This window comes from Streptomyces sp. NPDC021020 (assembly GCF_044333285.1).
Lineage (GTDB): Bacteria > Actinomycetota > Actinomycetes > Streptomycetales > Streptomycetaceae > Actinacidiphila.
The window spans coordinates 228,501-341,214 of the sequence record NZ_JBIRQQ010000001.1 but is presented as its reverse complement, the minus strand read 5'-3'; the positions used below and the strand labels follow the sequence as shown (position 1 = coordinate 341,214).

Annotated in this window: 100 protein-coding genes, 4 tRNA genes, 5 pseudogenes and 2 CRISPR repeat arrays (1 of these 111 running past the window's edge); of the genes and pseudogenes, 54 read left to right on the top strand and 55 right to left on the bottom strand. The window is 71.9% G+C overall.

The genetic code is table 11. The annotated features are described in order from the left end of the window. The 5 genes from ACH4SL_RS01540 to ACH4SL_RS01520 form a co-directional block, all read right to left on the bottom strand. Positions 1-508, bottom strand: the beginning of a protein-coding gene (locus ACH4SL_RS01540) for an MFS transporter (protein ID WP_398441875.1). Its footprint begins 758 nt before the window's first position; only the first 508 of its 1,266 coding nucleotides appear in the window; it begins with the start codon at positions 506-508; its stop codon lies off the left edge, out of view. Between the two features lie 329 nt (positions 509-837). Then, the gene (locus tag ACH4SL_RS01535) at positions 838-1,866 is read right to left on the bottom strand and encodes a L,D-transpeptidase (protein ID WP_398441269.1); all 1,029 of its coding nucleotides are present in this window, start codon (positions 1,864-1,866) and stop codon (positions 838-840) included. 243 nt (positions 1,867-2,109) lie between these two features. Next, positions 2,110-3,225, bottom strand: a complete 1,116-nt coding sequence (locus ACH4SL_RS01530; RefSeq protein ID WP_398441267.1) for a glycoside hydrolase family 19 protein — start codon at positions 3,223-3,225, stop codon at positions 2,110-2,112. A 153-nt stretch (positions 3,226-3,378) separates the two neighbouring features. Beyond that, a complete protein-coding gene (locus ACH4SL_RS01525; protein WP_398441265.1) occupies positions 3,379-3,786 on the bottom strand; it encodes a nuclear transport factor 2 family protein in 408 nt (135 codons plus the stop codon). A gap of 55 nt (positions 3,787-3,841) precedes the next feature. Next, positions 3,842-5,062, bottom strand: coding sequence for an MFS transporter (locus ACH4SL_RS01520; protein ID WP_398441264.1), 1,221 nt, complete (start codon positions 5,060-5,062; stop codon positions 3,842-3,844). 118 nt (positions 5,063-5,180) lie between these two features. Between ACH4SL_RS01520 and ACH4SL_RS01515 the strand changes: the two genes are divergently transcribed. Continuing rightward, positions 5,181-5,750 (top strand): TetR/AcrR family transcriptional regulator, encoded by a 570-nt coding sequence (locus ACH4SL_RS01515; protein WP_398441263.1) that lies wholly within the window; start codon positions 5,181-5,183, stop codon positions 5,748-5,750. On the opposite strand, the gene ACH4SL_RS01510 is transcribed toward ACH4SL_RS01515, so the two are convergent. From ACH4SL_RS01510 to ACH4SL_RS01490, 5 genes are all read right to left on the bottom strand, one after another. Further along, a complete protein-coding gene (locus tag ACH4SL_RS01510; RefSeq protein ID WP_398441262.1) occupies positions 5,722-7,008 on the bottom strand; it encodes a hypothetical protein in 1,287 nt (428 codons plus the stop codon). The genes ACH4SL_RS01515 and ACH4SL_RS01510 overlap by 29 nt on opposite strands. Continuing rightward, a complete protein-coding gene (locus ACH4SL_RS01505) occupies positions 7,005-7,832 on the bottom strand; it encodes a serine protease (RefSeq protein ID WP_398441261.1) in 828 nt (275 codons plus the stop codon). Before ACH4SL_RS01505 ends, ACH4SL_RS01510 begins: the two co-directional genes overlap by 4 nt. Further along, entirely contained in the window at positions 7,829-8,212 is a 384-nt protein-coding gene (locus tag ACH4SL_RS01500; protein ID WP_398441260.1) for a CU044_2847 family protein, read from the bottom strand. Before ACH4SL_RS01500 ends, ACH4SL_RS01505 begins: the two co-directional genes overlap by 4 nt. 109 nt (positions 8,213-8,321) lie before the next feature. Further along, entirely contained in the window at positions 8,322-9,665 is a 1,344-nt protein-coding gene (locus ACH4SL_RS01495; protein WP_398441258.1) for a HEAT repeat domain-containing protein, read from the bottom strand. 41 nt (positions 9,666-9,706) lie between these two features. Continuing rightward, entirely contained in the window at positions 9,707-10,240 is a 534-nt protein-coding gene (locus ACH4SL_RS01490) for a GNAT family N-acetyltransferase (RefSeq protein WP_398441257.1), read from the bottom strand. 217 nt (positions 10,241-10,457) lie between these two features. Here ACH4SL_RS01490 and ACH4SL_RS01485 point away from each other — a divergent pair, with 217 nt between their 5' ends. Next, positions 10,458-12,200 (top strand): carbohydrate-binding module family 20 domain-containing protein, encoded by a 1,743-nt coding sequence (locus tag ACH4SL_RS01485; protein WP_398441256.1) that lies wholly within the window; start codon positions 10,458-10,460, stop codon positions 12,198-12,200. Between the two features lie 86 nt (positions 12,201-12,286). Here the strand turns inward: ACH4SL_RS01485 and ACH4SL_RS01480 are convergent, their stop codons facing one another. Continuing rightward, on the bottom strand, positions 12,287-13,192 hold the full coding sequence (locus ACH4SL_RS01480; protein ID WP_398441255.1) for an LAETG motif-containing sortase-dependent surface protein: 906 nt from the start codon (positions 13,190-13,192) through the stop codon (positions 12,287-12,289). Positions 13,193-13,560: 368 nt separating this feature from the next. Beyond that, a complete protein-coding gene (locus ACH4SL_RS01475; protein ID WP_398441252.1) occupies positions 13,561-15,114 on the bottom strand; it encodes an MFS transporter in 1,554 nt (517 codons plus the stop codon). A 215-nt stretch (positions 15,115-15,329) separates the two neighbouring features. Between ACH4SL_RS01475 and ACH4SL_RS01470 the strand changes: the two genes are divergently transcribed. Both ACH4SL_RS01470 and ACH4SL_RS01465 read left to right on the top strand, forming a co-directional pair. After that, positions 15,330-15,977 (top strand): TetR/AcrR family transcriptional regulator, encoded by a 648-nt coding sequence (locus ACH4SL_RS01470; protein ID WP_398441874.1) that lies wholly within the window; start codon positions 15,330-15,332, stop codon positions 15,975-15,977. A gap of 254 nt (positions 15,978-16,231) precedes the next feature. Further along, positions 16,232-16,855 carry a hypothetical protein gene (locus ACH4SL_RS01465; RefSeq protein ID WP_398441250.1) on the top strand — a complete coding sequence of 208 codons (624 nt, stop codon included), beginning with the start codon at positions 16,232-16,234 and terminating at the stop codon, positions 16,853-16,855. Positions 16,856-16,916: 61 nt separating this feature from the next. Here the strand turns inward: ACH4SL_RS01465 and ACH4SL_RS01460 are convergent, their stop codons facing one another. The 4 genes from ACH4SL_RS01460 to ACH4SL_RS01445 form a co-directional block, all read right to left on the bottom strand. Then, positions 16,917-17,576: a hypothetical protein gene (locus tag ACH4SL_RS01460; RefSeq protein WP_398441248.1), complete on the bottom strand. Its 660-nt coding sequence runs from the start codon at positions 17,574-17,576 to the stop codon at positions 16,917-16,919. 232 nt (positions 17,577-17,808) lie between these two features. Continuing rightward, positions 17,809-17,887 (bottom strand) — tRNA-Lys (locus tag ACH4SL_RS01455). 73 nt (positions 17,888-17,960) lie between these two features. Continuing rightward, the gene (locus ACH4SL_RS01450; protein ID WP_398441873.1) at positions 17,961-18,731 is read right to left on the bottom strand and encodes a transposase; all 771 of its coding nucleotides are present in this window, start codon (positions 18,729-18,731) and stop codon (positions 17,961-17,963) included. A gap of 20 nt (positions 18,732-18,751) precedes the next feature. Next, positions 18,752-19,432: a hypothetical protein gene (locus tag ACH4SL_RS01445; protein WP_398441247.1), complete on the bottom strand. Its 681-nt coding sequence runs from the start codon at positions 19,430-19,432 to the stop codon at positions 18,752-18,754. 223 nt (positions 19,433-19,655) lie between these two features. Between ACH4SL_RS01445 and ACH4SL_RS01440 the strand changes: the two genes are divergently transcribed. Beyond that, positions 19,656-20,924: a hypothetical protein gene (locus ACH4SL_RS01440; protein WP_398441246.1), complete on the top strand. Its 1,269-nt coding sequence runs from the start codon at positions 19,656-19,658 to the stop codon at positions 20,922-20,924. Between the two features lie 133 nt (positions 20,925-21,057). Further along, a complete protein-coding gene (gene cutA / locus ACH4SL_RS01435) occupies positions 21,058-21,384 on the top strand; it encodes a divalent-cation tolerance protein CutA (RefSeq protein WP_398441245.1) in 327 nt (108 codons plus the stop codon). 3 nt (positions 21,385-21,387) lie between these two features. Here cutA and ACH4SL_RS01430 read toward each other — a convergent pair whose 3' ends face one another. The 3 genes and pseudogenes from ACH4SL_RS01430 to ACH4SL_RS01420 form a co-directional block, all read right to left on the bottom strand. Beyond that, positions 21,388-21,675 carry a hypothetical protein gene (locus tag ACH4SL_RS01430; protein ID WP_398441244.1) on the bottom strand — a complete coding sequence of 96 codons (288 nt, stop codon included), beginning with the start codon at positions 21,673-21,675 and terminating at the stop codon, positions 21,388-21,390. Between the two features lie 280 nt (positions 21,676-21,955). Beyond that, positions 21,956-22,492 carry an NUDIX hydrolase gene (locus ACH4SL_RS01425; protein ID WP_398441243.1) on the bottom strand — a complete coding sequence of 179 codons (537 nt, stop codon included), beginning with the start codon at positions 22,490-22,492 and terminating at the stop codon, positions 21,956-21,958. 71 nt (positions 22,493-22,563) lie between these two features. Continuing rightward, positions 22,564-23,897 (bottom strand): annotated as a pseudogene (locus tag ACH4SL_RS01420) (transcriptional regulator). A gap of 179 nt (positions 23,898-24,076) precedes the next feature. Between ACH4SL_RS01420 and ACH4SL_RS01415 the strand changes: the two are divergent. From ACH4SL_RS01415 to ACH4SL_RS01395, 5 genes are all read left to right on the top strand, one after another. Next, complete coding sequence (locus ACH4SL_RS01415; protein ID WP_398441241.1) at positions 24,077-24,991, top strand: ATP-binding protein; 915 nt, start codon at positions 24,077-24,079, stop codon at positions 24,989-24,991. A gap of 110 nt (positions 24,992-25,101) precedes the next feature. Continuing rightward, on the top strand, positions 25,102-25,923 hold the full coding sequence (locus ACH4SL_RS01410; RefSeq protein WP_398441240.1) for a hypothetical protein: 822 nt from the start codon (positions 25,102-25,104) through the stop codon (positions 25,921-25,923). Next, entirely contained in the window at positions 25,892-28,024 is a 2,133-nt protein-coding gene (tmk, locus tag ACH4SL_RS01405; RefSeq protein WP_398441239.1) for a dTMP kinase, read from the top strand. The genes ACH4SL_RS01410 and tmk overlap by 32 nt, the downstream gene beginning before the upstream one ends. Continuing rightward, on the top strand, positions 28,021-28,335 hold the full coding sequence (locus ACH4SL_RS01400) for a MazG-like family protein (RefSeq protein ID WP_398441238.1): 315 nt from the start codon (positions 28,021-28,023) through the stop codon (positions 28,333-28,335). Before tmk ends, ACH4SL_RS01400 begins: the two co-directional genes overlap by 4 nt. 117 nt (positions 28,336-28,452) lie before the next feature. Next, on the top strand, positions 28,453-29,256 hold the full coding sequence (locus tag ACH4SL_RS01395) for an aminoglycoside phosphotransferase (RefSeq protein WP_398441872.1): 804 nt from the start codon (positions 28,453-28,455) through the stop codon (positions 29,254-29,256). 85 nt (positions 29,257-29,341) lie between these two features. Here the strand turns inward: ACH4SL_RS01395 and ACH4SL_RS01390 are convergent. The 4 genes from ACH4SL_RS01390 to ACH4SL_RS01375 all read right to left on the bottom strand — a co-directional run bounded on the left by ACH4SL_RS01390 (position 29,342) and on the right by ACH4SL_RS01375 (position 32,976). Then, positions 29,342-29,414, bottom strand: a tRNA-Lys gene (locus ACH4SL_RS01390). 91 nt (positions 29,415-29,505) lie between these two features. Further along, on the bottom strand, positions 29,506-31,569 hold the full coding sequence (locus ACH4SL_RS01385; protein WP_398441237.1) for a DEAD/DEAH box helicase: 2,064 nt from the start codon (positions 31,567-31,569) through the stop codon (positions 29,506-29,508). 323 nt (positions 31,570-31,892) lie between these two features. Continuing rightward, a complete protein-coding gene (locus ACH4SL_RS01380) occupies positions 31,893-32,420 on the bottom strand; it encodes a hypothetical protein (protein WP_398441236.1) in 528 nt (175 codons plus the stop codon). Positions 32,421-32,625: 205 nt separating this feature from the next. Continuing rightward, positions 32,626-32,976, bottom strand: a complete 351-nt coding sequence (locus ACH4SL_RS01375) for a metallopeptidase family protein (protein WP_398441235.1) — start codon at positions 32,974-32,976, stop codon at positions 32,626-32,628. A 135-nt stretch (positions 32,977-33,111) separates the two neighbouring features. Here ACH4SL_RS01375 and ACH4SL_RS01370 point away from each other — a divergent pair. Further along, positions 33,112-33,187, top strand: a tRNA-Glu gene (locus ACH4SL_RS01370). A gap of 845 nt (positions 33,188-34,032) precedes the next feature. Here the strand turns inward: ACH4SL_RS01370 and ACH4SL_RS01365 are convergent. From ACH4SL_RS01365 to ACH4SL_RS01355, 3 genes and pseudogenes are all read right to left on the bottom strand, one after another. Beyond that, positions 34,033-34,143 (bottom strand): annotated as a pseudogene (locus ACH4SL_RS01365) (hypothetical protein); the annotation flags it as partial. 329 nt (positions 34,144-34,472) lie between these two features. Continuing rightward, a pseudogene (locus ACH4SL_RS01360) lies at positions 34,473-34,781 on the bottom strand (recombinase family protein); the annotation flags it as partial. Positions 34,782-35,945: 1,164 nt separating this feature from the next. Continuing rightward, positions 35,946-37,438: a CRISPR direct-repeat array (repeat unit 29 nt; unit sequence GTCCTCTCCGCGCGAGCGGAGGTGTCCCG). A 282-nt stretch (positions 37,439-37,720) separates the two neighbouring features. Further along, the gene (locus ACH4SL_RS01355; protein ID WP_398441234.1) at positions 37,721-37,972 is read right to left on the bottom strand and encodes a hypothetical protein; all 252 of its coding nucleotides are present in this window, start codon (positions 37,970-37,972) and stop codon (positions 37,721-37,723) included. 64 nt (positions 37,973-38,036) lie between these two features. Here ACH4SL_RS01355 and ACH4SL_RS01350 point away from each other — a divergent pair, with 64 nt between their 5' ends. From ACH4SL_RS01350 to ACH4SL_RS01335, 4 genes and pseudogenes are all read left to right on the top strand, one after another. Beyond that, positions 38,037-38,612 carry a hypothetical protein gene (locus tag ACH4SL_RS01350; RefSeq protein WP_398441233.1) on the top strand — a complete coding sequence of 192 codons (576 nt, stop codon included), beginning with the start codon at positions 38,037-38,039 and terminating at the stop codon, positions 38,610-38,612. Beyond that, positions 38,606-38,980, top strand: coding sequence for a pilin (locus ACH4SL_RS01345; RefSeq protein ID WP_398441232.1), 375 nt, complete (start codon positions 38,606-38,608; stop codon positions 38,978-38,980). Before ACH4SL_RS01350 ends, ACH4SL_RS01345 begins: the two co-directional genes overlap by 7 nt. An 80-nt stretch (positions 38,981-39,060) precedes the next feature. Further along, positions 39,061-40,773: a hypothetical protein gene (locus ACH4SL_RS01340; protein ID WP_398441231.1), complete on the top strand. Its 1,713-nt coding sequence runs from the start codon at positions 39,061-39,063 to the stop codon at positions 40,771-40,773. Continuing rightward, a pseudogene (locus tag ACH4SL_RS01335) lies at positions 40,770-40,979 on the top strand (PrgI family protein); the annotation flags it as partial. The gene ACH4SL_RS01340 and the pseudogene ACH4SL_RS01335, both read left to right, overlap by 4 nt. Here ACH4SL_RS01335 and ACH4SL_RS01330 read toward each other — a convergent pair. After that, positions 40,926-41,828, bottom strand: coding sequence for a hypothetical protein (locus ACH4SL_RS01330; protein WP_398441230.1), 903 nt, complete (start codon positions 41,826-41,828; stop codon positions 40,926-40,928). The pseudogene ACH4SL_RS01335 and the gene ACH4SL_RS01330 sit on opposite strands and share 54 nt — an antisense overlap. Between ACH4SL_RS01330 and ACH4SL_RS01325 the strand changes: the two genes are divergently transcribed. From ACH4SL_RS01325 to ACH4SL_RS01300, 6 genes are all read left to right on the top strand, one after another. Further along, entirely contained in the window at positions 41,827-42,720 is an 894-nt protein-coding gene (locus ACH4SL_RS01325; RefSeq protein WP_398441229.1) for a VirB4 family type IV secretion system protein, read from the top strand. The two genes, ACH4SL_RS01330 and ACH4SL_RS01325, sit on opposite strands and share 2 nt — an antisense overlap. A gap of 39 nt (positions 42,721-42,759) precedes the next feature. Then, positions 42,760-43,524, top strand: coding sequence for a hypothetical protein (locus ACH4SL_RS01320; RefSeq protein WP_398441228.1), 765 nt, complete (start codon positions 42,760-42,762; stop codon positions 43,522-43,524). Positions 43,525-43,538: 14 nt separating this feature from the next. Then, positions 43,539-45,968, top strand: a complete 2,430-nt coding sequence (locus ACH4SL_RS01315) for a type IV secretory system conjugative DNA transfer family protein (protein WP_398441871.1) — start codon at positions 43,539-43,541, stop codon at positions 45,966-45,968. Positions 45,969-45,991: 23 nt separating this feature from the next. Then, positions 45,992-46,999 (top strand): replication-relaxation family protein, encoded by a 1,008-nt coding sequence (locus ACH4SL_RS01310; protein WP_398441227.1) that lies wholly within the window; start codon positions 45,992-45,994, stop codon positions 46,997-46,999. A 4-nt stretch (positions 47,000-47,003) separates the two neighbouring features. Continuing rightward, on the top strand, positions 47,004-47,939 hold the full coding sequence (locus ACH4SL_RS01305; protein ID WP_398441226.1) for an NlpC/P60 family protein: 936 nt from the start codon (positions 47,004-47,006) through the stop codon (positions 47,937-47,939). Positions 47,940-48,423: 484 nt separating this feature from the next. Continuing rightward, positions 48,424-49,107 carry a hypothetical protein gene (locus ACH4SL_RS01300; RefSeq protein WP_398441225.1) on the top strand — a complete coding sequence of 228 codons (684 nt, stop codon included), beginning with the start codon at positions 48,424-48,426 and terminating at the stop codon, positions 49,105-49,107. 401 nt (positions 49,108-49,508) lie between these two features. On the opposite strand, the gene cas2e is transcribed toward ACH4SL_RS01300, so the two are convergent. From cas2e to ACH4SL_RS01250, 10 genes and pseudogenes are all read right to left on the bottom strand, one after another. Further along, positions 49,509-49,820: a type I-E CRISPR-associated endoribonuclease Cas2e gene (gene cas2e, locus ACH4SL_RS01295; protein ID WP_398441223.1), complete on the bottom strand. Its 312-nt coding sequence runs from the start codon at positions 49,818-49,820 to the stop codon at positions 49,509-49,511. Beyond that, positions 49,808-50,723 (bottom strand): annotated as a pseudogene (gene cas1e / locus ACH4SL_RS01290) (type I-E CRISPR-associated endonuclease Cas1e). Before cas1e ends, cas2e begins: the two are co-directional and overlap by 13 nt. A 75-nt stretch (positions 50,724-50,798) precedes the next feature. Further along, a complete protein-coding gene (gene cas6e, locus ACH4SL_RS01285; protein WP_398441222.1) occupies positions 50,799-51,452 on the bottom strand; it encodes a type I-E CRISPR-associated protein Cas6/Cse3/CasE in 654 nt (217 codons plus the stop codon). Positions 51,453-51,516: 64 nt separating this feature from the next. Further along, positions 51,517-52,233, bottom strand: a complete 717-nt coding sequence (cas5e, locus tag ACH4SL_RS01280; protein ID WP_398441220.1) for a type I-E CRISPR-associated protein Cas5/CasD — start codon at positions 52,231-52,233, stop codon at positions 51,517-51,519. A gap of 13 nt (positions 52,234-52,246) precedes the next feature. After that, positions 52,247-53,434, bottom strand: coding sequence for a type I-E CRISPR-associated protein Cas7/Cse4/CasC (gene cas7e, locus ACH4SL_RS01275; protein ID WP_398441219.1), 1,188 nt, complete (start codon positions 53,432-53,434; stop codon positions 52,247-52,249). Between the two features lie 22 nt (positions 53,435-53,456). Beyond that, positions 53,457-54,110, bottom strand: coding sequence for a type I-E CRISPR-associated protein Cse2/CasB (gene casB, locus ACH4SL_RS01270; protein WP_398441218.1), 654 nt, complete (start codon positions 54,108-54,110; stop codon positions 53,457-53,459). Then, a complete protein-coding gene (gene casA / locus ACH4SL_RS01265; protein ID WP_398441217.1) occupies positions 54,107-55,774 on the bottom strand; it encodes a type I-E CRISPR-associated protein Cse1/CasA in 1,668 nt (555 codons plus the stop codon). Before casA ends, casB begins: the two co-directional genes overlap by 4 nt. 86 nt (positions 55,775-55,860) lie before the next feature. After that, positions 55,861-56,253 (bottom strand): hypothetical protein, encoded by a 393-nt coding sequence (locus tag ACH4SL_RS01260; protein ID WP_398441216.1) that lies wholly within the window; start codon positions 56,251-56,253, stop codon positions 55,861-55,863. 12 nt (positions 56,254-56,265) lie between these two features. After that, complete coding sequence (cas3, locus tag ACH4SL_RS01255) at positions 56,266-58,653, bottom strand: CRISPR-associated helicase Cas3' (RefSeq protein ID WP_398441870.1); 2,388 nt, start codon at positions 58,651-58,653, stop codon at positions 56,266-56,268. Positions 58,654-59,689: 1,036 nt separating this feature from the next. Further along, positions 59,690-59,836, bottom strand: coding sequence for a hypothetical protein (locus tag ACH4SL_RS01250; RefSeq protein WP_398441215.1), 147 nt, complete (start codon positions 59,834-59,836; stop codon positions 59,690-59,692). 3 nt (positions 59,837-59,839) lie between these two features. Between ACH4SL_RS01250 and ACH4SL_RS01245 the strand changes: the two genes are divergently transcribed. After that, complete coding sequence (locus tag ACH4SL_RS01245; protein WP_398441214.1) at positions 59,840-60,175, top strand: hypothetical protein; 336 nt, start codon at positions 59,840-59,842, stop codon at positions 60,173-60,175. A gap of 104 nt (positions 60,176-60,279) precedes the next feature. Next, positions 60,280-60,857: a CRISPR direct-repeat array (repeat unit 29 nt; unit sequence GTCCTCTCCGCGCGAGCGGAGGTGCTCCG). Between the two features lie 151 nt (positions 60,858-61,008). Here ACH4SL_RS01245 and ACH4SL_RS01240 read toward each other — a convergent pair. Beyond that, the gene (locus ACH4SL_RS01240) at positions 61,009-61,221 is read right to left on the bottom strand and encodes a DUF397 domain-containing protein (RefSeq protein ID WP_398441869.1); all 213 of its coding nucleotides are present in this window, start codon (positions 61,219-61,221) and stop codon (positions 61,009-61,011) included. A gap of 34 nt (positions 61,222-61,255) precedes the next feature. Continuing rightward, positions 61,256-62,146 (bottom strand): helix-turn-helix domain-containing protein, encoded by an 891-nt coding sequence (locus ACH4SL_RS01235; RefSeq protein WP_398441213.1) that lies wholly within the window; start codon positions 62,144-62,146, stop codon positions 61,256-61,258. Between the two features lie 265 nt (positions 62,147-62,411). Here ACH4SL_RS01235 and ACH4SL_RS01230 point away from each other — a divergent pair, with 265 nt between their 5' ends. From ACH4SL_RS01230 to ACH4SL_RS01200, 7 genes are all read left to right on the top strand, one after another. Further along, positions 62,412-62,915, top strand: a complete 504-nt coding sequence (locus ACH4SL_RS01230; RefSeq protein WP_398441212.1) for an ATP-binding protein — start codon at positions 62,412-62,414, stop codon at positions 62,913-62,915. A gap of 276 nt (positions 62,916-63,191) precedes the next feature. Continuing rightward, entirely contained in the window at positions 63,192-63,455 is a 264-nt protein-coding gene (locus tag ACH4SL_RS01225; protein WP_398441211.1) for a hypothetical protein, read from the top strand. 114 nt (positions 63,456-63,569) lie between these two features. Then, positions 63,570-63,752 (top strand): FxLD family lanthipeptide, encoded by a 183-nt coding sequence (locus ACH4SL_RS01220; protein WP_398441210.1) that lies wholly within the window; start codon positions 63,570-63,572, stop codon positions 63,750-63,752. Positions 63,753-63,822: 70 nt separating this feature from the next. Further along, complete coding sequence (locus tag ACH4SL_RS01215; protein WP_398441209.1) at positions 63,823-65,856, top strand: lantibiotic dehydratase family protein; 2,034 nt, start codon at positions 63,823-63,825, stop codon at positions 65,854-65,856. Further along, on the top strand, positions 65,853-66,917 hold the full coding sequence (locus tag ACH4SL_RS01210) for a lanthionine synthetase C family protein (RefSeq protein WP_398441208.1): 1,065 nt from the start codon (positions 65,853-65,855) through the stop codon (positions 66,915-66,917). Before ACH4SL_RS01215 ends, ACH4SL_RS01210 begins: the two co-directional genes overlap by 4 nt. Before the next feature lie 33 nt (positions 66,918-66,950). Continuing rightward, positions 66,951-69,005, top strand: a complete 2,055-nt coding sequence (gene fxlM / locus ACH4SL_RS01205) for a methyltransferase, FxLD system (protein WP_398441207.1) — start codon at positions 66,951-66,953, stop codon at positions 69,003-69,005. A 6-nt stretch (positions 69,006-69,011) separates the two neighbouring features. Further along, on the top strand, positions 69,012-70,115 hold the full coding sequence (locus tag ACH4SL_RS01200; protein WP_398441206.1) for a hypothetical protein: 1,104 nt from the start codon (positions 69,012-69,014) through the stop codon (positions 70,113-70,115). A gap of 577 nt (positions 70,116-70,692) precedes the next feature. On the opposite strand, the gene ACH4SL_RS01195 is transcribed toward ACH4SL_RS01200, so the two are convergent. The 3 genes from ACH4SL_RS01195 to ACH4SL_RS01185 are packed head-to-tail and all read right to left on the bottom strand — an operon-like array spanning position 70,693 to position 74,416. After that, positions 70,693-72,033, bottom strand: coding sequence for a tetratricopeptide repeat protein (locus ACH4SL_RS01195; protein WP_398441205.1), 1,341 nt, complete (start codon positions 72,031-72,033; stop codon positions 70,693-70,695). After that, a complete protein-coding gene (locus ACH4SL_RS01190) occupies positions 72,030-72,731 on the bottom strand; it encodes a class F sortase (protein WP_398441204.1) in 702 nt (233 codons plus the stop codon). Before ACH4SL_RS01190 ends, ACH4SL_RS01195 begins: the two co-directional genes overlap by 4 nt. Next, positions 72,728-74,416: a DUF4331 domain-containing protein gene (locus ACH4SL_RS01185; protein ID WP_398441203.1), complete on the bottom strand. Its 1,689-nt coding sequence runs from the start codon at positions 74,414-74,416 to the stop codon at positions 72,728-72,730. Before ACH4SL_RS01185 ends, ACH4SL_RS01190 begins: the two co-directional genes overlap by 4 nt. Before the next feature lie 401 nt (positions 74,417-74,817). Here ACH4SL_RS01185 and ACH4SL_RS01180 point away from each other — a divergent pair, with 401 nt between their 5' ends. Beyond that, positions 74,818-76,563 carry a multicopper oxidase family protein gene (locus ACH4SL_RS01180; RefSeq protein ID WP_398441202.1) on the top strand — a complete coding sequence of 582 codons (1,746 nt, stop codon included), beginning with the start codon at positions 74,818-74,820 and terminating at the stop codon, positions 76,561-76,563. A gap of 72 nt (positions 76,564-76,635) precedes the next feature. On the opposite strand, the gene ACH4SL_RS01175 is transcribed toward ACH4SL_RS01180, so the two are convergent. Continuing rightward, entirely contained in the window at positions 76,636-77,790 is a 1,155-nt protein-coding gene (locus ACH4SL_RS01175; RefSeq protein WP_398441200.1) for a HoxN/HupN/NixA family nickel/cobalt transporter, read from the bottom strand. Positions 77,791-78,103: 313 nt separating this feature from the next. Here ACH4SL_RS01175 and ACH4SL_RS01170 point away from each other — a divergent pair, with 313 nt between their 5' ends. From ACH4SL_RS01170 to ACH4SL_RS01120, 11 genes are all read left to right on the top strand, one after another. Next, complete coding sequence (locus ACH4SL_RS01170; protein ID WP_398441199.1) at positions 78,104-79,549, top strand: DUF4331 domain-containing protein; 1,446 nt, start codon at positions 78,104-78,106, stop codon at positions 79,547-79,549. A gap of 101 nt (positions 79,550-79,650) precedes the next feature. After that, positions 79,651-80,970 (top strand): tetratricopeptide repeat protein, encoded by a 1,320-nt coding sequence (locus ACH4SL_RS01165; protein ID WP_398441198.1) that lies wholly within the window; start codon positions 79,651-79,653, stop codon positions 80,968-80,970. Continuing rightward, the gene (locus tag ACH4SL_RS01160; RefSeq protein ID WP_398441197.1) at positions 80,967-82,664 is read left to right on the top strand and encodes a nickel transporter; all 1,698 of its coding nucleotides are present in this window, start codon (positions 80,967-80,969) and stop codon (positions 82,662-82,664) included. The genes ACH4SL_RS01165 and ACH4SL_RS01160 overlap by 4 nt, the downstream gene beginning before the upstream one ends. A gap of 175 nt (positions 82,665-82,839) precedes the next feature. Further along, positions 82,840-83,022 carry a hypothetical protein gene (locus ACH4SL_RS01155; RefSeq protein ID WP_398441196.1) on the top strand — a complete coding sequence of 61 codons (183 nt, stop codon included), beginning with the start codon at positions 82,840-82,842 and terminating at the stop codon, positions 83,020-83,022. Between the two features lie 240 nt (positions 83,023-83,262). Then, the gene (locus ACH4SL_RS01150; RefSeq protein ID WP_398441195.1) at positions 83,263-84,318 is read left to right on the top strand and encodes an NAD-dependent epimerase/dehydratase family protein; all 1,056 of its coding nucleotides are present in this window, start codon (positions 83,263-83,265) and stop codon (positions 84,316-84,318) included. A 167-nt stretch (positions 84,319-84,485) separates the two neighbouring features. After that, on the top strand, positions 84,486-85,160 hold the full coding sequence (locus ACH4SL_RS01145; RefSeq protein WP_398441194.1) for a glycosyltransferase family 2 protein: 675 nt from the start codon (positions 84,486-84,488) through the stop codon (positions 85,158-85,160). After that, the gene (locus ACH4SL_RS01140) at positions 85,157-85,828 is read left to right on the top strand and encodes a DUF2064 domain-containing protein (protein ID WP_398441193.1); all 672 of its coding nucleotides are present in this window, start codon (positions 85,157-85,159) and stop codon (positions 85,826-85,828) included. The genes ACH4SL_RS01145 and ACH4SL_RS01140 overlap by 4 nt, the downstream gene beginning before the upstream one ends. Further along, positions 85,825-86,499: a class I SAM-dependent methyltransferase gene (locus ACH4SL_RS01135; protein ID WP_398441192.1), complete on the top strand. Its 675-nt coding sequence runs from the start codon at positions 85,825-85,827 to the stop codon at positions 86,497-86,499. Before ACH4SL_RS01140 ends, ACH4SL_RS01135 begins: the two co-directional genes overlap by 4 nt. Then, positions 86,496-87,959, top strand: coding sequence for a hypothetical protein (locus tag ACH4SL_RS01130; RefSeq protein ID WP_398441191.1), 1,464 nt, complete (start codon positions 86,496-86,498; stop codon positions 87,957-87,959). Before ACH4SL_RS01135 ends, ACH4SL_RS01130 begins: the two co-directional genes overlap by 4 nt. Positions 87,960-88,029: 70 nt before the next feature. Continuing rightward, a complete protein-coding gene (locus tag ACH4SL_RS01125; RefSeq protein WP_398441188.1) occupies positions 88,030-89,406 on the top strand; it encodes a molybdopterin-dependent oxidoreductase in 1,377 nt (458 codons plus the stop codon). 4 nt (positions 89,407-89,410) lie between these two features. Beyond that, on the top strand, positions 89,411-89,938 hold the full coding sequence (locus ACH4SL_RS01120) for a hypothetical protein (RefSeq protein WP_398441187.1): 528 nt from the start codon (positions 89,411-89,413) through the stop codon (positions 89,936-89,938). A 300-nt stretch (positions 89,939-90,238) separates the two neighbouring features. Here the strand turns inward: ACH4SL_RS01120 and ACH4SL_RS01115 are convergent, their stop codons facing one another. Continuing rightward, entirely contained in the window at positions 90,239-90,739 is a 501-nt protein-coding gene (locus ACH4SL_RS01115; protein WP_398441186.1) for a hypothetical protein, read from the bottom strand. A gap of 45 nt (positions 90,740-90,784) precedes the next feature. Beyond that, complete coding sequence (locus ACH4SL_RS01110; RefSeq protein WP_398441184.1) at positions 90,785-91,045, bottom strand: hypothetical protein; 261 nt, start codon at positions 91,043-91,045, stop codon at positions 90,785-90,787. A gap of 90 nt (positions 91,046-91,135) precedes the next feature. Here ACH4SL_RS01110 and ACH4SL_RS01105 point away from each other — a divergent pair, with 90 nt between their 5' ends. The 3 genes from ACH4SL_RS01105 to ACH4SL_RS01095 all read left to right on the top strand — a co-directional run bounded on the left by ACH4SL_RS01105 (position 91,136) and on the right by ACH4SL_RS01095 (position 93,151). Continuing rightward, on the top strand, positions 91,136-91,564 hold the full coding sequence (locus tag ACH4SL_RS01105; protein ID WP_398441182.1) for a transposase family protein: 429 nt from the start codon (positions 91,136-91,138) through the stop codon (positions 91,562-91,564). After that, positions 91,561-92,082: a GNAT family N-acetyltransferase gene (locus ACH4SL_RS01100; RefSeq protein ID WP_398441181.1), complete on the top strand. Its 522-nt coding sequence runs from the start codon at positions 91,561-91,563 to the stop codon at positions 92,080-92,082. Before ACH4SL_RS01105 ends, ACH4SL_RS01100 begins: the two co-directional genes overlap by 4 nt. Positions 92,083-92,218: 136 nt before the next feature. Beyond that, on the top strand, positions 92,219-93,151 hold the full coding sequence (locus ACH4SL_RS01095; RefSeq protein WP_398441180.1) for an aminoglycoside phosphotransferase family protein: 933 nt from the start codon (positions 92,219-92,221) through the stop codon (positions 93,149-93,151). A gap of 52 nt (positions 93,152-93,203) precedes the next feature. On the opposite strand, the gene ACH4SL_RS01090 is transcribed toward ACH4SL_RS01095, so the two are convergent. The 3 genes from ACH4SL_RS01090 to ACH4SL_RS01080 all read right to left on the bottom strand — a co-directional run bounded on the left by ACH4SL_RS01090 (position 93,204) and on the right by ACH4SL_RS01080 (position 95,441). Continuing rightward, positions 93,204-93,371, bottom strand: coding sequence for a hypothetical protein (locus ACH4SL_RS01090; protein WP_398441179.1), 168 nt, complete (start codon positions 93,369-93,371; stop codon positions 93,204-93,206). Next, a complete protein-coding gene (locus ACH4SL_RS01085) occupies positions 93,368-94,345 on the bottom strand; it encodes an aldo/keto reductase (protein WP_398441178.1) in 978 nt (325 codons plus the stop codon). The genes ACH4SL_RS01090 and ACH4SL_RS01085 overlap by 4 nt, the downstream gene beginning before the upstream one ends. A 61-nt stretch (positions 94,346-94,406) precedes the next feature. After that, on the bottom strand, positions 94,407-95,441 hold the full coding sequence (locus tag ACH4SL_RS01080) for an alcohol dehydrogenase catalytic domain-containing protein (protein ID WP_398441177.1): 1,035 nt from the start codon (positions 95,439-95,441) through the stop codon (positions 94,407-94,409). Positions 95,442-95,616: 175 nt separating this feature from the next. On the opposite strand from ACH4SL_RS01080, the gene ACH4SL_RS01075 reads away from it, so the two are divergent. Then, a complete protein-coding gene (locus tag ACH4SL_RS01075) occupies positions 95,617-96,501 on the top strand; it encodes a helix-turn-helix domain-containing protein (RefSeq protein WP_398441176.1) in 885 nt (294 codons plus the stop codon). A gap of 171 nt (positions 96,502-96,672) precedes the next feature. Here ACH4SL_RS01075 and ACH4SL_RS01070 read toward each other — a convergent pair whose 3' ends face one another. Then, positions 96,673-96,831: a hypothetical protein gene (locus tag ACH4SL_RS01070; RefSeq protein WP_398441175.1), complete on the bottom strand. Its 159-nt coding sequence runs from the start codon at positions 96,829-96,831 to the stop codon at positions 96,673-96,675. A 529-nt stretch (positions 96,832-97,360) separates the two neighbouring features. Here ACH4SL_RS01070 and ACH4SL_RS01065 point away from each other — a divergent pair. Further along, on the top strand, positions 97,361-99,508 hold the full coding sequence (locus tag ACH4SL_RS01065; RefSeq protein ID WP_398441173.1) for a HEAT repeat domain-containing protein: 2,148 nt from the start codon (positions 97,361-97,363) through the stop codon (positions 99,506-99,508). 162 nt (positions 99,509-99,670) lie between these two features. Here the strand turns inward: ACH4SL_RS01065 and ACH4SL_RS01060 are convergent, their stop codons facing one another. Continuing rightward, a complete protein-coding gene (locus ACH4SL_RS01060) occupies positions 99,671-100,126 on the bottom strand; it encodes a lamin tail domain-containing protein (protein WP_398441172.1) in 456 nt (151 codons plus the stop codon). A gap of 225 nt (positions 100,127-100,351) precedes the next feature. On the opposite strand from ACH4SL_RS01060, the gene ACH4SL_RS01055 reads away from it, so the two are divergent. Further along, the gene (locus ACH4SL_RS01055) at positions 100,352-101,434 is read left to right on the top strand and encodes a DUF5954 family protein (protein ID WP_398441171.1); all 1,083 of its coding nucleotides are present in this window, start codon (positions 100,352-100,354) and stop codon (positions 101,432-101,434) included. Between the two features lie 36 nt (positions 101,435-101,470). Here ACH4SL_RS01055 and arsM read toward each other — a convergent pair whose 3' ends face one another. Next, entirely contained in the window at positions 101,471-102,253 is a 783-nt protein-coding gene (gene arsM / locus ACH4SL_RS01050; protein WP_398441170.1) for an arsenite methyltransferase, read from the bottom strand. An 88-nt stretch (positions 102,254-102,341) separates the two neighbouring features. Here arsM and ACH4SL_RS01045 point away from each other — a divergent pair, with 88 nt between their 5' ends. The 3 genes from ACH4SL_RS01045 to ACH4SL_RS01035 are packed head-to-tail and all read left to right on the top strand — an operon-like array spanning position 102,342 to position 103,955. Then, entirely contained in the window at positions 102,342-102,734 is a 393-nt protein-coding gene (locus ACH4SL_RS01045) for an ArsR/SmtB family transcription factor (protein WP_398441169.1), read from the top strand. Further along, positions 102,731-103,492 carry an aquaporin gene (locus ACH4SL_RS01040; protein WP_398441168.1) on the top strand — a complete coding sequence of 254 codons (762 nt, stop codon included), beginning with the start codon at positions 102,731-102,733 and terminating at the stop codon, positions 103,490-103,492. Before ACH4SL_RS01045 ends, ACH4SL_RS01040 begins: the two co-directional genes overlap by 4 nt. A gap of 40 nt (positions 103,493-103,532) precedes the next feature. Then, positions 103,533-103,955: an arsenate reductase ArsC gene (locus tag ACH4SL_RS01035; RefSeq protein ID WP_398441167.1), complete on the top strand. Its 423-nt coding sequence runs from the start codon at positions 103,533-103,535 to the stop codon at positions 103,953-103,955. Between the two features lie 33 nt (positions 103,956-103,988). On the opposite strand, the gene ACH4SL_RS01030 is transcribed toward ACH4SL_RS01035, so the two are convergent. Beyond that, the gene (locus ACH4SL_RS01030) at positions 103,989-106,316 is read right to left on the bottom strand and encodes a hypothetical protein (protein WP_398441166.1); all 2,328 of its coding nucleotides are present in this window, start codon (positions 106,314-106,316) and stop codon (positions 103,989-103,991) included. Beyond that, positions 106,310-106,382 (bottom strand) — tRNA-Lys (locus ACH4SL_RS01025). Before ACH4SL_RS01025 ends, ACH4SL_RS01030 begins: the two co-directional genes overlap by 7 nt. 217 nt (positions 106,383-106,599) lie before the next feature. On the opposite strand from ACH4SL_RS01025, the gene ACH4SL_RS01020 reads away from it, so the two are divergent. Both ACH4SL_RS01020 and ACH4SL_RS01015 read left to right on the top strand, forming a co-directional pair. Continuing rightward, complete coding sequence (locus ACH4SL_RS01020) at positions 106,600-108,567, top strand: hypothetical protein (RefSeq protein WP_398441165.1); 1,968 nt, start codon at positions 106,600-106,602, stop codon at positions 108,565-108,567. A 212-nt stretch (positions 108,568-108,779) separates the two neighbouring features. Continuing rightward, positions 108,780-109,232, top strand: a complete 453-nt coding sequence (locus ACH4SL_RS01015) for a hypothetical protein (RefSeq protein ID WP_398441164.1) — start codon at positions 108,780-108,782, stop codon at positions 109,230-109,232. 23 nt (positions 109,233-109,255) lie between these two features. On the opposite strand, the gene ACH4SL_RS01010 is transcribed toward ACH4SL_RS01015, so the two are convergent. Then, on the bottom strand, positions 109,256-110,143 hold the full coding sequence (locus ACH4SL_RS01010) for a LysR family transcriptional regulator (protein WP_398441163.1): 888 nt from the start codon (positions 110,141-110,143) through the stop codon (positions 109,256-109,258). Positions 110,144-110,298: 155 nt separating this feature from the next. Between ACH4SL_RS01010 and ACH4SL_RS01005 the strand changes: the two genes are divergently transcribed. Continuing rightward, positions 110,299-111,810, top strand: a complete 1,512-nt coding sequence (locus tag ACH4SL_RS01005) for an MFS transporter (protein WP_398441162.1) — start codon at positions 110,299-110,301, stop codon at positions 111,808-111,810. Between the two features lie 164 nt (positions 111,811-111,974). Here ACH4SL_RS01005 and ACH4SL_RS01000 read toward each other — a convergent pair whose 3' ends face one another. Next, complete coding sequence (locus tag ACH4SL_RS01000) at positions 111,975-112,430, bottom strand: hypothetical protein (RefSeq protein ID WP_398441161.1); 456 nt, start codon at positions 112,428-112,430, stop codon at positions 111,975-111,977. Positions 112,431-112,714: the final 284 nt, after the last annotated feature.

Below are 112,714 nucleotides of genomic sequence, written 5' to 3'. Positions count from 1 at the left end.
AAGCCGCCGCGACCGGCGCGGACAGCGCAGACACCAGCGCGCCGCCGAGCGCGGGTCCCCCGGTCTGGGCCGCCGAACGACTGCCCTCCAGCGCGCTGTTGCCGCGTACCAGCAGGTCGCGTTCCACCAGCCGGACGAGCGAGGTCTGGTAGGCCACGTCGAAGAGGACGGACAGCGCCCCGACGGCGAAGGCGAGCCCGAGGAGCGCGGGCAGGCCGAGTCCGCCGAGGAGGCAGGCGAGTGCCGCGGCGCCCAGCAGCAGCGCGCGTCCCGCGTCCGCGAGCACCATCGTCGTACGGGTCCGCCACCGGTCCACCCACGCGCCGGCGAGGAGCGAGAGCAGCAGCACCGGGGCCTGCCCCACCGCGCGCAGGACGCCCAGCTCGCCGGGCCCGGCGCCGAGCGTCAGGACGGCAAGGAGCGGCAGGACGACGAGAGTTGCGTGCTCGCCGAGCTGGGAGGCGCTCTGGCCCGCCCACAGCCGGCGGAAGTCGGCGTCCCGCAACAGGGCCGGCGGGGGCGGGAGTTCGGAATCGGGATGGGGTACGGCGGGGGTGGCGGCGTACGGCACGGAGGTCCCTCGGGGTGCGGCGAACGAGACCCGCCGCCGGGCGCGCGGACGGGCGCACCGGCGGTTCGGGCAGGGAGAAGAAGGCTCGCTGTGCCGCGCCGACTACCGGGGGCAGCACGCGATGACGGGCCGGTCAGGGCCTACGACGTCAGCGCGCGCTCGTTCTGCCGGGCATGTCCTCGCTCCTCGCAGGGTTCGTCGTTCCGCCGCGACCCTAGCGGCGGGTGCGGCGCCGGGGGAACCGAATTCTCCGAGCCGGGGGCCGCTCAGGCGGTGGCGATGGCGATACGGGGGTGGGCCGAGGGCTTGGCCCAGCTCATGATGCGGTCCATGGTCGCGCGCGGGACGGACACGCAACCGGCCGTCGCACCGGCGCCGTTGACGTGCAGGAAGATGCCCGCGCCGCGGCCGGGGACCGCGGGCCACCGGTTGTAGTTGACGACGAGCGCCTCGGCGTACTGCGTCGGGTGGTCGATCAGGTGCTCGCTGCCGCGCTCGCCCGCCTCCGTGAGCGGGAAATCCGCGCCCTTGGCGCTGTGCAGGGAGTTGTAGGACGCGGACTGCGGGTCCTCGACCCACCAGTCGTCGGCGCCGACCCGGTGGTACGGCATCGCGGTGCTGCTCGCGGCGACGCCGAAGCCCTCGGTGAGGGTGTACGTCCCCGAGGGGGTGGTGGACGAATTCTGCTTGCGGGTGGCCCCGTTGACGACTCCGGCCGAGCCGACCCGGCCCGCCGTGGTGCTGAACTCCGCCTTCCAGCCCGCCGGTCCCTTCGACCAGGCGGTCACGGTGGCGTACGAGCCGCTCGCCTCGACGGTGATGACCTGGGTGGCGTTGCCGACCGTGACGGGGACGGGGAAGTGCGGCGCCGTATCGCCGCCCGATCCGCCGCTCTTGGTCCCGGAGGAGCTTCCGGACTGCTTGCCGGCCGAGGGGGCGGACGCGGGGGCGGAGGGCGCCTTCGTGTGCGCGCCGGGCGAGGCGGAGGCCGTACGGGACGGGGTCGCGGTCGCGGAGGCGGACGCGGTGGCCGAGGCGGAGGGCGTGGCCGACGCGGAGGCGGAGGTGGAGGCCGAGGGGGACGCGGCCACGGACGTCGACGCCACCGCCTCCGGCGCGTCCCGGTCCGCGGCGGCCTGCGCGCTGGGCTCGCCCGTACCCGCCGCGTCGCTGCCCGCGGCCCCGCAGCCGACGGCCAGCAGCAGCGCGCCCGCGGCGCCTGCGGCGGCGAGCACTGCGCGGGAGCGCGGCAGCGGGCGGGGGGCGGAACGGGCGGCGGAGGCGGGAGCGGCCACGGTGATCCTTACGGCGGCGGGCGGCAGACGACCGTACGGGCGTACGGACGGAGCGGATCGACGGCCGGGGGGAGGACGTGCCGAAAAACACGTTGCCGCGTACACATATTAAGGCCGGACCGCCGGTTTCTGGACATGCCCGGCAGGTCGCGTCTTCGGCGGAGAAGGGCCGGGAAAGAGGGGCGCCCCGCCGCTGCCGCGGCGGCGGCAGGGACGGGGCGCCCGAAAAGCGGGAGGAGCGGTTCAGCAGGAGAGGTTGTTGCCCGCGGGCACGCCCAGCAGGGCGGTGAAGGACTGGTAGGCGTTGACCCGGCTCTGCACCTGCGCCGGGTTGCCGCCGTTGCACTCGATGCTGCCGTTGATGCTGCGGATGGTCTCACCGAAGCCGGCACCGTTGACCATGGCGTTGTGCGGGGTCATCGTGCCGGGCCCGGACTGCGTGTTCCAGTACCAGAGCCCGGTCTTCCAGGCGACGGCCGAGTCGTTCTGCACGAGGTTCGGGTTGTCGAGCAGGTCGATGCCCAACGCGTCGCCCGCGGCCTTGTAGTTGAAGTTCCAGCTGAGCTGGATCGGGCCGCGGCCGTAGTACGCCGACTGCCCGGCGGGGCAGCCGTACGGCTGGCTGGTGTCGCAGTAGTGCGGGTAGTTGGCGGTGTTCTGCTCCACGATGTAGACGAGGCCGCCCGTCTCGTGGCTGACGTTGGCGAGGAAGGCCGCGGCCTCCTGCTTCTTCACCGTGTCGCTGCCGGTGGTGGCGAAGCCGGGGTAGGCGCTGAGCGCCGCGGTCAGACCGCTGTAGGTGTAGAACGAATTCCGGTTCGGGAACATCTGGTTGAACTGCGCCTCACTGACGACGAATCCGCCGGCGGGCGGGTTCGTACCGCCGGTGCTGCCGCCCGTGGTGCCCCCGTTGGAACCGGTGCAGGTGTACGGGCTCCAGTACCAGGTGCTGATCGTCGGGTCGTAGCCCGGGTTGTCGTGGGTCGCGATGTAGTAGAGGCCGTTGGTGTACTGCACGATGTTGCCCGTGACGTACGCGTGGCCCGCGGCCCACGCCGGGTAGCTGCACCCGGTGCCGCTCCCGCCGGTCGTGCCGCCGGTGCCGCCGCTGCCGCCCGTACACGAGCCCTGGTCGGCCCAGACGTCGGCGGCGCCGGGCGTCTCGCCCTGCGTCCACCACTTGGCCTGCCAGTTGTGGCTGCTGTACGAGGCGGTCATGCCGCCGGTGTAGACCGAGGACGAACTCCAGGCGGTCGCGCAGGAGGCGGCCGAGGCGGTGGACGCCATGGGCACCAGGACGACGAGCCCGACGACGGCCGCGAGTGCGGCAAGGAACGCGATGAGACGTTGTCTCGACACGTGACCACTCCTTAGGGGGGTTCGGTGGGGTCGAGACGGACCTTCCCGCATTGGTCTGGACCTGTCAAGGTCTGGACCAATCATGGGACAACACCGCTGCTGCCAGCGGCGATTGGGCCGGTGGCAGCCGCGGTGTCCGCGATCTCGTGCCGGTCAGACGGCGGGGCGCCCGCTCGCGGTCGTGGCCGGCAGCTCCTGGTGGACGTCCCAGTGCTCGGCGATCAGCCCGTCCTCGACCCGGAAGATGTCGACGACGGCCTGCGCGTCCGCTCCCGGGGCGGGCGTGAACAGGCTGTGCACGACGACCAGTTCGCCTTCCGCGACGGTGCGCCGTACGTCGAAGCGCAGCTCCGGCAGCTGGCCGTGCAGGGTGTCGACCAGTCCGGTGAGGGCGGCGAGGCCGTCGGGGAGCGCGGGGTTGTGCTGCGCGAGACCGGCGGCGACGTAGCGGGCGGCGGCGTCCGTACGGCCCTCGTTCCAGACGGTCTCCATGAAGTCCCGGACCAGGGCGGTGTTCTGCTCGGCGGCGGTCTGCGCTGCGGTCGTGGCCGTGGTGGTCATGGTGTAACTCCTCGGATCATGCGGGTTCATGTGCGGTGGTCGGGCGGTCGGTTGGTCAGTGGCTGTGCGCGGGGGCGGCGGGCGCCGTGGCCGCGGGGGCCGTTGCCGGCCCGGCGTTCCGTACGGCGTGGTGCCGTCCCGAGGCGCGGTGCGCGGCGGCCGCGAGGGCCAGCGGGACGAGCCCGGCGGCCGGCAGCCACGAGGCGCCGAGGGCGGGGAGCAGGGCGCTGCCGAGCAGGCTGCCCACGCTCATCCCGAGGTAGAGGGACGAGGCGTTGAGTGCGAGCCCCAGTGCGCGCTGCTCGGGCACGAGGGCCACCAGGCGGGCCTGCTGCGGGGCCTGGAAGAGCTGGCTGAAGACGGCCCAGACGACGATGGCGGCGACGGCCGCCGCGAGGTCGGCGGGGGCGAGCTGGAGGGCGGCGAAGGCGACGCCGAAGCCGGTCAGCGACACGGTGATGGTGGCGGGGCCGCCGAGCCGTTCGAAGACCCGGCCGGCGAGCGCGTTGCCCACGACACCGGCGATGCCGAAGACCAGCAGCAGCGCGGCGACCTGCCCGGTGCCGGAGCCGAAGCGGTCGGCGAGGTAGGCGCCCATGACGCCGTAGACGGTGAACTGCGCGGCCATGAAGGCGAAGGTGGTGGTGACCGCGGGCACGACCCCGGCGGTGCGCAGCACCGGCGGGAAGGCGGCGAGGGTCGCCGGGGTGCCGCGCTCCAGGGCGGGCACGAAGGCGGCGACGAGACCGAGCGCGAGCAGCGTCAGCCCCGCGATGCCCGCGGTGGTCCAGCGCCACCCGACGCTCTGCCCCAGGCTGGTGCTGAGCGGTACGCCGAGTACGGCCGCGGCCGTCATCCCGGCGAAGACTGTGGCCAGCGCGCGGGCCCGGCGCTCGGCGGGCACCAGCAGCGAACCGGCGACCGAGGCGGCCGGCCCGAAGGCGGCCCCGCCGAGCGCGGTGAGCACCCGGGCGGCGGACAGCGCCCCGTAGTTCGGGGCCAGCGCGGCGGCGACCCCGCCGGCCGCCATCACCGCGAGCCCGGACAGCAGCACGCTCCTGCGCCCGAGGCGCCCCAGCAGCACGGGGGCGAGCGGCGCGGTGAGGGCGAAGGTCAGCGCGAAGACCGTCACGAGCAGGCCCACCTGGGACTGGCTGACGTGCAGGTCGGCGCCGATCGGGGCGCCGAGGCCGACGACGGCCAGCGACGACGTGCCGAAGGAGAAGTAACCGAGGGCCAGGGCCCACAGGGCCGGTCCGGGGCGACGAGAGATCATCGGACCCTCACTTTCAATACGGTGCGGTGCGGTTCGTAATGAGATTCAAATACGGTCCGGTCCGTATGTCAAGTGGGGTACGGTGGACCCACGAGGAGGACAGCGTGAGGAGGACCCCATGAGCGGACGGCCCAGAGACCCCGGCGTCGACGACGCGATCCTGCGCGCGACCATGGCGCTGGTCGAGGAGAAGGGCTACCGGGCGGCCAGCATCGAGGGCATCGCCGCCCGCGCGGGCGTCTCGAAGCAGACCGTCTACCGCCGCTACCGCAGCAAGGGCGAGGTGATCCTCGACGCCCTCGCCGCCTACGCGGCGGGCAACCTACCCGCCCCCGACACGGGCTCCCCGCGCGGCGACCTCGCCGCTCTGCTCACCGCGACGTTCGCCGCCCAGCAGGGCATCAGCGGCGTCCTCAACCGCGCGCTGGTCGCCGAGTCGATCGGCGACGAGGCCTTCGCCCGTACGGTGTGGGAGCGCCTCATCCTCCCCCGCCGCGAGCTGGTCCGCACGCTGCTCGCCCGCGCCCACGAGCCCCGCGAACTCGGCGCCGCCGAGGCGGACTTCCTCGTCGACCTGGTCTACGGCCCCATGTGGTACCGACTGCTCTTCGACCCCGCGTCCCTGACCGCCGGTTACGCGGAACGCCTCGCGGAGACGGTCACGGGGCTGGCCGCCGGGGGGAGTTGAGGGAGGCGTCCTCGGGGGCGACGTCCTCGCCGGTGGCGGCCCGGCCTTCGTCACCCCGGCGCGTCGAGGCCAGCTCGCCGAGTTCGTGCCCGGCGTCGAGGGCGAGCGCGTAAGCCGTAGCGGGCAGGTCGTCCAGGAGGGAGCGGGCGAGGAGCAGTTGGCGGCGGATGTTGGTGAACCGCCGTCGCATGGGGCGGCTGTCCTCGCCACGCCGGACGCAGGCGGCCTGCTCTTCGGCCAGCAGGAGATCGGTTCCATCGATCAACGACTCGGCCGCGTCTCTGAGCTGTGCCCCGCTCCGGCCCCGCCCGGCGGCGTGCCGTCCCGCCTGCCCCGGTCGCTCCTGCCGCTCTTCCGGCCATTGCCCCTCCGCCCGTCGCAGCGCCGCCACCACCAGCGATTCGGCTCCCGCGAGTCGTCGGACGTCACCGGACGTACGCGCCAGCTCGTACTCCGCCGACGCGAGGCTCCGCAGGACCGCCAGTGAGCGGGGGTGGCGGCCGCCCAGCGTCGCCGCCATCCGCTGGGCCGCGACGGCGAGGACGTCCACCGCGCGTTCCATGCGCACCCACTCGCCCGCCGCCTCAGCCGAGGCGAACTCGGCGGAGGCCAGGGCGGCCAGGGCCGACAGGGACGCGGGGTGGTCGTCACCGACCCGGGCCACCAGACGCTGTACGTACCAGGCCAATTCGTCGACCAGCCGGTCCGCCTCCGCGTGCTCGCCTTCCCGGCGGGCGGCCTCGGCGGAGACCGCGATGCCCAGGATCGAGACGGCCAGCGCCTCTGCGCCTTTGGCGTTGCCCGCGAACCGGCGTGCCGAGAAGGCGAATTCGGCTGCTCTCGCGGTGTCGCCCGCGCGCAGCGTCAAGGCGGCGAGGTTGGCCAGCACGGCGCCCCGGTCCGTGGCGCCCTCCAGCGAGGCGGCGCTCGCCCAGGTCGCGGCCTCGTACCGGCCGTGCGCGGCAAGTGCGGCGGCGAGCCGGCCGAGCGCGGGGGCGAGTGTGTCGAACAGGCCGGGCCGCGCGCGCAGGCTTGCGGCCACATGGTCCAGCAGGGCGCCGGACAGGTCGGCCATCCCGAGCCCGTCGAGCAGTGCGACCAGCTCCGTGAGTTGCGGGCCGAGCGACCGCGCAAGAGGCAACTCCTGCTCAGCGCAGAGCACTTCGGCCGCCCGCCGGGCCCGGTCGGAGCGGATCCGGTCCGGGTCCCGCACCGCGTCCCGGGCAGCGGTGAGCGCCCTCTCCCAGTCGTCGGTCATACCGGGCCGCCCGCGTCCCGGCCCTGCGTCTCGAAGACGCGCTTCAGCGCGAGATAGCGCAGCTCGGAGACATCGGCCGGGTCCAGGACGTCCTGCTCGGCCATCTGCTGGAAGAGGTCAAGCAGGGTGTCGACGCGACGGGCCGGACTCGGCGGCGGCAGGACGTCCGCCGGCCCGACGGCCGGGCGCAGGGCGGCCACCAGGTGCCCGACGTCGAAGTGGTCGAAGCGCCGCATCACTTCGCGGATGGTCGCGGCGAACAGCACGTTGGCGCTGCGGCCCGGGTCGGCACGGTCCGGCGCCTGCTCCAGCAGGATGCCGACGACCGCCGGGGCCTGCCCCTCCTCCGCGCTCTCGACGGGCCCGCCCGAGTAGCCGGAGTAGTCGCCGAGGTGCTGGTCGGCGGTCAGTTGCAGGGCCTCGATCCGGCCGCCGCCCTCGCAGTCGTACGGGACGGCCCCGCCGGCGACCCAGCCGGTCAGCTCCACGTCGTTCGGGGCGGGCCGGTAGGGCCCGCGCCAGCGTTCGCCGCCCCGCGCGACCCCGGCGACGGGTACGGGCTGCGCGACGCCGTACCCCGCGGAGATCTCGACCAGCGCGAGGTCCGCCTCCTTGTCCTGGCGGCACACCCGCCCCGGCACGCGCGTGCCGTCCGCCAGGGTCAGGGTCAACTCGGCCTCGCCGTCCGCCGTCCCGCGCAGGCAGTGCAGCGCGGTGACGGCGAACCGCCGGGTCAGCAGGAAGCCCGCGCCGAGCCGCCGCTGCCCCTGGGACAGCTCGACCCAGTAGTCCGCACCTGCGCCCGCGGCCGGATCGGCGGTCACGACCGGTCCGGCTCCGGCGTCGGCGCGGGCCTGGGTTCCGGCGTCGGCGCAGGCTCCGGCGTCGGCTCGGGCGATCGGCCCGAGGAGCGTTCGACGGTGAGGGTCACCTCGAAAGACGCCTCCGCGGAGGCCTTGGAGAGGATGACCCCGGCCTCGGCTGCGAGCGTCAGGCCGAAGGTGACCTCCATGGACGTCACCTGCCAGCCGTCCCGCTCCGGCACCTGCGCCAGCGACTGCTGCGCGATCGCCGAGGCCTGCACGATGGCCTCCTCCACCTCCGCGGCCCGGTCCCCGAGCACCGCGGACGTCCGCGTCCGCGCCGCGATCTGCCGCCCCCCGGCGGCGTCCAGCGCCACCGTCTCGACCCTGACCTCGCCCATGCGCCTGCCCCGTCCCCTCTCCGCACCCGGTCAACTCGCCCGACCGGCAGCCGAGTCGGCGTCCTATGGTCCCAGCCCGCGGCCTCCCCCGGGAGCCGTACCGCGGACTTCAGCCCTGCTGCCCGGCGTCGGGGTCACGCCCCTCGACGACGGCGCGGGCGGCCCGGAAGCGCTCGACGGGCATGCGCCGGATCGCGTCGTACGCGCGGTGGCATTCCGGACTGCTGTCCTCGTCACGGCCGAGGAAGGACCGCACCAGCGGGATGTCGGCGCGCGGGTCGTCACGGAGGCCGAGGCCGCGCGCACCCTCGACGGCGACGTCCGGATCGGAGTCGGCCATCAGCCGGGCCAGCGACGCGCGGATGGCCGGTGTATCGGCCTGGACGTCCGACAGGGAGCGCGCGGCGACCTCCCGCACTTCCCTGTCCATGTCCTGCGTGAGGGCGGTGAGTGCGCCCAGCGCCTCCGTGTCGTCGGGCTCGGCCAACCCGTGCAGGGCCCCGGCGACGCGGAGCCGGACGTCCCGGTCCGGGTGGCCGGCGTGCCGCACGAGATCCGGCAGAGCACGTACGGCGTAGTGGAGCCCGACCCCGTTCACGATCTCGGCGAGCACCCTCGGGTCCTCCTCCACCCCCACCCGGCGGCACAGCACCTCGGTGGCCGCCGCGTCCAGTCGCTCGGCAGTCTCGCCCTCCTTGTCGGGAAGGACCGGCATGCCGTACAGCAGCAGGACCTCCGCGGCGAACCTGCGCCGCGCGGGGTCGGGCGACGCCTCCAGCTCCCCCGCGGCCAGCGCGAGCGTCTCGTCGTCCATGCGGTTGGTGAGGGTGATGGCCACGAGGAAGTGGCAGGCGTGGTCGGGCCCCAACGCGAGCGCGCGGTCCGCCAGTTCGGCGTAGGGGACGCGGATGCCCTGCTTCTCCTCCAGCTCGGAGAGGATCGCCGCGTGCCCGGTCTGCACGCTCGCCGTTCCGAGCGGCGTCGTGACGCGGACGGTCTCGAAGTGGCCGACGCCCTCGTCCGGCGCGGCCTCGCGGGTGATCTCGGCGCTCTCGCCGTCCGCCGCGCCCAACCGCCGCAGCAGCTCGGCGGCCGGGTCGACGCCGAGCCAGGCGCGGGCGAGGTCGCCCGCGTCCCGGCCGAGGTCGTCGCGGAGCGAGAGGTCCGGCGATCCGGCGCACAGCGCCCACCAGGCCCCGAGCGCCCCGCCGTCGGCCGCCACCATCACCGGTGTGCGGCCGCCGGGGCACCGCAGGTCGAGGCGCGCGCCGCTGCTGACGAGCAGGTGGCACATCTCGGTGTCGGCCTGGGCGGCGGCGAGCCCGAGCACCGTCCACCCGTCCCCGTCCCCGTCCCGTGCGTTGGGCTCCGCTCCCGCGATCAGCAGCTTCTGGGCGGCGTCCACGTCCCGGGCCCTCACGGCGGCGACGAGCGCCGCTACGTCGTTCGGCATGACCGCATTGTGCGGCCCGCGCGGGCGTGTCCGTGAGCCGTTTACCGCGAAGTGAGGTCCAGGCACCAGTCGTTGCTGCGCATCGTCGTGCCGCTGCCCCGCGGGTATTCGAAGTCGCAGGGGCCGAGGAGGTGGAAGCCGAGGCGGCGGCACAGGGCGTTGGAGGGGGCGTTGTCGACGGAGGGGAAGGCGTGCAGGTGGCGCGGGGTGCCGGGGGTGCGGGCGGCGGCGCGCAGGAGGGCGACGAGGGCGGCGCCGGCCGCGGCGGCGATACCGCGGCCCTGGTAGGGCGGCAGGACATTCCAGCCGGTCTCGTAGATCTCCTCGCCCCGCCATTCGCGCCGGAAGTAGGCGATGCTGCCGACCATCTCCTCCTCGGCAGTGCCGGGGAGCGCGAGCAGCACCGCGTACATGCAGCCGCTGCCGGTCGCCGGCATGTCCAGGTAGCGGCGGTGCCGGGCGAGGAGGGCGTCCTCCGGCTCCGGGCCGCCGACATGGCGGCGCATCTGCGGGGTGTTGATGCTGCAGAGGAGAGCGAGCGCGGGCTCCGACCACGGGGCGAGGCGGACGTCCATGCGCCGCAGTCTGGCAGACGCCCGCACGCAGCCGCGCCTGCAAGTTCTTTCTGCAACTCACAGAAAGTTTTCCCGTCCGGGTCATTGACGTGTCCACCGCCGCGGCAGGAAGCTCCTGCCGGAACCCGGCGGGAACGGGTTCCCGTCTCGTACGGCGGCCTGGCGCGTGGCCGCCTTCACAGGGCACCACTGTGCCCATTCGCTGAAGGAGCCGCCCATGAGATCCAGGGTCCTCAACGGCGCCCTCGCCGCGGTGATCGCCGCGGCGGGGCTGGTCGCCGCCGCCTCGCAGCAACAGGCGAGCGCGACGCCGCCGGGCAGCAAGGACGTCACCGCCACGCTGTTCCAATGGAATTGGAACTCCGTCGCCAAGGCCTGCACCGACCAGCTCGGCCCGGCCGGTTACGGCTACGTCGAGGTCTCGCCCGCCACCGAGAACATCCAGGGCGGGCAGTGGTGGACGGCGTACCAGCCGGTCAGCTACAAGCTGCAGAACCGCCTCGGCAGCGAGGCCGAGTTCCAGAACATGGTCAGCACCTGCCACAGCGCGGGCGTGAAGGTCGTCGCGGACGCGGTGATCAACCACATGTCGTCCGGCTCCGGCACCGGCACGGCCGGCACCAACTACAGCAAGTACAACTACCCCGGCTACTACCAGAACCAGGACTTCCACACCTGCCGGACGGACATCTCCAACTACGCCGACCGCTCCAACGTCCAGAACTGCGAACTCGTCGGCCTCGCCGACCTCGACACCGGCAGCGACTACGTCCGCTCCACCATCGCCGCGTACCTGAACCACCTCATCTCCCTCGGGGTGGACGGCTTCCGGGTCGACGCCGCCAAGCACATCGCCGCGAGCGACCTGGCCGCGATCAAGTCCAAGCTGAGCAACCCGGGCATCTACTGGGCGCAGGAAGTCATCTACGGCTCCGGCGAGGCCGTCCAGCCGACCGAGTACACCGGCACCGGCGATGTCGACGAATTCCAGGGCGCGTTCGACCTCAAGCGGATCTTCGGCAGCGAGAAGCTGTCCTACCTCAGCCAGTGGGGCGCGTCGTGGGGCGCGGGCTACCTCTCCAGCGACAAGGCCCGCACCTTCGTCGACAACTGGGACACCGAGCGCAACGGCTCCACCCTCAACTACAAGAGCAACGCCACGTACACGCTCGCCAACGTCTTCATGCTGGCGTGGCCGTACGGCTCACCGAACGTCTACTCCGGCTACGAGTTCTCCGACAACGACGCCGGCCCGCCCAACAACGGCCAGGTCAACTCCTGCTACAGCGACGGCTGGAAGTGCCAGCACGCCTGGCCGCAGATCGCGAACATGGTCGGCTTCCGCAACGCGGTCTCCGGCACGGCCGTCACCAACTGGTGGGACAACGGCAACAACGCGATCGCCTTCGGCCGCGGCAGCAAGGGCTTCGTCGCGATCAACCACGAGTCCGGGTCCCTGACCCAGACCTTCACCACGTCGCTGCCCGCGGGCACGTACTGCGACGTCCAGCACAGCGGCGCCCCGTACACCGTCGGCTCCGACGGGAAGTTCACGGCGACGATCGGGGCCAACGACGCGGTCGCCCTCTACGCCGGATCGTGCTCGGCCACCGGGAGTACGGGCAGCGTCAGCGGCGGGTCCTCCACGACCGGGGGCACGAACCCCGCGGCCGGGGCGTCCTTCGCGGTGAACGCCACCACCGTGTGGGGGCAGAACATCTACGTCGTCGGGGACATCCCGGCGCTCGGCGGCTGGAACACCGCGAGCGCGCTGCCGATGTCCTCCGCCGCCTATCCCGTCTGGAAGCTCGACGTGAGCCTGCCGGCGGGAACGTCCTTCCAGTACAAGTACATCCGCAAGGACGGCAGCGGCAACGTGACCTGGGAGTCCGGCGGCAACCGTACGGCGACCGCGCCCGCGTCCGGGAACGTCTCGCTCAACGACACCTGGCGCAACTGACGTTCGGCTCGTCCATGGGCACGGCCGCCCGGTCCGGGTTTTCCGGGTCGGGCGGCCGTGTGTGGTGCGGGGTGGTGCTGTGTGGTTTAGCTGTGGTTGCCGGTGCGGTGGCGGCGGGTGAAGTAGACGGCTGCGCCGCCGGCGACGAGGAGTGCTGCGGCTCCTGCGATGAGGGCGGTGTTCTGGTTGCTGTTGCTGCCGGTCTCGGCGAGGTTGCCGGTTCCGGTGGCGGGGCTGGTGGCCGGGGGCACGGAGGGGGTGCCGGTGGGGGCGGCGGTGTCACTCACGCTGGGCGCGGGGGTGCCGGTGCTCTGCGTGGGCGAGGGGCTGTCGGTCGTGGGTGTCGCGGAGGGGCTCTCGGTCGTCGGTGTCGGGGACGGGCTGTCCTCGGACGGGGTCGGCGAGGGGCTGTCCTGCGAAGGGGTCGGCGAGGGGGAGGTCTGGCACTCGTGGCCGCCGTTCCACGCGGTGATCAGGTTGGTGGGGGTGGGGGAGTCGTTGTAGTGCGGGAGGGGGCCGTGGCCGGGGCCGGTGCCGCCGTCGTACTGGGTGCCGTTGCCGTAGAGGTCGACCTGTCCGAAGCAGTCCGGGGCGTGCGCGCTGACGTCGAGCGTCGCGGACTTGTGCTTGCGGTCGAGGGTGACGCTGTCCCAGCCGAGGAAGTCCTGGTGGCCGGAGTTCTCCCACGCGGGGCCTTCGGTGCTGTAGGAGGCCAGCGACACGGTGTAGGAGCAGTTCGTGTCCGGCGTCGAGGTCAGCTTCACGGTGATCTTCGACGGCGGGGTGTCCCCGTTGATCCGCCCCTCGGTCGTCCAGCGTCCGCCGTCGACCTTGTAGGTGATGCCGAGCGGCCCGCAGTCGCTGTGACCACCACCGTTGTTGCCGCCGTTGCCGCCGCGGTCGTGCGCGGAGGCGGTGCCGATCCCGCCGACGGTCAGGGCGATCGTCGCTCCGGCGACAGCGGCAACGGCTCGTCTGGATATCGCGTGCACTGTGAGGATGCTCCCTGAATGCTGGTCGGGCAGCCAGGTGCAGGCAGACAGGGGCCCCTACTCGACGCACGAGGGCGAGAGACGTACCCGATGGCCTGCGAGGCGTCTCGCCGCCGAAAGTCTTGTGATCTGTGGCCAGTTGGCCCAGGCGGCCGATTATGCCCCGCAAACCCGCTTTCTGTACAGTCGCGAACACGGGCTGTTCGCCCAGCCCAGCCCGCCTGCGAGGAAATCAAACGTCAGCGGAGTGCATTAGCGACGGCATTGTTACCGAGCCGATTTGTCGACAGGCTTTCGGGGGCCGGCGAATTGGGGAAAGTCCCGTGAATAGCGGGTCGCCGGCGCACCCGAGCGGCACGAGGGGCCCGTCAGACGCGCTCCTCGGCCTCCTTGGCGGCCTCCGCCTCGTGCTTGCCGGACTCCGCCTCGGCCTCCTCGGCCTCCTCGGCCTCCTCGTCGTCCTCGCCCCCGTGCTCCTCGGTGGAGTGGGAGTTGGTGAGGGTCAGCGCACCGAGGCCCGCGATCAGTCCGACGGCGACGGCGATCACGGCGTAGGTGATCCGCTCGCCGTGGAAGAAGGACGCCACGAGGCCGCTGCTCCACGTACCGGACGGGAGCTGGTTGGTGACCAGCGCGGCGATCAGGGTACCGACGACCGCGGTGCCGACGCTGGAGCCGACCTCCTGGGCGGTGTCGTTCAGAGCCGCGCCGATGGAGGTGCGGTTGCTCGGCATCGCGTCGACGAGCGCGACCGCGCAGATCGTCATCACGGTGCGCAGCCCCACGGTCATCAGCACCATGCAGACGGCGATGGCCACGTACCCGTGGCTGACCCCCCACGCGAGGCCCGCCAGCGAGCCGGCCAGGCAGGCCGCGCCGACCAGGCAGGCGATGCGGTGGCCGAACCGGCGCGCGAGCCACTCGGACAGCGGGGTCGCGACGATCATCGTCACGATGATCGGCAGGTTGGCCAGGCCGGCCCGCACCGGGCTCCACCCGTACGCGTACTGGAAGTGCAGGATCAGCCCGAACATCACACTGGCCATCGCGATGGACGTGCCGGTCTGCGCGATGGCGGCGCCGCGGACGGTGCCGTTGGAGAAGACGCGCAGGTCGAGCATGGGTGCCGGGCTGCGCCGCTCGTGCCGTACGAAGGCGTACGCGGCGACGACGGCGCCCGCGATCGACGCCAGGGTCAGCGCGGAGAGCCAGCCGTGGTCGACGCCGCTGGTCAGCGAGTAGCAGGCGAGGCCGATGGCGGTGACGCTCAGGGCGGCGCCCGGCAGGTCGAGCTTGTCCTCGGTCAGGTCCTCGCGCCGGTCGGCCGGGACCCCGAGCCGTACGCCGATGCACGCGAGCAGCGCGATCGGGGCGTTCACGACGAGCAGCCACTCCCACCGCACGTGGGCCAGCGCGGTGCCGCCGAGCAGCGGCCCGAGGACGAAGCCGGACATGCCGACGACGATCATCACCGTCATCGCGCGCATCCGCAGCGCCTTGTCGTCGAACAGCCGGAAGACCAGCGAGTTCGTGATCGGGGCCATCGCCGCGGCGGCGACGCCGAGCGCGGCCCGCAGGGCGATCAGCTCCCCCGCCGTACTGACGAAGACGACGCACAGGCTCAGCGAGCCGAAGACGGCGAGGCCGAGCAGCAGCACCCGGCGGCGGCCGAATCTGTCGGCCATCGAACCGGCGGTGAGCAGCAGGCCACCGAAGGTGAGCGAATACGCGCCGGTGACCCACTGGAGCGCGGTCGTGCCGCTGCCGAGGTCGCGGCCGATGGTGGGCAGCGCGATCGACAGCAGCGTGTTGTCGACCATCTCGACGAAGAAGGCGAGGCACAGGGCTGCCAGCGGGATCCACGCCGCGCGCAAGGAAGGGTAGGTACGGGACGAGGTGGGTTTCAGCGTTGCGGTAGTCATGGCAGTCCTCCAATCGAACACCGTTCGGCTATCGAACAACGTACGATACGCTACGATAGAACAACGTTCGATAGCGCGCAAGACCGGTTGGGATGTGAGCCATGGCACGCCTGCAGGATCGTCCGGACGACGGCCGCCGCCGCCGTCCCGTCGAAGGTCGCCGTCCTGTCGACGGCCGCCGTCCCGCCGGGGGGCGCCGGCGGGCGTCGCACTCGATGGAGTCCGTGCTCACCGAGGCGGTGGCCCTGCTCGACGAGGCCGGGGCGCACGCCCTGACCTTCCGCGCCCTCGCCCAGCGCCTCGGCGGCGGCGTCGCCAGCATCTACTGGTACGTCGCGAACAAGGAGGAGCTGCTCGACCGCGCCACCGACCACGTGATCGGGCAGGTGCTGGCCGACATCCAGAAGCTCCCGCCGAGCGACGACCCGATCGACGACCTCCGCGCGATGGCCGTGACCCTCTTCGACGCGATCGTGAACCGCCCCTGGCTCGGCGCGTACTTCATGCGCAACACCGACGTCCAGGGCAATTCGCTGCGCCTCTACGAGGAGCTGGGCCGCCAGACCCTCCGCCTCGACCTCACCGCGCGCCAGCGCTTCCACGCGGTGTCCGCGGTCGTCGGCGTCGTCGTCGGCACCGCCGTCGACATGGGCCAGGAACCCCCCGAGGAAGTCCTCGACGGCGCCACCACCCGCGAGGAGTACCTCTCCCGCTACGCCCAGACCTGGCGCGAGCTCGACCCCGCGGACTTCCCCTTCGTCCACGAGATCGCCGACGAGTTCGACGGCCACGACGACACCGACCAGTTCCGCTCCGCCCTGGACCTGACCCTGGCAGGCCTCCGCCTCCAGGCGGGCGCCTGACCGGACGGGGCCGCTCCCGCGCGGCGGGTCGCCTCACCTGCCCGTATGGTCGCCCAGCCGATCCCGCCGCGCGCGCCCGCCGGACTCGGTAGCGTCGGCCCCGGTCCGGAACCCCCGCGTACGCAAGGAGCACCACAGAAGGCGCTGGCGGTCCTTTCCGACGGCGCCGAACGCGATTTCCGCATCGTCGAAGGCCTCGGCTGACGAGACAGGGGCGATGGGGCCGCGGGCGACATGGACGCGAAGGAGCACGGATGAGCGTGATGGGGGTCTGGGTGGTCGGCGTCGTGGCGGACGCCGCCGTCGAGGAGGCGCGTCGCCTGTTCCCCGACGCGGCACGCGCCCACGGAGCGTGGCCGGAGGCGTCCGCCGACGCGGACCGGTGGCGCGAGTGGCGGTCGACCGACAGCGCACCCGAACACCCCTCGCACACCGGTGACATCGCGCGCTTCGCCGACGCGGTCGAAGGCGTCCGGAACGCCGCGGCCGAGGCCGACGAGCTGCAGGACCACCTCCTCCACGCGGTCCCGCAGCAGGAGGGCGAAGGCACGTTCTGCGCCACCGTCCCCCGGGGCGACAGCGCGGCGGCACTCCTGTGGGGGCTCGGCCCCCACGCGATCCCCCAGCTCCCGGGCTGCTGCGGCCAGTTCCTCTTCGACGCCGCAGCGGTACGCGCCGCCCTCCCCGCAGCCGAGCAGGCGCTCGCCCTCCCCCGGCCCCGCCGACCCCAGGTGACCGCCCGCATCCGGCTGTTCCTGGACGAGATGGCCGACGCCCCGAACTGCGACGTCGACGAACTGATCGACGGCCCCCTCCGCGTACTGCGCCATGCGGCCCGCACGGGAGTTGGCGCGGCGGGACTCACCCTCTGGTACTGACAGCGGTGGCAATCGCTTGCCTCCGGACCGCGCCTGGCCCGATTGTCCGATGTGACGGGGGCTACAGCAGGGCGGCACCGGCCGGCAGTTCGTTCCGCGGAGGGCCGACCAGTACGGCCCCCGGGTAGTCGGAGACATCGGCATGACGGTAGGCCTCGGTCAGCGCCGCGGGTTGCAGATTCAACGCCTCCGACACAGCCCAGTGGAGGCCCTGGGCGTACATACACGCACCCTCGTCGTCCAGGCCTTCGCACCTGAGCAGCGCGCCGAGCTGGCCATGGTCCACGTGCCCGGTCCCAAAGGCTGAGAACACCTCGGGGTCAGCACCACAGGGACCGGTGGGCAGGGACTCGTCGTCGGAGGCGTAGAGCACGCCGCCCAACTCGACCTTCATCTCACCGTCCTCGTCCTCGAAAGACGTTCCCAGGTAGGCCATTTCCGACTGGTATTCATGAACGCAGTCGCCGCCTCTGTAGACGTACAAGCTCAGTAGGTCGGAGTCGTACAGAGTGTGGACGAGCACGCTGAATCCGCACGTACCGCTGAGGTAGCGCGCCAAGTCGTCCACCTCCGCAACGTTGTGCGCGCCCTCACACGGCAGTATCGCGGTGCGCTCCACACCGACAGGAGCAACGATCGCCGTCACTTCGGCCCGGGCCAGAGCCGCACGCACCGGCTCGACTCCGGCCACGACGAGTACGCCCTCGTAGCTGGTTCCCATGAATGCTCCCCAAGTCGCTCCACCCCGCTGCGACGCACCATAGGCCGTCCCTGTGACAACGGCCCGGCCGCAGCAACCCGTCCTGACGAGCACCGAAGCTGAGGTCGCGGACCGCTCCACCAACCGCGCACCCGCCCACGCCCGCCCCCACACACCGCTGTGCCCCAGCCGTCCGAAGACAACCGGGGCACCGGACCCGCAGGCCAGCGGCCTCCGGGGAGGCCCGACCTCGTAGACCGCGTGGGACTCGAACCCACAACCAATGGATTAAAAGTCCTGGCCAGAGCGTGCCGGGCCGTGGCGAGCGGTAGGCGGAGGCCAGCTAAAGGGTGTTGCAGAAGGGTGTGGTCGGGCAGGTCGGGGCCTGGTTGCGGGTCGGCGTGATCATGCAATCAGGGCGAGGTTGTGCATGGTGGCGACGGCGTGGTGGAGGCCGGGGCCTTTCTGGCGGCAGTCGCGGAGGATCTTGTAGGTCTTCATGCGTGCGAAGAAGTGCTCGACGCGGGCGCGGACCTTGCGGTGGGAGGCGTTGTGCTCCGCTTTCCAGATCGGTAGTTCGGCCTGGTCGCGTTCCCAGTGGTGAGGGATGACCAGCCCGGTGCCGCGGTAGCCGCCGTCAGCGATCACGTTTGTCGTCCCGACGGCGGCCTTTGCGCCGGACAGTTCCCATCCCTTGCAGTCGTTGCGGGTACCGGGCAGGGACCGGCCGACGGCGACGACGCGCCGAGTGACGGCGTCGATGACGACCTGGTGGCTGGTGGAGTACCGGTAGTTCTTCGATCGCTCGGCGATGCTGTGGTCGCGGGTGGGAACCAGGGTGCCGTCCACGATCAGCACAGCATCCTTGCGGAACCGCCGGCGCTGGCGCAGAGCGAGGGAAGGCCCGATATGGCCGATGATGCGGTCGGCCGCAGACTTCGAGATCCCGAACAGCAGCGCGAGCTGTCGCAGTGTCATGTTGGTCCGCCAGTAAGCGATGACCAGCAGCATGCGATCCTCAAGCGGCAGAACCAACGGCCGTCCCCTGCGTCCCGGGACCGCGTCTTCCTTGCGCAGAGCGGTGATGAGCGCGCCGAACTGCTGCGGGCTCAGCCCGGTGAACGGGCTTGTCCAGCGGGGCTTCGATGCCGTGATCACGGCGAGATCATCTCCCAGCCCAGAGGAGCCGTGTTGAACTACGGGATCTCGGGGTACTGAGGGCTCTTCCGCTTGAGCCTGGCCAGGTCACTGAGATCGACGCCCGTGGCCTTGGCATACTGCCTTGACCAGTCGGCGACGGCCTGCCGGAACAAGTAGTCGGGGCGACGAGCCACCGGTTCCTCGCCGCGGTTCCGCAGCTTGGCGACAGCCTCCCGCTCCAGATCCTGATCACCGCACTGACGAGCCAAAAGGATGGCCTTCGCAAGTCGTCCCGGCTCGTTGTTGGCCGGCGCGCACGACCAGACCTCGTCCCGATGAACATGGGTATCCGCCAGGAGCAACAGCCCCAGGTCGTGGGAGTTGCGGACGAACTGCAGGGAGGGCGGCCCGTAGCGAGTAACGCTGGCAGTGACCTCGAAGGAAAGCGGGGCGCTGCCCGCCGGCCAGGGATAGCAGGCAGCGGGAGGGACGTCGATCGGACCTGCGTCGCCGGACGGCGAGGGGTGGTCGATCCGAATGCCCACTCTTCCAAAGCCGTCCATCCGGTCACCGAGACCGGTGTAGTCCGTGTGCACCATCCAGCCGAAGAGCAACCGGTCGTAGCGGTCCTTCCAGATTGAAAGCGTGGTGCGCAGGCTTCCCCGGACGAACTTGAGCTCGCCACCATCGATGCTGGTAGGAGCTATCCCGAGCAGCTCAACAAACTGCTCGGCCATCCTTCGTACAGCCCACGATCGCGTCACGAAAGCATGGTAGATGCCGCCCACGACGCGCCGACCGACCAGAGCGCCAGCGCTCCTGCCAGATCACTCGCCGCGCGAAGATCGATTACGGGACAGCCCATAGCCAGGCGTGAATGCACTCCCCCATCGGTCAACCCCCAATGAGCCCCACAGACGTCGGGCGACGTAGGGCTTCCCACACTCCGGTGTGTGTGCGGTGGGTGACGAGGAGCGCGGCCACCGCGTTGGCGGATCTGATCTCGCCGCGTTCGACGATGAACGGGACGGGTATTCGCTGCGGGCGCCGGTGGACGGCCCGAACGCGCTGGTGTACCAGCAGAGCGACGCCCTGGGCCTGGCCAACCGCGCCACCGACGACACCAGCGCTGCTTTACCGCCTCCGCGCCATGAGCGCCGCGCGCCCCCACCCACCTCCGGCCAGTGCGGGGTCTCGCCTTGCCGGTCGGGACGGCGAAATCGAAGGCGCTCCGGAACGGCAAACCAGTACATTGCCCGCATGGTCACAGCAACAGCGCCCGAACCCGACCCATCCGATCAGCAGCAGACGCCGGTACGCGGCCTCGGCCGATCATGGAAAGTGGGTGCGGACATCAGCTCTTGGCCAGTACTGAAGATCGCGCAGGCAGCTCGCCACGCCCGGGATCTTGAGTCAAGGCTCCAGATCTGGGCGGCGAACGATCCTGTGGCCACCGAGGGGAGTCTCGCTAAAGATGGACGGAGGTGGGAGCTGCGGCTCAAGATCCGCACTTATCCCCCACTGCTGGAATGGGCCCTCGTCCTCGGCGATTGCCTGCACAACCTACGAAGCTCGCTTGACGGGCTTGTCTGGCAGTTCGCGCACATCGACGGCCGTACGCCTCCAAATCCGAGGGCTCTACAGTTCCCCGTAATTCGCGACCAGTCCAAGTGGGCCGACGCAAGGAAGCGGAACCTGCAGACCGTCCCCGACCTGGTAGCCGAACGGATCGAGCTTTTGCAGCCGTTCAATCGGCCCGCTGAAGACATATCGAAGGATCCCCTTGTCTTGCTGTCCGATCTCAACAACACAGACAAACATCGCTCCAACATGGTTGTGGAGACCAAAATCCACGGGATCTCACAACGAATGCAGGTTGTGTTCGAGAATCCAGAGAAAGCAAATCAGAACCTGCCGCCGCGACTAATTCTGCACGCTTCGCCGATATCAGATGGCGGCCTTGTGATGGAACTCGAAACACGCAATCCAATGACTTCCGTGATAGGCGAATTCTCTCCTTCCTTCCAATTCACATTGGAAACGTCCAACGGTCATGCAGAAGTGACGTCCACGTTGAAGCAGTTGGCTGACTATGTAGGCCAGGTAGGGGCATTCGTCACTGAGGGCCCGTCCGATCCTTCTGAGGAGGGGTGGGTGCCCATGACCTTTAGGCAGGAGGGTGACCGGGTGATTTCAGGAGAGAGTGATCCCTTGAACGGTCACGCTTGAACCCTGTACGCATGTGCGCCTTCGGAATGGCGGGGAGCTTTCGTCATGTCCGCCGAGGTGCAGTCGCCCGAGCCTCGTGTCATTAGTTTTGAGCACGGAGTAGCGACCAGGCGGCCTCGGTTATGCTCCGGGCATGACCGACTTCGTGCAGGTGTCGACCGCTACCGAGACGCGCGAACAGGCTGTCCGGCTCGCGGAGTCGGCCGTGCGGGGGCGGCTTGCGGCGGGGGCGCAAGTGGTGGGGCCGGTGGTGTCGGTGTTCTGGCACCGAGGGGAGTTCGGGACCGGTGAGGAGTGGCAACTGCTGCTCAAGACCACCGCTGCGCGGTATCCCGCGCTGGAGGCGCATCTGCTGGAGCAGCATCCGTGGGAGAAGCCGGAAGTGGTCGCGGTGCCGATCGTGGCCGGGTCGGAGGCGTACCTGCGGTGGGTCGCGGACAGCACGGAGCCGGACGCGTAGGCGTCAGACCGCTACGGCCTTCTCCAGCACCGCGTCCACCGCGGGGAGGCCCCGGCTTGAGGAGAGGTGCCAGGCGGGCGGGGGGACGGAGGCGATGCCGTGTGCGTGGTCGAGGGCGCGGTCGGCTGTGGCGGCGGCTTGTTCGGCTTCGCCTGCGGTGAGGTAGGAGTCGCCGAGCCAGGAGAGGTAAAGGGCTTTGTCGCGGGCGTAGGTGTCGTCGTAAGGGGCGAGGGCGGACTCGGCTGCGACGAAGGCGTGCTCGCACTCGGTGGCGCGGCCCCGCGACCGCACAGGCCCAGGCGAGGCCTTCGTGGAGGAGGGCGCGTACTCCGGCGGGGGCCTCCGGGCCGATCGTGGCGCAAGACCGGGCGGCGATCTCGACTCCGGCTTTCTGGTCGCCGCTGACGGCCTGGAAGGCGAGGAAGGCGAGTGCGTTTCCGGCAAGGTCGTTGTCGCCGGGTCCGCTACAGAACACCGGGTGTCACCACGTCCGCTCACGCATCGCTCATGCATTCAGCGCGAGAACCTCGACCGGAGGGACCGCTGGATCAAGGCGCGCGATGGCGGCTCCCTACCCTCCGGCGTGCATCCGGTGCAGCAGGAGAAGCGCGGCCACCGCGTTGGCGGACCTGATCTCGGCGCGCTCGATGAGGGACGGGACGGCGGCCAGCGGGACCCACTCACGCCGGTCGGATTCGAAGTCGTCCTCGGGGTGGCCGACGTATTCGGCGGAGGTGGACCAGTAGACGTGGTGGCGGCCGTCGGCAAGGCCGTTGGAGGGCTCGACGGTCAGCAGGTGCTGGAGCGGGCCGGGGCGCCAGCCGGTCTCCTCCAGCATTTCGCGAGCGGCTGCCGCCTCGATGTCCTCACCGTGTTCGACGACCCCGGCGGCCAACTCCCAACCCCACGAGTCGGTGATGAACCGGTGCCGCCACAACAGCAGTGCCTCACCGGCCTCGTTGACGACGGTGGCGAGGGCGACCGGGCGCTGCCGGATGACGTAGTGGTCGAGGTGACGACCGTCCGGCAGCTCGACGTCCGCGAGGTTCAGGGTGAGCCACGGGTTCTCGTAGACGGTCTTCTCGCCGTGGTTCTTCCAGACCGACACGTGCTCACTCCGTACCTGATCGCCTGCCGCGGTGCCAGGGACGCTATCGCACCGGACAGCCGCTGTGCCCGTCACAGCGGCAGCGAGAGGGAGGCGTCGATCTGCTCGACCGCATCGCGGCCGGCCGCAGAACCGTGGTCGGCGAGCAGACCACGGAGTTTGGCGAAGCGGTCCCGTAGCCGCCGCGACTCCTGCCCTTTGGCCAGTTCCAGCGCGTCCAGGCTGTGTACGGCGGCCTGTTCGGGACTGCCACGGCCGAGGTCGGCCGTGGCGAGGGTGGCCATACGGTGTACCGAGCCGCGGGCGTGCGCGCGGGCGCGCACTGCCTCGGTGGCATACGTCTGGGCCGGAGCCCAATCACCCAGGCTGATGAGGGCCTCCGCCAACTGCGCTTCGACCAGGCCAGGCTGTACGTAGCCCAGCTCGACCGGCTCGTCAGCGGGGCGGATGCGCGCGGCGGCGGATTCGGCGAGCACCATGCAGCGGTGGGCGGCGGCCTGGTCCCCATGCGAGAGAACGCCTTGGCCTGCATGGCGTACAGATCGGTGGCCAGCGCCGGGGACATGTGAGCACCCGCGGTACGGACACCGGCCTCGGCAAAGGCCACTGCCTGCCGGAAATCCCGTACGAACACAGCCTGGTTGACCAGCAGCGCTATGACATAGCCGCCGAAGGCACGATCACCGGACGCCTTGGCAAGACGTAACGCTTGGTGGAAGTAGCGTTGCGCGAGCCCCTGGGCGTCCGAGTCGTACGCGCAGATACCGGCAACGGCCGCCAACCCACCGACTGCACGGTGGAGTTCACGCCCTGTGGCATCGGTGTAGGCACCCCTGACGAGCGGGGCCGTGTGCTCGGCGAGGAACCGTACGACCCGGCCCCGTGTGGCGACCCCACCCGTCTGGCGGTACATCGCCTCGTAGTGCGTACGGGCGAGGCGTAGCACTTCCACGTCGGCACGGCCCACGTGGAGGCTGCCGGCACGCGAGACGTCCAAATCCTCCGGCGGGTTCTCCCACTCCCAGACCGGGCCGATCGCGGCCATGCCGGTGAGAAGTGGGGCTCGCACGAGTTCCTCGCGCTGCTGCCCGTCTCCCCGCCACAGCGCGGTGGACCGCTCGATGAAACCCGCCAGCGGCGAGGCGTGTCCGCCGTTCCCGGGAAGGCCCATGCCGATGTCGTCGAGGCTCACCGGCCGACCCAGGCGCGCGGAGAGAACGTCGCAGATCAGGTCGGGTGCGATACCGCGTGGACGTTGGCCACGCAGCCAGCGGATCACCGAGGAGTGGTCGTAGCGCATCTGCCTGCCCCGAGACCTGCCTGCGGCGTTCACCCGCGCGGCCAGACCGACACGGGACATGCCGGCTTCATCGAGCAGGGCGTCGAGCAGTGTGTTCGGCTCCATGTAGTCCTCGCATCACTCAGTGCAGCCGAGCGTATCCAACCCGCCTTCACACAGTGTGTGTTCGCGGACCCCGCGCTTGGACCCCGCGCACACTCCCGCCAGGCGGGCGGTCGGCGGAACCTCTTCTCATCGCCCCGTCACCGGCGTGCTCCGCCCCATCCCCGAAGGGTCTCCCTGACATGTCACACAGCACCGCGCCGGGTACGACGACCTCCGCTGCTCCTCCAGCCCGGCCGAGCGCGAGCGACCTGTGCCGCGCCCGCAGCCGTGACTTCCGCGTGTCGGCAGACGAGGCGGCTGTCACGGCGGCCCGGCGTGAAGTGCTCAACGTGGTACGCGGATGGCGCGTGCCGTTCACCAACGCGATGTTCGACGATCTGGGCCTGCTGACCGGCGAGATCGTCACCAACGCAATCCGGCACGCCGAAGCCCCGTGCGTCGTGGCCGTGCGCTGGACCGGCACCCGGGTGCGGGTGGAGGTGACCGACGCCAGTCCCGTACGGCCGAAGCCGCGGCACGGTTCGCCGGACGCCGAGGGCGGGCGGGGGCTGCTGCTCGTGGACGCGCTCGCCGCGGATTGGGGCAGCGCCGACGACCCCGCCGGAAAGGTCGTCTGGTTCGAGGTCGGAGCCCGCGAGCAGCCTCCGCCGTGGAGCACGCCGGGGACGTGGACGATCACCACCACCGACGGCACCGTCAACGAGGGCTACCTGCCCGAATGGGCCGAGGACGACCCCACCGAGGTAGACGTCCCGCCCGACGAGCTGGCCCAGCGGCTGGCCCTCGTCAACCACCGCACCTTCTTCGAAGGCCCGCTCATGCCCGTCATCGCCCCCGGCCTGTGGGACGGGCCCCAGGACGAGCCCGTCCTCGAAGGCAGCATCGACTGCAACCCCCACGACCCCGACCCCCGCCACCGCGTCCCCGCCGTCAACCTCCAGCTCGCCGAAGGCCGCTGGATCCTCGGACTCGACCCCCACCAGCTCACCGAGATCGCCGCCAAGCTCCGCGAGCACGCCGACCTCTTCGACCAGAAGATCTGCCCCGCCCTCGTCGCCGCCCGCGACGACTGGGCCGCCCGGCATTCGAGGTGACGTCGAACGAGCCGTTCGTGCCCGCGCGTACGCGGAGAGCGAGCAGACTGCCGAGTACGCCCGGCCGGACACCGCCGGGCGCCCACGGACGCACGGCGAAAGGCGCCACGATGACCACCACCCTGCTGACCGATCACCCGGCGTGGGCGACCGGCCCGGACGGCGCCGCGTGCCGCCTCGTCGTCAGGGGCGCCGGTGCCTGGTTCGTGGCGTGGGACGGCACCGCGCCGGCCACGTCGCAACTGGGCGGGCCGCTCGCCGGCGAGCGCGTGGAAGCGGTCGCGACGGAACCGGCGCAGCTCCCGGCGGACGCCCCGCGGCCCCTCACGAAAGCGCTGGCCCGCCTGGGGACGGTGCACCGCCTGCCGTCGCCGACGCTGTGGGAGGCGATCACCAGCGGTCTCCTGCGGAAGATCATCCGCGCTCCGCAGGCTCGCGCCCTGTACCAGCGGTGGATCACCACCTACGGCCCCTCCTGGGACACACCGGCCGGGGTGATGCACAGCGTGCCCGGCCCGCGCGAAGTTCTGGAGCTGGCCGAGGAGCACTTCGCCGTGATCGGTGCCGCACTGCACCGCAAGGCTCTACCGGCCGCTGCGGCGGCCTACTTGGAGCACGGCGAGGTCTGGGGCCGGCTGTCCCCCGACGACATGGTGAAGGCCCTCCAGGAGGTACCGGGCATCGGCCCGTGGACCGCGGCCTGCGCCGCCGCGGACTTCACCGGCGACTACTCCGTCTACCCGCACGGCGACTTGGCGGTGCGCACCTGGGCGGCCAAAGCCGCCCCATCGGCGCCGCTGCCCGAAACGCCACGCAAGTTCGAAGCCGCCTGGTCCCGGTGGGCACCGGACCGGCCGCAACTTCACGCCCTGACCACCTACACACTCGCGTGGGGGATCCATGCCCGACCACCCGTTACGCCACGTCCCTGACCTGATCGCCGGTGCCGACCCGGAACGGCCCCTCGATCTGCTCCTGATCAACGCGCCGCTGCGGGACTACTCGCTGCGGCCGCGCCTGACCGACTACACCCTGCCGGTCATCGGCATGGGGTACATCGCCACCTACGCCGCACAGGCCGGCCACAACATCGGCCTTCTCGACGCCGAGGCGCACGGCCTGGGCATCGAGGAGACGGTCCGGCTGGCGAACGAGGCCGCGCCGCGCTGGGCCGGGTTGAACCTCCTGGCACCCACCTACGAGCTGTCGGCGAGGATCGCAGCGGGCCTGGGCGACGACGTACAACTGATGGTCGGGGGCCACCACGCCAAGGCCGCCCCGGAAACCGTGCTCGCCGACCCTCGTATGAGCCGCCTCGCCGCGCTGGTCGTAGGTGAGGGCGAGACCCGCGTGACGGCCCTGCTGGACGACGCCGGGCGGCGCGCGGAGCTGCCGGGGGTGATGTGGCGCGACCGGATCCTCGATACACCCGTCGAGGGCGTCGAGCACGACCCGGCCCGCGTCCGGCACTGGCTGAGCCCGGACATCGACGAGCTGTCCCTGGACCGTGCGTTCCTGCCGCAGGACCCATACCTGGCGGGCGACGGCAGACGCGAGGCGAACATGGTCGGGGCGCGGGGCTGCCCCTACGACTGCTGGTTCTGCGGCGCGGCTGTCAGCAAGAACCCGGACCTGACGATCCGCACCCGTACCCCGGACACCATCCTCGCCGAGATGCACCAGCTCGCCGACGTCCACGGTGTGAGCGCCTTCCGCTTCGTCGACGACCTCTTCCTCGGTGCGCGCCGCATCATCCACCCGATGACGGACGCGTTCACGGCGGACGGGGTCGGGGAGCGGTGGGTGTGGGACGCGACGGGCCGGATCAACGTCCTGGACCGCGAGGACGACGCGATGCTCGACACCCTCGCCGGCTCCGGCATGCGGGAGGTGGCGCTCGGGATCGAGTCCGGGAGTGACCGGGTGCTGGCCGCGATGGACAAGCGGATCACCGCCGACATGACGCTGCGGGTCGCCGAACGGCTGATGCGGCGCGGTGTGAACGTGAAGGGCTACTTCATCCTGGGCTACCCCTCGGAGCGGGCGGAGGACTTTGCCGCGACGCTGACGCACATCCGGCGCCTGTGGGACCTCGCCGACCGGCTGCCCGGAGGATTCCGTGCCTCGGCCTTCGAATTCCGGCCCTATCCGGGCTCGCCGGTGTGGGACAAGCTCCTGGCGGCGGGGTACGACCCGGCCGCCATGACCGCCTATGCCGACGTCGACCTGACAGATCTCGGCGCGGACGAAGCAATGAGGCAACGCGACGAGTTCGCGTTCAGCGTCGGTATCCAGTTCGCCGGCACCCCGCTGCCGCAACTGCGCGAGGCCCTGGCCCAGATCGCCCGTGAGCAGCACGGGCTCGACGGTGACCGCATGACGACCGGACGCTTCATCACCGTCGACGGCCCTGGCGGCGTCGGCAAGTCCACGACAGTCGCTGCCCTGGTCCAAACGCTGGCGAACCGCGGGGAGCACGTCCACGCGACGACCGAGCCCTCCCGCTCCACGCTGGGCCGGTTCATCCGCGAGAACGCGGACGACTACAGCGGGGCGGCGCTGGCCTGCCTGGTCGTCGCCGACCGGCATCACCACCTGGCCCACGAGGTGGTCCCGCGCCTGGAGTCCGGCGTCACCGTGGTGAGCGACCGGTACCTCGCCTCGACACTCGTCGTGCAAGCACTCGACGGTGTACCCCAGCAGTACCTGCTCGACCTGAACGCCGGCATGCGCATGCCGGACCTCGCGGTCGTCCTCGGCGCGGACCCCCGGCGCATCGCCGCCCGAATCGCCGGACGCGGCGCCACACACCGTTTCAACCGGGCGCCGGACTTCCCCGCGCGCGAGTCGGCGCTGTACGCGGAAGTGGTGGTGATCCTGCGCGGCATGGGCGTACCTGTCCTCGTGGTCGACACGACCACCACACCCGCCGGTGTGATCGCTGAGCAGATCGCGGCCTACGCGCCCGCCCGGCTCGGTAGCGTCGCCCCTGATCTGGAATCCGCACGGACGCAGGGAGCACCGCCGTCGTGAACGACGAGATCTGGACGAAAATCCACCAGCTCGTGCAGTGGCTGGACGACAAGGACAACGCGACGCCCGCACAAGCGCGGCTGCTGCGTCTCCTCAAGGTCCAGGAGGAGGTCGGCGAGGTGGCCCAGGCGGCGATGGGCGCCGTCTCCGCCAACCCCCGCAAGGGGCACAGCCACACGTGGGAGGACGTCCAGAACGAGCTGTGCGACGTAATGCTCAGCAGCATGGTCGCGCTGGCGACGCTCACCCCCGACGCGGCGAAGGTGTTCGAGGAGCGGGTGAACATCATCACCGACCGGTCACTGGCCTAACGACGGTCCTGTCCCGTCGACCGCTCGCAGCCTTCTTCGGGGTGCCGCCCCGGTCGTACCCTGGCCGGGGGCGGCACCCCCATTCCCCGAGCAGCCGAGGAACCGCGCGTCGTGTCCATGTCCCGAATCCCCTTCGCGCAGCTTCCCGCCGTCGTACGCCGGGCCGTCGCCGACAAGACCGGCGCCGTGCGCCAGGCGGCGACCTCGCCTGGCGGAATGAACTCCGGGGTCGCCTCCGTCCTCGACACGGACGGCGGGCCGGTCTTCGTCAAAGGCATCCCGACCGCGCACCCCCAGGTGGGTGCACAGCGCCGCGAGGCAGCGGTGGCTCCGCACCTGCCCTCCTCCTGCCCGCGCCTGTACTGGCACCTGGAAGTCGGCGGCTGGAGCCTCCTCGGCTACGAGGTAGTCAACGGCCGCCACGCGGACTACACGCCCGGCTCCCCGGACCTCCCCCTCGTGGAGGCGGCACTCGCCGACCTCCAGGGGATCAGCGCACCGGCCGACGTCGAGATCAAGCGGGCGGTGGACCGGTGGGCGGAGTACGCCCCGCCAGGCACGCTGCACCACTTCGACGGCGATACGCTGCTTCACACCGACTTCGCCCCGGACAACGTCCTGATCGCCGACGGCCGGGCCCGGCTCATCGACTGGGCCTGGCCGACACGCGGCGCCGCCTGGATCGATCCCGGCGCCCTGGCGCTGCGCCTCATGGAGGCCAGGCACACGGTCGAAGCGGCAGTCGCTTTCGCCTACCGCTTCCCGTCGTGGCGCGACGCGACTCCTGCCGCACTCGCGGCTTTCGGCGCGGCGACCGCGTCCTTGTGGCGGGAGATCGCCGAGCAGGACGGCGCGGAATGGAAAAGCGCGATGGCGGACCACGCCGCAACGCTGGCCCGCGGCCTGGACGCGTACCCGTAGCCCGGACACGGCTGTGCCCCGACCGTCGAAGACGATCGGGGCACTGAACCTGCAGGTCCGCGACCCCCGAAGGGGTCAGACCGGGTAGGCCGTGTGGGACTCGAACCCACAACCAGAGGATTAAAAGTCCCCTGCTCTGCCAATTGAGCTAACGGCCCGCACCCGACAGCATAACCGGGTCGTCGGGGCGGCTCAGCAGGGTTACCGGGTGTCGGGGCGGGGCCCCGGCACCCGGTGGGGGGGGTGGGGTCAGCCGTTGCGCTTCCAGCGGGGCTTGCGGTCGTCGCGGGCGTAGGTGGGGCGGGAGTCGTCGCGGCGGTCGTAGGAGGACGGACGGCGGTCGTCGCGGTTGCCGTACGACGGACGGGAGTCGTCGCGGCGGCCGTAGGCCGGGCGGCGGTCGTCGCGGTTGCCGTAGGAGGGGCGGGAGTCGCGGCGGTCGTCGCGGTTGCCGTACGCGGGGCGGGCGTCCCGGCGCTCGTACGACGACGAGGACGACGGGCGGCGGTCGTCGCGGCGGTCCCGGTCGTACGACGGGCGGGTGTCCCGGCGGTCGTACGAGGACGAGGACGACGAGGAGGCCGGACGGCGGTCGTCGCGGTTGCCGTACGACGGACGGGCGTCCCGCCGCTCGTACGACGAGGACGACGACGGGCGGCGGTCGTCACGGCGGTCGTCACGGCGGTCGTCACGCCGGCGGTCGTCACGGCGGTCGAAGTTGCCGCGGTCGTCACGGCGCTGGTACGCCGGGGCGGGCTGCGGCTCGGGGACCGTCGCGGCGGCCAGCGCCTCCGCGGCCTCGGCGGCCTTCGCCGCGATCGCCTCGTCCGGGTCCTCGCCGCGCTCGCGGGCGGAGCGGGCGGTGAGGCGGTCGGCCTCCTCGCGCAGCTCCGTGGCGCGGCGCTGGACGCGCTCCAGCTGCCGGGTGAGGTCGGCGACCTCGCGCTCGGCCTGGGCGGCGGCGCTGTGGACGGCGTCGGCCTGGACGTCGGTCAGCGAACGGGCGCCGGTGATCCGGGCCACGTCCTCGTCGAAGACGCCCGCGCCGCCGATGATGTGCCGCGAGGCGTCGACGCCCGCGTCCTCCATCAGCCGGAAGATCTGCTTGCGCTGGTGCGGCAGGGCCAGCGACACGACGGTGCCGGAGCGCCCGGCGCGCGCGGTGCGGCCGCTGCGGTGCAGGTAGTCCTTGTGGTCGCCGGCCGGGTCGACGTTCAGCACCAGGTCGATGCCGTCGACGTGGATGCCGCGCGCGGCGACGTCCGTCGCGACCAGGACGTTGACCTGCCCGTGCTTGAAGTCCTCCAGGGTGCGGGTGCGCGCGCCCTGGGTCATGCCGCCGTGCAGCGCGTCGGCGCGCACGCCGGACTCGATGAGCTGCTCGGCGACGCGGTCGGCGCCCATCTGGGTGCGGACGAAGATGATGGTGCGGCCCTTGCGGGCGGCGATCGCGGCCGTGACCGGCGCCTTGTCCTTGGGCTTCACGACCAGCACGTGGTGGGTCATGGTGGTGACCGCGCCCTGGGCGGCGTCGACCTCGTGCGTGACCGGGCTCACCAGGTAGCGCTTGACGAGGGAGTCGATCTCGTTCTCCAGCGTCGCGGAGAACAGCAGGCGCTGGCCGCCGGCCGGGACGAGGTCGAGGATCTCGGTGACCTCGGGCAGGAAGCCCATGTCGGACATCTGGTCGGCCTCGTCCAGGACGGCGATCCGCACCTGGTCGAGGACGGCCGCGCCGCGGTTGATCAGGTCGCGCAGCCGGCCGGGCGTGGCGACGAGGACGTCGACGCCGCGCTCCAGGGCGTAGATCTGGTTCTGCATGGACGTGCCACCGCAGACGACCTTCATCTTCAGGCCGAGGACGTCGCCGTACGGCTGGAGCGCGTCGGCGACCTGCATGGCCAGCTCGCGGGTCGGGGTGAGGATGACGCCGCGCGGGTGGCGCTTCTCGGTACGGCCGCCGGCCAGCTGGGTCAGCAGCGGCAGGCCGAAGGACAGCGTCTTGCCGGAGCCGGTGCGGCCGCGGCCCAGGATGTCTCGGCCGGCGAGGGCGTCCGGGATGGTCGCGGCCTGGATCGGGAAGGGGGTGACCACGCCGTTCTGGGCCAGCTTGCGGACGATCTCGTCGCGCAGGCCGAGGTCGGCGAAGGTGACGCCGGGCTCGGTCGCTTCGACGGTCTCGGCGGCGGGCTCTACGGCCTCGTCGGTGGCCTCTACGGCTTCGGCCACCGCTGCGGTGACCTCTTCGGTGACGTGGGCCGCGTCGGCGGCGTACTCGGGCATGGCGGAACGGTCGGCATTGTCAAGGGACATGCGAAAGCAAAACCTCTCGGAGACTTACGGCACGCGCCAGCTCCACAGGTTTGCTTACGACCGCCTCGATGCGGTCAGCCACAGGAGATGAGGAACGCGCCACGCGGCGCGTTACGGATCAGGCGCCAGGCAATGGGATCAGGGGATCAGGAGATCAAACGATCTACCAGCATACGCATGCCGCACCGCTTTCGCGAATCCCTTTCGAGGAGGGCTGCTGACCTGCGTATCTGCGTATCCAGGCCAAGGATACGGGACGCGGGCGGCTTGCGCTCGGGGCTGTGGTCAGGGCTGTGCCCGGGGCTGTGGTCAGAGGGCTGTGCTCAGGGCTGTGACGTGGCCTCGCCGGACCCGCCCGGCGGCGCGGTCGTGGACGGCGGGTCGTCGGGGGGCGGCGCGGCGGTCGTGCCCTCCGCCGGGGGCGCGGCGCTCGACGGCGGCTCCGCGGTGGGCGGCGTCCCGGCGGTGGGCTGCGGCTCGGAGGCGCCGTCGCGGGGCGGTACGGGCTGGTGGGCGGGCGTACGGGAGCCGCGCGGGCCCGCGGGGGCGGACGGCGAGCCCTCCTCCGCCGCCGGCTCCGGCTCCCGGGAGGGCGCTTGCGCGACGGGCCCGCGCCCCGGTGCGTCCTCCGCGGGCGCGGCATGTCCGCCGGCGCGTACGGCCGCGCTCCCGGTCGCGGTGACCGGCGCGGAGTGACCTTGCTCACCCCCCGCGCTCACGCACGCCGCGACGCCGGCGGCGAGGACGGCCACCAGCACGGCGGACCGCACGGACGCGGCGCCCCGGCGGTGCGGGTACGGGAGCTCGGGCGCGGGCGCGGGCGGGGGCGGCGGCGGGGGCGCTGGGGGCATCGGGCACGGACCTCTGGCTCGGCTCGGGTGCGGCTTTGGTGCGGCTGGGTGCGGCTCGGGTGCGGGAAGGCGCACGCGCGCTGCGGACGTACGACGCCGTGTCCAACGCCGCGGCGCCCGCCAGGACACGCACGCGGCCGTTTCCGCGTCGGCCCGGGGGCTCCGTACGAAGCGCGGGGCCGCGCCTCCCGTGGCCCGTCGCGCCCTACCCGTAACCCAGCTCATGCAGCCGCCGGTCGTCGATGCCGAAGTGGTGGGCGATCTCGTGGACGACGGTGATCTCCGTCTCCTCCACGACCTCCTCCCGCGACGCGCACATCCGCAGGGTCGGCCCGCGGTAGACGGTGATGCGGTCGGGGAGGACCCCGGCGTACCACTCCCCGCGCTCGGTGAGCGGCGTGCCCTCGTACAGCCCCAGCAGGTCCGGATCCCCGGCGGGCGGCTCGTCCTCGACGAAGACGGCGACGTTGTCCATCAGGCGGGTCAGCTCGACGGGGATGCGGTCGAGGGCTTCCCCGACCAGCTCCTCGAACTCCTCACGGCTCATCTCCAGCACCCGCCCATTCTCCCGCCCACCCGCGCCCCCACCCCCTCCCCGCCGCACCGAAAGGGTTTTGGCTAACCCCCCGCCCATCCCCTAAGCTTCTGACGTCCCCGACGCACGCCGCGAGGCCCCGTCGGCAGGCCCTCAGCCCTCATCGTCTAGTGGCCCAGGACGCCGCCCTTTCAAGGCGGTAGCACGGGTTCGAATCCCGTTGGGGGCACCACAAATCCCTGCACGACCGGCGTCCCGCCCGGCTGCGGGCGCGCTCTCCTCGATCCTTTCGGCGGCCGACGCCAGGTCCGGCAGGGCGTGGGCGGGCAGGGTGACGCTGATCGTCACCGCGTCCGAGTCGAGGTGGAGCCTGACCCGAAGCCTGACGATCTCGAACAGCGGCCGAAGAAGACGTTCCGGCGCGTTCGCCAGGTTCAGGGCCACATAGGGCACGGCGTCCAGCAAGGCCGCGTCGTCCTCCGTGGGCCCTTCGGGAGCGGCTACGGCGTCCAGCTCCCCGATCTCCCCGACGAGCCGCGTTTTGTCGGCCGCGAGCCGGTTGAAGCTCTCGCGCAGCCCGGCGGCGAAGGGGTCCCCGGGCACACAGTCCTGGGCCTGGGCGAGAAGGTTGTCCTGCCAGCGGGTCGTCTCGTCGAGAGCGCGCTGCAGGCGCTCGCGTTCCCGGTCTCGCTGCCGGGCGGCGGTGTCGTCGTGAGTGGCGAGTACAGCGAGAAACAGCTCTCGGCGGCGGGGGCCGAAGAGCCGGTCGCCGAGGAAGTCCGAGACAGCCCCGAGAACGAGGTCCTCGCGGATGTAGACCGACTTCGGATGCCCTTCCAGGACCTCCCGGCGGCCCCGGTTGTTCGCCTTGGGCCAGCAGGAGTAGTAGGTCCGCGTCGGCCGCCCGTTGCCGAGCATCCGGCGGTCGCACCCGCAGATCATCATGCTCCGGAAGAGATACGTCCGGCGGGCGTGGGGATCGCTGCTCACGCCGCCGCCGGGGCGGGTGCCGTGCTCCTGGCGGCGGGTGTCGTTGATCTCGTCGAACATCCACTGGGGAATGAGCGGTTCGTGCACCGGCTCGGGCGACCAGACCCACAGGGCGGGGTCGTTGCGGGCGCCGTGCCGGGAACGGGTCGCCCGGCGGTTGAAGACCTGGTAGCCGGTGTATTTCGGGTTGTGGAGGATGTCGTAGACCGCCGACCTGCTCCACGCCCCCGGGCACGCTCCGGCCCCCCGGGCGGCTCCGGGGGAGGGTAGTGGTCGGGGTCGGCGTCCAGGCGGTCGGCGATCTGGCCGTAGCCGAGGTGCTCGTAGTAGCGCCAGTTACCCATCTGGGTGACGGCCTCCCCGCGCATCTCCGCAGGTTCGAGGCGCGTCTTCGTGGCCCCTTTGGCAGCCTTCGCGGGGTTGGGGTGCCGGTACTGCCGTGCCGTGTGGCCGTAGGGCGGCTTGCCAATGTTCCAGCCGTCCCGCACGTGCGTACACAACCCGCCCCAGGACATCTCCAGGGTGTTCAGCACCTCGTACTCGGCAACGGACTGGTTGATGCGCCGCATGAGTATCTGCTGCGCCCGCCCGCCGTCCAGTTTGATGGGCTCGTTGGACGCAAAGAGCGGCACCCCGGCCTTCTCCAACTCCCGCTCGATCGACAGCCCTTCGAACATCCGCCGAGCCGTCCGCGCCACCCCCTCGCAGATGACGACGTCGAACCGGCGGTTCGGGCGGGTGGCCTCCGCCAGGAGGTCGGCGATGCCGCCGTCGCGGGCAATGGGGATGTCGAACCGCTCGTAGCCCCGTTTGTGCCCACGGGCTTCCAGCTCCATCCGCCCCGACTCGACGTCGTAGAAGTGGCAGACGATCGCCCATGCCTCGGGCAGCGCGCCCTTGCTGTTGCGCAGTTGCCGGATCAGCGACTGCCGCGGATCCTGCTGGTCCTCGGTGGAGGTCCGCCCCAGCCACGCCACCCGTACTTCGCCGTGCAGCAGGGCGGTGGGCATACCGAACGGCGAGACGGCCAGATCGGAGAGCGGGGACGTCGGCGGCCTGGATGATGTTCGCTGAGCAGGCGGATTGTGTGCAGACTTCAGGTAGTTGTCGGTGGTCATACCGCGGTGTCCTCGTGTTTCCCAGAGGATTCCCCGGCGGCGATGCGGGCTTCCGCCGCCCACCGCAGCAATTCGCGCACCGCGACAGCCAGCTCGCCCCGCAAGCGCTCCCCTGCGGCGCCGCCGAGGGTGGTCACGTGCCCGGTGAAATGGCGGACACGGCCGCGCTCACTGTGCCCAGTGTACGACCAACTTCCCTGACCGGCCGGGGAATCGGTCTCCCGGCCACGGTCCTCATTCGGCCTTTGCCGTGGCGAGACAGGTCCGTTGTTCGCGACGGTGGAGTCTGCCCTATTCTCGGCGCCCACCACGCCTCACCTCTCGCATTTCGAGAGTCCCGGGCCTGGTCCGACTGAAACCGGAAAGCATTGATCACGGCCAAGGACTGGGGCTGTTTGGCGAGTTGTACCGACGCCGCCGGGAGGAACCGAGTCCGTATCGCTCACAAGACACTCGGCCTTGTGCCGCCGCCGCGGCGTAGGCGAAAGCGGGTCGCCTCCGGGAACCCTGCCCGGCCATGGCTCTCGCGCCGACACGGAACCTGTCGCCAGCGCGACGGGCTCCGCCGACACCAAGATCGCTACCCGGGAATGGAAGCGTGCGGGACCTCGGATCCACGGCATGACGGTCCTTTCGGGCTCGGGCAGTCGGTGCCTGACAACTCCAAGGCCCTCGTACTGCCCGCCGTTGGACACGGTGGCTTCGAGGAGATGGCGAATACGCCGCCCTGATCGCCCGGAGGACTACGCCCTCGCACCAACGTGGGCCCCTAGACTCACGCTCATGTACCGCCCTGACGCAACCGGCACGTGCGCGCAGCAGAGCCGGATGAGGCCGAGCAAAGAAACTGCAAAGCCCTCCTAACGCCCCAGGTCAAAAAGTGTCCTCTCCGCGCGAGCGGAGGTGTCCCGATCACGTCGTGGCGGGACAGCGCCCGTACGGCGTCCTCTCCGCGCGAGCGGAGGTGTCCCGGATCGCAGGCATGAACGCCATCCCCGTCGTCAGTCCTCTCCGCGCGAGCGGAGGTGTCCCGATCGCCGAGCGACGCGAGGCCGCAGCCGATCGGTCCTCTCCGCGCGAGCGGAGGTGTCCCGGCCCTAGTGCGGATCGGGTGCGGCTTGGCCTTGTCCTCTCCGCGCGAGCGGAGGTGTCCCGGCCTGGAACAGCGAGCTGTTCGCCTTGCCGGTGTCCTCTCCGCGCGAGCGGAGGTGTCCCGCGCAGGACCCGCAGAGCGGCCAGGGGATCGCCGTCCTCTCCGCGCGAGCGGAGGTGTCCCGGCTTCGGGGAGTTCGCCCGCGTCTTCCCCCTCGTCCTCTCCGCGCGAGCGGAGGTGTCCCGCCGCGGGACGAGACCATGCAGGACCTCATCCGGTCCTCTCCGCGCGAGCGGAGGTGTCCCGATGTTCATGGGCGCGGGGCCGGTCGCGTTGACGTCCTCTCCGCGCGAGCGGAGGTGTCCCGCTGACCCACGCCTCGTCGGTGTACTTCTTCCAGTCCTCTCCGCGCGAGCGGAGGTGTCCCGTCGTCACGGTTGGGCTCTTCTTGACTCGGCGTGTCCTCTCCGCGCGAGCGGAGGTGTCCCGTCGACGTAGGTCCCGGTGACGTCGAAGGGGGGGTCCTCTCCGCGCGAGCGGAGGTGTCCCGTTGATCCACAGGTAGGTCTCGGGCGGGAAGCCGTCCTCTCCGCGCGAGCGGAGGTGTCCCGGCGTTCGTCCGCCGCGCGAACGCACTGAAGATGTCCTCTCCGCGCGAGCGGAGGTGTCCCGCCGCGGGCGCTCGCGGGCAGCGTGGCCGTGGCGCCCTCTCCGCGCGAGCGGAGGTGTCCCGCGGGTGTACGCGGGCGGGATGGCCTCGGTCAGGTCCTCTCCGCGCGAGCGGAGGTGTCCCGACGCGGGCGACGGGGTCGCTGTGGATGAGCTCGTCCTCTCCGCGCGAGCGGAGGTGTCCCGTCGGGGGCGGCCACGACGGTGCCGCCGATGCCGTCCTCTCCGCGCGAGCGGAGGTGTCCCGCGGTAATGGGGCGGGCCGGGAACCGGGTCCGGGTCCTCTCCGCGCGAGCGGAGGTGTCCCGGGCCAGTGTCAGTGCCAGGGCGCCTGCGGCAAGTCCTCTCCGCGCGAGCGGAGGTGTCCCGCACTGCTCCAGCAGGACGGCGAGTACGCGGCGGTCCTCTCCGCGCGAGCGGAGGTGTCCCGATCGACGCGGCGACCATGCACCTCATCGACGAGTCCTCTCCGCGCGAGCGGAGGTGCTCCGTCGTCCCATTGCAGGATCGATTCGGCGAGGCGGTCCTCTCCGCGCGAGCGGAGGTGTCCCGTGGCTGGTCGAGGCGAAGGTCGCTGCGGCGACGTCCTCTCCGCGCAAGCGGAGGTTTGCGATCAGGCCGACGTTCAGCTCCGGCGCTCGATGGTGAAGAAGCAGCTGACGAATGGACAAGAGGCCACGTCAAGCGGCCTCAGATGCTGGGTGGAAACTGCTCCCGCCCGCGGTAATTCCCCTTCCCGCACAGCGGTATGAGGCCGCCCTACTACCTGCTTAAAGAGAACCGTCCTGGTCCCGCCAGGGCGGTTTCTTGGCGTGGGTCTGGCTCGGTGGTGGGCGTCAGCTAGTCGTCGATCGAGGAGGCGCCGCGGTATGGGTGCTCGACGTGTTGGAAGCGATCAGCAGGGGTTGCGGGATCCGTTGCCGCTGGACAGCGCGAAGGTGTCGTTCGCGTTGTTGGTGGCCGGGCCGTCGCCGTTGGCGTTGAACGGGCGGAAGTTCAGTGGGCTGCCCAATCGCAAGATGGCGCTGGACGAGGTCAGGGAGCGGATGTTGCGGCGGCGGTGCCCGGCCGCCACCAGGGATGCGGTGTGGGCGTACATGGTGCGGCGGTCGCGGCGGGAGGGGGCGGCGTGGACGCTGGCGTGCACCGGGATGGCGTTGCCGGCGTTGAGTGGGGTGGCGCGGTGGCTGGGGGCGCGGTTTCCGGGGGACGTGTTCGACGTGCACGCCGAGGTCCTGGCCGGGTTTCTGGGTGGGCTGGCGACGGTGGACCTGGGGCGGCCGCACGTGCTGCCGCGGTTGCGGTGGGCGGCGTACCGGCAGGGGTACGCGGCGCTGATGGAGGCGCTGGACGCGCCGGTGCCGGTGAGCGGAAGCGGGTTCCGGTCCGTCGCGCCGCGGTCGCCGGTCGGGCATCCGGATCTGGTGCTGACCCGGGCGGTGCGGGCAGCGGTGGTGTCGCGGGGCGAGGCGGACCTCATCGGGGCGACCCGGTTGGAGGAGATGCCGGTGGCCGCGTGGGCGGACCGGCACGGGACGACGGTGGGGGCGGCGTACAAGGCGCGCAGCCGTGCGGAGGCCCGGCTCGTCGCGTTCATCCGGGACGAGTGCCGGGCGGCTGACGCGGACGACCCGGCGGCCACGGCCGCCCTGGACCGGCTGCCGGGCCAGCCGCGGAAGGGCAGCGACGGCGTGTCCAAAACGGGCGCGGATCCGGGCCTGGGGAAGCGCGGGAGCACTTCGCCCGCCCCGAACCGCCCGATACTCCGGGAAGGCCACCGATGCTGATACCTGCTGCCCGTTCCTCCCGCCGCAAGATCCGCCGCCGCGCGCTGACGGTCACTGCCGCTGTTTTCGTGCTGTGCGCGCTCGGCGTGCCGGCGGCCACGGCCGCCGAGCCGTCGCAGGTGCTGGCCCTCGCCAATTCGGTCGGCACCGTGCTGAACAACATCCGCAACTGGATCATGGGCATCCTCGCCGGCCTGGCGACCGTGTTCCTGTCGATCGGGGGCGTCCGCTACCTGATGGCGGGCGGCGACCCCGGCGAGGTCGAGAAGGCCAAGACCGCTTTCAAGAGCGCCGGGTGGGGTTACGGTCTGGCCGCGCTCGCGCCGCTCATCGTGCAGATCCTCAAGGGCATCGTGGGCGCCCAGTGACCACCGCTTCTGCCGCGCCGGGCCGCCGTGCCCGGCGCGGCTCCCCCGTCCACCGGCGGCGTCGCGCGTTGGCTGCCGCCGTGGCGGTCACCGTGACGGTCGTCGTCGTGGGCGGGTTGCCCGCGCGAGCCGACCCCGTACCGTCACCGGGTCCGACCACCACGACGACGGCCACGGCCCCGCCGACCACGACCGCACCGCCGAGCGCCACCCCCACGCCCAGCCCGTCCCCCTGCGCACCGCAGGACTGCATCCCGCAGCCGGGCAGTTCGGCGCCCGCCGAGGAGCCGACGCCGGGGGCGACATCCCCGCCGCCGGACGCGGGCGGCGGGCCCGGCGGGATCACCGGGTGGATCACGAAGGGCATCAACGCCGCGATCGGCGCCTTCTTCAAGACGATCATCACCGCGGCGCTGAATCCGCTGCTGAAGCTGCTCGGCGACATCCTGCTGGCCACGCCGAGCCTGTCGTCGCTCCCGCGGGTCGGGGAGCTGTGGCAGAACTCGTGGGAGATCGTGCTCGCGGTCTACGCGATCCTCATCGCGCTCGCCGGGATCGTGCTGATGTCGTACGAGTCCTTGCAGAGCCGCTACTCGGTCAAGGAGATCGCCCCGCGGATCCCCGTCGGCCTGCTGGCCGCCGGGCTGTCGCTGTTCCTCGCTGGCAAGGCCGTCGACCTGGCCAACGCGCTCTCGCACGCCGTGATGGGTGCCGGGGCGGACGGCGAGGGCGCGGGCAACACGCTGGCTACGTTCGTGCTGAGCAGCTTCGTGCCGGGCGCGGACCTGTTCACGGACATCATGTGGGTCGTCGTCATCGGCGTGCTGGTGGCGCTGCTGATCACGTACGTGGTGCGGGTGGCGCTGACGGTGATCCTGGTCGCGGGCGCGCCGCTGGCGCTGATGTGCCATGCGCTGCCGCAGACGGACGGGATCGCCCGGTGGTGGTGGCGGACGTTCGGCGGGGTGCTGGCGATCCAGGTGGCGCAGTCGCTGACGCTCATCACGGGGATCCGGGTCTTCCTGAACTCCGGTGGGCTCGCCGGGAAGGGGCTGTTCGGCGGGGTGTCGAGCGGGCTGGTCAACCTGCTGGTGACGCTCGCGCTGACGTACATCCTGTTCAAGATCCCGTTCTGGATCCTGGGCTCGGTACGCGTCGGGCAGGGGCGGTCGTTCGCCGGGCGGGCCGCGCGCGCGTACCTGATGTACCAGACGCTGGGGGTGCTGCGCGGCGCCGGCGGTCCCGCTCATGGAGGGCGTGGTGCGTCTCCCCGGCCAGGAGTCGGCGGGGTGCCGCAGCGGCCGGGCGGCGGGCCGGTCCCAGTGGCGCCTCGGCGGGCGGTGAACCCGGCGGCAGCCGCGCCCGCCGCCCGTCGACGGCCGCCCTGGCAGCCGGTGTTCCGGGCGCCGGGGCACAGCCCGCAAGCTGCGGCATCTCCGCGCCGGGCGGCCGGTCCACCGCCCATGCCGACGTTCCAGGCCCCGGGCGCCGCAGGGACCCCCTCCCCTGTGCCGCGGCCCGTGCAACCGCCGGGTCAGCCGACGTTCCGCGCTCCGGGTGCGCCCGCGCGGGTGCGGGCCGCGGCTCGGCCCGCGGGTCCACCGCCCCGGCAGCCGCTCTTCCGGCAGCCGGTCCCGGCAAGCCCGGTGCAGCCCCGGCGGGTGACGGCACCGCCCCCACCCGCAACGTTCCGCGAGCCGAGCCCGCCGCGCCCGCGGGCCCGCGCCGCGCCAGCACCCCCACCACCCCGCCGTACCAGCCGCAGCACACCGCCAGGAGGTGATCGCCGGTGAGCCAGCCCGTACGCATCCCGGCCGACGTCGACCGTGAGGACACCGTCGTCGCGAACCTCACCGCACGCCAGCTGCTCATCCTCGCCGTCACAGGTGTCGTCCTGTACGGGACGTGGTTGCTGAGCCGGGGCTTCGTTCCCGCGGCGGTGTTCCTACTGGGCGCCGTCCCGGCAGCGGGGGCCGCGACCTTCCTCGCGCTGGGGCGGCGCGACGGGCTGTCGATGGACCGGCTGGTCCTGGCCGCGGTACGACAGCGCGCGTCCGCTCGGCTGCGGATCGCCGCCCCGGAGGGCACGGACCCGGCACCGACCTGGCTCGCGGGGCGGATCACATCCGGTGCAGAGCACGCCATTCCAGCCGCGGCCAGCCCGCCGAGCCTCCCCGTCAGCGGCGTGAACGAGGCGGGCGTGATCGACCTCGGCTCCGACGGTCTGGCCGCAGTCGCGGCGTGCGGCACGGTCAACTTCGCGCTGCGGACGCCTACCGAACAGGAGGCCCTGGTCGCGGCGTTCGGCCGCTATCTGCACTCGCTCACCGCCCCGGTGCAGGTCCTGGTACGAGCCGAGCGCCTGGACCTGTCCGCGCAGATCGCCGAACTCCACGCGCAGGCAACAGGATTGCCGCACCCGGCGCTGGAGGACGCGGCACGCGAGCACGCCGACTTCCTCGCGGAGCTGGGGCGTTCGTCGGTCCTGCTGCGCCGCCAGGTCCTGCTCGTCCTGCGCGAGCCCCTCGGCGCCACGGCCCCCACCGACGGCCTCGGCGGCGCCTCGCCGCTGGCCGCGCTCGCGCAACTGCGGGCGGCCCGCCGTTCCGGCCCCGTGACCGAGGCCGCCCGGCGCGCGGCGGAGAACCGCCTGGCCCGGCGGTTGGGCGAGGCAGCAGAGCTGCTGGGCCCGACCGGCATCACCGTCACGCCGCTGAACGCCGACCAGGCCTCTGCCGTCCTGGCCGCGGCCTGCAACCCGGACACCCTCCTCCCGCCCTCCACCGAACTGGTCGGTCCGGACGACGTCATCACCGGAGCGGGCCCGAGGACGGAGGGAAACAGCCATGAGGAGGAAGCGCACCCCGCAACGGCAGCGCACCTCAAGCGCCTTCGCCCCCGACACCCTCGCCGTCACACCCCGCCGGCTGGAGGTCGGCACCGACCACGTCGCGTCCTTCGCCGTCACCGGCTATCCCCGCGAGGTCCACCCCGGCTGGCTCCAGCCGCTGCTCACCTACCCCGGCCGCGTCGACGTCGCGCTCCACGTCGAGCCCATCGACCCCGTCACCGCCGCGAACCGCCTCAAGCGCCAGCTGGCCAAGATGGAGTCCGGGCGCCGCCACACCCAGGAGCACGGCAGGCTCCTGGACCCGCACGTCGAGGCGGCGACCGAGGACGCGTACGAGCTGTCCGCCCGCGTGGCCCGCGGCGAGGGCAAGCTCTACCGCGTCGGCCTGTACCTGACCGTCCACGCCGCCACCGCCGAAGCCCTGGCCGACGAGGTCACCGCCGTACGGTCGCTGGCCGCGAGCCTGCTGATGGACGCCAAGCCGACCACGTACCGCAGCCTCCAGGGCTGGGTCACATGCCTGCCGCTCGGCCTGGACCCGATCCGGATGCGCCGCACCTTCGACACCGCCGCGCTCGCGGCGAGCTTCCCCTTCACCAACCCCGACCTGCCGCCGCCCGACCCGGCGAGCACGACCGCGCCCAGCGGCGTGCTCTACGGCTACAACATCGGCTCGCAGGGCCTGGTCCACTGGGACCGCTTCGCGCTCGACAACCACAACTCCGTGGTCCTGGGGCGCTCCGGCGCCGGGAAGTCGTACCTGGTCAAGCTCGAACTGCTGCGGTCGCTCTACCGGGGCATCGAGGTCCACGTCATCGACCCCGAGGACGAGTACGCCCGGCTCGCCGCCGCGGTCGGCGGCACGTACGTCCACCTCGGCGCCGGCTGACCGGCGCGCCCCCTCTGCCCCTGCTGCGAAGGGCTCACCATGCCTCCAGCACCATGCCCCTCCTCCGACCGACGACCCTCACGGCTCCTGACGCAGAACCGCGAGATGCGCGCCATCGGCGTCTGGAACTGGACGCTCCCGGCCTGGGCCGGACGGCTGCCCGACGGGCGCACGTACAACACGTGCCCGTCCGCCGGGATCTGCCGCCACGTCTGCTACGCCCGCCACGGCACCTACCGCTGGCCCCAGGTCCGCGCCAAGCACCACGCCAACCTCGCCTTCGTCCTCGACGACCTGCCGGGATGGGAGCGCGCGATGACCGCCGAGCTGGGTGCCCGCCGCTTCCACGCCGGCTGGGTGCGGATCCACGACAGCGGCGACTTCTTCTCCGACGCCTACCTGCTGGCGTGGCTGCGTGTCATGCGGGCCCGGGACACGACCGGCTTCTACGCCTACACCAAGGAGATCGCCCGCTTCCGCACGCTCGTCGAGCCCGACCCGCCCGACAACTTCCTGTGGGTCTACAGCTTCGGCGGCACCCAGGACGCGGCCCTCGACCTCGCCCGCGACCGCGTCGCCGACGTCTTCCCCGACGAGCAGGCCGTCCGCGACGCCGACTGGAACTCCCAGGAAGCCAACGACCTGCTGGCCGTCCTCGGCCCGCGGCTCGTCGGGATCCCCGCCAACCGCATCCCGCACTACCTCAAGCGCCTCGGCACCAGGACCTTCCGCACCTGGCAGGCCGAGGTGGACGCCGAGCGCCGCGGGCCCGGCCCCTCCCCTGCACAAGGGCACGTGGCGTGAACCCGGGAGCCTGCATGCCGCGTACGGCCGCGGGCACCTCGCCGCTGGGCCGCTTCCTGCTGGACCCCGGCGGCACGCTGCACGAAGCTCTCGGGCACGCGACCGGGACGGCGTACGCGTGGGCGCCGATCGCCGCTACGGTGCTCATGGCCGCCGTCGGCGCAACCGTGGGGGGCCACCGGTGGTGGCGCCGACGGTTCCGCCGCGGTCTGGCCGTCGATGCCCGGCTGGTCACCATCCTTCCCCCACCGGGCGCCGACCCCGCGGGCGCCGCAGCGCTCTGGGCGAACCTGCTGGGCCTGCTCCGTCCGGCATGGCGCCGCTTCTGGGCCGGGCAACCGCACCTGGCCTGGGAGTACGTCTTCGACCGCGAGACGATCCGCATCAGGGTGTGGGTGCCCGGCGTCGTCCCGCCGGGCATGGTGGAGCGGGCGATCGAGGCGGCCTGGCCCGGTGCCCGTACCCGGACGACGTCCGCGGAAAGCGGCTTCCCTACCAGGAAGGGCGCAGTGGAGGCTGCGGGCGGCGAGCTGCGGCTGGCCCGTACCGAAGCGCTGCCGATCCGTACGGACTTCCCCGCCGACCCGATCCGCGCGCTGCTCGGCGCTCCCGCGGGGCTCGGGGCGGACGAGCGGGCCGTCGTGCAGGTCCTGGCGCGGCCGGTGACCGGCCGTCGGGTGAAGCGGGCCCGCCGCGCCGGGAGCGGGGTCCCGGCCCGTGCGGTCGCCCGGCTGCTGGACCTGCTCACCCCCGGCCCGAACCGTCCGGCCCGCTCTTCACGCCCGGTCCAGGAGCGGCAGACGGCGCTCGCGACCGCCGCGGAGGACCGGGCGATCGTGGCCAAGCAGCGCGGGGCGTCGTACGAGACCCGGATCCGCTACGCCGTGACCGCCGCCCGGACCGCCGCCCGGAGCACATCCCGGCAGGCGGCCCTGCGCGGACGCGCACACGCCCTCGCGGCGGCCTTCTCGGCGTACACCGAGCACAACTACTACCGCCGCGCACGCCTGCGCCACGCCCGGGAACGCGTCGACGAACGCCGCCTCGACCGCGGCGACCTGCTGTCCGTCCCGGAGCTGGCCGCCCTCGCGCACCTGCCCTGGGACGACGCCGTGCCCGCCCTGCAACGCGCCGGAGCCCGGGCCGTCCCGCCGCCACCCGGCGTACCCACCACGGGCGCGGGCGTCCGCCCCATCGGTCTGACCGACTCCGGCCACTCCCGGCCCGTCGGCCTGCGCGTGCCTGACGCCCGCCACCACCTGCACGTCCTGGGCGCCACCGGCTCCGGCAAGTCCGAACTGCTCGCCCGCATGATCCTCGCCGACGCCGAGGCAGGACGCGGCCTGGTCGTCGTCGACCCCAAGGGCGACCTGATCACCGACCTCCTGATGCGCCTGCCCGAGGACGTCGGCGACAAGGTGACCCTCTTCGACGCGGGCAGCAAAGCCCGCCCGCCGGTCCTCAACCCGCTCCAGGGCGAGGACTCCGCCGCCACCGTGGACAACCTCGTGTCGATCTTCTCCCGCGTCTACGCCGCCTCCTGGGGCCCGCGCACCGACGACATCCTGCGCGCGGGCCTGCTCACCCTGCGCGCCCTGCCCGGCACCCCGCTGCTCAGCGACCTGCCCCAGCTCCTGACCTCGCCGGCCTTCCGGCAGCGCGCCACCGCCCAGATCCACGACGACATCCTGCGCGGCTTCTGGTCCTGGTACGACGACCTGTCCGCCCCCGCCCGCGCCCAGGTCACCGCCCCGCTGATGAACAAGCTCCGCGGCTTCCTGCTGCGCCCCTTCGTACGGGCCGCCCTGGCCGGCGGCCCGTCCACCGTGAGCATGGACGCCGTCCTCGACGGCGGCATCTGCCTGGTCCGCATCGCCAAGGACGCCCTCGGCACCGAGACCGCTCACCTGATGGGCTCCATCGCCGTCGCCGCCACCTGGCAGGCAGCCACCCGCCGCGCCCACATCCCGCAGCCCCGCCGCCACGACGCGGGCCTCTACCTCGACGAGGCGCACAACTTCCTCAACCTCCCCTACGCCTTGGAGGACATGCTCGCCGAAGCCCGCGCCTATCGGCTGTCCATGACCCTCGCCCACCAGCACCTGCGCCAACTGCCCAAGGAACTCGAAGAGGCCGTCAGCACCAACGCCCGCACCAAAATCTTCTTCAACGCCTCCCCCGAGGACGCCCACCGCCTCGCCCGCCACACCGAACCCCGCCTCACCGCCCACGACCTGTCCAACCTCGACGCCTTCCACGCCGTCGTCCGACCCGTCCTCCACGGCGCCGAAGCCCCCGCCTTCACGGCCGTCACCGAGAAGCTCCCGCCGCCCGTCCCCGGCCGCGCCCGCCTCATCCGCGCGGCGGCCCGCCGCAACGCCCTGCCGCCGTCTGATCCCGCGCCGCAGCCCACCGCGGCCGCGGACCCCCGCCGCACCCCCTGATCCCCCCGGAGGTGAACCCTTCCGTGATCACCAATCCCACCCCGCAGCGCGCCCTGCGCGCCCACCGCCCGCCCCGCCCGACTCCCCGCGCGGCAGCGACCGGCGAGTACATCGCCCGCCTCGCCTCTCGCCTGACCGCCCGCGACCGCTGGGTCGCCCGCATGCTCCACGAGCACAAGATCCTCACCAGCGCGCAGCTCTCCGCCATGGCCTGGCCGTCGCCGCGCTCGGCGAACATGCGGCTGCGCGAGCTCTTCATCTGGCGCGTCGTCGACCGCTTCCAGCCGTACGCCCCGTCCGGCTCCGCGCCCATGCACTACGTCCTCGACACCGCGGGCGCCGCGATCCTCGCCCACGAGGACGGCCTCGACCCCCGCGACCTCGGCTACCGCCACGAACGCGCCATCGGCATCGCCCACTCGCTCCGCCTGGCCCACACCGTCGGCACCAACGAGGTCTTCACGACCCTGATCGCGGGTGCGCGGCGCGGCGAAAGCGGGCAGCTGACCACCTGGTGGTCCGAGGCCCGCTGCGCCCGCCACTTCGGCGACATCGTCCGCCCCGACGCGTACGCCCGCTGGCAGGAGGCGGGTTCGGCCGTAGAGTGGTTCCTGGAGTACGACCTCGGCACCGAGCGCCCCGACCGCGTCGCCGCGAAGCTTCCCGCGTACGCCAAGCTCGCCACGACCACCGGCATCACGACGCCGCTGCTCTTCTGGTTCCCCACCGCGCGGCGCGAGGCCGCCGTCCGCCGAGCCCTGACCGCGGGCCTGGCCGCCCTCGACGCCCCGGCGTTGGTCCCGCTGGCCACCACCAGCGCAGACCACCTCCTTGCCGACGGCACCCCGGCGGGCACCCACTGGCTGCCGCTCGGCACCCACCGCGCCGCTCCGGGCCGCCTGCGCCTCGCCCAACTCCCCACCGCGTGGCCTCACATCGCGCCGGTGAGCGGCACCCCCGCGCCCAACCTCGACCAACTTCTCCCCCCGTCGCCGACTCCCCCTGCGGCCTCCGTACGGGCGGGTGGCTGACGTCATGGCGAAGGCGGTCGCGGCCGTACTGGCCTGCTTCACCCTCCTCATGACGCTTGCGGCAGCGGGCGCCGCCTCCCTCCTCTCCCCCTTCACCGGCACGACGAGCCCGGCCAGCGCTGCGGCGCTGTCCGACATCCCGCCCGACTACCTCACCCTCTACATCGACGCCGCCCAGACCTGCCAGGGGCTGGACTGGCCCGTGCTCGCGGCCATCGGCAAGATCGAGAGCGACCACGGCCGCTCCGGCCTCCCCGGCGTCCATGCGGGGGCCAACTCCGCCGGAGCGGAAGGCCCGATGCAGTTCCTCCCGGCGAGCTTCACCTCGGTGACCACCCAGGTCTCAGGCGGACCAGCCCCGTCCCCGTACAACCCCCATGACGCGATCTACGCAGCGGCCACCTACCTCTGCCGCTCCGGCGCCCCCACCAACCTCCACCGCGCCGTCTACGCCTACAACCACGCGGAGTGGTACGTCTCCCAAGTCCTCACCCAGGCCGCCCTCTACACCAGCCCCTCAACCCTCGGCGCTCCCCGGGCGGCGGCCCCGGCCGCCCTCGAAGCCCTCAACTACGCCCAGGGCCAACTCGGCCTCCCCTACGCCTGGGGCGCCACGGGCCCCACGAGTTTCGACTGCTCCGGCCTCACCCAATCCGCCTACGCAGCCGCCGGCATCCCCCTCCCCCGCACGGCCCAGGAGCAGTACCAACGCGGCCCCCACCTCCCGACCGACGCCCCGCTGCTCCCCGGCGACCTCGTCTTCTACGGCACCCCGACCCACATCCACCACGTGGGCCTCTACATCGGCGCCGGCCAGATGATCGACGCCCCGCACACTGGCGCGGCTGTCCGTATCGAGCCCTACCGCTACAACGGCGACGACTACGCGGGCGCGACCAGGCCCACGCAGGAGGTGCCTGCTGATCCGGAGCGGGTCTGACCCGCACACGATCGTCTTCGGTGGGACCTGCCTGTGCACTGCACAGCCACAGATTCCGGACCTGGCCACGCGTGCGGCACGGATTTGGGACAGTACCGACCAACACATCTGCTTCACGTCGAGTCCACGAGGAGAACACACAATGAGAACAGGCGTTGCCGCCGGGGTCCTGCTCGGTTCCGGCGTGCTCCTCACCGCCTGTTCGTCCTCACCTGCCGCTGGGCCTGCAGCCCACGCCGCTCCCTCGCAGACCCCGGGCGCAGCTAGCTCAGCCCCACGCCCAACTCCCGGGGGCACGTGCACGATCTCGCTGTACGGCCACGCAACGCGTGCCGAGGTGACCAGCAACGGGTCCGCGGATCCAGGCGACTTGTGCAGCGGGCTTGCGAAGTCGCTGTCCAGGGGTGGAGATTTCTGGACCACGCAGGCCAGCGGCACGCAGGGCCTTGTCCCCGTGGTCTGTGGCGTCCAGAAGGACGCCGTAGTGATCGTGATCCGCGACAACAACAGCCAGATATACGGGCAGAGCGTCTGCAGCGCCCTGCTGCAGGACGGCTGGACCGAGGACGCGGCAGCCGAGCAGACCGGTCAGCAAAAGGATCAGGCCACAGCGCAGGCCAGCGCCTTGGCGAGCGCGCGGGCGTCCGCCCAGCATGACGCCGAAGAGGCGCTCGCGGCCCTCCAGAACACCAACCGCTCCTTCACGAATGCCAAAACAGTACGTGGCGATGTCACCACGGCTGACGCTCACTTGGCCGAAGAACGCAAGGACGCCAAGGGCGGAAACGGCGACGGCTGCTACAACGTGGAGGCCGTGGTCGGATACGACGCGGAGAGCGTCGTGGGCTACGACGTCACGTCAAGCGCTAGTTATGACGTTGACCAGGAGCAGCAGGGCATAGACGGAATACGGACCCAGATCGCCACCCTGCAGCAGGCACTGGCCGCCCTGACGGAGGTCGGCCTTCCACCAGTGCCCGGGGCTGACGCGGCCATTTCGACTGCCCAGGCGAACAACGCCACAGCAATCGCCACGACCAACAAGGCTATCGACCACCTCAACGGAGTCCTGAAGACCGCCTACAGCATCGCCAACGCCCTCGGCACCGGCGACTGCGCCGACAGCGGCCCGGGCGAGCCCCCGGACGGCCTCTCGCACATCTCATGAAACCGAGCGCTCCCGCGCGGGAGTCGGTCATGCACCGTCAAAGAGACTGGACGGTCACCTCCGCTCACGCGGAGCGGACCGCGCGCGGGCGTTGCGCAGGTCGAGCTGGCCCGGGCTACCTCCGCTCGCACGGAGCGGACGGCCGCCTCCCCCGCCTCCAGCCCAAGCCGCACGGGCTACCTCCGCTCGCGCGGAGCGGACCTCGCGCGCACCGCTGGAACGTATGCCTACGTCGGGCTACCTCCGCTCGCGCGGAGTGGACGCGAGGAGCGCGGCCGCTGTGGCGGGCCGGATCGGACTACCTCCGCTCACGCGGAGCGGACGAGGTCGAAGGCCTCAGCCGCCTCGATGCCGCCGGGTCACCTCCGCTCGCGCGGAGCGGCCATTTCTGACCTGGGCCGTTAGAAGGCCTTTGCCATCCCTTGGCCCTCCCTCCGGAACGCGATCAGCGTCATCCCGTCGAAGTCCAGCGGCTCTCGCCGCTGGGTGCCGGCCGTGCGGAGGGTGAAGCCCTGCTCGTTGTCGGCGGGGTGGGCCAGGACCGCCGTGCCGGCGGCCGTGGAGGCGGAGACGGCGGACCAGAGTTCTTCGCGGACTTTGGCGGAGACGGAGTCGACGTACAGCTCGGGGGTGACTTCGAGGAGCCAGCGTGTGAGGGCGCCGCGGAGGTGGGCGGGGACGGCGGTGGCGGCGATGACAGTCATGGAGGGCATGGGGTGGGGGCTCCGACAGGGGGCCAAGTGGCGTGGTTGGTGCCGCCACGGATGGGGCCGGTGACGGGGTCCCAGAGGTCGACGAGGTGTTCCTCGGGGTCGGGGACTTCGCGGTCGAGGAGGTGCTGGATGTCGGTGACGATGCGCGGGAGAAGGCGGAAGAGGCGCAGTGCGTCGCGGAAGGAGCAGCGGGCCTCGGCTTCGGGGTTGGTGGAGGCGTTGAGGGAGAAGGCGAGGGGGATCGTGAGGTCGGCCTTGTAGAGGTCGGCGATGTCGTAGACGAATGCCTGCTGGTTGCCGTGGTGGACGTAGCCGAGGGCGCTTGAGCAGCCTAGGGCGAGGATCGCGGCGTGGACGATGCCGTACAGGCAGGTGTTCGCGGCGGACAGAGCGAGGTTGACGGGGTCCTGGGTATCCCAAAACTCGGGGTCGTAGGCGCGGCGGAAGCGGCCGATCTTGTACTGGTGGGCGAGGAGTTGGTAGTGGGCGCGGACGCGCTGGCCCTCCATGCCGCGCAGTTGGGCCAGGCTGGTGCCGTCCGGGACGGTGCCGGCGCCGAAGCGCTGCTCGTACATAGCAGTGGCGATGCGCAGGCGTTGCGCGTCGTCGGCCCAGGTGCGGACCTGGCGTTCGAGCCAGGTGGTGGTGAGGGAGTCCGGGAGCGTGGCGGCGTAGCAGCGCACACCGCCGGAGCCGGTGGTCAGGACGGTGGTGCCGTGGCGGGCGAAGGTGGCCAGCGCGCGGGCGGTGATAGACGTGCCGGGGCCGAGCAGGACGCAGGCGAGTGCGGCGGTGGGCAGGTAGAGGGTCTCGGTGCCGCGCTGCTGGCTGGTGACCTCCGCGCAGACGCCGGTGTCGTCCTGGGACGCACGGACGAGTCGAGGTAGAGACGCACAGAAGCATCAGGGCCCCCGGAGCCACGAGTTTGCGCCGTGCATGCGCATTCTGGCCCCGGCGTACCCAGCGCGGTGGATGCGGTCAACCAGCGTCCCTGGCAGGGGCGAGACTGAGAAGGCCACAGCCGTATGACTTGCCGCGGCCGATTCCCGCGGTGACCTTGATGCGCAGGAGGTCCGGTTCCCTGATCGTAGCGGTTCCTTCGAAAAGGATCCGGTTGTGGTTGACGCGCTGACCTGCGTCGCGGTAGCCGCGCGCGGGATCCAGCGGGATGGCGGTGACGGTGGAGATGTGAAGCCCGGATTGCTGGGCTTGGCGTAGCCACCAGTGGTGTGCGGCCTCGCCACTGAGGGCGACGACAGCTTTGAGCCCGTAGAGCTCACGGCTGGTCCTGCCGGGTTTGCGGACGGGGCTAGCTGCGATGCGGTAGCGCAGTGGGAGGCCAACGCGGAAGTAATCCAAGAGCGGGGTGAGCGGTTTCGTGTAGCCGCTCCCGTATCCCTCGGGGAGTTGCCTCAGGTCGGGTTCTTGGTTGCTCTGGATGAGCAACTGGGGGCCGGTAGGGCTCTCGTCGGTACGGAAGAGGACTCCGAGATCGTGCCGGGCCTGGTCACTCACGTGATCAGGGAAGACCGACATGATGCGGCGGTGCATGCTGACGGCGCTGCGGAGATCTGAGACGACATCGCGGTTGCGGGGATCGGGTACCAGGCGAGTCAGCCAGAGGGCCGTCATGCATCTGTCCTTTCAGGGTCTGCCATGTGCGGATCCGGCCCGCCTGGCGTGCTGCTGGTGCGGATCAGGGGCGGATAGTGAGGAGCTGAGGAGCGAGGGGGATGTGGACGGTCCGAACAGTGCGGGTTTTGTGCTGGCGGTTGCCTCGTTGGAAAGAGATCGGGTGATCGTGGCGGATCTCGGCCTGGGGGTGGGCGGGGTCGGTGTCGATGACTGCACGGAGCCATCGGGGTTCTCCGGCTTCGGCGCGCTGTCGCGTGGTCGGGTCTGTTTCGAGCCAGGGGTGGTGATGAAGGGCTTCTTCAAGGGGTTGATCGGTGATCGGCGGATGGGCCGTGTTATTACTAGGAGTAACTACAGGTCGGCCAGGTGGAAAGGCTTTGCGACCCAAGAAGAGCGGCCACCTGGGGTGCCGGAGGGCTCGATGGATGGCCTGGAGTTCTTCCTTGGGGCCATTGATGGCAGCTAGAAATACGGCGTCAGCCAAGTAGTACCGATGAGTAACTACGCCGCGATGTTTTTTACCCTCGGTGTTGGGCACGTTCTGCACGGTGTGGAAGTCCTCTTCGATCGTGCCTTCCCGTTCGACGCGGATCCCCATGGGTAGGGCCGCAAGCGTGGCGATCGCTTGGGTGTTGTCGCGGGCAACTCCCAGAGCCGCACCGAGTAGCCCGACCAAACCCGACTTAGTGGGCTCGGTTGCAGTGTCGCGACTGGCGAAGTGAGAGCGCGTGCCCCAAGACTGCATGGGGGCGTCCAAGTGGAGGAAGAGTGTGGCCATGACGCGACCGCGATTACTTCGTAGTGGCGCTGATCAGGCGCGCGACGAAGTCTTCTACGGTGGATGCCTTGTGCTCGTCAGGAACTCCGGGCAGGTGGCCATCGATGGCGGCGAAGACGGTGCGTCGAAGCGCGCTCGTTCCGTAGAACGCGCCGAGCTGCTGGAAGTGCTGAACAAGGCGTTCGCTGGAGGTGGTCATCAAGTCGCCGTTGCTGGGAACAGGCCGTAGATAGGCGTTGGCGAGGTTCCAGGCCCCGTCGTCGCGGACCACGCCAAGTAGGGTCTGGGGCAGCGTGCGGGCCGCGGTGGAGTTTTGCTTGCCGCCGGGGACAGCGCGGATGAATGCGTGCAGCCACGCCTGGGCACTTCGGGTGACCAAGTCTGCATCGCCAGCGAGGTTCGTGGCGAGCTGCGCGAGATCGAGGTTGGCATAGCGGTAATAACAGGCGGCGTTGAAATCGATGGTGCCGATCATGTCGGCTCCCGGCTCGTCCCCTGGGCGCAGGTCGTCGACGGCAGTGAAGTAGTCGAAGTCCGTGACGACCGCGTGGGTGGACAGGGCGTGGGCGACTTGAGAGGCTGCGTCGACTGAGAAGTCCTTGTTGTCGGCGATCATGCGTCCGAACAAGGCGACATCGGCGGCGCGAGTGGCGTCAAGGATGCGACGCGCCTCCTCGTGCGTGGCCTTGTCCGGTTTGGCCTTGGCAGCTTTCGCCGGCCGGGCGGGTGACCTGGTGTTGTTGTCTTGGTCGGGGTCTTTCTTGGCGGCTTTGGCTGCTGCGGTCTTCTTCGCCGCTGCGGCTTTGACAAGCAAGTCGTAGTTGCGGTCGCAGTAGTCGGCAAGGGCTTCGGTGGCAGGGCGGCCCACGAAGAGCAGGTACTGGGTCAGTCCACGGGCATCGACCCCGAAGCCGAGACGTTCCAGTCCCGCCTGCGCAACATCTTTCGTCTCGTCCTCCTCTCGCCCTGGCCGGACCAGGAGGGCACTGGCGGCGTCACGGAGACGCTTGGTGCGCACCCCGGTCTCGGACAATTCCAGACCGTGGTGTGGCAGAAGTTCCCGGGCAGCGCGCTTGAGGGACTGACTGGAAATTCGGGCGCGAGCGTGGCCGCCGAACTGGGCAGTCTTGGGCTGGCCGAGTTCGTCCCGATTGAGGTTTGACACCGGGAATGACTGCAACAGGTGCAGTTCGATGAGCATGAGAATCCTTGAGTGGTGAAGGTCAGTCTGACGAGGGGGCGGCGTTGACTTCCGCCGGCGCAGGCGGCCCGGGCCGTGGGACCTGACGGCCTGGTCTGCCGCGTAGAGCCCGGCTGTAGTCGCGAGCCCATTCCAGTCGGATCCGAGTGCGGTTGTCCTCGCCGACGATGGTGTGGTCGTCGCCTAGCAGGTCCACCAGATCGTCCAGGAGCCGGTAGAAGTCCACTCCTGTTGTCGCCCCGCCGACAAGTTGCAGCGCCTGCCTGAGGTAATGCGCCAGGCTCGCGGTATCCACCGACACCAGTTGCGTGAATCGTCGCGCCACCGATGCCTGGCGCTGCTGAGCGAGCAGGCCCATGGCTGTGCCGATCGAGGCTCTGCTCCACGGCCCGACGGGCCGCGGATGCGGCTTCTGGGCAAACAGCATTGCAGCGGTCAGCCAGACGGCCTCTTCGTCACGTGGTGGGTCGAATACGAAGAGGATGTCGTAGCGCTGGGCTTCGTAGCGCAGACCGCCAGATGCACGGCGTAGCACGGCCAGTTGCCGACGGGCTTCGGACGCGGCGTGGCGGTTCGGCGAGGACAGGTCGCGCTGGAGCCGGTAGAGGTGAGTGACAAATGCCGCCCGCCGCTGCCTGCGGGTGAGGGGAGCGGTGGAATCTTCGGTGTCCGTCATGAGCCGTGGCCTTCCTGCGGTGGGCTATAGGCGGCCAGACCGCTGCGGTAGATCCGAACGAGTTCCTGACGTCGTTCCTCATAGGCGTCCCAGCAGGATGCGGCTGCCAGAACGAGGCGGTCGCGGCGTGGTGCGCCGTCCAGCCAGCGGCGTGCCGCACGGTCGGCAAGCTCCACGGTGTCCCTTTCCCATCGCTCCAGTGGAGCGGTCTCGCTGTCGCCGGTGACGACCGCGGTTCCCAGCTCGCGCAGGAGACTCCCGAACGGTGCCGCCAGGCGGGGCCAGTAACGGGTTGCGTTCTCGGAGGGTGTGGGCTGTTGGCGGCCTCGTGCCGCGGGGCGCTGGCCGTGGAAGGCGGTGTAGTAGTCGCGCTGCATCATTGCCAAGGCTTCACCGAGGTCGTCGGCGAGAGATACGGCGTAGCCGAGGAGGTAGCCGATCCGGGCGCTATCCGCACGCATCAGCGCCACGGGAGCCGGCACCGACTCCTCCTGCCAGAAGTAGGTGTCTCCGCCCTGATCACCCAGACGCTGGCCGAAGGCCCGCAGGGTGTACACCGTGTCTTCTGGGATCAGACCATCCTCGACGCGCTCGGCAATGTGATCAAGAGCAGCCGGGCGCTGGCGCTGGGGCTCCTCTGCGGGCAGCGCCCCGCGGGAGCGGAGTTTAGCCTTGAAGGTGTTCCACCATCGCGGGTCGCTGGACAGCAGCAGGTCCTGGCTGTGCCGCCAGATGCCGCGCAATTCGTCGAGAGCCACCGGCTGCATCCGGCCCTGCTGATTGCCTTTAAGCCACGGGCGGCGGAAGCCTGCCATCAATTCGACACGGTCCAGTTCTGCGACCAGGTCTGTACCAGGGGTGAGGACAACACCGTCGACAACCGTTGCCCCCGCCTCCTGCCGGGTGTGCAGCAGCAGGCGCCGCGACGGCCAGGTGAGCACGTCCGTCCAGCCGTACGGCGCCCGCTCATCAGGCTCCGGACCGGGCGGCAGCACCTCCCACGCGGGCCGGTCCTCACTCGTGGTACCCAGCGGAAGCTCGGCATCAGGGGAGTAGGGCACGGTATTCAGCAGCAATGTCTGGTGCAGCGTTGGGCCCTCGACCAGGGCAGTGGCAAATCGGTTGGCCAACCCGCCCTGAGCAGTACGGACTCTGGTGAACGGCTGTTTGGTGCCGGAGGTGTCGAAGGCAAGCGTCGTCACCAGCCAGCGCGCTGCCTGCGCCAGCGACAGCTCCGGACGATCCTCTGCGGTGGTGTGGTCGAACAGCGTGCGATTGCTTCCAGTCGCCCGGAACGCGACGATCTTCGAGGTGGTTGCCGGGGCAAGTGTCTGCAGGTGAGGGCACTGCAGGAAGGGCACCTGCGGGTGCAGCAGATCAAAGGCCCCGGGATGGAGGGCGATGTAGTCGTCGAGCGGTCCGGCGGGCAGTCCCAAGGGGCTCTCCCACAGTTCTGCCCATTCCTCAGGACCGGCAGGTCCGTAAGCCCGATGCACCAACGCCAGGATCAAGCGGTGCAGCGCGGCTGTCACTGTCGGGGTCTCCCCCGCCAACCGGCGAATCCTGCCCGCCTCGACCAAGGCCTGGCGCAGTCCTAACTCAGCTGAATCGCCGTCACAGGTCACCACCGGCAACCACGCCTCATGGAGCAGATCGAAACTCACAATTCCCCTCGACACAACCAAGCGTCACGGCACGTGAGTCTTGCAGATGACACTGACAATCACGGCCCGGACCTCCCAAGTACTGCTCATGCACCGTCGCTCACGGTATCCTCCGCCACCCACAGCCCCAGCCCCGCCCGGTAGCCCACAGCCGCTCCGGCGACCCGGGCCCGTCCGTCCATGAGAACCAGCGCCCGCGCCCGGCGCAGCCACGGCGAGCCGCGGAACAGCTCAGGAACCGGCAGACCTTTCAATTCCTCAATCACTGCGGGAGGGACGTCGCCGCCGGCCTGGAGGGAGATCATTGAGTCCCGCAGCATGTTCACCACGTCCTGCGACAGCGGTCCCAGCTGGCCCAGATCGACTCGGTGGCCGCCCCCGTGCGGGACAGCCGCAGTCGTACCGGGCACCTGGTGCATCACCACCACGTCGACGGACGGACCTGATGGTTCAGGCAACGGCAGCGCGCCGTCCTCCATCTCTCCTCCTCATCACTGCACGGGTTTGCCGCTCTGGATCCGAGTCCGACGAGCGCTCCCTGGACGCTGGGTCAGCTCCTCGACCTGCAGGTCCCTTCTGGGCTGGGGCAGCCGCAGCCAGACCGCCTCACTCTCATGCCGGCGCCGCCGACGGTCATGCACCGCAGCGGCTCGCCCCCACTGGCTACGCCATTCCGGTGGACAGGGCACCTGGGCGTCACCGTAGACCGAGTCCACCAACTCCTGCACATCACCGGGACAGTTCACGCGCTCACGGTCACGCAGGACCGCCCAGGTCCGCAACAGCACCAACTCGTCGTACACCGACGTGGTGTACGGCGGGAAGACCACCTTGCGACCCGCGTCCTCCACGCCTGTCAGCGCGAGCACCAAGGGGCGGCGCCTGCTGTGCCGCTGGATCCGGCCCATGCGCTGGATAAGGCTGTCCACCGGTGCAAGGGCGCTGACCATCACATCGAAATCCACATCGATGCCCTGTTCCAGCAACTGAGTACCGACCACGATGGCCCGCTTCGGCCGAGAATCTTCCCCGCTCTCGCCCCGCTGCCCGAACTTCGCGCGTACCACCGCCTCAGCAGCCGTTCGCTCCGCCGCGGTCAAACGACCGTGCAGCAGCACCAACTCGGGCCGCTCGTCCTCAGGAAGTTCGGCGACAGCTTCGGCCAGCTCCAGATAAGCATCCACGGCACACCGCACCAGATTGTGCACCACCGCCACGCACTGCCCTTCACGCGCCTGCTCCAGCGCCCACACCGCATGTCCCTGGAACGGCACCCGCACAATACGCACCGCACGGTCCTGATTCAGCTCGGATGCGTCCACAGCAGCTACTCGCGCTGGAGTCCCGCTGGAGTCCGCCCACACCACCCGCGGGTAGGCCGCCGACCCGACGACGGCTGGAAGCCCCGGCTGCCCTACGTCGCCGAGAGCACCAGCCTGCCAGCTCGCGACGAGTTCCTGCTGCCGCTTCCATGGCAGCGTCGCCGACAACAGAACCACCGGTACACGCATCAGTCCCAACCACCACACCACCCGGTCAAGCAGCGCCGACATGTGCACGTCGTACCCGTGCACCTCGTCAAGGACTACAGCCTTTCCAGAGAGGCCCAGCAGCCGTACGAATACATGCGTGGAACGCAGTCCCGCCATCAGCACCTGGTCCACGGTCCCCACCCCCAGCGGGGCAAGAAGTCCCTTCTTACCCGCGAACCACTCGCCAGCCAGACCCTCCCCGTCGCCTTGCCCGTCAGCGTCCACATCACGCGGAACAAGGGGCGCATCTTCGCTGCGTCCCTTCAGGTACTCCTGCGCCGCCGCATGCAATAGCCGAAGCGCTGCGCCGCCACCATTATCGGACAGGAATTCTTCGGTGATGTCATACACCTGGTTACTGGTCAACCGCGAGGGCATAGCAACGTAGAAGCCGCGCAACCCAAGCACCCTTACGAATGTTGCCGCCGCCTGCAGAGCAGCTTTTGTCTTCCCTTCCCCTGTGGGCGCAGCGACCACCACGATGCCCGGCCCCTGCATACCGGCCACAGCACGCTCCACCAGCAATTGCACGGGAAAAGGGCGGCGAACCGTGCGGAACAGAGATGCAAACTCGGTGTTGCCTGGGGCAGTCCAGGGCGACCACCGCAGAGCGGACACTTTTGCGAACTCCACGCGCCGGGCCTGGGCGACATAACCTGACAGATCAACCCCGCTACCGGCGTAGTCCTCTTGCGGACGTGCCGAAGCGATCCAATCGCTCACCGACGCCAGACCCGCCAGAGTCACAACGGCCTGCGGGCTCAACCTCACCTCACCCCAGGGCAGCCCTTTCGGGTCGGGCAAGCCCCACAGATCTGCCACATGGGCTACCAGGGACTCGACCGCCGCGTCCCACCATCGACCGCCACGGCCGCCGATCGCATACCGCGCCTGTTGCACCGAGGCGCTCAGCGGAACGACCCCATGGTGCCCTCCCAACGCCCAGGCGATGGACTTGGCCGTCTGCAGCGACGCACCCCACCCCCTCAGGATCCGCTTCAAGTGCAACGCCGTCAGGATCCCGTGATGAATGTCCGCCCGCTTCCCCGGACCTCGATTCTCCGCCTGCCACAGAACATCTGCAGCGACCTCGCGCGGCAATAGATCCCTAGCCAAATCTGACCGCAAGGCTTGAAAAGTTGGAGAACATTTCCCCAAGTCATGCAACCCGCACAGCACAGCAGCCCACCCTCGCCCGTCACCCAACGGCCCCAGCGCAGCCAACAACTCCTCACGACAATGTGGCCCAGGTGCCACATCAAACAGCACCTCAGTAACGGCCGCAGTATCCAACGCGTGACAAATCAACGGATGCGGCCGACCCCCGACCCCAGCCTTTCCCCACACCACTCGAAGATCCACAATTCCCCCATTTTGAGCCACCGCTCACATACCATTCGTATCTACCAGTACTACGCGGGCAGATACAACCACCAGCCCGTCTTGTTGTCCCACCTCCGAACGTCGGCTGTCTCTCCCACGTCGAGCACCGGAGCTCCTCGGCCGAGCCTGGGCGTAATCCACTACCTGCCTCTGGCACACTGACGCCATGCGCAGCCCCGGCCAGATCAGGAGAGCAAACGCTCTCGAAAGCCGCAGACCGCGGAGTGTTTTCCGGCCGGCGGTGGGGGTGGCAGCGCCGCAACTGCGCCTGCGGCGAACTTTCCTGTTGGAACTGCCGGGGCACGCCCTCTGGCGCGAGCGGAGGTGTCCCGAACGACGAATACGCAGGCTGGCCCGAGCTACCGTCCTCTCTGCGCGAGCGGAGGTGTACCGCCGTTGAGGACCAATTCGTGGAGCCGGTGGACGTCCTCTCCGCGCGAGCGGAGGTGTCCCGGTCGTGCACCTGCCCGCGATCGCCAACCCCAGGTCCTCTCCGCGCGAGCGGAGGTGGCGAGCAGCGGCGACTTCCAGTCCGAGGTCCGGCCGGCGACCGCCATGTCCTGCCACATCCCCAGATACGCGGCGGTGGCGGCGCGCCGGGCAGCGTCCGCGGAGGCCGTAGGCGCAGCCGACCGGGCGGCGGACGAGCCCGGTGCCTGCGTCACGTCCTTGCCGGCCGGGGGCGAATCCGCGGTGGAGTTGCAGCCTGCGAGGGCAACCGCGGCGACCACGGTGATGCCGACCAACGCCGGCGTCCGGCACGGCCATAAGGCCCGCGGAGGCACCGCCATAGCCACACCCACCTCACGAGTAGTCGGGACGCTCTCCTTGCGGTCAGCAATCCCTACCTCCGCGCCCTGCTCCCACTGCAAGGTGGGAACGGGGCCGTCGGCGCTCCCACTTCTGTGCGGGAGCGCCGACTTGGCGGAATCCCGGCGGTGCAGCGCCTTCTGGTGGCCGAATCCGGCAGGCGCGCTCCCGTGCGGCGGGGCGTACGGGTTCAGCCGTCGCCGGCCTGCCCGGCACCCTTCTCGATCACGCGCGCCACCTCGGCGTCGAGGTCCACCCCGTTCATCTCAGCGAGCGCCACCGAGTAGAGCCCGATGTCCGCCAACTCCTCACCGACGTCAGAAAGCTGCCCCGCCATGCGGTGAACGCCTTCCCCACATCGGCGGTGAGCAGGCCGAACTCCACGGGCACGCAGGCTGCATTGAAGCCCGTGGTGTCGTTGCACGTCTGCTCTGTACTGGGCTGGCTGGTGCTCTTCCGCCCGGCATCGGCCGAGGAGATCGACTTCGATGTCGGCCTCCGGGAACTTCAGGGTTGGGAAGGCGTGAAGGTGCTGTGCCGGTTCCTGTCCACGCTCGGTCGCCGTCTGGGCAAGTCGGTGGTGATGGCGGCCGAAGGCGACTACGGAAGCCGGTGCTTGGGTGCGATCCCGCGGCCGGCCGCGTTGGTGCTCATGGCGGCCCCAGCCGTAGGCTGACGTTCCACGTACCGGCCCGATCCGACCTGCGCTCGCAGCGTCCAGATACGGCTGGAGCCGAGCAAAGAAAGTGCAAAGCCCCTCTAACGCCGCAGGTCAAAAGGGTCCTCTCCGCGCGAGCGGAGGTGCTCCCCGGGTGGTCGCGCCGACCGGTACGGAGCTGCCGTCCTCTCCGCGCGAGCGGAGGTGCTCCGGAGGTTCTGCGGTCGATCGAGCAGGCTCGGCGGTCCTCTCCGCGCGAGCGGAGGTGCTCCGCGCAGGACCATGACCAAGGGATGGTCCAGCGCGTCCTCTCCGCGCGAGCGGAGGTGCTCCGGCCGGCGCCTCCGACGAGGAGAAGGAGCAGGTGTCCTCTCCGCGCGAGCGGAAGTGCTCCGAACCGGGCAACCATGCCGACCAGGCCGCGCCTGTCCTCTCCGCGCGAGCGGAGGTGCTCCGCTCCACACCGATCCCACGCTCATCGCCTACCTGTCCTCTCCGCGCGAGCGGAGGTGCTCCGCTCCAGCTCTCCGCGCGGACGTGGAGGGCGGCGTCCTCTCCGCGCGAGCGGAGGTGCTCCGCCGTCGCGGCGCGTCGCCGGGATGAGGGAACCGTCCTCTCCGCGCGGGCGGAGGTGCGCCGCAGCGCATGGGTCCCTGTGACCCCACCGCCCGGTCCCCTCCGCGCGAGCGGAGGTATCCCGCCCCCCGGGGCACCCGGTCCGGGAGGGCCGACCGGGCTGGGGTTGGGGCGAGGGCGGCCCGGGCTTCGGGGCTGCGCACGGGGCGGCCGCCCCGGCGGCGGGTACGGCCCGGCCCCCGGCGCCGGCCTCGGCCCCGTAGCGCAGTCGGGCCTCAGATTGTGCCGAAGTCGGCCCGGCCCGTACGGACCAGCCCGACGAACTCGGTCCAGGCGTCAGCGCTGAAGGTCAGTGCCGGCCCGCTGGGGTCCTTCGAGTCGCGCACTCCGATGCCGCCGAGAGTAGCGAGCGCGTCGGCGAACTCCACACAGCTGTTGCCCGTGCCGTCGCTGTAGGACGACTTGCGCCAGGCCTCGTCGGGAAGCAGTTCGTTGGCCGGAACGTGAGTGTTAATGGCTCTACTACCTTCTTGCTAGTTCTTCCAGGAAGTCGATGGTGTCTTCGAGGCCCAGGGCCACGCCCACCATCGCGTCGAACCGGCGAGTGAACCGATCGACCTCGCGGGGCTTGTCCGACGTCGACACCGCGCCCCAAGCATTGTCCGTCTGCACGCGGGCAGGCAGCTCACCGAGGTCGATGATCGCGAAGTCGTTGCTCGATCGGTAGCCCCGCTTGAAGGGCAGTATCTGGACCGAGACGTGGTCCTGCCGGGCCAGCTTGACGATCTCGGCGTACTGCTCGCGCATCACCTCGTCGTCTCCGACCGGAATCCTCAGCGCCGCTTCTCCGAGGATGACGCGTAGCCGGACCGAGCCGTCGCGGTCCAGGACCCGGCGCTTGCGCTCCATCCGCAGCTCGACGTTGCGGCGTACGAACTCCGCCGTGGTGTCCTCGACGGGCCGTTGCACTTCGAAGAGCGCCCGGGCGTACGCCTCGGTCTGGAGCAAGCCGTACACGACCGTCGGGTGGTAGGCACTGATCACGGAGGCCTCGGCTTCGAGCCCGACGTAGTGCGGCATCCCGGTCGGCATGAAGCTGCGGTACTGCGTCAGCCACTCGTCGTTCGCGCTCTCGCGGTTCAGCTCCAGCAGCTGCTCGACGAGCGACTCGTCCGTGACGCCGTACCGCCTCAGCAGCGTTCTCAGATCCCCCGGGTTCCGCCGGAAGTTCAGCTCGCCGTTCTCGATCCTGGCAAGGCTCGGCTCGGAGAGCGCCTTGAGGCCGCGTACCGCCGCCTTGCGGGTCATCCCGCGGGCTCGGCCCTCCTCGACGGGCGGGCAGTTCTCCCGGAGTTGCTTGAGCTGGATGCCGAGCTCCAGCCGCCTGCCGCTCGCGCCGCGTTTCGCTGCCATGTGCGCACTACCCCCAAGCACTTGTGCAAGCTCTTTACCACTGTGCGCAGAGTGTCGCATCCTCTGCGCCGTCGCCACATCCTCCTGCGCAAGCTCACGAATAGTCCTTTTTTGAGTTGCACAGAAATTTCAGTGGCGATCCGGTTGCAACTCTACGAGGGCCTGCGCCACCGTAGTTGGGCCAGCACGAAACCTGACGATGGGTTGGCTGCCGTCGGCCTGTGAGCCGCGCCGTCGCCCGCGAGTTGCCGAAATGGTGAGGGATATGGCTGCTGTTGCCCCCGGCCTGGAGATCCTCGCCGAGCTGCGCGCGGGGAGCCCGGCGAACGCCTTACCGGGCGTCCGGCAGATGCTCTCGTTGACGGTCGACCGTGCGCCCTTGGCACGCGGCGGCGAGGTAGCTGAAGCCACCGCCGCCTGGGTACCCCGGCTGCGGAGAATCGCCCGCGCCAAGCTGTCCCTCTGGGGTCTGTCGTCGATAGCCGACAGCTCGCTGCTGCTGATCAGCGAGCTGGTCACCAACGGCCTGCGGTACGGGGCCGAACAGCAGGTCGTATTCCGCCTGGTGCTGGTCAGCGACTTCCTCGTCGTCGAGGTCGAGGACGGGTCCTCCGCCCGGCCGAGCATCCGCGCCGCGGACTCCGACGCGGAGAGCGGTCGCGGCCTGCTCCTGGTCGATGCGCTCGCGGATGCGTGGGGTGTCAGCAAGGACGGCACGCGCACCTGGTGCGTCACCTGGGTCCGCCCGGTCAAGCGGCCCGTGCCGTGACCGCCACCTCCACCCGAGCGCCGCCCGACCCGAGCCGGCCGACGCGCTGATGTCGGCTTTCCGCCCGTGTTGTTCTGCGTCCGAACGCTGATCAGCCACGGCCCTCACGACCACCGCACTCCACTCCCATAAGGACCTTCCCGCCCGATGTCGGACACCTCCCGTGCCCAGTCCCACCCCCGAGTTCCCGTCTGCGGAGCGCGCGCTCTCCTCCCGCGGCACCTCACGGCGTTGGCGCTCTCCTTCGCCACTCCCGGCAGCGCCAGGGCGGAGGACGTGGAACGGAAACTCCGGTGTCCCCTCGGAGCTCACGCCACCGGCGACCACCACGCCTTCGTACTGCACCTCGACGGCTGCGACACCGGCTCCGTCTGGACCAGCTGGGCCGAAGGGCAGTTACCCCAGGCTCTGGAGGTGCGGGACGACTGCTGCGCGGTCAGCCCGCGCGCACGGGGCAGCGAGCCGTGCTGCGAATTCGCGGGACACCCGGGCGGGCACACGTTCGACATCGACGACCCGGCCTCGCTGGAGGTCCCGTGACCAGGCGGTGCACCATCGGTGCCCCCTGCCGCTGCGGTCAGATCACGAACCCCTGACCTGCACGCCCGTAGGCGCAGGTCAGGTTCACCACCCCTCAAGAGGAAGGACGTACAGATGACCACTGCTACCCAGGTCCCGGCTCCCGCGCCGAGCGCCCAGGTCTCCGACGACCCGTTCGAGCTCGACATCGCCTTCATCGAGAACACCCCGGCCAGCGAGTCGGTGCTGATGTGCACCACCGGCGACAACTGCGGATCGTCCTGCCCGAGCGCCTGCGGCGGCTCCTCCGTGGAGTAGCAGGCCCGCCCCTGCGTGCTGGGCGACTCCTCCGCCCAGCACGCACCTCGCTATGAGAAGGGAGCAGCTGATGACTCGCTCACGACCCAGCTTCTACCAGGGCGGCGACGGGATGCTGCGGGCCACGGCGAACGTCGTCGGCCCGGACCTGCCGTCCTGGCCGAGGGCGGACGCGCAGGTCGACGACTGGCGTGTGTGGCTGACCGCGGTGTGGACGGATGGCGCTTTCCGGCAGGCGGTGAGCGATACCAGCCCCGACCTCACCAGCAAGGTCGAGGCGATCGTCTCCGGGGGCTCGGTGACGCCGCGCCGGGCGCGGCGCGCGGCCCTGTCGCTCGCCCGGTACGCGATCCGGTTCACCGGCCGCTCCACCCCGTTCGGCTTGTTCGCCGGGGTCGCACCGCTCTGCTTCGGCGCCGGGGCCGAGGTGCGCGTCGGGCACCGGCACCGGGCCGTCACCCGGCCTGATCCGGTGGTTCTGGACGAGGCTGTGAGCAGATGGGAGGCAAACAGCGAGCGGATGGCCGACATCGAGGTGTGCGTCAACAACCTCGCGCGCCGCCACGACGGACGTGTCGTCGTCCCGTCCGAGGGGGCGGCGGAGTTCTCGCTCGCGATGTCGCCCGCGGTCGCGCTGGTCCTCGACGCTGCACGAACGCCGATCCGGTACGCCGACCTGGCAGAGAAGCTCGCAGCGGAGTATCCGAGCACGCCCCAGCCTGCTCGGGCCCGGCTGCTCGCGCAGCTCCTCCACGTACGGCTCCTGCGCTCCTCGCTGCGCGCCCCCGCGACCGTCACCGACCCGGCCGACGTACTTCCGCCTGACCTGCGCGACGAGGTCCGGCGCAGCCGCCCCACGACGGATCTGCGGCTGGACGCGACCGTACGGTTGCCCCGGGCGGTGCTGACGGAGGCTGAGACGGCCGCGACGGTGCTCACCCGGCTTGCGATGCATCCGGCGGGCACCCAGGTGTGGCGCGACTACACCGCGCAGTTCGTCGACCGCTACGGCGAGGGCGTCGAGGTGCCGTTGGAGCTGGTGACCGATCCCGGGCGCGGCCTCGGGCTGCCGGCGGGCTTCGGCGGGGTGTACGCGCCGCCTCGCACGATGACGCGGCGGGATCGGCTGCTGCTGGAGCTGGGAGGGACGGCGGCCGCCGAAGGGCGCCGCGAAGTGGTGCTGGCCGATGGGGTGATCGAGGAACTGGAGGCCGCCGCGGGCACGCGTCGGATGGTCGCGCCGCACCTCGAACTGTGCGCGCACGTCCGGTCCGGCTCGATGCCCGCCCTGGACCGGGGCGACTTCCGGCTGGAGGTCTCGACCGTGTCCCGCGGCGCCGGCACGATGACCGGGCGGTTCTGGCACCTGTTCCCTGACACCACCGCGGCCTGGACGGATCTGCCGACGGTCACGGACGGGGCGGAGCTGGTGGAGCTGTCCTTCCATGCCGGCCGCGTCCCGCTGGACCTGCTGACGCGAGCGCCGCAGGTTCTGCCCCGGGTGCTCAGCGTCGGCGAATTCCGGCACCGTCAGGACGGAGTGCTGTTCCCCGCCGACCTGACCGTCGGCGCCCGCGACGGCCGCTTTTACCTCGCCGAGGCCGCCACCGGCACGCGCATCGAACTGCTCGCCCCGACCGCGATCAACTTCCAGTGGAACAACTGCACGCCACCGCTGGTCCGGTTCCTGGCCGAGATCAGCCGGGCGGGGGCAGCCCAGGTGACCTGGTTCGACTGGGGAGCGGCCTGGACGCTGCCCGTCCTCCCCGCGCTGCGCTACCGGCGCACCGTCCTGGTGCCCGCGCGGTGGAAAATCCGGGCCCGGGACCTGCCCGGCCGTACCGTGCCACTGGGCGAATGGACCGGGCAGTTACACGCGTTGAGGGACCGGTTCGGGGTGCCGAACCGTGTGCTGCTGGCCGAGGACGACATGCAGCTCCCGCTCGACCTGCGCCGGCGAATGCATCTGGACCTGCTGCGCGCGCACCTGGCCGGGAGCGCGACCGGTGCTGCGTCCCTGTACGAGGCTCCGCCGCCGGACGCGGACGGCTGGATCGGCGGGCGCGCCCACAGCATCGTCGTCCCCATGGCGGCGTGCTCATGACGGCGGCGGCCCGGACGCAGGATCTGTCCGAAGGCCCGCTCGGGGCTGCGCTGCTGCACATCGAGCGCGGGGACCTGTCCGTCGCACATCAGCATCTGGTCCAGGCCGTGGCATGCGGCGTCAGTGCCGGCAGCAACGCGTCCCTCTTCCACGGCGCCCCGGCGGTGGAGTTCGTCCTCAGCCGTACGGGACGGGTCCGGCCCGACGTCCGAGCCACAGTCGATCGCATCGTGGACGCGCGGCTGGCCGCCGCCCGCGAGCGGCAGAACCGCGGCGAACTGCCGCACCTCGCGGAGTTCGACCTCGTCCGCGGCCTGGCCGGGCTCGGCGCGCTGCTGCTCACCCGCGAGGCGGCGTCCCGGCGCTCGGAGGACGTGCTGGCCTACCTCGTGTCCCTGACGAGGCAGGTCCGGGTCGACGGACGGCAGTTGCCGGGGTGGTGGTCCGCGGCCGGGCCCGGTGGTGAGGAGATGCCCGGCGGGCACGGCAACAACGGCATGGCGCACGGCATCGCCGGTGTCCTGGCCGTGCTTTCCCTCGCCGCCGCACAGGGCGTCCTCGTGCCCGGCCAGCACGAGGCAATCGAGGCGATCGCGACCTGGCTGAACACCTACGGCGGCTCCTACTGGACGACCCGCGCTCACCTGGACGCCGCCGAGCCTCCGCCAGCCGCTCCCGCCCGCCCCTCGTGGTGCTACGGCCTGCCCGGGATCGCCCGCGCGCAACAGCTCGCCGGACTGGCCCTGGCCGACCCGCGCCGCCGCCTGGCGGCGGAGGACACCTTCGTACGAACCCTGTCGGCTCCGCCTCACCTCGCCCGCGTCACCGACGCCTCGCTCTGCCACGGCTGGGCAGGCCTGGTGACCCTCACCCGTGCCGTCGCCGCCGACAGCCCCACGCCCGAGCGCTTCACCCGCCTACTCGACGACCTGCTCCAACGCCTGACCGCTGAGCTGGAGCGGCTAACCGTGCCGGGCCTCGTCGAAGGCCGCGCGGGAGCACAACTCGCGCTGGACGGCACCGACACCACGGGCTGGACGAAGGCCCTGCTCATCACTTGACCCGCACCAACCGAGAGGAGCGCCGAGGCGCGCATGGACACCGACGACGAGAAGATCCCGATTGCCCACGAGACAACCTGCTGGCATGCGAGCGTGGCGTTCCCCGGCGGCAGGGTCACCCCGGAGGGTGCCAAAGCCCTGCACGGGGGATTACGCGGCCAGCGGTTCCACTTCCTCCGCAAGGACGGCGGCCTGCGGCTGCGCACCGAACGCCCGGCCTCCACCCTGCTGGAGAAACTCGCCGCCGACGGGCACGTCAGCGGCTGGACCGGCGGCATCTACGAACCGGAGACCCACGCGTTCGGCGGCCCCGACGCCATGGGTATCGCGCACGAGCTGTTCTGCTCGGACAGCTTCTTCGCCTTGAACCAGGTCGGCACCCCCGGGGGCCGCGAGCGCTCCGTCCTGTTGCTGTCCGCCATGATCCGCGCCGCGGGGCAGGACCACTTCGAGGCCGGAGACGTCTGGGCGCAGCTTGCCGCCCTGCGACCGCCCGCGACTCCGCCCACCGGCGCGACGCTCGACCGCGCTGTGAAGTCCATGCGGCGGCTCATGACCGCGGACGCCGCCCGCCGGCAGAACCCCGAACCCGGTTGGGCAGAGCGCGTCGTCGCGTTCGAGCGTGCCGGGCGCCGGCTCAGGCAACTCGCCTCTGACGGACTGCTGACCCGGGGCCTGCGCGCCGTACTCGCCCACCACGCGATCTTCACCTTCAACCGCGCCGGAGTGCCTGCCGACCGGCAGGCCGCGACGGCATGGCTGGGATACCACGTCGCCTTCGCCGAAAAGGCTGACACCGACGTGGCAGCCCACCCACCGACCCGTACCGCCTCTAGCCTCACCGAAATGGAGAAGACGCTGACCCTCGAGAGCACCACCCCCGCCGCCCTGCGCGAAGCGCTCGTGAACCGCCTCACCGAAAGCGGCCACCTGCGCACCCCCGAGGTCACCGAAGCCTTCCGGACCGTCGAACGTCACCGCTTCCTCCCCGGCGTCGACCTCGAAGGCGCCTACGCCGAGGACGCCACGCCGATCAAGCACGGCGAGCACGGCGAGGTGCTCTCCTGCATCTCCGCGCCCCAGATCGTCGCCATCCAGCTGGAGCAGCTCGGCGCGAAGCCGGGCGACCGGGTCCTCGAAGCGGGGGCCGCCACCGGCTACAACGCCGCGCTGCTCGGGCAGCTCGTCTCCCCCGACGGGCACGTGTGGACGCTGGACGTCGACGCAGACCTCGTCCAGCGAGCCGAGTTGACCCTCGCCGGGACGGGGGCGCGGAACGTCTCGGCGGTCCTCGGTGACGGCGCCGCGGGCCTGCCCGAGCACGCGCCGTACGACCGCATCCAGTTCACCGTCGGCGCGGGTGACGTACCGGTGAAGATCCTCGACCAGCTCGCGCCCGGCGGTCGCCTCGTCCTGCCGATGCGCATCCGCGGCAGCATCTCCCGCTCCTTCGCCTTCGAGCGCGACGGCGACGCGTGGCGGACCGTCTCCTGCGAGATGGCCAGCTTCATCCCCCTGCGCAAGGGCGTCTGCGACGATCTCCGCACTGTCGTACCCCTGGCCGGTGAGGGCAACGTCCATCTGGAGACCTTCAGCGAGCAGCAGGTCGACCGCAACGCGATCCGTACGGTTCTGGACTCGCCCCCGACCGAGGTCGACACCGGCGTGGTGTTCCGCAAGGGCGCGCCCTTCGAGTGGCTGTACCTGTACCTCGCGTGCGTCCTGCCGAACGGCCTGTCGCGGATGCCGGGCCAGCGCCCCGGCTTCAAGCCGCACTTCTTCTGGGGCTCCATGGCAGCGCTCGACGGCGGCAGCCTGGCCTACCTGACCATGCCCACCGGCGAGGACGAGCAGGGCTGGTTCGGGGCGATCGGCGTCATCGGCCACGGTCCGGGCGGCGCCGAGCTAGCCAACCACGTCGCGGCCGAGATCCGCGAGTGGCACGACGGCTGGGGCAACGACGGCCCCGAACCGTCCTTCCGCATGGCTGTCGGAGCCGCCCGCGACCAACTCGTCCCCACCGAACCGCGCTTCGTCGTCGACAAGGCGCACAGCCGCCTCGTCGTCGACTGGCCCCGCAAGAGCTGACCGCCGATGCTCCCCGCGATAGCCCGCCGCATCCCGCTGGTCCGCCGCCCCAAAAGACCCGCGTTACCGCTGGAAGAGCGCATCGCCCACCTCACCCGGGCGGCCGTCGCACCCGCAGGTGCGGACCACCACGACGCGGTGGCCCGCACCTGCGGCGTCCTCAACATGTCCGCGCTCGTCGCCTCCGACGTCGGCATGCCCGGGCTCGCGGCCGAGCTGTGCTGGCGGCAGCACGCCGCCTTCGCCGACGCCGGGCGCCTCGCCGGCGACGTCGCAGCGATGGCGCTCATGCCCCTGATCAACATCTCCCGCCTGCTGACTCGCGCGGACGACGGCGCTTCCGCCTACGACGTCCTCGAACGGCTCCACCGCGCCGCTGTTGCCCGAGGCGCTGCCGAGATCCACGGCCGCGCCGTTGACATCTCTGCCCTCACCACCTCGGATGCGGACCACCGCAGGATCGTCCGCGAGCTCTGGCTCGCCCTCATGACGGACGGCGCACGGGCGCTGGCGCGGACCGGCCGCTGGACGGAGGCCGCGGCAGCGATGGCCGCCCACCGGGGCATCGGCAACCGCCTGTTGGACGGCCGCCAGATCAAGGTCATGTCGCTGTTGGAACTCGGCCCCGACGGCGAGGCCCGCCGCCTGATCGACTCCTCCGCGGCCGGCGAGCCGTGGGAGGAAGCCGTCAGGGCCTTCCTGCGCGTCTGCTGCGGCCCGCCGGGCGCGCGGTTGCCGGACGGCGAACTCGACCACGCGCTCCAGCAGGTGCAGGCACTGCTGGACCTCCCGGATCCGGAGACGGCCGCGTTCCAGACGCGGGCGGCGCTGAGCGCGCTCGAACTCGTCAAGGACCCGTCCGACCCCCGCGCCGGCCGACTACGCGACGCCGCCACCACCACGGCCCGCCTCGACGCCCACGCAGCCCGCGAACTCCTCAGCCACCCCACGAGCACGCACCTTTCCGGCCGTCAGAAACGGGACCTGCACATCGCCGTCGCGCGAGCGGGAGTCGGTGCGGGACGCCTCCCTGCCCGCCACGAGCGGGCCATAGCTGCGGCCGTCGACCGGGCCGACGCCGCACTCCGTATGCAGCTCGCCCACGCTTGACACGCTGGGTCCCGGTGTTGGATCTCGTCCGGTCGTGCGGATGGGCATGGAAGTGCTCGGTCAACAGTGTGGCCGGCCCGCTGCCCTCCGCGGAGAAGCGCCTGGCGCGCCACGCCTATGGGGAAGACTGTCGACCTGCGGGAGCTACAGGACCAGGAAGGAGTGAACGTCCTGTGCGGGTTCCTGACCCGCTCGGCCGACGGCTGAGCAAGCCGATGGTGATGACGGCCGAAGGCGGATACGGCAACCCGGTACTCGGGTTCGACACCGCGGCCGACCGCGTGGTGCTCATGGCGGACTTCTCCGCGCAAGCCGGGGTGGCCCGGAACAGGTTTCGTCCGCCGTGTTCCCGAGCCAGGCCCCGTCGCGGTCGTTGGCGAACGCTGACGGCCGGTGGGTGAGCGGGGCGTTCGGGCGGGCTCGAAGGTCGAGCTGCTGCTGACCGGCCTTGGGAGTCCGGGGCTCTGCCGGTCACCGCGCCCGGTGAGGGCGGAGTAGCAGAAGTCGGCGGCGTGGGCGATTTGCCCCGCGGGGCCGGGCGTCGGGTGACGCCCGCCTTGAGCCGTGTTCTCTGTTCCTATCGCAGTGTCGCGAGGGCCGCTTGTGCCTGGGGTGCGTGCAGGGGGTTGAAATGGGGGTTGATGGTGAGGGCCTGGGTGAGGTCGGTGCGGGCCGCGGTGGTGTCGCCGAGGGACTGCTCGATCATTCCGCGGTGGTAGTGGAAAAGGGCGTTGCGGGTGCCTTGGGCGAGGGCCTGGTCGGATTCCGTGAGGGCTTCGCGGTCCTGGCCGTTCGCGTGGAGTGCCCAGGCCAGGGCGTCGTGGCTGTCCATGAAGGGGCGGGTGGCGAGGCCTTGGCGGGCGATCGCCAGGGCCTGCCGGGCGCTGCCGTGGTCGGCTTCGAAGAGAGCGGCGTCGGAGTCGAGTGCGACGCCGTTGGCGGTGAAGAGCTTCTGCTCGGCTCGGAAGACCTGGTACTGCTGGTCGGCTTCCTCGGTGCGGCCGAGTGACTGGTACAGCTCACCGAGTTGGAGGACGTACTCGGGTTGAGGGACGCGCTGGACGGCCTGGGTGAGGTCGGTGATCGCGGCGTCGGTCCTGCCGAGGGCGGCTTCGGCGTGGGCTTTGGCCTGGAGCAGGGCGGTGTAGGTGGGGGCGACGCGGAGCCCGGCTTCGGCTTCGGCCAGTTCTGTGCCGGGGTCGCCGTTGTTGAAGGCGAGTTCGCCGAGGTAGTAGTAGGCGAAGGCCTGGTCGGCGGGTCCTGCCGCGTCGTTGAGGGCGCGTTGCATGTCGGTGCGGGCCGTGGCGATGTCGCCTCGTAGCTCCGCGACGTAGGAAGCGCGGGACAGGGAGGGTGCGCCGGGGCGCAGGTCGACCATGTGCTGGACGGCGTCGGCGGCCTCGGAGTAGCGGCCGAGCTGGGTGTAGGCGTCGGCGAGGGTGCCGTAGAGGGACGCGTTGTAGGTGTTGGCAGCGACGGCGCGTTTCGCCCAGGCCAGAGCTTCGGCGAAGTGGTGTCGGCCGGCTTCGAGCGCGGCCATGCCGCCCAGCGCGGTGAAGTTGTCCGCCGGAGCAAGCGTCAGAGAGCGCTGGAGGACGCCTTCGGCCTTGGGGTAGTACGTCGGGTCGGCGGTGGCCTTGGCCTGCTGGACGTAGTCCAGGCCGAGGGTGGCCAGCGCGACCGCGTCGTCGGGGGTCTGGCGCAGGTGGGCCTGGACACCGGTGATGTCGGCGGCCAGCGGGTCGGCGGCCGGGGCGGCGCCCTCGGCGCCCCGGCCGGTACCGGTTCCGGCCGGGGCGGTCTGCCAGGGTGCGAGGCCGAGACCGCCGGCGAGGAAGAGGCCGACGCCCAGGACCGTGGTGACACTCGCGGACAGCAGGGTGCGCCGGTGCGTGCGACGGCGGAGGTGCAGGGTCAAGGTGCGCTCCGGGTGGGGGCGGGCGAGGGGCGGGGCGGGGCGAGGGTGGCGTAGACGACCACGTTGTCGCGGTAGCCGCCGCGCGCGTGGTCGTAGCTTCCGCCGCAGGTGATCAGGCGCAGGGACGGTGGGCCGGTCAGCGCGTACACGCTGTCGGGGAAGGCGTCCTTGTCGTACTGGCGCAGCGCCTCGACGGTGAAGGTGACGTGGCTGCGATCGCCGCGGTCGATGGTTATCCGGTCGCCGGGGCGCAGCGAGGAGACGTTGTAGAACGCGGCGGGTCCGGTGGTGGAGTCGACGTGGCCGACGACTATCGCGGCGCCTTCGTCACCGGGCCGCGGGCCGTCGCTCCACCAGCCGACCTGGGCGGGGTCCTGCGGTGCCGCGAGGTGACCGTCCTGCTGCACGTCGAGCCCGACGAGCGGGTCGTCGAGCGCGAGGCGTGCGATACGTATCCGGGTCGGCGGAGGCGCGGACGGAGCGGGGGCGACCGCGGACACGGTCGGCCGGGCCGTGGGCAGCGTCCCCGTGTCGGCCGCGGCGCGCGGTTCGGGCCGGATGGCCAGCGCGCAGCTCCCCGCGGCGGCGAGCGCCATGCCGAGGGCGACGGCCGCAGAGGCGAGCAGCCGGCGGCGGGCGCGCGGCCGCCCGCCCTCCGGTGCGGAGGGCGGGCAGCCGCGCGGGACGGGGACGGTCACATCCGGCCCGCGCGCCGCCGGCGCAGGGCCATCACGCCTGCGCATACCAGCAGCGCGCCGCCGCCGGCCGCGATCGCGGGCACGACGGGGGAACGGCCCTTGAAAGCGGTGCCGCCGAGCCCGGCTCCGACGCCGCCGTCGGGGTGGAGCGAGTCGGCCTGGTTGACCGCTGCGGTGTTGGGCAGTGCCACGTAGGGGAAGGTCGCGCCGGGCTGCCGGTACGGGGTGTTGACCGCGTCGCCGGCGGCGAGCGCGGGCACGATCTTGCCGGTTTGTGCAGCGCCTTCGAGGGCCTGCAGCTCGATGTCGACGACGTCGTCGTTGAGCCGGCGGCCGTTCGGGAAGCCCTGGAGGTCGCCGCCGAGGACGCCGAGCCTGTTGGGGTTCGCCGTGGGCGGGACCGACATGTTCAGCCGGAGTTCCTCGGACGCGGTGAACTTGTTCTTGTCCACGTCAGTGTTCAGGAGCTGGGAGTTGAGGTCGGCCTTGATGGGCCCGCAGGCCTTGCAGATGCCGGTGAGGAAGATCTCCACCAGGTCGTTGCGGGGGGTCGCGGGCGCCGGGACGCCGTAGATGCTCTGGATGAGCTTGGGCACGATGGGGTTCTTGACCGCGTTCACGACCGGGGTCACGGTGTGGTCCACGTCGGGGCTGATCGAGTTGAAGGCGTCCTTGTAGTTCAGCGGCACGACCACCTCGTTGACCAGCGGGTTGCCGAGCCGGGAGACCTGGTGCCAGCCGGTGGCGCCGCCCTTGCCCGGGGCCTTGGCGTCGTCCGCGCTCCGCGTGCCGCCGCTGCTGCCGTACGAGGCCGAGCCGCTCTCGGAGCCCTTGCTCGCGGTCCCGGTGACCGCCGCGCCCTGGCGGTCGGTGGTGGACCAGATCCCGACGACGGGGTTGCGGGTGGCGTCGCCGCCCAGGGCCAGGTCCTTCTTGGGGACCTGGAGGGCGATGGTGTTGACGTTGTAGCCGGCGAGCGTGTCGTGGCCGCTCTCCTTGAGGTTGCCGCCGTAGAGCAGGTCGAAGATCCGCAGGTCGGCGAAGAACGGGTCCGCGGTCTGGCCCGCGAGGGTCTGGCCGCCGCCGGGGAGCGGGGTGACGGCCTGCTTGCGCAGCGAGGCGTAGTCCGGCATCGACGCCTTGCCGACGTTCGAGGGCGCCGCGACCGCGTCGCTCAGCAGCGTCGTGACGTTGCCGTGCGCGTCGGTCCTGGTGAGCGTGTAGGTCTGGCGGAAGTTGAGCGTCGTGTCGTTGAGGTTGTTGACGACGCCGGTGTTGTACAGGAACTGGTTCTCACCGTCGCGCAGATGGTCGGTGAAGGACCAGGTGTAGGTGGTGTCCGCCTTGCCGTCGCCATTGCTGTCGATCTTGATGTTGTAGTGCGCGTCGTTGGCGAACGGGTAGAAGTTCGGGCCGCCGTTGGGCTCCTCGAACGGGATCCAGTTGGCGATCATCGTCACGGTGTCCGGCTTGTCCGGGCTGGTGAAGGCGTAGACGTCGGTGTTGTCGGCCTTCGGGTCGCCCGCGATCAGCGGCGCCTCACGGTGGCTGGAGGCCGAGCTGACACCCGGCGTCAGGCCGGTCAGGGCGGCGGCACCCAGCAGGGTGAGGGCGCCGGCACCGGCGAGGGTGCGCTCGGCAGCGCGCAGCGAGGGCTTTCGGCGTGGCAGGCAGTAGGGCGGCATGAGCCATCCGTTTCGGGGACGGGCCGTCGCCCCGGAGGGCAACGGCCGTGGGCGGTGAAGCTCAAAGCCCCATAGGAACCCGGCGGACGCGCCCGTCAGCGACGCTCCCACCCCGAACCGCATGTCCGTAATGCGACCTAAGCTACGAATAAGTCACCATGCCGGCAGGCTTGCCGCAACGCGACTGAGCCGAAAGGGCGGCACCCAGGCTGCTGGGGGTGGCTGGTCAGGAGACTCCCGCGCCCTTCACGGTCGGCCACAGACGCCCATCTGCCCTCGCTCGGTTGCCCTGGTTGCTCGGCAGGTGGCCGCCATCCGTTCGCATGACAAAAGGGGCGGGGCACGGACGGCGGTAGCAGGGAAGCGCCGAGGCTGTGCGGAGCCCCCCTAGGAGGTACCCCATGGCACAAGCCCCGTCCCGTCGCTCCCTGCTCGCGGCCGGCGTCCTGGGCTCCGCAAGCCTGGCCGGCGGGGGGACGGCTTCGGCCGATGTTGCCAGGGCGGCCGGACCGGACCGAGCGGGAGAGCTGTCCTTCCCCTCGCCGGAGCTGACGCCGTTCGTGGACCCGCTGCCGGTACTGCCGACGTCGTCGGGTGACAGTACGCTGGCGACGGCTGCCGCCCGGCACCGCTTCCACCGTGATCTGGGGATCGCGCCGACCTGGTCCTACGGCGGTCTGCCGTATCTCGGACCGACGGTCGAGGCGCACCGCGACCATCCGATCGCGCTCACTTTCGCCAACGGCCTGGGGCGGCACCTCTTCGCTGCCGACATCGACCCCTCTTTGGAGGGCGCCTCCGAGCAGGACCGCGTCCGGCCCCGGGCGTCGGTCCACCTTCACGGCGCGGTCACCCCACCCGGCATGGACGGCCACCCCGAACAGACCTTCACCCCGGGCGGCGCGATGACGTACCGCCACCCGAACGGTCAGGAGGCGGCCCACCTCTGGTACCACGACCACGCGATGGGTATCACCCGGCTCAACGTGGTGGCAGGGCTGGCGGGTTCGTACCTTCTGCGTGACTCTTTCGACACGGGCACCGCGGCCAATCCGCTCGGCCTGCCGAGCGGCGAGTTCGAGATCCCGCTGATCCTCGCCGACCGCAGGTTCCACTCCGACGGCTCGCTGAACTTCCGCACGCTGCGTTCGGTGCCCCAAGGGCGCTGGGACGGCGGCATGATCGGCGACCGGATGACGGTCAACGGCACGGTCTCCCCGTACCTGCGGGTGGCCGGAGGCCACTACCGCTTTCGGATCCTGAACGCCTCCAACCTGCGCGCCTACCAGCTGTACTTCGGCAACAGGATGCCGTTCTGGGTCATCGGCACCGACGGCGGCCTGCTCGACGCCCCGGTGCGCACCGCCTCGGTGCGGCTCTCCCCCGCAGAGCGCGTCGACGTGGTGGCCGACTTCTCCGGACTCGCGGCCGGTGCCCATGTCGACCTGACCAACGACCAGGAACTGGCCCCCTCCGTCCGGGCCGTCACCGGCGCACGGCCCCTTCCCTACGTCATGCGGTTCATCGGGACCGGCGGCCCCGGCCACAGGACCGCCCCGCCCGCACGGCTGCGCGGCGGAACCCACCAGCCGGCACGTCTACCCGACTGGCCCGCCCCCACCCGGCGCCGCGTCGTCTCCATCGCCCAGATGCGGGGCACCCGGCGGCCGCCGAGCATGATGCTCGACAACCTCCACTACGACGACAGCCCGATCCTCATGCCCAAACAGGGCACCGTGGAACTGTGGGAGATCGTCAACGCCTCCTTCCAGGACCACCCGATGCACCTGCACCTGGCCGGCGCGCGCATCGTCAACCGCCAGCCGTTCGACCTGAAGAACTTCCTGCGCGGCAACCCCCGCCCCCGGCCCGGCACCTTCTGGGCACCGGACCCGGACCCCTTCCTGCGGGGCACCCCGCAGGCCCCGCAGGCGTGGGAGGCCGGCCTGAAGGACACCGTCCGCTGCCCGTGGGGCATGGTCACCCGTATGCTCGTCCGATTCCCCTCCGCGGACGAACTCGGCTTCGACCCGGACGCCGCGTTCGCGGCCCAGGACGGCCGGTCCCTGCGCGGCTACGTCTGGCACTGCCACATCCTCGACCACGAGGACGACTGCATGATGGCCCGCTATCGCCTCACCACGTAGGCAGCAACAAGTCATCACGCCCCCGCCGGTCCTCCGCCGCAACGCGGCGGAGCCGAACGGACACCTCCCGCCTCACTCCTCGACGGCGAGTGCTTGCGACGGTGGACCAGGGGGCGGGGTCCAGCGCTCCTCGATGCGGCCGTACTTCCAGACCAGCAGCGCGCACGCCCAGGCAGCGACGAACAGGCCCACCACGGCGAAGCCCACCGTGTTCAGGTTCACCCCGCTGACCCAACCCCAGAAGCCACCGGTGAGGGCGAGCTTGTCGGCGAGCAGCGCGAGCAGTTCGACGGTGCCGATGATCAGGGCGACGGCGACGGACAGGCCCGTGACGGTGAGGTTGTAGTAGATCTTCCGGACCGGGCGGGAGAAGGCCCATCCGTAGGCGACGTTCATGAACGATCCGTCGAGGGTGTCCAGCAGGCTCATCCCGGCCGCGAAGAGCACCGGCAGGCAGAGGATGGCGTACCAGGGCAGACCGGTGGCGGCGCCGGATCCGGCCAGGACCAGCAGCGCGACCTCGGTGGCCGTGTCGAAGCCGAGGCCGAACAGCAGGCCGACGGGATACATCTGCCAGGGCCTGTCGATCGATCGCATCACCCGCCCCAGCAGGCGGTTGAGCAGGCCCCGCTTGTCGAGTTGCTCCTCCAGGGCCTGCTCGTCGAGATGCCCGGCGCGCAGCGTGCGCAGCACTTTCCAGATCCCGGCGAGCACGACGAGGTTCACCGCGGCGATGGCGTACAGGAAGGTGCCGGAGACCGCGGTGCCGATCAGACCCGTCATCCGGTGCAGGTGGGAGTCGTCGTCCTTGAGCGGGCCGGCCAAGGATTTCAGGCCGAGGGACAGCAGCAGGGTCAGGCCGAAGACGACGCTCGAATGGCCGAGGGAGAACCAGAAGCCCACCGACAGCGGGCGTCGGCCTTCGTGCATCAGCTTGCGGGTGGTGTTGTCGATGGCGGCGATGTGGTCGGCGTCGAAGGCGTGGCGCATACCCAGGGCGTAGGCCGTCACGCCGATGCCCAGGCCGAAGGACTGGCCGTTCACGCGGTAGTGGCCCGGCGCCACCACGGCCATGAGGGTGAACCAGCCGATGAGGTGCAGTCCCAGGACGAAGGCGGCCATTCCCGCGAGCCGTCGCCGTTCCGGCCGGGTGAAGAGCCGGGCGAGGCGGCCCCGGCGGTCGATGTCGGTGGTGGGGGCGGCGGTGGGTGACCCGGTGGTGGCCATGGACCCTCGTCTTCTCTGCGGGGTGCAGTGAGCTGCCGCTCGGGGCTTGTTCTTGCAATGTATGCGCAAATAGCCGGACACGGCAGGAGCGCACGGAGCACACGGAGCGTGCACTGGGGCGCGCGTAGCCCGCACCGCCGACGCCGGCGGCGGCTTGAAGCGCGCTTTTCGGCCACCGGATGGGAAATCCGTGAGCCATCCGGGTGGAGCCGGTCGATGTGGCCAATCCGGCAGCCGCTGAGGCGCGAATTCCACAGCAACGTGTGGTGCGGCCCACGGGCCCGCACCCTCCGAACCCAGAGGAAGCCCCTCCATGACCCTTCGCAGAAAACCCGCCGGCATCGGCCGGCGGAAGTCGGCAGCCCTCCTGCTCGCGCTCGGCACCGCAGTCGCGGTCACGGCGCTGGCCGGTCCGGGCGCCGGCGTCGGCCAGGCGTCCAGCCACCGCGAGGCACCGCTGATCGCCTCGGACCCGCAGGTCGACAACACCGACCTGTACGCGTTCTCCAGCCCCGACAACCCCGACACGGTGACGCTGGTCGCGAACTGGTACCCGTTCCAGGAGCCCAACGGGGGGCCGAACTTCTACCCGTTCGCCACGGACGCGCACTACGACATCAACATCGACAGCCAGGGCACCGGCACCCCGGACCTCACCTACCGGTGGACGTTCCGCAACGAGGACCGCCGCGGCGACAAGACGTTCCTCTACAACAACGGGGTCGTCAACAACCTCACCGACCCCACCCTGCTCTTCCGCCAGCACTACACGCTGCAGGAGATCCGGGCCGGCCACCGCCCCGTGACGCTCGTGGACGACGCCATCGCCGCCCCGTCCAACGTCGGCAAGGCGTCGATGCCGAACTACGGACGGCTGCGCGACCAGGCGACCCGGACGCTGCCCGGCGGCGGCCGGACCGTCGCGAGCCAGGCGGCCGACCCGTTCTTCCTCGACCTGAGGATCTTCGACCTGCTCTACGGCGGGAACCTCAGCGAGACCGGGCACAACACCCTCAACGGCTACAACGTCAACACCCTCGCCATCCAGGTGCCCAAGTCCGCGCTGGCCTACCACGGTGACCCGAAGCGCAACCCGGTCATCGGCGTGTGGAGCACCACCGAGCGGCGCACCATGCTGCTCACACCGGGCAGGTCCACGCCGGTCGGGCCGTACGTGCAGGTCTCGCGGCTGGGCAACCCGCTGGTCAACGAGGCGGTCGTCCCCGCGGGCCTGAAGAACGCCTTCAACGCCCTGCCGCCCTCGCAGGACCACAACCAGCCCAAGATCGTCGCGAAGGTCCTCGACCCCGAGGTGCCCAAGCTCATCCAGCAGATCTACGGCATCCCCGCCCCCGCCACCCCGCGCACCGACCTCCAGGAGATCTTCCTGACGGGCATCGCCAAGGCGACAGGGGGCCCGCTGGCCGTCGACCTCAACTCGCAACTGCTCAACAAGGACATCGACCCGCGGCGCTTCGTCCCCGCGGAGGAGCTGCGGCTGAACATGTCGACCCCGGTGGCGGCGAACCCGAACCGGCTCGGCGTGCTCGGCGGTGACTTCCAGGGCTTCCCGAACGGGCGCCGCATGGGCGACGACGTCGTCGACATCGCCCTCCAGGTGCTCGAAGGTGCCACGCCCGGGCACCTCATCCAGGCCCTGGCAGCCGGTGACGGTGTCAACGGCCCCGGCCGCCCGTACACGGGCACCTTCCCGTACATCGCCCTGCCCTTCACCAACGCGGTGAACCAGGCCGGATGACCCCACGGATGCCCGGTGCGGGGACGCGTCCGCAGGTCCGCGCCGGGCACCCGCTCCTCTTCCGCCTTCCACACCCTCTTCGAGCAGGGGACACGACCGTCATGCACCGCCTTGCACTGATCGCCACCACCGCCGCGCTGTGCGCCGGCCTGACCGGCTTCGCGGTGCTGGAGCACTCCGCGGATCCGCCGGGTCCTTCGGCACCCCTGTCGGCACCGGGCGGGGACAGCGCCCCGGGCGGCCCGCAGAGCATGGGCGCGGTGATCGCCGAGCTGCAGGCGGGACTGCGGCAGCAGCCGGCCGACGCGGCCGGCTGGGCACAGCTCGGCTCCGCCTACGTCGAGCAGGCCCGGCTCACCGTCGATCCGACCCTCTACCCCAAGTCCGAGTCCGCGCTGCGCCGTTCCCTCTCCCTCCAGCCGCAGCACAACACCTCCGCCCTGACCGGCATGGCCGGGCTCGCCAACGCCCGGCACCAGTTCGCCGAAGCCCGTACCTGGGCGGACAAGGCCGTCGCCGACGACCCGTACGCATGGGCGCCCTACGGCGCGCTCAACGACGCGCTGACCCAGCTCGGCGACGACCCGGCCGCGCAGGACGCCGTCCAGCACATGCTCGACCTGCGCCCCTCCACCGAGTCCTTCACCCGCGCCTCCTACACCCTGGAGCTGCACGGACGCACCACCGAGGCGGCCCAGGCACTGCAACGCGCCCTGGACGACGCCTCCTCCCCCGCCGACGTCGCCTTCTGCCAGCACTACCTGGGCGAACTCGCCTTCAACACCGGCCATCCGCAGCAGGCCCTCGACCACTACCGGCGGGCGCTGGCGGCCGACGCCACCTACACCGCCTCGCTGGCCGGATCCGCACGCGCCGAGGCCGCGCTCGGGCGGACCGACCGCGCCCTCGCCGACTACCGCACCGCCATCGCACGGGTGCCGCAGCCGCAGTACGTCCTGGAGTTCGGCGAGCTGCTCCAGTCGCTCGGCCGGGACGGCGAGGCCCGCACCGAATACGGCGTGCTCCAGGCCGAGCAGAAGCTCTTCGCCGCCAACGGCGTCGTGGACGACCTCAACCTCGGCCAGTACGAGGCCGACCACGGCGACCCGAAGCTCGCCGTCACCCTCCTGACCGCCGAGTGGCACCGGCGGCACAACGTCCTGGTCGCCGACGCCCTGGGCTGGGCACTGCACCGGGCCGGACGGGACGCGGAAGCGCTGCCGATGGCCCGGCAGGCCGACCGGCTCGGCTGGCGCGACGCGCTGCTGCGCTACCACCGCGGCGTCATCGAGCAGTCGCTCGGCGACGACGCCTCGGCACGTACCGACCTGGCGGCCGCGCTCGGCGCCAACCCGTACTTCTCCCCGCTCCACGCGCCCGACGCCCGTACGCGCCTGGCCCGTCTCCAAGGACAGCGATGACCTCTCCCGGGGGCACCCCGACCCGCCGGCTCCGCCGCGCGGCCCTGCTGCTGACCGCTGTCCCGGCCCTGCTGTGGGCGGCGTCAGGACCGGCCGCCGCCCACCCGCTCGGCAACTTCACCGTCAACCGCTACGACGGCCTCACCCTGCACACCGACCGTGTCGACGACCTCGCGGTCGTCGACACCGCCGAGATCCCCACCCTCCAGGCCAAGCCGGCCATGGACACCGACCACGACGGCACCCTCAGCCAGGCCGAAGCCGCTGCCGAGGCCCGGCGTGCCTGCACGGCCCTGGCCGGACGAGTCAGGGCCACCGCCTCGGGGGCACGCCAGGACCCCGCGAACCTCGCCTTCCGGCTACAGGCCGCCTCCTACCGGCTCGTACCCGGCCAAGCGGGCCTGGACACCGGACGGCTGGAATGCCGGCTGACCGCCCCGGCCACCCTCGCCGGTGGCGACCACCTCCGGTTCACCTCGGGCGTCGACGACTCACGGATCGGCTGGCACGAGATCACTGCAGACGGGGACGGCGTGCGGATCGGCACCTCGGACGTACCCGCCCGGTCCGTCTCGCACGAGCTGCGCGCCTACCCCGCCGACCTGCTCTCCAGCCCGCTCGACACACGGCACGCCGCACTGGAACTGGGCGACGGAACCGGTACCGCCGCCGCACGCACGCAGGACTCCGGGCGGGCGGCGCGATGGTACGCGGCGCTCGACCGCCGCCTCGGCACGCTGACGGACCAGCACCGGCTGACCCTGCCGCTCGGCCTGCTCGCCGTCCTGATGTCCCTCGTCCTCGGGGCCGGACACGCCGCGCTCCCCGGCCACGGGAAGACCATCATGGCCGCCTACCTGGCCGGCCGCCGGGGCAGACCGCGCGACGCCGTCACCGTCGCGGGAACGGTCACCCTCACCCACACCGCCTCGGTGCTCGCCCTCGGCATCGCACTCAGCGTCTCCTCCACACTGGTCGGCGAGGACGTCCTGTCCTGGCTGGGCAGAGCCAGCGGCCTCGTCATCACCGCGGCCGGACTGTGGCTGCTGCCCGCCGCGATGCGCACCCTGCGCACACCGGAACCGGCTACGGCGCACCCGCACTCCGACCACCACCACGACCACGACCACGACCATGACCATGACCACGAGCACGGCACCGCACACAGCCATCCTGATCCGCACCCGCCCGCCGGCCCGGCTGCTCCCGGCCCCATGACCGCGGCACCGGCCTCGGCGACAGCCGTGCTCGACCCGGACGAGTCGACCGGCACCCACGAAGACGGGCACCCGCACACCCACACCCACACCCACACCCACACCCACGGATGGCTCGGGCGGCACAGCCACAGCCACGCCCCCCGGCGACGCAGGGGGAAGGGCGGCCTCGTCGGCATCGGCATCGCCGGCGGCCTGGTCCCCAGCCCCTCCGCGCTCGTCGTCCTGCTCGGCTCCATCGCACTGGGCCGCACCGCCTTCGGCATCCTGCTCGTCGTCTGCTACGGCCTCGGGATGGCCGCCACGCTCGCCGCGGCCGGGCTCGTCCTGCTCAGGCTCCGCGACCGCCTCCCGGCCCTCGAAGGAAGCCGTTGGCACGCGCTGACCACCTGGGGCTCGCGGCTCACCCCGCTGGGCACCGCACTGCTCATCGTGGCCGTCGGCATCGGCACCGCCCTGCGGGCCGTGCCGATGTGACAGCCGCACACCCCACACCACCGATCGCCCCGAGGAGGCCACCATCTCGTCCCTGCCCCACCTCACACGTTCCGCGGTCCTGCTGCTCGCCGCCACCGCCCTGACCGCCTGCGCCTCCGGCCCCCGCACCGGCGCCCTCGACCTGGGCACTCCGAGCAACCACCCCACCTGCCGCGTGCACCAGCACGTCCTACCCGGCCCCGACTACACCGGCGGCAAGGACAGCGCCCCGCTCGCGGTCCTCGACATGCTCCGCTACTACACCGCCCAGCACGCCCTGCCCTTCTGCGACCACAAGCCACCCACACCCCAGGACACCGCATGGACCAGCCTCTACCACCAGCTCACCGGGCGCTGACTCCCACCGGGGTCGGGTTCGCGGTGGTTGGGACAGCACCTGCGGGTCCGACCCGACGGATGAAGGTGCTCCGATCTCTCGCGTCCGGCAGCCGGAGTGGACTCGGGCGTCGGCGCTGTCTGCGATTTCCGACGCGCAATCCCCGGGTGGGCTGTGTCCCTCGCCTCCACGAGATGAAGCCGTTCACCGGTGACGGCGTGTCGGAGTCCGCAACGGACGGCCCCTTCTAACCTCGTGGATATGCGCGTTCTTGTCACAGGTGGGGCGGGTTTCATCGGATCCCATGTTGTCGAGGCGCTGACGGCCTTCGGCGCTGCTGTACGGGTCATGGACGCGTTGTTGCCGAGTGCTCATCCGGCGGGCCGCTTCCCCGATCTTCCGGCGGGGGTCCACTTCGTCCACGGGGACGTGCGCGATCCCGTGGCGGTGGAGGCGGCGCTGGCCGGTGTGGACGTGGTGTGCCATCAGGCGGCAATGGTCGGCCTGGGGGTGGATCTTGACGACGCTCCCCTGTACGCCGGATGCAACGACCTGGGTACGGCGGTCCTGCTGGCCGCGATGGGACGGACCGGTGTCGCGCGGCTGGTGCTGGCGAGCTCGATGACCGTGTACGGCGAGGGCCGCTACCTGTGCGCCACTCATGGTGAAGTCGTCCCCGGGCCACGTGATCCCGCGGCCCTGCGGCGGGGTTCCTTCGAGCCGGCCTGTCCGCGGTGCGGCGCCGATCTGGCGCCGGGGCTGGTGGACGAGGGTGCACGCACCGACCCGCGCAACGTCTACGCGGCGACCAAACTCGCGCAGGAGCATCTCGCGTCGTCGTGGTCGCGGGTCACCGGTGGTGTGGCGGCTGTGCTGCGCTACCACAACGTCTACGGAGCCCGGATGCCGCGCGACACCCCGTACGCGGGTGTCGCGTCGCTGTTCAGGTCGGCCCTGGAGCGGGGCGAGGCTCCGCGGGTCTTCGAGGACGGCGGACAGCGGCGTGATTTCGTCCACGTGCGGGATGTCGCCGCCGCGAACGCTGCCGCCGTGCGGTGGACCGCGCGGGCTCCCGCCGCGACCGCGCGGACTTTCAATGTCGGAAGCGGTACCCCCCGTACCGTCGGCGAGATGGCCGGTGCGCTGGCTGCCGCTCACGGCGGTCCCTCCCCCGTCGTCACCGGCGACTTCCGGTTGGGCGACGTCCGCCATGTCACCGCCTGCTCCGGCCGGGCCCATACCGAGTTGGGGTGGCGGGCCACGATCCCCTTCGAGGCCGGGATGGCCGAGTTCGCCGCGCTGCCTTTGCGCCGGTAGGCGGCGCGACACCGCGGGGCGGACGCAGCTGCCGCACGCCACCCCGCCGGTCCACAGCGGCACGACCGCAGCGACGCCGAGGGGCGCCGCGGCATCCTCTGACCCTTGGTGAACTGATGGCTGATGCTTTTCCGGGACCGGTCGTGAGCAGCGGAGCCACTGCGTCCGTGGACGTGGTTCTGCCGTGTCTCGACGAAGTGAGCGCGCTGCCCTGGGTGCTCGGGCGCCTGCCCGCGGGCTTCCGCGCCCTGGTCGTCGACAACGGTTCGAGCGACGGGTCGGCGGAGTTGGCACGCGGTCTGGGGGCGACCGTCGTCCACCAGCCGGTGCGCGGGTTCGGCGCGGCCTGTCACGCGGGGCTGACGGCGGCGACCGCCGACGTGGTGTGCTTCTGCGACTGCGACGCCACGCTCGACCCGCGCCAGCTTCCCCGCGTGGTCGCCCCGCTGCTCGCGGGAGAGGCCGATCTCGTGCTCGGGCGGCGCAGACCGGTCGGCTGGCGGGCCTGGCCGCCGCCGGCCAGGCTGGCCAACCTCGAACTGGCCCGGCGCGTGCGGCGCAGGACCGGCCTGCGCCTGTCCGACCTCGGCCCGATGCGGGCGGCCCGGCGCAGCGGCCTGCTGGCGCTCGGCATGCGCGATCGCAGGTCGGGATATCCGCTGGAGACGGTACTGCGCGCGGCCGAGGCGGGCTGGCGGGTACGGGAGACCGACGTCGACTACCGGCCCAGGACCGGGCGTTCCAAGGTCACCGGCACGGTACGCGGCAGCTTGGAGGCGGTCCGGGACATGACCGTGCTGCTGAACGGTTTCGGTGCCGCGGGCCGGGAGGGTGTGCGGTGAGATCTCCCCGGTCGACGGTCGTCGTCATCGCGAAGTCCCCTGTCCCGGGCCGGGTGAAGACGCGGCTCAGTCCGCCGTACAGCCCCGAGCAGGCGTCCGCTCTCGCCGAGGCGGCGCTCGCCGACACCCTGGCGGTGGTGGCGGCCCTTCCTGTCATGCGGCGCGTCCTGGTGCTGGACGGTGCGGAGGGTCCGTGGCTCCCGCCTGGTTTCGATGTCGTCCCCCAGGTTCCGGGGGGACTCGATGTGCGGATCGCCGCCGCGTTCGCCGCGTGCACGGGCCCCACCCTCCTGGTGGGCATGGACACGCCCCAGCTGACGCAGGGTCTGCTGGCGCCCGCCCTACGTGCCGACGCCGCGCTCCGTCACGACGCGTGGTTCGGGCCGGCGAGCGACGGCGGCTTCTGGGCGCTCGGACTGGCCGCACCCGACCCGTCGCTGGTGGTCGGCGTGCCCATGTCCGAACCGGATACCGGCCGACTCCAGCGGGCACGCCTGGTCGCGGCCGGGCTGCGCGTGTGCGACCTGCCGGAACTGACCGACGTGGACACCGCGCGGGACGCCGCCGTGGTGGCCGCCCTGGCCCCCTACGGGCGCTTCGGCCGGCTCCACAGACACATCGGCGTACCCCTCGCCACCGTTTCCCCGGCGCGAGAGCACGCCGTATGAGTGGCAGCGCCGCGACGGCACCGCCCCGCACAGCGGTCGCGGACGACCCGTACGCCCTTGCCCTGCTGAACGGCGGCGGACCCCTGTACGTACGCAGGAGCGGCGGGGAGCGTCTCGCCGTGGCGGTCGACCGCTGGTGCGCCGCGCCCGACCCGGCCGACGAGACGCTGCTGGAGCGCTGCGGCGACTTGACGCTCGACGTGGGATGCGGACCTGGACGGCTGACATCGGCCTTGGTGCGAAGGGGTGTCCTGGTCCTCGGCCTCGACATCGCGCCGCATGCGGTCGCGCGCACCCTGGCCGACGGCGGCGCCGCACTGCGCCGCTCCGTCTTCGACCCGCTGCCGGCCGAAGGGCGCTGGCGCACGGTGCTGCTCGCGGACGGCAACATCGGTATCGGAGGCGATCCCGGGCGGCTGCTGGACCGATGTGAGCAGCTGCTCGGCTCGTCGGGTGAAGTGCTCGTCGAGGTCGAGGCCGAAGACATCCAGGAGCGGTTCACCGCCTGCTTCGAGGACGGCGAGGGCGCGTCGGGGCCGGTGTTCGACTGGGCGCGTGCCGGTGCCCGCGCGGTGAGGGCATGGGGTGAGAGCGCCCGGCTGACCACTGTCCGGCGCTGGGAGCGCGGCGGCCGGCACTTCCTCGCGCTCCGCAAGGGCGTACAGCGATGACCAAGGCCCAGCGCGCCGGAACCGTCCCGGGCCACGTGGACCCGTCGCCGGAACACCCCGCCTGCCCGGACCGCGAGCCCGGGGCCCCCGCGAGCCGGGGCGGCGCAGTCTCAGGACGCCGGGGGCGCCGGGCCGACGCGTTCGCCGCCGCGGTCGGCGTTCTGCTCGTCGCCGCGGCCTGCGTGGTCGGCGCGGCGATCGAGCACGCGGACGGGACGCTGCACGTGCCGTGGCCGCCGTTGCAGGCCGTCTGGCGCCCGCACTGGGGCCCGGGCACACCCGCCGCCGCGCTCGTCGCGGCAGCCTGTGTCGCTTACGGGCCGCGGTTGTCCGGACGTCTGGCGTGGCGACCGCTCCTCTTCGCCACCTGGGCGGCGGCGATGGCATGGACCTGGTCGCTGGCACTGGTCGACGGGTGGAAGCCGGGCGTCGCGGGCCGGCTGACGACCCGTTCCGAGTACCTGTCGCAGATCGACCGCTTCGCGCACGTACACGCCGCACTGCAGGGTTTCACCCAGCACATCCTGAGCACCCAGCCCCAGCCGTGGACCACGCATGTCGCCGGCCACCCGCCCGGGGCGGTCCTGACCTTCGTCGCCCTGGACCGGATCGGCCTCGGCGGCGGTGCCTGGGCCTCCGCCTGGTGCATCGGCGCCGGCGGCTCCACGGCAATCGCCGTCCTGCTGGCGGTCCGGGTGCTGGGCGACGAATCGACGGCGAGGCGTGCCGCACCCTTTGTGGCGATGTCGCCGGCGGCCGTGTGGATCGGTGCCTCCGCCGACGGGTACTTCACCGCGGTCGTCGCCTGGGGACTGGCCCTCCTGGCACTCGCGGCGACCCGCGCCGTCCGTACGCCCGCAGCCGCGGCCCTGGGCGCCGGGATCCTGCTCGGCCTGTCCGCCTACCTCTCGTACGGTCTGGTCCTGGTGGCCGTGGCATCCTCCGCCGTCCTCGCCCTGGCCCGCACCGCACGGCCACTGCCCTCAGCCCTGCTCGGGGCCGGCGTGGTGGCGACCGCCTTCACCCTGTCCGGATTCGCCTGGTGGCAGGCCTACCCCCTGCTGGTCCAGCGCTACTACCAGGGCGTCGGCGGGGTACGCCCGTACAGCTACTGGGTCTGGGCCGACCTCGCCTGCGCCGTCTTCAGCGCCGGACTCGTGGGCGTGGCCGCGGCACGCCGCGCGCTCGGCGCTGCACCCGCGGCCGTGAAGAGGTTGCGGACCGGCCTGCCCACCGGTCCCCAGGCGGTCGCCGTCCTGGCCGCGGCCGCACTGCTCATGATGCTCGTGGCCGACCTGTCCGGGATGAGCAAGGCGGAAACGGAACGGATCTGGCTGCCCTTCGTCGCATGGCTGCTTCCCGCGTCCGCCCTCCTCCCCGCGGTCGACCACCGCCGCTGGCTGCTCCTCCAGGCGTCGGCCGCGCTCCTGGTCAACCACCTGCTGTTCACCCTCTGGTGAGACCGCGGCCGACCCACGTACCCACCGCGCCCGTGCCCGCGGCTCACGAGTGAGAGGACTCACCCCTCCGATGGCCCACGACGAACAGGACGGACCGCCCGACCGCCCGACCGGCAGCACCCGCGCCGGCCCGCCCCCGCGACCGCCCGGGCCGCCGGCGCGGCGTGCGGCGGCACTGCTCCGCACCGCACCACCGGGACCCTTCAGGACCGGGTTCTGGCGCAGCCCGATCCGCGGTCCGTGGCTGACCTCGGTGTGGGGACTGGTGCTGCTGGCCGGGATCGGCATCGAGTTCCTGACCGGCCTGTTCTCCTACGCCGCCTACAACCCCCGCCTCGGCCCGGTCAACGACCAGACACCGGACAAGGGAATCCTCGGCTTCTACCTCTTCACCTGGCCGACCCACCCCTCCTGGCTCTACCGGCTCAACCAAGGCGTGCACGTGACGCTCGGCGTCGTCCTCGTCCCGGTCCTGCTGGCCAAGCTGTGGTCGGTGATCCCGAAACTCTTCACCTGGCCCCCCGTCCGCACACCGGCCCAGGCGATCGAGAGGGTGTCCCTCCTGCTGCTGGTCGGCGGTGCGCTCTTCGAGTTCGCCACCGGCATCCTGAACATCCAGCTGCACTACATCTTCCCGGGCTCCTTCTACACCCTGCACTTCTACGGCGCCTGGGTCTTCATCGCGGCCTTCGCCGCCCACGTGGCGCTGCGGCTCGGCATCATGTGGCGGGCGCTGCGCGCCACGCCGCTGATGACGGTGCTGCGGACCGACGTGGCCCGCACCCGGCCCGAACCACCGGACGACAGCGGCCTCGTCACCCCCACGCCCTCCCGTCCCACCATGAGCCGGCGCGGTGCGCTGGCCCTGACCGGAGCCGGATCACTCGTGCTCATGGCCGTCACCGCCGGGCAGAGCATCGGCGGCCCATGGCGCCGGACGGCGCTGCTGGCCCCGCACGGACGCAACCCCGGCACCGGACCGAACGGCTTCCCCGTCAACAAGACCGCCGCGCAGGTCGGCGTCACCGCCACCGACATCGGACCGGCATGGCGGCTGCGCGTCCACGGACCCGCCGGCACCCACACCTTCACCCGGGCACAGCTGCTGGCGATGCCACAGCACCAGGCGGTGCTGCCGATCGCATGCGTCGAGGGGTGGTCCACCGACGACCAGCACTGGTCCGGCCCGCGCCTCGCCGACCTGGCCGCCCTCGCGGGCCTGCCCCATGCAGGCAGCGTGAAGGTGCAGTCCGTCCAGCGCGGCGGCGCTTTCAGCACGGTGCTGCTGGCCGCCAACCAGATCCACAACCCCCTGTCGCTGCTCGCGCTGCACGTCAACGGCGCCGACCTGTCGGCAGACCACGGCTTTCCCGCCCGGGTGATCGTGCCGGCCAGCCCCGGCGTCAACAACACCAAGTGGGTCGGCGACCTCACGTTCAGGAAGTGAGCCGATGAACCGACCGCGCCGCCGTCTGCTCCGCTGGTACGGAGCCCGCCCCGTCCACCTGCTCGCGATGGCGGGCTGCTTCGCGCTCGCGGCCTACGCAGCCCTCCAGCTGCTGGCCCGCCGCCCCATTGCCGTCACCGCGTGGTTCGTGGGCGCCGCCCTCGTACACGACCTGGTATTGGTCCCCCTGTACTCCACGGCCGACGTCGCCGCCCGACGGACACTGGACCGCGGTCGCACCGGCGCGACGCCCTACCTCAACCACCTGCGCGTACCGGTGTACCTCTCCGGCCTGCTGCTGCTCGTCTGGTACCCCCTCATCCTCCGCCGCTCCCAGCCCTACCGAGGAGACACCGCACTGAGCGAAGACGTCTTCCTCCCGCACTGGCTGCTGATCAGCGCTGCCCTCTTCGCCGCGTCCGCCACCCACCTGGGACTCCGCGGCCTGCTGAAACGGCGCCGCCGCCCGCCCCGCGCTCCGGGTGGAGGCGCCGCCGCGAGGTCTGCACCGCCATCGGGCGGCGCGTCGTAAATCGCCGGGCGAGGCGCCACGGGCAGGAGCTCCCCCCTCCGGGGCCTGGCGGGATGGGCGGCTCACCGGACGGCCGCCCACGCCTGGGGCGTGTCCCCGTCGTGCTCTGCCCCGGGCAGCAGCGGCGGACCCAGGTGTGCGAGGTGAAGGCACCGGTGGACGTGAACGATGCGATGAACCTCTCCGCGCGAGCCCGGAGGTGCCGCGACCGCAGTGCGACCGAACTGGCACGACCCGTTCGGACGGTACGTCATCACGACGTACCGGCGCGTGCGCGTGTGGGGCCGCCAGGACGAGCAATCACCCCTCAGCCCCGCCGGTACGGGCGGGAAGGCGGCCGGTGCGGCGCCACTGGGCCAGGACCGCGCGGCCGTAGTTGTTGGTGCCGATCGCACGGTCGAGCTCGGCGCCACTCGGGGTCCGGCCCTTCGCGTGCTCCTGCTGGAAGTAGGACCACATCGCGTCTTCCGCGCTCTCGCCGTTTCCCGGCCGGGGTGTGCGGACGGGGCGGGACTCTCGCGGCACGCTTCCCTCGGGAGGCTCGGGAACTTCCGATACCCGAGCTGCGCTCTCGCTCTCGCGCCCAGACGCCGGTGTCTCGGGCCCCTCCGGCGCGCCCGGCGTCCCCGCGCCCGTCGCCAGCAGCTCCACCGCGAGCAGCAGCGCCACCGGGGGCCACCCCGCCACCAGGACCGGCTGCCACGCCAGGCGCGGCGCCGCCGCCACGTTCGCCGCCAGCGACACCGCGATGCCCAGGCCGAACGCCGGCCGGACCGCGTACCGTCCGCGCCACCTCCTCACAAATGACGACGTCAAAACGACGATTGGGCCGCCCCGCCTCGGCCATCAGGTCGGCGATATCGCCGTCGCGGGCAATGGGGGATGTCGAACCGCTCGTAGCCCGCCCCTCCGTCCACGGGCCTCCAGCTCCATCCGCCCCGACTCGACGTCGTAGAAGTGGCAGACGATCGCCCACGCCTCGGGCAACGCACCCTTGCTGTTGCGCAACTGCCGCATCAGCGACTGCCGCGGATCCTGCTGGACCTCGGTAGAGGTCCGCCCCAGCCACGCCACCCGTACTTCGCCGTGCAGCAAGGCGGTGGGCATACCGAACGGCGATACGGCCAGATCGGAAAGCGGGGATGCCGGCGGCCCGGACGGTATTCGCGGGGCGGGCGGATTGTGGAGAGACTCCAGGTGATCCTCGACGGCACCCTGATCGAATCGGACCGCCTCACGGGCATCCGCGAGAACGGCAACGATCTGTGGCTCAGCCAGAAGCACAAGGCATTCGGCGGCAACATCCAGTTCCTGTCCGCGCCGGACGGCACCTCGCTGTGGGGCTCCGATGTCGAGCCCGGCAGCGTCCCCGACAGCACCGCAGCCCGCATCCGTGCACTCCCCGCCCTCTACAGGGCGGCCGCCGACGGCCTGCCGATCCTGGCGGACAAGGGCTACATCGGCGCGGGCATCGGCATCCTGAACCCCCGTCCGCCGCCCAAAGGGCAAGTCCGAACAGGCACTTCACGTCGACACCCGCTCCGAGTCAGGACTGTGACCCGCGGCGGCGGGATCGAGAAAGCGCGCGAGCCGCTCGGGGAGCTTCGTCGAGGATGGTCCCCATGACCCACGTGATCGAAGCTCCTGATGCCGACGACGCCGGCTTCCTGGGCCCGCTGCAGTTGAGGGTCTGGCTGCAGACGTATCCCTGCGAGGACGCGGGGATCGATGAGAACTGGATCCATGAACACCGCGGCTCTTCTGCCTCGGAGGAGGGAATCTCCCGGTGGCGGGAGTTCATCGAGGCGGCGAGGCAGCAGCCGGATCTGCTGTTCTGCCGTGTCGTCCGCTCCGAGAGGGAGATCGTCGGCTTCCTTTGCGGTCGCCGGGACGAGGTGGTCACCCTCGGGCCGATGTACCTGCTGGAGGAAGTCCAGGGCCGGGGGATCGGAGGCCGACTGATGGGCGAGTTCTTCACCTGGGCAAGGGGCACACCTGTGCGCCTGTGGGTCACCGACTACAACGAGCGCGCGATCCGCTTCTACCAACGCCACGGGTTCAAGGCCACAGGCGAGCGAGAGCTCTGGCAAGGCAGACTGCCGAACGTGCGCATGGTCCGGGAACCCACCGACAACCTCAGTTGAGCCTGCGCGGGGGACCAGATCACCCCAGACGAACGATCACCGCTGAGAAAACCTCAGTGTGCACGGTCTGCCGGGCAGCGGCAGTAGCCGGCTTGGGCCCGGTTGGCTGCGGCGGGCTGACGCGTAGGGTGCCGGGATGATCTCGATACCACAGGAGTTCGCACAGAGCACCTTCGACCGCGAGGGAGAGGCCGGAGCGGCGTGGCTCGCCGCGCTGCCCGGGATCGTGGAGGAGTTGCTGGGGCGCTGGGGGTGCGTCCCGGACGGCGAGGTCATGCATGGGGGCGTCGGCGTCATCGTTCCGGTACGGCAGCGGGCTGAAGAGCGCGCCGTGCTGAAGGTGTCGTTTCCGCATCCCGGTAACGTTCATGAGCCGGATGCGTTCGTTGCGTGGGGTGGGTGCGGCGCCGTCCGGCTGCATGAGCGCGACGACGAGCGGTTCGCGATGCTGCTGGAGCGGGTTCGGCCGTCGACCCTGGCGGAGGTCGAGGACGGCGATGAGGTGGTGACGGTCGCCGGCCGGCTCAATCGCCGCCTGGCCGTCCCCGCACCACCCGGCCTGCCCCGGCTGCGTGAGCAAGCCGAGACCTGGGAGGAGCAGCTGCGCAAGGACGCCGAGGAACTGTCGCACGCATTGCCGCGGCAGGTGCTGGATGCCGCTGTGGCGACCGTTCGGGACCTGGGGCGAGCCCAGCCGGACACCCTCCTCCATGGCGACCTCCATGCCCGGAACATCCTGCGTGCCGACCGAGAGCCGTGGCTGGCTGTCGACCCCAAGGGGTACGTAGGAGATCCCGCCTACGACGGCGGCACACTGCTGAAGTCCCGCGCGCTGACGCTCCTCGAAGCGGATGACCTGCGCAAGGCTGTCCACCGCGTCGTGGACGTCTTCGCCGAGGCCGCGGAACTCGACCGTGAACGCGTCCAGCGATGGGCCCAGTTCCATGCTGTCCAGGCTGCGTTCTGGGGCCGCCGCCACAGTTTCCATATCGCCCGCAGCGGACCACGGCTGGACTGGCTCACTGAATTCGCCGACCGACTGGCGGAGTTGCTCACCCGACGCTCGTAGTGCGTGACGGCGCTGCCGGGTCCGGTGGGTGGACGAGTGGGGCCACCGTTGATCATCGTGAGCTGTACGGACTGACGATGAGATGGTGGCCGCAGGCCACAGCGTAGAGGTCCGGGCGCTGCCACACGTCGGCGAACAGCACGTCGTCGGTGAGGTCGGCCGGCTTGGGGGCGTGGCTGCGCACGAGGTCGGGCGCGACGCGGGGGTTGGTGCCGGTCATCCGCGCTCCATCATCTTCATCTGCGCCGGGTTGTGGGTGTCGCCGGCGGCCGGGGGAAGGGCGCTGAGCCGTGCGAGGTGCTCGTCGGTGAGCCGGAGGGCGTCGGCGGCGGTGTTCTCCTCGACGCGGGCGACGCGGCGGGTGCCGGGGATGGGGGCGATGTCGTCGCCCTGGGCCAGCAGCCACGCGAGGGCGACCTGTCCGGGGGTGGCGCCGATCTCGGCGGCGACGGCGGCGACCTGGTCGGCCAGGTCCAGGTTGTGCTGGAAGTTCTCTCCGGTGAAGCGGGGGTTGTCGGCGCGGAAGTCGGTGGCGTCGAAATCCGAGCGGGAGCGGATCGTGCCGGTCAGGAAGCCGCGGCCGAGCGGGGAGAACGGCACGAAGCCGATGTTCAGCTCGCGCAGCACCGGCAGGACCCGGGCCTCGGGGTCGCGGGTGAACAGCGAGTATTCGGACTGCACCGCGGTGACCGGGTGCACGGCGTGGGCGCGGCGGATGGTGTCGGGGCCGGCCTCCGACAGGCCGATGTGCCGGATCTTGCCCTCGGCGACCAGCTCGGCCAGGGTCCCGACGGTCTCCTCGATCGGCGTGCCGGGGTCCACGCGGTGCTGGTAGTACAGGTCGATGTAGTCGGTGCCCAGGCGCTTGAGGGAGCCCTCGACGGCGGTACGCACGCTCACGGGGGTGCTGTCCGGCCCGCTCTCGCGGCCGGAGTGGGAGATCAGGCCGAATTTCGTGGCCAGCACGACCTCGTCGCGGTGGCCTTTGAGCGCGCGGCCGACGAGTTCCTCGTTGGTGTACGGGCCGTAGACCTCGGCGGTGTCGATGAAGGTGACGCCCAGCTCCAGGGCGCGGTGGACGGTGCGCACGGACTGCTCGTCGTCGCTGCCGGCACCGGTGTAGCCGTGGGACATGCCCATGGCCCCCAGGCCGATGCGGGAGACGTCCAGGTCACGCAGGCGGATGTGCTTCACGAGGATTCCCGTCGTTCGTTCGGTGAGGTGGTGGTGGTCGTGGCGGACCGGCTTGGTCCGGTCAGGGGCGGACGACGACCTTGAGGGCTTCGCGGTCGTTCATCAGGCGGTAGCCCTCGGCGACGTCCTCCAGGGCCACGGTGCGGTCGAACACGCGGCCGGGGCGGATGCTGCCGTCCAGGATGTGCGGCATGAGCTCGTCGATGTACGCGCGGGCGGGCGCGACGCCGCCGGTCAGGGTGATGTTGCGCAGGAACTCGGGGAAGCCGAGCGGCACCTCCGGATACTGCGGGGCGCCGACGCGGCTGATGGTGCCGCCGTCGCGTACCACCCCCGCGGCCTGCACGAGGGCGTCCTTGAGGCCCACGCACTCCAGCACCCGCGGCGTACCGCGCCCGCCGGTCAGCTCGCGCACCGCGGCCACGCCCTCCTCGCCGCGCGCGGCGACCACGTCGGTGGCGCCGAACGCGCGGCCCAGGTCGGTGCGGGCGGTGTGGCGGCCCATGAGGATGATCCGCTCCGCGCCCAGCAGCCCGGCGGCGATGACCGCGGACAGGCCCACCGCGCCGTCGCCGACCACCGTCACGCTCTCGCCCGGCCGGACGCCGGCGGTGCGGGCGGCGTGGTAGCCGGTGCACAGGACGTCCGAAAGGGTGAGCAGGTCCGGCAGCAGCCCGGAATCCTCGCCCACGGGCAGCTTGACCAGCGTGCCGTCCGCGTACGGGACGCGGGCGGCCTGGCCCTGGCCGCCGTCGACGCCGTTCACGCCCCACGGTCCGCCGTGCTCGCAGGAGGTGTGCAGTCCGGCACGGCAGTACTCGCACGTGCCGTCACTGTAGGTGAACGGGGCCACCACCAGGTCTCCTGCTTTGACGGTGGTGACCTGCGGGCCGGTCTCCTCGACGACACCGAGGAACTCGTGGCCCATCTGCCGCGGGTGCTCGGTGAGGGGCTGCGACTTGTACGGCCACAGGTCGCTCCCGCAGATGCACCCGAGCACGATCCGCACCACCGCGTCGGTGGGCTGCTGGACCTTCGGGTCCGCCACGTCCTCGACCCGGACGTCACCGGCCTGGTGGAGCAGGGTTGCACGCATGGATTCCACTCTCCCTGACGGGGCCGGACCCGGCACCCTGGCCGGGAGGCATCCGCGTTCGGGCTGCCTGCCATCCAGCGAACACCGCACACCGCCCGATCGGGGCCGCCAAGGGGACCCTGGCAAGGTCCCCCACGGCCGGATCCCACGGCGTGCCCGGACATAGTGTCGGAGCATGGACCGACGCAGCGAGATCCGCGACTTCCTCACCACCCGCCGCGCCCGGATCACCCCTGAGCAGGCCGGTCTCACGCCCTCCCCGCTCGCGGGGGCCCGCCGTGTCCCGGGCCTGCGCCGGGAGGAAGTCGCCCAGCTCGCCGGAGTCAGCGTGCCCTACTACACCCGGCTGGAGCGCGGCGACGCCCGCGGCGCCACCGACGCCGTCCTGGACGCCATCGCCGGCGCACTGCGGCTGGACGACGCCGAGCGCGCCCACCTCTTCGACCTGGTCCGCGCCGCCAACGCCACCACCGCCCAGGCCCGCGCCCCCCGCCATCCGGCCCGGCGCACCCTGCGCCCGGAACTGTGGAACATGCTGGAGGCCATGGGCGGCGTCCCCGCCTACATCCGCAACGGCCGCCTGGACCTGCTCGCCGGCAACGCCCTCGCCCGCGCCCTGTTCGCCCCCGTCTTCGACAGCCCCGCCCGCCCGGCCAACTCCGCCCGCTTCACCTTCCTGGACCCGGCAGCACCCGAGTTCTACCCCGACTGGGACGCCGTCGCCGACCAGAACGTCGCCACCCTGCGCGCCGAAGTCGGCCGCAACCCCCACGACAAGGCCCTCTCCGACCTCATCGGCGAACTGTCCACCCGCGGCGACACCTTCGACCGCCGCTGGGCCCGCCACGAAGTCCGCCGCCACCGCGCCGGCGCCAAACGCGTCACCCACCCCCTGGTCGGCGACATGACCTTCAGCTACGAGACCATGCAGCTCACCGCCGACGAGGGCCTGTACCTCATCATCTGCGGCGTCGCCCCCGGCAGCCGCGACGCCGAAGCCCTCAACCTCCTCGCCAGCTGGAACGCCCCCAACGAGACTCCAGCCCCCGGAAACAGCTGAAGCCGTACAGCCACCGGCACCGACGCCCGAGTGCGCACCCCGCCGGCTCCTGCCTCCGGCCACCCGCCTCCCCCGGGAACCGAACGCTGAGCCTCGCTGGTGACTTCCGAACTCGTGAACAAAGCCAGAGGTGTCCCGGCGGGACAGGCGGGTGTCTGCTGGGACCAGTGGTCACCCTTCGACCGCGCTGTCCCGGGAGGGAAGGCGGCCGGTGCGGCGCCACTGGGCCAGGACCGCGCGGCCGTAGTCGTTGGTGCCGATCGCGCGGTCGAGCTCGGCGCCACTCGGGGTCCGGCCCTTCGCGTGCTCCCGCTGGAAGTAGGAGCACATCGCCTCTTCCGCGCTCTCGCCGCGTCTCGGCCGGGGTGTGCGGACGGGGCGGGACTCTCGCGGCACACTCCTCCCGGGAGGCTCGGGAACGCCCGAGGACCGGGCCGCGCTCTCGCTCGCGCGCCCAGGGGCCGGTATCTCGGTCCCCTCCGGCGCGCCCGGCGGTAGCCAGAGGTCGGACGCGCTCACCACGAGCCGCCCCGACGCCGGCGCGGCACCTCGACCGTCGCCGACAGCGTCAGCGCGCTCTTCGGCCCCCGCGCCGTGGCTGGCGGAATCCCGTTGGGGGCACCACCAGCATCTCAGCGTCCCCGAGGTCCGCGTCCCGCTTCCGAGGCAGGGCCTCGGCAAGTCCTCGTGCCGCTTCTTCGACCTCTGCCATCAGCGATCCGGGCAGCGTGACCGTTGCGGTCGCGGTGGACCGGCAGGCGGACTCTTCGAGCGTCGGCGCCGCCGCCGCGGACGGCCCGAGGCTTCCTGTGGCGGCTGGTCCGAGGGGATGTCGGAGGTGCCTGCGAAGATCGTGGGCATGGAGCTCTCCGCCGTCCTCGCCGGGCTCGACGCCCATCCCTGGTCCGCTGTCGACCACGCCTACGGGCCCGCCGGGGACCTGCCGGAGTTGTTGCGTACCTTCGCCGAGGGGGGCGGGGGCGCCGAGGAGGCGCTGGACGAGCTGTACGGCTCGATCGTGCACCAGGGCACCGTGTACGCGGCCAGTGCCGACGCCGCCCCGTATCTCGCCCGAATCGCTGCCTCCGGCCGACAGACCGTCGACGCGCTCCGGCTGCTCGGCTGCCTCGCCGAGAGCGAGGACGAGTACGGTGTCGAGCCGGGCACCGTGCGGGCCGCCGTGGCCGCCCAACTGCCGCTGCTCGTAGCGCTGCTGTCCGACGGGGACCCTGCCGTCCGGCAGGCGGCCGGCTGGGCGGTCGGGCACACCCGGGACGCCGCCACCGGCCTGCCCGCCGTCCGCGCACGGCTGGCCGCTGAGACCGAGCCCGCCGTCCGGGCCGAACTCCTTTCTGCGTACGGCCGGTTGAATCGCGGGGGCGCCGTCGCCGAGGCACGCGCCCTGCTCGGGCCGGACACGCCCGCGCCGGTGCGCCGGGCCGCGGTGTTCGCCGCGTTGGAGGCCGGGGAGCCGTGGCTCGCCGCCCATCGCGACGCCGTCCTGGGCCTGTTGCCCGCCCGCGAGACGGCCAGGTCCGGGTACGCGGACGAGCGCCGGGAACCGCTGCGCGCCATCGTCGGGATCCTGCTCGGGCGGGGCGCCGACGCCGACCGCGAGAGCGCACTCGCGCTGCTCGACGCCGCGCTGCGTGACGAGCGCCCCGAGGTGCGGGCCGAGGCGCTGTGGGCGGCAGACCGCGCCTGCGCCCTGTCCCGCAGCGCCCCGCGGCGGCTGATACCCGCGATCGCCCCGCTCGCCGCCGAATGGGCAGCCGCCCAACTCCTGGGCAAAATCGGCCCGCTTGCCGCCGCGGCCGCTCCCGTCCTCGTCGAACTCGCCGCGCAGCCGGACGACAAGGCAGCCGACCAGGCCCTCGCCGCGCTCGTCCTGGTGGCGCCGCAGGCCGCCGCCCCGCTGCTGGCCCAGGCCCTCGGCCGGCGCCCGCGCGCCGTGCAGTGCGCCGCCGGGTCCCACGCCCCGGCCGACGCACCCTTCCCGTTCGACCCGGAGCTGCTCGCCGCGGTCCGTGCTCGCCTTGCCGCCAAGGTGCTGGAGTGTCCCGACGGGTGCGAGGGCTGCGGCTGTTCGACGACCGAGGACCACAACGACACCGCCATGCTGGTCCACTTGCTGCGGCAGTGGGGCCCCCGGGCCGTCGAGGCGCTGCCCGAACTGTGCGCCGTCCTGCCCCGGTTCCACTACGCCGCCACCGCGATCACCGCTGTCGCCGCCGGCATCGGGTCGGAGCAGCGCGAGCAGGCCGCCACCGCCCTGCGGGCCTGCGCCCGGAAACTGTTCGTGGCGCAGGCGCTGTACGAGCTGACCGGCGAGACCGGGCCCCTGCTCGCCGCTGCCGAGGCGGCGCTCGCCACCGGTGCGCGCGGCGCCGCCGAAGGCGCCCGCGCCCTGGCCGGTCTCGGCCCGGCGGCCGCCCATCTCGCCCCGGCCCTGCGGACAGCGCTCGGCCGGACCGTCGACCGCGACACCGTTCCGGAGGTGGACGCCGACCTCGCCCTGGCGCTCGCCTTGTGGCGGACCGCCGGTGAGGCGGCCGAGGTCGTACCGGTGCTGGCCTCGGTGCTCGACAGAAGCGCGGGCCGGCAGTGGTTCCACCGGACGGCCGCCCGCGCCGCCCGCCAGGTCGCCGTACTCGGCCCCGCCGGACGCCCGCTGACCGCCCGGCTCCACGCTCTCCTCGACGACCCGGCGCAAGCGCCCTCGGCCGTCCTCGGGCTGCTCGCCGTCGCCGACCCGGCGGGCCTCGACCGCACCCGGCTCGCCGAGGCGGCGCTGCTCTCGACGGAGACCGGAGCCGACCTCAAGGGTGCGTGCGATGCCCTCCGGGCGCTCGGCGCCGCCGCCCTGACGCGGGAGCAGCACGACCGGCTGGCCGCGCTCGTCGCCGGGGACCGCCGCATGGTCGTCTCCGGGGCCGACCACGCGGTGATCCGCGAGGACGAGCAGCTGCGCGCCGCGCTGGCGTCCGTCCTCGACCGGGTCGGCTGAGGCGCGCGGCCGCTTTTCGGATCTTGCCGGGTGCCCGGCGCCGCGCGCCCGCTCCGACCGCCGCCGTTCGCGGCAGGCGGGGCCTCCCGTTCGCCCGGCCGGGCCGGCGTCTTCGGGCTGATGCCCGGCATCGGGCAGGCGGGACCCGGCGGGCCCAGCGGGTCAGCACATCTTGTAGCTCGCCTTCGTGCTGTTGTAGGAGCAGGCGCCGGCCTTCGCTCCCGCGGAGTTCTTGAAGGTGGCGGTGTCCTTGTCGTTGTTCCATATGTAATTGCCGCTGCCCCAGTAGCGGTTGGCCGCGGTGTTGGTGCCCTTGCCCGTGTGTATCGTCACGGTCTTGCCGGCGCCGAGGGTGAAGGCGGCGAAGGTGTACTTGTGGGCGGAGGCGTCGGTGACGCTCCAGCCCCTGAGCGACACGCTCTTGGTCGTGGTGTTCTTTATCTGCACGTATTCGGCGTTCAGGCTCGAAGCCGAACGGGTGTCCGTGCCGGGGCTGTTGTAGTAGATCTTGTACAGGTGGACGGAGCCGGTCGCGGCCTGCGCGGGCGCGGTGGTCAGCGCGAGGGCGGCGGCGCCGCAGACGGCCAGCGCGGCAGCGGTGGTGCGGGTGTAGTGCATGCGTTTTCCCCTGGATCGTGACCGGGTCCCCTTGCCCGGCAGATCGCCCAGAGTAGGGACATGTCCCCCCAGTGGGCACGCCGTTACCGAATCAGGATGCTCAGGGGGCCATCGTGCTCCAGGAGGCGTTGGGGGCACCCTCTCGCGGTGGGTCCCGCGGACGCGATCAGGTGGTCTGTGCGGAAAACGCCCCCTGCGGCGGGTCGGAGTCGGCAGGATGAGGGTATGGCTGACGGCGATGGAGCACCGGACGGGGTGTGGCCGGTCGTGGTGCGGTATCCGCACGGTCCGGTGGAAGAGGTTGTGGAGGCCGACGCGATCGACGCGGCCCGGCAGGCGCAGTCCCTGATGGTGCGGGGGCCGCTGTTCGGGGTGGCGGTCCAGGACGCCGACGTACCCGCGCGGTGGCGGCTCGTCACGCCGGTCACGTCGGCCACCCCGCAGGACGCCCGGGACAGCCTGAATTCGCTGCTGTGGTTCCGGGCGAGGGACGACACGCAGGATCGGGACGAGCGGCGCGGCCTGCTGGCGGCGGTCGCACGGCTGGAGACCGAGCGCATCGACGAGTTGACGGCGTTGGGCCGGCGGTACCGGGTGGTGCGGGCCGAGGAGTACGCCGGGGCCGGCCCGGACGGGATCGAGACGCCCCGTCCGACCGACCCCGAGCCCGCCGTCCCCGACTGGAGCAGGTCGTCCAAGGATCCGGAGGTCGACGAGGGGCTGGTCCTGGACCCCGCGGAACCGGTCACGCCCACGCAGGCCGCGGAGCGGTTCGCGATGCGCTCCCTCGCCTACAGCGGCGACCGGTATCCGCAGGACGTGCTGCGCGAGTCCGCGCGGGCCGTGGCGGACTACCCCGAGGTGCTGCTGCTGCCGACCACGTACCGCGTCCTCAAGGGGCGCGGCGACCGGTGGACCATCGACGGCTCCCTGCACACCACCGCCCACGGCGCCCGGCAGTCCCTGGAATTCGGGCTGACGTGGTTCGAGCCCCGGCAGAAGGGCCTCATCGACTTCGACGCCGACCGCGAGACCGACGCCCGTACCCTCGTCGCCGCGGGCACCGACCCCGCAGCCGACCGGCTCGCCGAGTTCGTCCGCGCAGCCGACCTGCTCCGGACCGAGAACGCCAACGAGGTCGAGGTCAACGGCACGGCCCGGCGGATCTGCCGGATGCGCCGGCTGGTGCGCTGGGGCACCGACGGCCCCGAGGGACCACGCCCCTCCGACACCAGCCTGCACCCGCCCGAGCAGATCCACCCCCGTCTCGACGAGGACGGAGTCATACACCACTCGTCGGACGCGTGACCGCCCCGGTTTGCAGGCTGCTGGGCGGCTGACGCGTCAAGCGCCCGGCACGGGCTTCGTGGCGCGGATGATCGCGGACTGCATGCCGTCGGCGACCGGGTGGGTGGGGGCGATCTCGACGTCCGTGAAGCCGGCGGCTTCGAGTCCGGCGCGGTATTCGGCGAAGGAGAGCGCACCGGCGATGCAGCCGGCGTGGTCACCGCGCTCGGCGCGCTCGGCGGGGGTGAGCGTGTCGTCGGCGACGACGTCGGAGACGCCGATCCGGCCTCCGGGCCTGAGGACGCGGAAGGTCTCGGCGAAGACGGCGGGCTTGTCCGTGGACAGGTTGATCACGCAGTTGGAGATGACGACGTCGATCGTGTCCGCGGGCAGCGGGACGGCCTCGATGGTGCCCTTGAGGAATTCGACGTTGGCCGCGCCGGCCTTCGCCGCGTTGGCCAGCGCCAGGGCGAGCATCTCCTCGGTCATGTCCAGCCCGTACGCCTTGCCGGTGGGGCCGACGCGGCGGGCGGAGAGCAGGACGTCGATGCCGCCGCCGGAGCCGAGGTCCAGGACGCGCTCGCCCTCGCGGAGTGCGGCGACGGCGGTGGGGTTGCCGCAGCCGAGGGACGCGGCGACGGCCTCGGCGGGCAGGGCCTCGCGTTCGTCGGCGGCGTAGAGGGCGGAGCCGAAGTTCGCGTCGACCCCGACCCCGACCCCGACTCCGGCCTCGACCGGATCGGATCCGCAGCAGGCGGTGCCGCCGCCGGTGACCTTGACGGCGGCCGCGGCGTACCGCCGGCGGACGGTTTCGCGCAGGTCGGTGGACTGCTCGCTCATGGCTTCTCCCTGGACGACGGACATGGCTTGCATTGACGTTCTTCGATCCAACCTTGCGCCGTGGATCGAAGAACGTCAACATAGAGGTATGTCGAAACAAGAGCGTGCGGTGGTCGGCCAGGAGGCCGCCTGCTGCCCGGGGCTGTCCGCCGTACCGCTGGACGAGGACCGGGCGGCCGACCTGGCGAAGGTCTTCAAGGCGCTGGGCGACCCCGTACGGCTGCGGCTGATGTCGATGATCGCCTCAAGCGGGGAGCGGGGGGAGGACGGGCAGCGCGGCGAGATCTGCGTGTGCGAGCTGACCCCTGCCTTCGACCTGTCCCAGCCGACGATCTCGCACCACCTCAAGCTGCTGCGGCAGGCCGGGCTCGTCGACTGCGAGCGCCGCGGGACGTGGGTGTACTACTGGGCGCTGCCCGGCGTCCTGGACGGGCTCGCCGCGTTCCTGGCCACCGCGCGGCCCGCCGCGGCCACGGCGTGAACGTGCCGCTCGGCCGCCGGGCCGCCGCCGAGGCGGTCGGGACCGGGCTGCTGGTGGCGGTGGTGGTCGGCTCCGGGATCCAGGCCGCCGAGCTGTCGCGGGACGCCGGGGTCCAGCTGCTCGCCAACTCCCTGGCCACCGTCTTCGGCCTGGGCGTACTGATCGCCCTGCTCGGGCCGGTCTCCGGGGCGCACTTCAACCCCGCCGTGACCCTGGCCGCCTGGTTCACCGGGCGTCGCGCCCCGGGCGGCCTCACCGGGCGGGACGTCGTGGCGTACGTGTCCGCCCAGGTCGCGGGCGCGATCGGCGGTGCGGTGCTGGCCGACGCGATGTTCGCCGAGCCGCTGGTGGGGCTGTCCGGCCACGACCGGTCCGCCGGCCACCTGCTGCTCGGCGAGGTCGTCGCCACGGCGGGGCTCGTCCTGCTGGTCCTCGGTCTGGGCCGGGTCGGCCGCGCCTCGGCGGCGCCGGTCGCCGTGGCCTCCTACATCGGGGCCGCGTACTGGTTCACCTCCTCCACCTCGTTCGCGAACCCGGCGGTGACCGTCGGCCGGGCCTTCACCGACACCTTCGCCGGGATCGCACCCGCCTCCGTCGCCCCGTTCGTCGCCGCGCAGCTGCTCGGTGCCGCGCTCGGCCTCGCCGTCGTCACCGCGGTCCACGGTCCGCACACCGCCGCGACCCCGCCCCATACGGCCGAAGCGCCGCCCCGTACGGCCGAAGTCCCGCCCGCCGAAACCGAGTCCGCCGCCTCCTGACCGCACTCTCCCGACCGCGCCCCCGAGGAAGACACCCGCCATGACCGCTCCCGCCACCCGCCCGTCGGTGCTGTTCGTCTGCGTCCACAACGCCGGGCGCTCCCAGATGGCCGCCGCGTTCCTCTCCCGCCTCGCGGGCGACCGTGTCGAGGTCCGCTCGGCGGGCTCCGCGCCCGCCGACTCCGTCAACCCGGCCGTCGCGGAAGCGATGAAGGAGGTCGGTATCGACATCTCCGCCCAGGCACCGAAGGTCCTGACCACGGAGGCGGTCCGGTCCTCGGACGTCGTGATCACCATGGGCTGCGGCGACGCCTGCCCCGTCTTCCCCGGCAAGCGGTACGTGGACTGGCAGCTCGACGATCCGGCGGGGCGGGGCGTCGAGGCCGTACGGCCGATCCGCGAGGCCGTCGAACAGCGCGTACGCGCCCTGCTCGCCGAGTTGGGCATTCCGACCGCCGCCTGACCGCCGCCCTCGGCGCGCGCCCGGGGCCACCCCCTACCCCTGGAGCCAGTGGCGGCCGGCGGGCGTCCAGCCGACCAGTCGGCGTGCGCCGGCGTCACCGTCGCCGTCGCCGAAGCCGCCGCCCTCGCGTACGAGTCGCACCCCCGCCAGAACCGGCGCGAGGCGCCCGCGGGCATGGTCGGGGTAGCGCGCCACGTCCTCCTCGAACTGCTCCAGGGCCGCGTCGCGCTCGGCAGCGGTGGCCATCGACAGGTGGAAGAGGGTCTGGCGCCAGGCGTAGGCCATGTCCTTGATGGTCGTCAGCGGCCGCGGGTTGCCGTGGATCCGCGCGGCCAGGCGGCAGGTGGTGGCGAACGCCCCGCGGGCAAGCGCCGCCCAGCCGGACGGCGGGGTCACGCCGACCGGGCCGGCGAGCAGGGCGAGGTTGTGCGTGGTGAGGATCTGCGCCTGCTCGATCACCGCGCCCCCCTGGGCGACCGACAGCCAGGTCGTCCCCGCCAGGCCGGCCCGCTCGCGGCAGAGCCCGGCGAACCGCGAGGCACCGCGGCGCCCCTTGCCGTCGCCGGCCTCCTGGCCGATGCCGGCGACGGCCGCGCAGTCGATGCCGTAGTAGGCCGCGTACAGGGTGCCGTCGAGGAGTTCGGCCGCGGCCCGCGCGGCGTCGGCGAACTTGGGCGTGAAGGTGCCCATGAAGATGTCGGCGGCCAGCTCCTCGGTCCACGGCAGCGTGAACCCCGCGGTACGGGTGAGCGTGGCGAACTCGCTCACCAGCGGGTTGGGCAGGACGGTGCCGGGCCAGCCCTGCAGTGCCAGCTCGCCGAGGTCGGCCAGGGTGCGTCGTGCCGTGGCGCGTACCGGGTCGGTGGTCTGCCGGTGCGGTGCGACGGCACGGACCCACGGCAGCTCCTCGAAGCGGACCTGGTGCTGGAGGTCGACCAGGAGCAGCGAGCGCCGGTTGCGGAACGCCCCGTACGCGGCGGCCGTCAGCCGGCGCAGCCGGGGGTCGGGGTAGGAGGCGGCGGTCGCGGTCGCGACGAGCTGGGGTACGAGGGAGGCCAGCACTTCGGCGGACGGCACGACACCGGCGCCGATGAGGGTGGGCACGTCGGCGGCCAGCGCCCGGCGTACCAGGCGGGCGATCGGCTCGGGCACGTCGGCGCTGACGGGCAGGCCCGTGCTCTCGTGCTCGGCGGGGGTGACCGGGGCCGTGAAGGCGCGGGCCTGCGGTGTGCCGGTGTCCGCGGGCAGGTCCGCGAGGCGCCCGGCGACAAGCTGGGCCATGGCGTGGAGGGTCGGACGGGCGGCGTCCGCGGCCTGGCGGGCGCGCAGCGCGCTGTGCCCGGGGGTGCCGGGCGCGCCGCGGCGGCGCACCATCGAGTCGACGGCGTGCTGCACCTTTCCGCGGCGCCGCGCGTCCAGGTCCCGTCCGCGGACCAGGTCCTCCAGCGCGGTCCGCAGGACGAACGCGTTCTCCTTCGGACGGCGGTGCTTGCCGCACAGGGTGTGCTCGGCGGCGAGCGCGCGGTAGCGCTCCAGCAGGGCGGCGGCCTGCTCCCGCCACTCCGGCGCGGGGGGCGAGGCCAGGATGCTGCCGTCACGTACGGTCTTCAGCCAGTGGTCGAGCAGTTCGTCGGCGAAGGGGTTCCAGACGGACAGCGCCTCGTTCATGGCCTCGACACCGGCGTGCGGGCGCCGTTCCCGCAGGCGCTCGCGCACTTCTCCGACCGTCCAGCGGAACACGACGCCGCTGTCCGCCCCCGAGGGCGGAGCGGGTAGCCGGCGCGGCAGGAATCGCAGGCGGTCGGCGAACGGCTCCAGCTCGTCGAGGAGTTCCAGCGCGGTCGCGGTCTCCCCGTGGTCGGCGAGCCAGGTCACGGTCAGCAGGGCCGCTTCCTCGGGCAGGTCGACGCTGTACGCGCCCGACGCCAGCAGGTCCGTCAACTCGGCCTGGCCCGCGGTGGTCAGGGCGTACGCGAACAGGGCCCGGCGGTCGGCCGGCAGACCCGCGCCCTGTGCGGCGAGGACTTCGTGCGGACGCAGCGGCCCGCCCGCGGCCGGGGTGCCGGTGGCGAAGCCGCCGCGGACGACCTCCGGGGTGACCCAGGCGGGCAGGCCGGCGACCGGGGTGCGCGATCCGACGGTGATCGTGCCGTCGGCCATGCCGGTCAGGACCTTCCGCCAGCGGGCCGCACGGTCTGCGGCGCGGGCCCGTACCCGCGGGTCGTGATGGGTCGCCGCCGTGGTGAAGGCCGCGGCCAACTGGCCAAGTGGATAGCCGCGGTGGACCTCGGCGGCTTCCCGGCCGGGGGTGGAGGCGTTGTGGCCGTCGTCGCGGCCGGAGTCGTTGTCCATAGCCGGCATGGCGGGTTCCGCCCCCGCGCCCTCCGGGTGAAGAGCCCGGTGCTCCACTGACTGAGCTACACGCCGATGTGCTCGGTGAGACTACTGGCGGGCCACGAGCCCTGGCCACCGGGTTTCCGGACGTCCGACCGAGTTGTGAACTGTTCGTGTGGGTCCGGCGTGTGGCCAGATTTCAGACATTCACCCCCGAGAATGCCCTGTTTATGACATCGACGACCCATGGGCAAGTGCTTACGATGCGCCGAAATGCGGGGACCACCCTGCAGGAAGGTGAGGCATGAGCATGACATTTGCCAGACCCGCGGGCGAGAGATCTTCTTCCTTACCCGCGCAACCCGCGCAACCCGCGCACAGACGGCTCCGGCGGATCGCCGGGGCCGTCGGCACCGCGATCGCCACACTCGTCGCGGTGTTCCTCATCCCGTCCGGTACGGCCGCGGGCTCCGCGTCCCCCGGGCCGCTGACCGCGCAGCAGTGGCACAGCGCGATGACGCAGCTCACGACGCCGTCCAAGGGCTGCTACACCGCGGACTACCCGGCGCTGTCGTGGCACAGCACCGGCTGCACGACGGCGCCGCCGAAGCCGTACGTCCCGAACGTGCCGGCCGCGGGGAACGCCGGGCCGCACCTGCCCGCCGCCGCGAACGTGCCCGCGGGCGCCGGGGGCGCGAGCGGTACGCCGTACACCGTCGGCAACGGCATCGACTTCTCCGCCGGGGTGACCGGCCTGCTCACCGGGGCGACCGGCTCCTTCCCGACCGTGAGCGGCGTGACGAGCGAGAGCAGCGGCGGTGTCGCCAACGCGTACTCGCTGCAGCTCAACAGCGCGCCCTTCACCAGCCCGGTGTGCGCCGGGCACCCGGGATGCCAGGGCTGGGAGCAGTTCATCTTCGCCAACCCCGGCGCCGGGTCGGGTTCGGCCTTCATCCAGTTCTGGATCCTGAACTACGCCGCCACCTGCCCGGCCGGCTGGTGGACGTACTCCGTCCACTGCTACACCAACGGCTCGGCGGTCACGGTGCCTTCGCAGCCGATCACCAACCTCGGCAGCCTGAAGCTGTCCGGCAACGTCACGAGCGCGCTGGACACCGTGGTCATGGACACCGGCGCCGGCAGCATGAGCGCGTCGACGGCCGACAGCATGCTCAGCCTGTCGGCGGGCTGGAACGCGGTGGAGTTCATGGTGGGCGGCAACGGCGGCGGCTCGTCGGCGAACTTCAACGCCGGCTCCTCGCTCACCGTGCAGACGGTCACCCACAACGGCACGACGAACGCGCCCAGTTGCCTGATGACCGGCTACACCGGCGAGACCAACAACCTCAACCTCGTCGGCACACCCGCCTACGGGATCGGCTCCTCGCCCTCGCTGCGCAGCAACCAGAGCAACCTCACGGTCTCGCCGCCCTCGTGCGCCTCGGCGCAGGGCACGGGCGACACGCATCTGGAGACCTTCGGCGGGACGTACTACGACTTCCAGGCCGAGGGCACCTTCACGCTCGCCCGCGCCTCGTCGATGACCGTGCAGAACAACCAGGTCTCCGGCGCCCCGCTCGGCTGGCCCGGCGCGTCCGTCAACAGCGGTGTCGCGACGCAGATGGGCGCGGACACGGTCGCGGTGTGCGCGGCCAAGGGCCTGGTCGTGAACGGTTCCGGCGCCTCCCTCGCCGACGGGGCCTCGGTCACCCTGCCCTCCGGCGACCGGATCGTACGCGCCGGCAACCAGTACGTCGTGACCGATCCGCAGGGCGACTCGATGGCGGCGACGATCAACCCCGGTTACGTGGACGTCCACGTCGGCCTCGGCTCGTACCCGCAGCCCGTCGTCGGCCTGCTGGCCAACGCCCCGGGCACGAACGACAAGTTGCGGACGAGCACGGGCGCGGTGCTGCCCATCCCGCTGGACTTCAAGACGCTCTACAACGTCTACGGGGACAGCTGGCGGGTGCCCGACGGGCAGTCCCTGGTCGCGGTCTGCGGCGACAAGACACAGGCGGCCGACCCGACGGCGCCCTTCTGGGAGAAGCAACTCCCGCAGGAGCTGCACGACAAGGCCCTCACGATCTGCCGCCAGGTCGGGGTGAAGGACGTCACCCTGCTGGAGGCGTGCACGCTCGACGTCGGCGTGCTCGGGCAGAACGCGGCGCGCGAATTCCAGGCCGAAGCCCCGCCGGTTGACGTCGCGTTCAGCGAGGACACCGAGGGCAAGAACGGCTGCTGCGTCAACGTCCCCGGGCGGCAGCCGGCCGGATGACCCCCGACACCCCGTCTCTGAGCGGCCGTTGAGACCCCCGCCCGTCCGCTGACCCCCGCGGACCGGCGGTCGTCACGGGCCCGGAGCCCGACCGGCTCCGGGCCCGTGCACCACCCGTGCCCGCACGTACACCCGTGCGAGGCGGTGCGGCCGCCCTCCGCGATAATTCACGGGAATTCACCACCCGTTGGGGACGGGGACGAGGGGGAGACATGCAGCACCACATACGCCGGGCCGCGCTCGCGGTGGCGGTCCTCGCCGTCGCGGCGGGGCTCGCGGCCTGCGACGGGCCGCGCAAGGTGTCGGGAAAGCTCGACACCACCCGGCACGTCGCGGAGTCGACGAGCCTGCGCAACCGCCCGCACATGGAGCGCAGTTGCCACCCGAGCACCAAGCGGGTGAAGCACACGTCGGGCCGCGGCAGCAGCAAGCGCACCTGGTACACGACCGAGGACACGAGCGTGTGCTCCAGCGTGCAGCACGGCACGGAGACCTACCGGCACGTCGACCGCGCGGAGGAGTGGTGCGTCCGGCTGGACGACGTCGGCGGCACGTCCTCGCGCGACGACGTCTGGTACCGCGTCAAGCAGAGCGTCTACCTCGACGCCCAGCACCTCGGCAGCGGCGCCAAGATGACCTTCGCGCCGGAGCACGACGGATGCTGAACCCCGCTACGGGGTAGGGCTGTTCAGTTCGGCCGGCCCAGCACGTCGCGTGCCGCGCCGACGAAGGCGGTGACGAGCGGGCCCGCGGTCGACGGATCCCACGCGAGTTCGATGCGCAGCGGCTCGGTGTCGGTCAGCGGCACCCACACGATGTCCGGGCGGGCGTAGAAGGCGGCCATCGAGGCCGGGGCGATCGAGGCGCCCTGGCCCGCGGCGACGTTCTCCAACATCTCCTCCGCGTTGCGGTTCTCCGCGCCCCAGCGGACCGTGCTGCCGTCCGGCCGCGGGTCGACCGCCCACCACCGCACCCAGTTGCGCGGTGCCGCGCGCGTCCAGGCGAGCGGGACATCGCGGATCTCGGCGAGCGTCAACGCGGCCTGCCCGGCGAGCGGGTGGCCGGCGGGCAGCGCGATGACCCGGCCCTCCTCGGCGAGCCGCAACCGGGCCAGGCCCGTCAGGTCGGCCGGCAGCCACACGTACGCGACGTCCACCTCGCCCGCGCGCAGGGCGGGCACCTCGCCGCCCCAGTTGTAGCGCTTGAGCTCCAGGTCGGCGCCGGGGCGCAGCGCCGCGAAGCGGGCACGGATCCGGGGGCCGAGGATCCCGGCGCCGCTGGCCTCGAAGCCGAGCCGCAGCCGACCCGCGTCGCCGGTCGCGTACGCGCGGGCGACCTCGCCGAAGACCTCCGCGGCGCGCAGCACCCGGCGGGCGTGCTCCAGCAGCGCGAGCCCGGCGGCGGTGGGCTCCATGCCCTGCGGGTGGCGGGTGAACAGCTCGACGCCCAGCTCGTGTTCGAGGCGGCGGACGGTGTGGCTGAGGGACGGCTGGCTGATGAAGAGCTTCCGCGCGGCCCGGCCCATGTGCCGCTCGTCCGCGACGGCGACGAAGTAGCGCAGCTCCCGCAGCTCCATGAAAAGCCACTCTACGTGTGCCGATAGACGCGGTCTATGGGGCGATGAGCGGCCGGTCTTGGACGCCCGCCGGGTGCCGGGGCGAGGCTTTCCGACGAGGGGCCGCGCGGCTCCTCCGCCCCTCCGGGGGCCCTCTCCTCCCCTAAGGAACCCCCATGCCTCTCGGCCTCGCCCTGCCCGGAAGCACCCCGCGGCGCCCCGCCGCCGCACCTGCCCGCACCGCCCCCGACCCGGCCGCCCGCACGCCCCGCACGTACGCCCGGCGGCGGGAGGAGGATACGGGCGCGCCGCGCGCCGGACGCGCGCGGTGGGTGGCCCTCGCGGTCGTCTCCGCCGTCAACGCCCTCGACTCCGCCGGGTTCGCCATCGCCAACACCGCGCTGCCCGACCTCGACCGGTCGCTGCACATGGGCCCCGCGCTGCTGCCGTGGGTCATGACCGCCTACGCGCTCGCCTTCGCCGGATTCCTGCTCTTCGGCGGACGCGCCGCCGATGTGCTCGGCCGCCGCCGGATGCTGCTCGGCGGCGTCGCCGTCTACGCGGCGGGCGCGGCCGTCGCCGCCTTCGCACCCGCCGGGGGCGTGCTCGTCGCGGGCCGGGCGATGCAGGGCGTCGGGGCGGCGCTGAGCGGGCCGCCCGCGCTCGCGCTCGTCGCCGCGATCTTCACCGACACCCGCGAACGGGCCCGCGCCATGGGGGTGTTCGTCGCGATCAGCGCCTCCAGCTTCGCGGGGGCCCTGGTCGTCGGCGGCGTCCTGACCTCCGCGGCCGGGTGGCGCACGCCCTTCCTCGCGCTGCTCGCGGTCGCCTCGTCGGTGGGCCTGGTCGGCGCGAAGGTGCTGCCGCGCGACAGCGCCCGTACCCCGGGCAGCCTCGACCTGCCGGGCGCCGCGCTCATCACCGCCGGGCTCATGGCGCTGGTCTACGGGGTGAGCCAGGCCGAACACGCCCCGTTCGGCGGCCTGTCGGTGCTCGGGCCGGTCGCCGCCGCGGCCGCGCTGCTCGCCGCCTTCGTCGTACGCGAACGGCTCGCGGCCGAACCGCTGCTGCCGCTGGGGCTGTTGCGGCTGCGTACCGTACGGGCGGCGACCGTCTCCGGCGTCGTCTTCTACACCACCATGGTCGGCCTGCTCTTCTTCGCACCGCTGTACCTCCAGGGAGTGCGGGGCTACAGCCCGCTGCTGAGCGGGCTCGCCGTCGCGCCGATGGGGCTGACCGTCGCCACGAGCACGCCGGTCGCGGCCGCCGCCGTCAGCCGCTTCGGGCAGCGCCGCACGCTCGCCGCGGGCTTCGCGGTCATGGCCGCGGGGCTCGCCGCGTGGACCCTCATCGGCGCGGGCACGGGCTACTTCACCGTGCTGCTGCCGGGCCTGGTCGTCATGTCCTTCGGCCAGACCCTCGCGTACACCGCGATGATGTCCGCCGCGCTGACCGGCGTCGAGCCCGCCCGCCACGGGGTCGCCGGGGCGGTCAACATCACGGCGCAGCAGATCGGTTCGGGCCTCGGCACCGCCGTCCTGGCCACCGTCGCCGCGGCCGCGACCGGTCCGGGCACGGAAGGGCTGATCCACGGCTACCGGGCGGGCATCGCGACCGCGGCGGCCATCGGCCTGGTGGGCGCGGCCGCGGCGACCGCGCTGCTGCGCAAGGGCCGCGCGGGGGCGTGAGCGCGCGGGGCGCGAGCACGCGGGGCGGGTGCGGGTCCGGTGCCGGGCTCGCGCCCTGCGTTTCCGGGGGGCCGGGAGCGCCGAAGGGCCGGGGGGCGCTACGCGCGATTGCCCGGCGCGGACTTGACCTGCACAGGGCGCCCGGCGCGCCGGGGTCGCTACCCCTACGGCCGCAGGGCGGCGCGGGCCGCCGCCAGGAAGGACTGCCGGGCCGCTTCCACCTCCGCGGGCGGCTTGCGGCGGCGCAGGGCCTCCGCGAGGGCCGCCGCGGCAGCGCTGACGTCGGCCGGGCCCTCCAACTCGACGGCTGCCAGGGCCTGCTGGAGCTCCGCCCGGGAGCCGGGGGCAGCGGCGCCGCCGCCGCGCTCCTCCGCGGACGCGGAGCCCGCGGCGTCGAGGAGCCGGACGTAGGCCTGGCGCCGCACGTCGAGGGCCCGCTCGGCCGCCTGCTCGCGCAGGGTGAGCCGGACGGCCTCCAGCGTCGCGTCCGCCTGCCGGTCCCCGGCGTGCCGCGCCGCCCGCGCCTGCTCACCCCCGGCGATCCGGGCGTACCAGCCCGTGACGATGCTGCCCGCGACCGCGGAACCCGCGGCGATCAGTGCCGTCCCCCACTCGCCCACGGGGCCATTGTCGCGCAGGCGCGCGGCCCGCGGGCGGCTTCGCCGCAGGTCGCGGCGGTCGGGGCGGCCCACCGCGTTACGATCGGGCCATGTCCTCCGTGCCGCCCACCAAGCCGCCTCTGATCTGCGGAAACGCCAGCGCGGACGCCCCCGCGGCCACTAGAATCGAGAACATTGGCGCGACGGGCGACGGGCGACGGGCGACGGGCGACGGGCGACGGGCGACGGGCGACGGGCGACGGGCGACGGGCGACGGGCGACGGGCGACGGGCGACGGGCGACGG

Excerpts from the sequence above, each read along its gene's own strand:
- ACH4SL_RS01445 (WP_398441247.1), bottom strand. The coding sequence starts at position 19,432 with ATGGCCGAGCAGTTTGTTGAGCTGCTCGGGATAGCTCCTACCAGCATC.
- ACH4SL_RS01180 (WP_398441202.1), top strand. The coding sequence starts at position 74,818 with ATGGCACAAGCCCCGTCCCGTCGCTCCCTGCTCGCGGCCGGCGTCCTG.
- ACH4SL_RS01515 (WP_398441263.1), top strand. The coding sequence starts at position 5,181 with ATGAGCGGACGGCCCAGAGACCCCGGCGTCGACGACGCGATCCTGCGC.
- ACH4SL_RS01260 (WP_398441216.1), bottom strand. The coding sequence starts at position 56,253 with ATGGAGGACGGCGCGCTGCCGTTGCCTGAACCATCAGGTCCGTCCGTC.
- ACH4SL_RS01395 (WP_398441872.1), top strand. The coding sequence starts at position 28,453 with ATGTCCCGAATCCCCTTCGCGCAGCTTCCCGCCGTCGTACGCCGGGCC.
- ACH4SL_RS01385 (WP_398441237.1), bottom strand. The coding sequence starts at position 31,569 with ATGTCCCTTGACAATGCCGACCGTTCCGCCATGCCCGAGTACGCCGCC.
- cutA (WP_398441245.1), top strand. The coding sequence starts at position 21,058 with ATGACCGACTTCGTGCAGGTGTCGACCGCTACCGAGACGCGCGAACAG.
- ACH4SL_RS01100 (WP_398441181.1), top strand. The coding sequence starts at position 91,561 with ATGACCCACGTGATCGAAGCTCCTGATGCCGACGACGCCGGCTTCCTG.
- ACH4SL_RS01065 (WP_398441173.1), top strand. The coding sequence starts at position 97,361 with ATGGAGCTCTCCGCCGTCCTCGCCGGGCTCGACGCCCATCCCTGGTCC.
- ACH4SL_RS01410 (WP_398441240.1), top strand. The coding sequence starts at position 25,102 with ATGACCACCACCCTGCTGACCGATCACCCGGCGTGGGCGACCGGCCCG.
- ACH4SL_RS01160 (WP_398441197.1), top strand. The coding sequence starts at position 80,967 with ATGACCTCTCCCGGGGGCACCCCGACCCGCCGGCTCCGCCGCGCGGCC.
- ACH4SL_RS01005 (WP_398441162.1), top strand. The coding sequence starts at position 110,299 with ATGCCTCTCGGCCTCGCCCTGCCCGGAAGCACCCCGCGGCGCCCCGCC.
- ACH4SL_RS01215 (WP_398441209.1), top strand. The coding sequence starts at position 63,823 with ATGACTCGCTCACGACCCAGCTTCTACCAGGGCGGCGACGGGATGCTG.
- ACH4SL_RS01495 (WP_398441258.1), bottom strand. The coding sequence starts at position 9,665 with ATGCCGAACGACGTAGCGGCGCTCGTCGCCGCCGTGAGGGCCCGGGAC.
- cas7e (WP_398441219.1), bottom strand. The coding sequence starts at position 53,434 with ATGCTCATCGAACTGCACCTGTTGCAGTCATTCCCGGTGTCAAACCTC.
- cas6e (WP_398441222.1), bottom strand. The coding sequence starts at position 51,452 with ATGACGGCCCTCTGGCTGACTCGCCTGGTACCCGATCCCCGCAACCGC.
- ACH4SL_RS01035 (WP_398441167.1), top strand. The coding sequence starts at position 103,533 with ATGACCGCTCCCGCCACCCGCCCGTCGGTGCTGTTCGTCTGCGTCCAC.
- ACH4SL_RS01320 (WP_398441228.1), top strand. The coding sequence starts at position 42,760 with ATGCCTCCAGCACCATGCCCCTCCTCCGACCGACGACCCTCACGGCTC.
- cas5e (WP_398441220.1), bottom strand. The coding sequence starts at position 52,233 with ATGGCCACACTCTTCCTCCACTTGGACGCCCCCATGCAGTCTTGGGGC.
- ACH4SL_RS01060 (WP_398441172.1), bottom strand. The coding sequence starts at position 100,126 with ATGCACTACACCCGCACCACCGCTGCCGCGCTGGCCGTCTGCGGCGCC.
- ACH4SL_RS01250 (WP_398441215.1), bottom strand. The coding sequence starts at position 59,836 with ATGGCGGGGCAGCTTTCTGACGTCGGTGAGGAGTTGGCGGACATCGGG.
- ACH4SL_RS01110 (WP_398441184.1), bottom strand. The coding sequence starts at position 91,045 with ATGCCCACCGCCTTGCTGCACGGCGAAGTACGGGTGGCGTGGCTGGGG.
- ACH4SL_RS01315 (WP_398441871.1), top strand. The coding sequence starts at position 43,539 with ATGCCGCGTACGGCCGCGGGCACCTCGCCGCTGGGCCGCTTCCTGCTG.
- arsM (WP_398441170.1), bottom strand. The coding sequence starts at position 102,253 with ATGAGCGAGCAGTCCACCGACCTGCGCGAAACCGTCCGCCGGCGGTAC.
- ACH4SL_RS01220 (WP_398441210.1), top strand. The coding sequence starts at position 63,570 with ATGACCACTGCTACCCAGGTCCCGGCTCCCGCGCCGAGCGCCCAGGTC.
- cas2e (WP_398441223.1), bottom strand. The coding sequence starts at position 49,820 with ATGCCCTCCATGACTGTCATCGCCGCCACCGCCGTCCCCGCCCACCTC.
- ACH4SL_RS01120 (WP_398441187.1), top strand. The coding sequence starts at position 89,411 with ATGAACCGACCGCGCCGCCGTCTGCTCCGCTGGTACGGAGCCCGCCCC.
- ACH4SL_RS01235 (WP_398441213.1), bottom strand. The coding sequence starts at position 62,146 with ATGGCAGCGAAACGCGGCGCGAGCGGCAGGCGGCTGGAGCTCGGCATC.
- ACH4SL_RS01125 (WP_398441188.1), top strand. The coding sequence starts at position 88,030 with ATGGCCCACGACGAACAGGACGGACCGCCCGACCGCCCGACCGGCAGC.
- ACH4SL_RS01150 (WP_398441195.1), top strand. The coding sequence starts at position 83,263 with ATGCGCGTTCTTGTCACAGGTGGGGCGGGTTTCATCGGATCCCATGTT.
- ACH4SL_RS01345 (WP_398441232.1), top strand. The coding sequence starts at position 38,606 with ATGCTGATACCTGCTGCCCGTTCCTCCCGCCGCAAGATCCGCCGCCGC.
- ACH4SL_RS01305 (WP_398441226.1), top strand. The coding sequence starts at position 47,004 with ATGGCGAAGGCGGTCGCGGCCGTACTGGCCTGCTTCACCCTCCTCATG.
- ACH4SL_RS01020 (WP_398441165.1), top strand. The coding sequence starts at position 106,600 with ATGACATTTGCCAGACCCGCGGGCGAGAGATCTTCTTCCTTACCCGCG.
- ACH4SL_RS01510 (WP_398441262.1), bottom strand. The coding sequence starts at position 7,008 with ATGACCGACGACTGGGAGAGGGCGCTCACCGCTGCCCGGGACGCGGTG.
- ACH4SL_RS01070 (WP_398441175.1), bottom strand. The coding sequence starts at position 96,831 with ATGTGCTCCTACTTCCAGCGGGAGCACGCGAAGGGCCGGACCCCGAGT.
- ACH4SL_RS01465 (WP_398441250.1), top strand. The coding sequence starts at position 16,232 with ATGAGCGTGATGGGGGTCTGGGTGGTCGGCGTCGTGGCGGACGCCGCC.
- tmk (WP_398441239.1), top strand. The coding sequence starts at position 25,892 with ATGCCCGACCACCCGTTACGCCACGTCCCTGACCTGATCGCCGGTGCC.
- ACH4SL_RS01210 (WP_398441208.1), top strand. The coding sequence starts at position 65,853 with ATGACGGCGGCGGCCCGGACGCAGGATCTGTCCGAAGGCCCGCTCGGG.
- ACH4SL_RS01325 (WP_398441229.1), top strand. The coding sequence starts at position 41,827 with ATGAGGAGGAAGCGCACCCCGCAACGGCAGCGCACCTCAAGCGCCTTC.
- ACH4SL_RS01095 (WP_398441180.1), top strand. The coding sequence starts at position 92,219 with ATGATCTCGATACCACAGGAGTTCGCACAGAGCACCTTCGACCGCGAG.
- casB (WP_398441218.1), bottom strand. The coding sequence starts at position 54,110 with ATGACGGACACCGAAGATTCCACCGCTCCCCTCACCCGCAGGCAGCGG.
- ACH4SL_RS01170 (WP_398441199.1), top strand. The coding sequence starts at position 78,104 with ATGACCCTTCGCAGAAAACCCGCCGGCATCGGCCGGCGGAAGTCGGCA.
- ACH4SL_RS01415 (WP_398441241.1), top strand. The coding sequence starts at position 24,077 with ATGTCACACAGCACCGCGCCGGGTACGACGACCTCCGCTGCTCCTCCA.
- ACH4SL_RS01520 (WP_398441264.1), bottom strand. The coding sequence starts at position 5,062 with ATGATCTCTCGTCGCCCCGGACCGGCCCTGTGGGCCCTGGCCCTCGGT.
- ACH4SL_RS01185 (WP_398441203.1), bottom strand. The coding sequence starts at position 74,416 with ATGCCGCCCTACTGCCTGCCACGCCGAAAGCCCTCGCTGCGCGCTGCC.
- ACH4SL_RS01135 (WP_398441192.1), top strand. The coding sequence starts at position 85,825 with ATGAGTGGCAGCGCCGCGACGGCACCGCCCCGCACAGCGGTCGCGGAC.
- ACH4SL_RS01090 (WP_398441179.1), bottom strand. The coding sequence starts at position 93,371 with ATGACCGGCACCAACCCCCGCGTCGCGCCCGACCTCGTGCGCAGCCAC.
- ACH4SL_RS01175 (WP_398441200.1), bottom strand. The coding sequence starts at position 77,790 with ATGGCCACCACCGGGTCACCCACCGCCGCCCCCACCACCGACATCGAC.
- ACH4SL_RS01165 (WP_398441198.1), top strand. The coding sequence starts at position 79,651 with ATGCACCGCCTTGCACTGATCGCCACCACCGCCGCGCTGTGCGCCGGC.
- ACH4SL_RS01500 (WP_398441260.1), bottom strand. The coding sequence starts at position 8,212 with ATGGGCGAGGTCAGGGTCGAGACGGTGGCGCTGGACGCCGCCGGGGGG.
- ACH4SL_RS01380 (WP_398441236.1), bottom strand. The coding sequence starts at position 32,420 with ATGCCCCCAGCGCCCCCGCCGCCGCCCCCGCCCGCGCCCGCGCCCGAG.
- ACH4SL_RS01045 (WP_398441169.1), top strand. The coding sequence starts at position 102,342 with ATGTCGAAACAAGAGCGTGCGGTGGTCGGCCAGGAGGCCGCCTGCTGC.
- ACH4SL_RS01485 (WP_398441256.1), top strand. The coding sequence starts at position 10,458 with ATGAGATCCAGGGTCCTCAACGGCGCCCTCGCCGCGGTGATCGCCGCG.
- ACH4SL_RS01475 (WP_398441252.1), bottom strand. The coding sequence starts at position 15,114 with ATGACTACCGCAACGCTGAAACCCACCTCGTCCCGTACCTACCCTTCC.
- ACH4SL_RS01030 (WP_398441166.1), bottom strand. The coding sequence starts at position 106,316 with ATGCCGGCTATGGACAACGACTCCGGCCGCGACGACGGCCACAACGCC.
- ACH4SL_RS01015 (WP_398441164.1), top strand. The coding sequence starts at position 108,780 with ATGCAGCACCACATACGCCGGGCCGCGCTCGCGGTGGCGGTCCTCGCC.
- ACH4SL_RS01460 (WP_398441248.1), bottom strand. The coding sequence starts at position 17,576 with ATGGGAACCAGCTACGAGGGCGTACTCGTCGTGGCCGGAGTCGAGCCG.
- fxlM (WP_398441207.1), top strand. The coding sequence starts at position 66,951 with ATGGACACCGACGACGAGAAGATCCCGATTGCCCACGAGACAACCTGC.
- ACH4SL_RS01470 (WP_398441874.1), top strand. The coding sequence starts at position 15,330 with ATGGAGTCCGTGCTCACCGAGGCGGTGGCCCTGCTCGACGAGGCCGGG.
- ACH4SL_RS01330 (WP_398441230.1), bottom strand. The coding sequence starts at position 41,828 with ATGGCTGTTTCCCTCCGTCCTCGGGCCCGCTCCGGTGATGACGTCGTC.
- ACH4SL_RS01130 (WP_398441191.1), top strand. The coding sequence starts at position 86,496 with ATGACCAAGGCCCAGCGCGCCGGAACCGTCCCGGGCCACGTGGACCCG.
- ACH4SL_RS01080 (WP_398441177.1), bottom strand. The coding sequence starts at position 95,441 with ATGCGTGCAACCCTGCTCCACCAGGCCGGTGACGTCCGGGTCGAGGAC.
- ACH4SL_RS01490 (WP_398441257.1), bottom strand. The coding sequence starts at position 10,240 with ATGGACGTCCGCCTCGCCCCGTGGTCGGAGCCCGCGCTCGCTCTCCTC.
- ACH4SL_RS01200 (WP_398441206.1), top strand. The coding sequence starts at position 69,012 with ATGCTCCCCGCGATAGCCCGCCGCATCCCGCTGGTCCGCCGCCCCAAA.
- ACH4SL_RS01075 (WP_398441176.1), top strand. The coding sequence starts at position 95,617 with ATGGACCGACGCAGCGAGATCCGCGACTTCCTCACCACCCGCCGCGCC.
- ACH4SL_RS01010 (WP_398441163.1), bottom strand. The coding sequence starts at position 110,143 with ATGGAGCTGCGGGAGCTGCGCTACTTCGTCGCCGTCGCGGACGAGCGG.
- ACH4SL_RS01055 (WP_398441171.1), top strand. The coding sequence starts at position 100,352 with ATGGCTGACGGCGATGGAGCACCGGACGGGGTGTGGCCGGTCGTGGTG.
- ACH4SL_RS01525 (WP_398441265.1), bottom strand. The coding sequence starts at position 3,786 with ATGACCACCACGGCCACGACCGCAGCGCAGACCGCCGCCGAGCAGAAC.
- ACH4SL_RS01230 (WP_398441212.1), top strand. The coding sequence starts at position 62,412 with ATGGCTGCTGTTGCCCCCGGCCTGGAGATCCTCGCCGAGCTGCGCGCG.